Source organism: Mesorhizobium sp. B2-8-1, assembly GCF_006440955.1.
GTDB lineage: Bacteria > Pseudomonadota > Alphaproteobacteria > Rhizobiales > Rhizobiaceae > Mesorhizobium.
Genome location: NZ_VFTX01000010.1, coordinates 1 through 113,988, shown reverse-complemented (window position 1 = coordinate 113,988; position 113,988 = coordinate 1). Strand labels below are relative to the sequence as shown.

Here is a 113,988-nt window from a genome sequence, read left to right as displayed (position 1 = left end):
CCGCCTCTCGGAAGAAAGCCTCAGAACGCCGGTAGTGTCGGCCGCACCGCCAGTGCGTCCTTGACGATCTTCTCGACCGCCTTGCGGCGCTCGCCCGACAGCGGCTGGCGCGGCATGCGGACGCGGTCGTTGGTTTGAATGGCGAACACCTCGGCAAGCTTGATGTTCTGCACCAGATAGGTCGAGACGTCGAGATCAAGCAGCGGCCGGAACCAGCGATAGATGGCGAGCGCCTCTTCGCGGCGGCCCCGCTGCATCAGCTGGTAGATCGCCACCGTCTCGCGCGGGAAGGCGGTGACGAGACCGGCCACCCAGCCGATGGCGCCCACCGACAGCGCCTCGAAAGCGAGATTGTCGACGCCGGTAAACAGGTCGTAGCGGCTGCCCAGGCGATTGATGATCTCGGTCGAGCGCCTGATGTCGTCGGAGGATTCCTTGATGGCGACGAAGCGCTTGTCCGACGCCAGCTCCTCCATCTGGTCGACGGTGACATCGACGCGGTAGGCGAGCCGGTTGGAATAGATCATGACCGGCAAGTCGCCGGCCTCCGCGACGGCGCGCAGCGCCGCCACCGTCTCTTCCGCATTGGTATGGTAGATCGGGCTGGGCACCACCATCAGGCCGTTGGCGCCTTCCTTGGCGGCGCGGCGGGCGATGCTGGCGGCCTCGCGTGTCCCGGCCTCGTTCACCGTCAGCAGCACCGGTTTCTTGCCAGCCACCTTCTGCGCGGTTTTCAGCACTTCAATCTTTTCGTCATGGGACAGCATCGGCCCTTCGCCGAGCGATCCGCAGACGATGATGCCGTCGCAGCCGGCCTCCATCTGCAAGCCGAAGCAGCGCTCCATCTCGGCATGGTCGAGGCGGTCGTCCGTGGTGAATTTAGTCGTGACGGCTGGGAAAACTCCGGTCCACATGGTCATCGCTCCTCTGATATATCAGCCGTATATCTATTAAGAAAGCCGCTGTCAACACGGATTCTCCTATGATATATGCAAAATATATCAGGAGACCGCCTTTGATATCCATGCAAATGAGCGCTGCGTTCGAGCCAGCTGCGACCAAGGCCTACCGTATGCTCGAGCATATGATTGTCACGCTCGAACTGGCGCCGGCGAGTTTCGTCACTGAAGGCGGCCTGATCGAGAAGCTGGCGCTCGGCCGTACGCCGGTGCGCGAGGCGATCCAGAGGCTGGCTTGGGAAGGACTGCTCGACGTGCGGCCGCGCGCAGGCATCGCCATCGCGCCGCTGCACCCCGGCGACTGGCTGCGCGTCCTCGACGCGCGCCGCGGCGTCGAGGTGGTGCTGGCCCGCTCCGCGGCGCGCTTCGTCACCCGCGACGCAGCCGACCTCTTCCACGATGCCGCGCTTGCCATGCAGAAGGCTGTCATCTCCGGCAACGTGCTTGCCTTCATCCAGGCCGACAAGACGCTGGACGAGGCGCTGGCGCGGGCTGCCGACAACCCGTTCGCGGCCAGGCTGGCTGCCCCGCTGCAGACCCACAGCCGCCGCTTCTGGTTCCGCTACAAGGCCGATACCGGCCTGGCGGAATCGGCCGAGCATCACGTCGCGCTGATCCGCTCGATTGTCGACGGTGACGAGGAAGCCGCCGCGAAGGATGCCAAGCGGCTGATGGCATTGCTGCGCGCCCATGCCGAGGCGGCCGCCACACGTTGAAGCATACCGCCCGACACCGACCTCGGTTCAGGACAGTGCATGCCCAAGACTACGCGTCGCCTGAACCGCTTCGACGCGATGAGGCTCAGGCTCCTGGCAAGGCCGCCTTGATCGTCGGGCTGTCCCAGCCCTCGCCGACGGACAGGATGCAACTCTGGCCCTTGGTGTCGGAGGCGAGGACGGTCCAACTGCCCTGTTCGGAAACGAACACCTCAAGCACCACGTTGGGATTGATCAGGCCACGCCCGGCCTCGCTTTCGTGGAAATTCTCGCCGAGCGCCTTGACGATGTCGGCGCGTGCCGCACATTGGCCGGCTGCATTCGCCGGCCCTATCGATAGCGCCGCCGCGGCGCATAGCAGCATGGACATAAGACGTTGTGCCATCGGACACCTCCTTGCGCCCGACGATGCGATGCTAACGGTCAGCCGTCGGCGCTCTGGTTGCCTGCCATGCCTCCTCCAGGGCAGGATCGTAGCTCTAAGTCCTGGCGCCCTCGCCGGTTCCATCACATTAGCGTTTGCAAAATAAACGGCCCGAGCCAGGGGACTCGGGCCGTAGATTTTTGGGTGGTCCTGCCGGCCCGCGCGGCCGCAGCCGAAGGCGAGGACGCGCAAGCGGACAAGCGTCCGGCTAGTTCATCGTCGGGATGACGAAATCGGCCCCGTCCTTGATGCCGGCCCGCGCGCCCGCAGCCGAAGGCGAGGACGCGCTATCGGACAAGCGTCCGGCTAGTTCATCGTCGGGATGACGAAATCGGCCCCGTCCTTGATGCCGGACGGCCAGCGCGAGGTGACCGTCTTGGTCTTGGTGTAGAAGCGGAACGCGTCCGGACCGTGCTGGTTGAGATCGCCGAAGGACGACGCCTTCCAGCCACCGAACGTGTAGTAGGCGATCGGCACCGGGATCGGCACGTTGACGCCGACCATGCCGACCTGCACCCTGGAAGCAAAGTCTCGCGCGGCGTCGCCGTCGCGCGTGTAGATGGCGACGCCATTGCCCATCTCGTGGTCATTGGCGAGCTTGATGGCGTTCTCGTAGGTCGGCGCGCGCACCACCGACAGCACCGGCCCGAAGATCTCTTCCTTGTAGATGCGCATGTCCGACGTGACGTTGTCGAACAGGCAGCCGCCCATATAGTAGCCGTTCTCGTAGCCCTGCATCTTGAAGCCGCGACCGTCGACGACCAGCTTGGCGCCTTCCTTGACGCCGATATCGACATAGCCCTTCACCCGCTCCAGCGCCTGAGCGGTGACCAGCGGGCCAAAATCGGCGGCGGAATCCGTCGAGGGGCCGACCTTCAGGCTTTCGACGCGCGGCACCAGTTTTTCCATCAGCCGGTTGGCGGTGTCGTTGCCGACAGGGACCGCCACCGAGATCGCCATGCAGCGCTCGCCGGCCGATCCGTAGCCCGCGCCGATCAGTGCATCGACGGTCTGGTCCATGTCGGCGTCGGGCATGATGATCATGTGGTTCTTGGCGCCGCCGAAGCACTGCACGCGTTTTCCCGACGCAGTGCCGCGCGAATAGATGTAATGAGCGATCGGCGTCGAGCCGACGAAGCCGATAGCCTTGATATCGGGGTCGTCAAGGATGGCGTCGACGACTTCCTTGTCGCCGTTGACGACGTTGAGGATACCGGCAGGCAGGCCCGCCTCGATGAACAGCTCGGCGATGCGGATCGGCACGCCCGGGTCGCGCTCGGAAGGCTTCAGGATGAAGGCGTTGCCGCAGGCGATCGCCGGCGCGATCTTCCACAGCGGGATCATCGCCGGAAAGTTGAACGGCGTGATGCCGGCGACGACGCCGAGCGGCTGGCGCATCGAATAGACGTCGATGCCGGGGCCGGCACCGTCGGTGAATTCACCCTTCATCATGTGCGGCGCGCCGATGCAGACCTCGACCACTTCGAGGCCGCGCTGGATGTCGCCCCTGGCATCGGCGATCGTCTTGCCGTGCTCGCGCGCCAGGATGTCGGCCAGTTCGTCATAGTCGCGGGCGACCAGTTCAAGGAACTTCATAAGGGCGCGCACGCGGCGCTGCGGGTTGGTCGCGGCCCATTTCGGCTGCGCCGCCTTGGCGTTCTCGACCGCCGCGCGCAGTTCCGCCTGCGAGGCCAGCGCCACCGTGCCGCGCACAGAGCCGTCCATCGGCTGCATCACGTCCTGCTTGCGACCGCTGGTGCCGGCGACACGCTTGCCGCCGATGAAATGACCGTATTCGATCATGATGTCTCTCCCTGGGTTTGTGATGGTGCATTGTCCGCCTTTGGCACGCCGATGGCAACGCGAGGGAGAACGCAACCGTTGTGCGGAAAATAGACAACGGTTGACGGGAGAGCATCAATTCTCGCAAATGGGAAGGATCACGAAGACGACGCCCAAGGATTGGCAGGTTGAGTTCCTTCACCACAGAACGCGACATTGAAAATTGTCATCCGGACCATCCCCATGAACTGGGATGACGTCCGCATCTTTCTCGCCGTGGCGCGCGCCGGGCAAATCCTTGGCGCGGCGAGGCGCCTGGAACTCAATCACGCCACCGTCTCGCGCCGCATCGCCGCACTTGAAGACGCGCTGCGCACGAAACTCTTTCGCCGGCTGACCACCGGCAGCGAGCTGACGCCCGCCGGCGAGCGCTTCCTCGACATTGCCGAGCGCATGGAGGGCGACATGATCGCCGCCCGCTCGACAATATCAGGCGAAGGCGACGACGTTTCGGGCACGGTGCGGATCGGCGCGCCGGACGGGTTTGGCGTCGCGTTCCTCGCCCGGCGCCTCGGCGCACTGACCGCGCTGCACCGTGAATTGACGATTCAGCTCGTACCGGTGCCGCGCTCCTTCTCCCTGTCTCGCCGCGAGGCCGACATTGCCATCACCGTCGAGCGGCCGACCGAGGGCCGGCTGGTAGCGGGCAAGCTGGTCGACTACTCGCTCGGCCTGTTTGCCTCGCGTGCCTATGCTGAAGCCCACGGCCTGCCCCAGACCGCTGCCGAGCTGGGACGGCACACATTGATCGGCTATGTGCCGGACCTCATCGTCAGCCCATCGCTCGACTACGCCGCCGAATTCAGCGCGGACTGGCGCACCAGCTTCGCCATTTCCTCCGCGCTCGGGCAGGCCGAAGCGGTGCGGTCGGGCGCCGGCATCGGCATCCTGCACACTTTCGTCGCCCGCTCGATGCCGGAACTGGTGGCCGTCGACGTGGTGGCTCCCATCCGCCGTGCCTACTGGCTGGTCTATCACGAATCGGTCAGGCCGCTGCGCCGCGTCCAGATCGTTGCCTCCTTCATTACAAAGGCGGTGGAGCGGGAGAGAAATCTTTTCGTCTGACGCATGTCGGCCATCGCAGCTTCTTCCACGACACGGAGAACGGCATGATGGTGCTCGACCCCGCCTTCTTCGCCAGATGACGAGTATCTCGCCCATTCCAATCGGTCGCCACCGAAGTGACCATCCGGTGGGCTTACCGGCTGCTGTTCTACGAGGGCTGGGTGAAACAGGCGTTCTGACGCGATATCCCCCGGCCGCGCCCGCCGATGGCGAGCGGGCGGCGTCTATTTCAGATAGCGCTCCTGCGCCAGCGCGCGGGCGTCGATATCGGGCACTTTGTTCGAGATGATGTCGGCCAGCACCTTGGCCGAGCCGCAAGCCATGGTCCAGCCGAGCGTTCCATGGCCGGTGTTGAGGTAGAGATTGGAAAGCTCCGTGCGCCCGATCAGCGGCGGCCCGTCCGGCGTCATCGGCCGCAGGCCGCACCAGAACGTCGCCTCCCGCATGGCGCCGGCTCCCGGGAACAGGTCGCCGACCGAGTGTTCGAGCGTGCGCCGTCGCGATTCGTGCAGCCGGAGGTCGAACCCGGAAATCTCGGCCGTGCCGCCGACGCGGATGCGGTCGCCGAGCCTCGTGATCGCGACCTTGTAGGTTTCGTCCATCACCGTCGACACCGGCGCGGCGGCGGCATCCTTGATCGGCACCGTGATCGAATAGCCCTTGACCGGATAGACCGGGATCGGCCGCTTCATCCGGCGCATGAAGTCCGACGAATAACTGCCCAGCGCCATCACATAGGCGTCGGCGGTCAGCCAGCCCTTGCTGGTGCTCATATTGTTGACGCGGTTGCGGCTGCGGATGACGCGCCATATCGTCGTGTCGTATTCGAACTTGACCCCGCGTGCCACGCAAAGCTCGGCCAGCCTGTCGGTGAACATCTTGCAGTCACCGGTCTCGTCGCCCGGCAGCCTCAGGCCGCCGACGAATTTTTCGCGCACCGCGGCCAGAGCCGGTTCCGCCGCGATGCAGCCGTCCTGGTCGAGAATTTCGTAGGGCACGCCATATCTCTTCAGCACCTCGACATCGCCTGATGTGCCGTCGAGCTGCTTTTGCGTGCGAAACAGCTGCAGCGTGCCCTGCGTCCGCTCGTCATAGGCTATGCCGGTTGCCTCGCGCAGCGCCTTCAGCGTGTCGCGGCTGTATTCGGCCAGCGGCACCATGCGCGATTTGTTGACCGCGTAGCGTTCGGCGGTGCAGTTGCGCAGCATTTTGACCAGCCACGTCCACATATGTGGATCGAAGGCCGGCCGCACCACCAGCGGACCATGCTTCATCAGCAGCCATTTGATCGCCTTGAGGGGGATACCGGGCCCGGCCCAAGGCGAGGCATAGCCGGGCGAAATCTCGCCGGCATTGGCGAAGCTGGTTTCCAGTCCCGGCCCTTTCTGGCGGTCGATCACGGTCACCTCGTGGCCAGCCTCGGCGAGATAATAGGCCGTGGTCACCCCGATCACGCCACTGCCCAGCACCATGATTTTCATTCATTCACTCCTTGCCGCGCCGAGCGTCCTCAGGACGCCCGTGGACGCGGCCGTATTTTTGATTTGCGCATGATCCCGAGCGAAAATCGATGTCGATCTTCGAGACCACGCGCCGTTGCCCATTCACGCCGCCGAGGGACCGGGGTCGTCTTCTTCTGTCTGCCGCATTCCGGCCGTCTCGCCAAGAGGCCGCCAATCGGCTGCGGCACTGTAGACGAGCCTGGGCCCGTGCGGTCGCCGCGCGTCAGCCTGGTCTTTCTGCCTGACCGTGCGCCGGGCAGCTTCCGGCTGGTAAAGCACGGCCTTGATCAGGATCGACTCCCGCCTGCCGTCGGCGTGTTCGACCGTTGCCGTCTGGCCTTGCGCCATGCCAAGCATGCAGAGCCCGCGCCTCGTTGCGACCGACAGGCTCGAGCCGACCGGCCCGCGCACCTCGTGCTGCACCAGGGTTCGCGTCTCGGCGGGACCGGCATCGACGCCGAACACCACCCTGCTGTTCAGCGTAACGATGTCGGGGCCGACCGAATCGATCGGCACGACATCGGCGCGTGAAAGCTTGTGTTCGAGCATGCGCACGATCGGATCCGCGAACGCCCGCCGGCGCTCCAGCATGACTTCGAGGACGGCGAAGTCCTTCGTCGTCAGGCAGCAATTCGTGCTCGTCATCACCGCCTCCGCCATCAAGCTCGTCGCGGGCCGGAAGCCGGCGCATCGACGGCCTCGACGGTTACCGACAGTTCCCGACCGCCACGACCGTTCCAGCAAACCGACTGCCCAACGCTGACGCCAATAAGCGCGGTTCCCATCGGCGTCAGCACCGAAATGCGGTTCTCGGCTATGTCGGCCTCACCCGGGTAGACCAGCATGATGCGCTGGGCGTCGCCGCTTTCGCCGCGCACGATCACCGTCGAACCCATTCGCACCACACCGGCCGGCATCGCCGCCGCGTTCGTGACGACGGCCCTGTCCATTTCCGAAAGCAGCTCCTCGGCCATCTCGGGCGCGCGATCGAGCAAAGCCCTGGCCAGGCCCGTCAGCCTGTCATGGTCGGCGTCGCTGATCAGAAGATGGCTGTTTGGACGCAGTTCTTTCGCGTGTTGCATGGCAAACCTCATGGACCGGCGCATCGAGCGGATGCGCGCCTGCCGGCGCGCTGGCGGCGGCGTGATGAAAGGCCGGCAGCCGCGAAGGGCTGTTCGGCTTGATGGCGATTGTGGATGTATGGATGCCCCGGTACGGACGGACGCCGGAAGGCGGCCGCGCCGGGGCTACGATCCCGCGATCGGGCAGACCCTGAAGAAGGTTTTGATATAAGCGAGCTTGCTCATGTGCCAAAGCTTGCCGAATGGCGCCCGCTTGTCAAGCGCGGCCAAACCACTCAACCGCCCAGATAGCGCCGGTGAAAACGCGTTCCGAGGCTGGCCAGGATTTCATACCCGATGGTGCCGGCATGGTCGGCAGCATCGTCGACGCTCTGTGAGGGCCCTAGCAACTCCACCAGGTCGCCCTCTCCGAGCCGGCCGGGCGGCAAGGCGGAAATGTCGAGAATGATCGAGTCCATCGACACGCGCCCGACGAAAGGCAGGCGCACCGCCTCGAACCATGCGGCCGAAGCGGAGCGGCGCAGCCAGCCGTCCGCATAGCCGAATGAAATCGTCGCCAGGCTGAGCGGGCCCTGCGCATGGTAGCTGTGGCCATAGCCGACGCCAGTGCCCTTTTGGACACTGCGCGTCTGCGCCACCTTGGCCTGCAGCCCGACCACGGGCAGCATCGGGTTGGCTTCGCCAGGCGTCGGGTTGATGCCGTAGAGGGCGGCACCGGGCCGGGCGAGATCGCAATGATAAAGCGGGCCTAGAAAGATGCCGGAGGAGTTGGCGAGCGAGGCCGGCGCCACGGGTAGCATGGCACGCAACCGCGCGAATGCCAGCCTCTGCTGTTCATTGGCCGGGTGGCGCGGTTCATCGGCGCAGGCCAGGTGGCTCATCACATATCTGACGTCGATGCCATCGAAAGCGCCGACATCCCCGGCCACCGCCTCGACCTCGGCTGGCGCCATCCCAAGCCGCGACATGCCGCTGTCGACCTGGACGGCAGCCGGGAGCCGGCGCCCGGCGCGGTGTGCCGCTGCGCGCCAGGCTTGCAACTGTGCGCCACTGTTGATGACAGCGCACAAGCCAGCCGCCACCGCTTCCGGCTCGGAACCCGGCGGCAGCCCGTTCAGCACGTAGATGTCCGGTCCGGCCCCCACCGCCTTGCGCAGCGCGATGCCTTCGGACAGCAGCGCGACGAAGAAGATGTCGCAACCTTCCTTCATCAGCGCCGATGCCACTTGCGCGGCGCCGAGACCGTAGCCGTCGGCCTTGACCACGCCCGCGCAGCGCACGCCGCCCAGCCGCGCCTTCAGCCGCCGGTAATTTTCGCGGATCGCGCCAAGGTCGATGGTGAGGATGGCCCCGGCAGCAGCCTCGCTTGTGGCGTCGGCTTCCTCGGGCAGCGATCTTTTGGGGGCGTCGTGCATGGCGGCCCTTCTTGTGGCGGATGGACATCAATAAGACGGTCGAACCGGCGCGGCAACCGCTGGCGTTTGAACCGCGGCCGCGGCCCGTCCGGCTATGGCACAAGGTGACGGAACGCCGTCACCACGTCTTCATAGACCTTGCGCTTGAACGGCACGATCAGGTCGGGCAGCTCCTGCATCGGCCGCCACGACCATTTGTCGAATTCGGCGGTGTGGCCGCCGGGCGGCGGATTGATCTGGATCTCGCTGGTATCGCCATGGAAGCGGAAAGCGAACCATCGCTGCGTCTGACCCCGATAGCGCCCCTTGAAGGCGACGCCGACCAGGTTGTCCGGCAGATCATAGTTGATCCAGTCCGGCGCCTCGGCGAGCAGCGAGACGCTGCGCATGCCGGTCTCCTCATAGAGCTCCCGCTCCGCCGCCTGCAGGGGCTCCTCGCCCTTGTCGATGCCGCCTTGCGGCATCTGCCAGAGCTGCGTGGTGCCGGCGAATTCGCTGTCCGGCTCGGCGATGCGATGGCCGACCCAGACCAGGCCCTCGGCGTTGAGGATCATCAGCCCGACACAGGGACGGTAGGGCAGCGTCTCGCGGTCGACCTTCTTCGTCTTCGGCATCATTCAGTCTTTCAAGCTGTTTCCCGGTGGCTAACCCTTTTGCGGATCGATCGCCACCGCTGAAATCGGCACGATCTCGATGCCGCGTTTCTTGGCCTCGGCCACCCATGACGACACCGTGTCGACCGTCAGGTCGAAAGCGGAGCCGATGCCGACCGCGGTGCCCTTGGCACGGGCGGTCGCCTCCAGGCTGTCCAGTTTCTTCAGGATGGCGCCGCGATCCTGCACGGCGTCGATCGCCGTATCGCCGGCGACGAAGGGCACGCCGTCCTTCAGCGCCAGATCCGGCGCCAGGCTGCGCGCCGACGAGCCGTCGTCGATATAGGCGAGTCCGCGCTTGCCGAGCTCGGCCATGAAGGGCTCCATTGCCGCCGGGTCAGCGGAGAACCGCGCGCCCATATAGTTCATGACACCGGTATAGTTCGTCGTCCGCGACAGTGCCCAGCGCAGGTTCTTCAGGTTCTCTTCCGCGCTCGCCGCCACCGTCAGCGTGTTGCGCCCGGGGTTGACATTGGGATAGTCGAACGGTTCGAGCGGCACCTGCATGACGATCTCGTGGCCGCTCTGCCGGGCGGCCTGCATCCAGCGGCCGATGCTGTTGCCTTGCGGCGCGAACGCCAGCGTCACTTCCGCCGGCAGCTTGGCGATGGCCGCCTGGGTGCCGGTCTGTGAAACCGCGAGCCCGCCGATGACGATCGCCACGCGGGCGCCGCGCGCGCCTGACCACGGCCGCGCGTAGACATCGAAGGGCCGCCGGCCGTCTGCGGCGCGCACCGGCAAGGGGCCGGCATCGCCGGCCTCGATCAGCGCCCTGTCGGGAATATGCGCGATCTTCAGGTTTTGGCCGATGGTCGACGGATCGCGGATGACGATTGCCGCCTTGGGCGGACCATCGCCTTCCTCTGTCTGCACATGGATGATCTGCGGGCCCCCAGCCTTGGCCGGCATTTCCGCCTTTGGCGTCGTGACCGGCGCCAAAGCGGACGGCGCAGCGGTCGGCTCCGGCACCACTTTCGGCGTCGAAACCGCGACTTCCTGCGGCTTGCGAAACGGCTTGTCCCTGAGCGCGATCGCGCCGGAGACGCCGACAACGGCCAGCACGACGAACGCAGCCACGAGCGCACCCACGCTGACCTTGCCGGCGGCGCGCGGCGGACGGACAGTCAGTCCGAGCGGTCGTTCGATGTCCTTGCCGATATCAGCCAAGCCCTGTCCCCGTCCGCATGGCTTCGAACATGGAACCTTTCGAAGAGACATGCGCGAATTCTTCAACCCCGGCGCACCCCTGGCGCCCTGTATCGAGGGATTCGCGTTACCCCCGAATCAAACTGCCGGAACCTTTCGGTCCCGGCAGCATCGCATTGCTTCCATCGGGCGGCCAGACCCGTTGTTGGCCGCCACCTGTTACTGGTTGAGGACAGCCTTCTGCGGATTGGGCGGGAAGGACGGATCGGTCTTCTGGCCGCGCAGAAGCTGCTCGGCATAGATGAGCTGGAGGTCGTTCTTCGGATCCGGCGGCACATAGGCTGCCGAGCCCGAACCGGTCGAGCTCTCGTCGGCACCCTTGATGTGGCCCTTGAGGTCGGATTCGCCGCGCGTCAGGTCCCTGCCCTGCAGTTCCGGCGGCAGCGGCTGGTCGACCTTGATGTCGGGCGTGATGCCCTTGCCCTGGATCGACTTGCCGGACGGCGTGTAATAGAGCGCCGTCGTCAGCCTGAGCGCGCCGTTCTCGCCAAGCGGGATGATGGTCTGCACCGAACCCTTGCCGAAGGACTGCGTTCCGACCACCGTGGCGCGGCGCAGGTCCTGCAGCGCGCCAGCGACGATTTCGGACGCACTGGCCGATCCGCCATTGACCAGCACGATCAGCGGCTTGCCGCCGATATCGTCGACCTGCTTGGACTTGGCGTCGAAGCGGGTAACGTCCTTGGGATCGCGGCCGCGCGTCGAAACGATCTCGCCACGGTTGAGGAAGGCGTCCGATACGCTTACCGCCTGATCGAGCAGACCGCCGGGATTGAGGCGCAGATCGAGCACATAGCCCTTGAGCTTGTCGTTCGGCACCTGCTTCTTGATGGTGTCGATGGCATTCTCGAGGTCGTCATAGGTCTTTTCGGTGAAGGAGGTGATCTTCATGTAGCCGATGTCGTTCTCGACCCGGAACTTGACCGCCTTGACCTTGATGATGTCGCGCACCACCGTCAGCTCGATCGGCTTGTCGGCGCCCTGGCGCAGGATGGTGAGCTTGATCGGCGTGTTGACCAGGCCGCGCATCTTGTCGACCGCGTCGTTCAGGGTCAGGCCGCGAACCTCCTCGCCATCGATCTTGGCGATGTAATCGCCTGCCAGCACGCCCGCCTTGGCGGCCGGCGTATCGTCGATCGGCGTAATCACCTTGACCAGATCGTTCTCCATGGTGACCTCGATGCCGAGGCCGCCGAATTCACCCTTGGTCTGCACGCGCATGTCCTGCGCCTGCTCGGCGTTCATGTACGAGGAGTGCGGGTCGAGCGAGGCAAGCATGCCGTTGATGGCGTTCTCGACCAGCGATTTGTCGTCGGGGGGCGTCACATACTGCGCCCGCACGCGCTCGAAGATATCGCCGAAGATCGCCAGTTGCTTGTAGGTCTCCGACCCCGCAGCGTTCGCTGCCGAGCCGGGCGCGCCATAGACCAGGCTCATGGCGGACGCGCCCATCAGCGCACCGGCAAACAGAAGCGACAGTTTCCGCATCATTTCACGTCCTTCCAGAAAAACGGTCCGCCCACCATGGGGCCGGATCGACGGGTTTTCCATCCTTGCGGAACTCGACATAGAGCTCCGGCGTGGCATTTCCATTCTTCGAAGCCGAGGTGCTTGCCACCCGGGCCTCTCCCATCGCACCGACCGGCTCTCCTGCGAGCACTGATTGGCCGGTTGCGACGCTGATTCTGCTCATCCCCGCCAAGACGACATGATAACCGTCGCCGGCATTCAGGATCAAGAGTTGACCGTAGGAGCGAAACGGCCCCGCATAAAGCACATTCCCATCCGCCGGTGCGGTGACGATGGCGCCCGATTGTGTCGCAACCATGTCCCCAAGCATCACCGCGCCGTTACCGTCTTCGGCGCCGAACCGGCGTTTAATGCGGCCGATGACCGGCAGCGCGATCTGTCCTTGCAGCGCCGAGAAGGGTGCCGCAGCGGCAAGCCGGTTGGCCTCGGGAACCGGCAGCGACGCCGTCATATCGCCGCCCGCCTTATCCCTGCCCGCCTTGTCGCCGCCCGCCTTGTCGCCGCCGGCTTGGCCGGCCTCCGCGGCCTTTGCGGCATCCGCGGCCTTGCGGTTGCGTTCGGCCTGGGCTTCGAGCGAGGCGATCAATTCCTTCAGGCTGCTGGCCTTGGCCGCGAGCGCCTCGGAATGCTGTCGCTCGGCCGACAACTGCGCCTGCGTGTCGGCTTCGAGCTTCTGCTTGGCTTCCAGCAGCATGCCGAGCCGCTTCTTTTCCGCAGTCTGCTCGCCGACTGCCGCCGTCAGCCGTGCCCGCTCGGCCTCGATCGAGGCCGTCACTCGTGTCTGCTCCTTGAGGTCGGCCAGGAGCCTGTCGGTCTGCTGGCGCAATTCAGGCACCACGGCGCCAAGCAAGATGGCGCTGCGCACCGACGACAGCGCGTCCTCCGGCTTGACCAGGATCGCCGGCGGCGGGTTCAGCCCCATGCGCTGCAATGCGCCCAGCACCTCCGCCAGCACGTCGCGCCGCGCCATCAGCGAGGCGCGGATCTTCTGCTGCTGGGTCTTCAGCCCCTCCAGCTTGGCGCCGATGTCCTCGATGTCCTGCCCAAGCTTTTGCTCGGTCATTGCCGACTGGATCAGCGCGGCGGTGATCGAGGCGTGGTCCTTCTTGACCGCGGCGATGTCGGCGGCCAGCTTGGCCAGCCGCTCGGACGACAGGCTTATCTCCTTGGAGATCTGTTCGTATTCGGCGCGGCTCTGGTCCGGATCGGGGGCCATGTCGAGCGTGTTCTCGGCCCATGCGGCATTGAGCGAAAGGATGACCACCGCCGCCGCGATGCCGCAGCGCGCGCGCCAGGAGCCCGCTGTCGATGAGCCCGTCGTCGATTTCCAGCCTTCAGCCATGCGGGATGGACTCTATCTGCGGCTTCGTTAACGAACCATCAACCATATTAATGCGCATCGCCCAAAACTGTGCAGCGGTGTCGCACACCGGTGAGCAAAATAGGGAAAGCCGGCCCGAAGCCGTGATCTTGCGCGGCATTGGGGCGGAATTCGGTGCGATGCGACCTTCAGGTTCTGTGATAGGGGTGGCCGGACAGGATCGTCGAGACCCTGTAGAGCTGCTCTGCCAGCATCACCCGCACCAATTGGTGCGGCCATGTCAGCGCACCGAAAGACATCACCAGCTCGGCCTGGGCGCGCAACGACGGATCGTGGCCATCGGCGCCGCCTATGGCCAGCGCCAGCGCCTTGCGGCCAGCGTCGCGCAATTGGCCGATGCGGCCGGCGAAATCTTCCGAGGACAGGTTCTTGCCGCGCTCGTCGAGCAGGATCAGCGCCGAGCCGGGCTGCAACTGCGCCTGCAGCCTTGCGCCTTCATCGCGCCGGCGTTCATCGGCGTTCTGGGCGCGGCCTTCGGCGATCTCGGCGATGCCGGAGAATTCGAGGCCGACAGCCGGGCCGCTCTTGGAGAAACGCTCGAAATAGCGGTCGGCGAGTTCTCTCTCGGGGCCGCTTTTCATCCGGCCCACGGCATGAACGGTAATCTTCATCCTCGCCTCAGAGGGCCGCCGATGCGTGTCGCCCGAAAATCGTCAATGGGCCAGGAACCACGGCACGCATCCAAACCAACCGGCTCAGTGCAAGGTCTCTTCCTCGAGGTCCGGCGCCTGCCACATCTTTTCGAGATTGTAGAATTCGCGGACTTCGGGGCGGAAGACATGGACGATAATGTCGCCTGAATCGATCAGGACCCAGTCGGCGCCGGACAGCCCCTCGACACGCGCCGTGCCGAGGCCGGCATCCTTCAACGCCTTGAGGAGATGATCGGCAACAGCCGAGACATGACGGTGCGATCGACCCGACGCGACGACCATGTAGTCGCCGAGGCTCGATTTTCCCTGAATGTCGATTGAGACGATGTTTTCGGCCTTGGAGTCTTCCAGACTGGCAAGGACTGTCTTGATGGCGCGGGACACGGCGTCGTTTACGCTGATCCCGGCCGGCGAGGGCACGATGTCGGCCTTCTTCCGCAGTGCTGTTCTCAGTGTATTTCCTTTCGCAGCAAGAACAACCAAATCACCCCTGAAAGCGGGTGACACCGCTTAGATAGGCAGAGTTCCGTTGCAGTTTCAAGACGGAGCCCCGCTTCCATGCGAACTCATTGAGGCTCCGCTTGTTCCGCGCGACACGCAAAAGATCGGAACCCAGGCGTTCCGCAGGGGTTATCGGCTGATTGATCAACCGGAATCCCATTATGCCGATCGACCCGCAAAATGCCCTCCTGACCGTGCAGGCGGGGCTCTCTCAGCTCAGCGCGCTCATTGTCTCCTATTCCCTTTCGGCGGTCGGCGCCGTCATCCTTCTGGTTGTCGGCTACATCGTCGCCGGCTTTGCCGAGCGTTCGATTTTTGCCGGCCTGGGCCACATCCATGGCTTTGACCAGACGCTGCGGCACTTCTTTTCCAAGATCGTCCGCTATGCCATCCTCGTCCTGGTCGTCATCATGGTGCTCGGCCAGTTCGGCGTGCAGACGGCCTCGATCATCGCCGCGATCGGCGCCATCGGCCTGGCCATCGGCCTGGCGCTGCAAGGCACGCTGCAGAACATTGCCGCCGGGATCATGCTTTTGGCATTGCGGCCGTTCCGCATCGGCGAATCCGTCGAAGTCGGGTCCATTGCCGGCTCGATCGAGGAAATCGGCCTTTTCGCCACCAAGCTCCGGAGCGCCGAAGGCGTCTACATCCTGGCGCCCAACTCGACGCTGTGGAACCAGCCGGTGCGCAATTTTTCGCGCAACGGCGTGCGGCGCGGCGACATCACCCTCTCGATCGGCTCCTGGAACGACATCGACCGCGCCCAGAAGACGCTGCTTGCGATCGCCGCCGCCGAGCGCCGCGTCAAGCGTGAGCCGGCGCCGACCGCCTTTGTCGCGGCATTGGGCGAAAGCACCGTCTCGATCACCTTGCGTTACTGGACATCATCGGTGGATTTCTTCGCCGCCCAGGCCGATCTCACCAAGCGGGCCAAGCAGGAATTCGACCGCGAACGCATATCGATCCCGCTGCCGCCACCGCAGGCCCCGGCGCCGGAAACCCGCCGGCAATAGTCAATCGCCCCTGTGCCGGTGCTGTTCGTCCGGCGCGAAGGCGAGTTCCACCGGCAATGGCGCTTGCGCCGTCATCGGCGCGAAGCTGCCGGTTTCGGTTGCCGGCACCGGCCGCGCGGTGAACACGCGCAAAAGCACGAACAGGCAGAAGATGCAGGCGATGACCACTGTTACATAGATGAAGGCCTGCGTGCCGAAGACGGCTGACAGCGCGGTCACGATGCCCGGCACGATGAAGCCGGACAGCGACCAGGCAAACAACAAGGAACTCGACAGCGCCACCATGTCGTCCTTGCCGGCGCGGTCGGCGGCGTGCGCACTGGCCAACGAGTAGATCGATTCCGAGGCGCCGTCCCACATCACATAGATCACCAGCAGCACCGCCAGCGTACCGCCGTCGAAGCCGAGCGCAAACATCCCTGCCGCCGCGGCGATCGCGGATGCCGCGACCAGCACATAGCGGCGATCGGTGCGGTCGGAAATCCAGCCGAGCGGAACCTGCAGGATCAGCGTGCCCAGCGGCATCACCGAAAGCAGCAGCGCCACGTCGGCCTGGCTGTACCCCTTCGCGGTGGCGTGGATCGGCGCAAAACCGGAAATCGACATGGACAGGCCACCGACCGCCAGCATGCCGGCGACGCCGACCGGCGAAATCCGCCAGGCCCGGCGCAGCGCCACCGATGCCGCCTGCGGCGCCGGCGGCTGGGCCAGCCGGGTCATCCCGACGGGCAGGATGGATAGCGCGGTGAAGGCTATGCCGATCAGCGATGCATCCGCCGTCCTGATGTCGACCAGCGCCAGCGTCGCATAGCCGATGCCGAGCCCGCCGACATAGGCGACGTAGAAGACGGCCATTACCCTGCCGCGTATGGCGTTGGCCACGGCATCGTTGAGCCAGCTCTGCGCGACGATGAAAAGCCCGCATATGGCAAAGCCGTAGAGAGCGCGCGCCGCGATCCACAACAGGGGGTGCGGCCCGGCGCCGATTGCGGCATTCGACAGCGCGATCAGCGCCGACAGCACCATGAAGGCACGGGCATGGCCAACCCTGCGCACCAGCGGTCCGGTCAGGATGCAGCCGGCGAGACCACCCGCCGACAGACCGGTGACGATCAGACCGGCCCAGGTCGGATCGAAGCCTTCCACGCCGAGCCGGACGGGGATGTAAGCGAACATCAGCCCGTTGCCGATGGCGATCAGCGCCATCGACACCACGACGCTGGCAATCGCGATCAGCGGCGTGGGCGTGTCGCCGTGCCTCGGTTCCGTTTCGGTTTGGCTTTTCACGAGAGTGGTCATATCAGCGCAAGATCATCCATTCGATGACGAAAGGCCGCCGCAAAAGCGACATTGCCGGACTTGCCTTCCTCCTTGCGAAGAAAGGGCGCTGTGCGTACCGATCAGCCCTTCGCCTGCTCGCGGATAGCCGTCGACGACAGCGACGAGCGCGGGCCGTGGATGAAGGTCCACGCGGGCGCCTTCATGCGGGCGAGCCTTGGCGCATCGCCTTCGTCGACGCGGGCATAGTCGAAGGTCTTGGCCACGACCGACGACAGGAACGACAGCGTCGCGCCCGGACGGTCGATGACCGCGATCGGGAAGGTCATGACGATTTCGCGCCAGCGCTGCCAGCGGTGGAAATCGCGCAAGCTGTCGGCGCCCATGATCCAGACGAAGTCGACGCCGGGATTGCGCGCCTTGACCAGCGCCAGCGCGTCGGCGGTGTAGCGCACATGATGCGCCGCTTCGAAAGCGGTGACCTTGATCTTCGGGTTCTTGGCGATCTTCTCGGACAGGCACAGCCGTTCGGCCAGCGGCGCCAGCTCGTGCGTGTTCTTCAGCGGATTGCCCGGGGTGACCATCCACCACAACTGATCGAGCGCCAGCCGCCTGAGCGCGATCTCGGCGACCAGCGCGTGGCCGGCATGCGGCGGATTGAACGAGCCGCCGAACAGGCCGACGGCAAGGCCTTTGCCGGCATGCGGCATTTTGAGGTAGCTGGACGGGATAGGTTGCTCAAGCAGGGAAAGCATTCGCTAGGCACCCCCCTCTGTCCTGCCGGACATCTCCCCCGCAAGGGGGGAGATTAGCAGCTTCGGTGAAGGCACAAATCTTGGAGCATTGAAGATCGGCGAAACCAAAAATGTCAGCCGATCTCCCCCCTTGCGGGGGAGATGTCCGGCAGGACAGAGGGGGGTGGCTGGGCGCAAGCTTCAGGCCCTTTGGACGAAAAGCGTCAAGGCCTCACCTGTCCCGAGCCGCGCACGCGGTATTTGAACGAGGTCAGTTGCTCGACGCCAACGGGCCCGCGCGCGTGCATCTTGCCGGTGGCGATGCCGATCTCGGCGCCCATGCCGAACTCGCCGCCATCGGCGAACTGCGTTGAGGCATTGTGCAGCAGGATCGCCGAGTCGATCTCGTTGAAGAACCGTTCCACCGCCTGCGCGTCCTCGGCGACGATCGCCTCGGTGTGATGGGAGGAGAAAGTCTCGATATGCTCGATTGCGCCAGCGACACCGTCGACCAGCTTCACCGCGATGACGGCGTCGAGATATTCGGTGACCCAGTCGGCATCGGTCGCTGGCTTGGCGTCGAAGAACAGCTTCAGCACCTCGGCACCGGCATGGATCTCGCAGCCGGCGGCGCGCAAGGCGTCGAGGATCGGCACCAGGTGGGTGGAGGCAACCGCACGGTCGACCAGCAGCGTTTCGGCAGCGCCGCAGACGCCGGTGCGCCGCATCTTGGCGTTGACGGCGATGCCGACCGCCATGTCGAGCTTGGCCGAGCGGTCGACATAGAGATGGCAGATGCCTTCGAGATGCGCGAAGACCGGCACGCGGGCCTCGGTCTGCACCCGCTCGACCAGGCTCTTGCCGCCGCGCGGGATGATGACGTCGAGATTGCCGCCGAGGCCCTTCAGCATTTCGCCGACGGCGGCGCGGTCGGCGGTCGGCACAAGCTGGATGGCGTCCTGCGGCAGGCCGGCTGCCTTCAAGCCGTCGACCAGGCAGGCGTGGATCACCGACGACGAGTTCAGCGAATCCGAGCCGCCGCGCAGGATCACCGGGTTGCCGGCCTTGAGGCAGAGCGCGCCGGCATCCGCCGTGACGTTCGGCCGGCTCTCATAGATGACGCCGATGACGCCGAGCGGTGTGCGCACGCGCTCGATCTGCAGGCCATTCGGCCGCTCCCAACTGGCGATCACGTCGCCGACGGGATCGCCGAGTTCGGCAATTTCGCGAATGCCGTCGGCCATGGCGCGGATGCGGGCTGGATTGAGCTTCAGCCGGTCCATGGAGGACGCCGACAGGCCGGCTTCATGCCCGTTCGCGATGTCGATGGCATTGGCGTCAAGTATGGCTCGCTCGCGGGCGATGATCGCCTCCGCCATGGCGGCAAGTGCCGCGTTCTTGGCGGCTGTCGTAGCGATGGCCAGCGGTCGTGCGGCGGCGCGGGCACGGCGGCCGAGGTCGGCCATCGTCGCCACTGTATCGTTCCGGGATTTTTCATGCAGCTTCAGCATGGCTCATCCTCCGCCCGTTACTTGGTCGCCCGCGAGGCTGACCACAAGGTCGTCGCGGTGGATCATCGCCGAACGCGCCTCGTAGCCGAGCACGGTCTCGATTTCGGTTGTCTTCAGGCCTGCGATCCTTACGGCATCCGCCGCATCATAGGCAACCAGCCCGCGGGCGATCTCGCGGCCCTCGGGCGACAGGATCGCCACCGTATCGCCGCGCGAGAAATTGCCGCTGACCAGCTTCACACCGGCCGGCAGCAGCGACTTGCCCGATGTCAGCGCCCCGACGGCGCCGGCATCGACGGTCAGCCTTCCCGCCGGTTCGAGCTGGCCGGCGATCCAGCTCTTGTAGCCTTTCACCGGATTGGCGCTCGGGCGGAAGAAGGTGGCGCGCTCGCCGCGCTCGATCGCCATCAGCGGCGAAAGCCGCGTGCCGGAGGTAATGATCATGGCGGTGCCGGCCGCGGTGGCGATCTTGCCGGCGTCGAGCTTCGTGCGCATGCCGCCGCGCGACAGTTCGGAAGCCGCGGCACCCGCCATCGCTTCGATCTCAGGCGTGATGCGATCGACCACTGCGACGAATTTGGCCTCCGGGTCACGCGCCGGCGGCGCGGTGTAGAGACCGTCTATATCCGAGAGCAGCACCAAAAGGTCGGCGCCCATCATCGTCGCCACCCGCGCGGCCAGTCGGTCATTGTCGCCATAGCGGATCTCGGAGGTCGCCACGGTGTCGTTCTCGTTGATGACCGGCACCGCCTCCATCTTCAAGAGCGTCGAGATCGTCGCCCGGGCGTTGAGGTAGCGGCGGCGCTCCTCGGTGTCGCCAAGCGTGAGCAGGATCTGGCCCGATTTCAACCCGCCCTTGCCGAGCGCATCCGACCAGGCGCCGGCCAGCGCGATCTGGCCGACGGCTGCGGCCGCCTGGCTCTCCTCGAGCTTCAGCGCCCTTTTTCCCAGGTCAAGAATGGTACGGCCAAGCGCGATGGCGCCCGACGAGACGACCAGGATTTCCGCGCCGCCTTGAGCCAGCACGGCGATATCGTCGGCCAGCGAGGCCAGCCAGTCGCGCTTCAGCCCGGCGGTGCGGTCGACCAGAAGCGCCGAGCCGATCTTGACGGTGATGCGCCGGTATTTCTTCAGCGACTGCACGGTCATGCTATTTTTCCCAGCGCGTGTCGACCGGCGCCGCGATCGCGTCGCGCGCTTCGGCTACCACCGCCATCAGCGCGCGCAGCACCGCTTCGACCCCTTCGCCGGTGACCGCCGACAGAAGCATCGGCGCACGGCCGGCGGCGCGCTTCAGCGAGGCGATCTTTTTCTTGCGCTCATCCGCATCGAGCGTATCGACCTGTGAAAGGGCCAGTATCTCGGCCTTGTCGGTCAAGCCATGGCCATAGGCTTCGAGTTCGGCGCGCACCGTCTTGTAGGCCTTGCCAGGATTTTCTTCCTGCGCCGAGACCAGGTGCAGCAGCACGCGCGTGCGCTCGACATGGCCAAGGAAGCGATCGCCGATGCCGACGCCCTCATGCGCGCCTTCGATGAGGCCGGGAATGTCGGCGATGACGAATTCGCGCGCATCGATGCGTGCCACCCCCAGGCCGGGATGCAGCGTGGTGAAGGGATAATCGGCGATCTTCGGCTTGGCGGCGGTGACGGCGGCGAGAAAGGTCGATTTGCCGGCGTTGGGCAGCCCGACCAGCCCGGCATCGGCGATCAGCTTCAGCCTGAGCCAGATGTTGAGCTCCTCGCCGGGCTGACCCGGATTGGCGCGGCGCGGCGCCTGGTTGGTCGAGGTCTTGAAGTGCTGGTTGCCGAAGCCGCCATTGCCGCCCTTGGCCAGCAGGAAGCGCTGGCCGACCACGGTGAGGTCGCAGATCAGCGTCTCGTTGTCCTCTTCGAACACCTGCGTTCCAGCCGGCACTTTCAGCGTGACGTCGGCGCCCTTGGCGCCGGTCATGTTGCGGCCCATGCCATGGGTGCCGGTCTTGGCCTTGAAATGCTGCTGGTAGCGGTAGTCGATCAGCGTGTTCAGCCCGTCGACCGCTTCCAGCCAGACGTCGCCGCCGCGGCCGCCATCGCCGCCGTCCGGTCCGCCGAACTCGATGAATTTCTCGCGCCGGAACGACACCGAACCGGCGCCCCCGTCGCCGGAGCGGACATAGACCTTGGCTTGATCGAGAAATTTCATCGGACAGCAGTTTCTTTATTGGCCTTGCGGCATTGCTCTAAACCTTGCGCCTTGCTCTAAACCAAGGCGCGGCGAAGGGCGAGGCCGTTTTATGACAATGGCCGCGCGGGGTTGGCCGGAGATGACGGATGAAGCTTGTAACCTACAACATCCAGTACGGCATCGGCCTTGACGGGCAGTACGATGTCGCGCGCATCGCCGATGCCGTGCGCGGCGCCGACGTCATCGCGCTGCAGGAAGTCACCCGCAACAATCCCAGGAACGGCGGACGCGACATGGTCGCCGAGATCGGCGAAGCGCTGCCCGACTATTTCGCCGTCTACGGCAGCAATTTCGAGGCCAATATCGGCTCGCGCATCGAGAACGGCCGCGCCATCACCACCACCTTCCAGCTCGGCAACATGGTGTTGTCGAAGACGCCCATTCATCTGTCGCGCAACCTGCTCCTGCCGCGCAGCCGCAGCTTCGAGATGATGAACTTCCAGCGCGGCGCGCTGGAGGCGCTGATCGAGACGCCGCTTGGTTTCATCCGCTTCTATTCCATCCATCTCGATCACCGCAGCCCGGTCGAGCGCGCCAGCCAGATCCAGTTCCTGCGCCGGCGCCTGTTGAACTATGCGCTTGAAGGCGGCGCGCTGTCCGGCGTCGCCGAGATCGGCCTGCCGGAACTGCCGCATCCCGAGGCCTTCGTCGGCATGGGCGACTTCAACATGCTGGCCGGATCGCCTGAATATGTCGAACTCGCCGGCCGGCCGGACCACGAATTCGGCATGCCGCTGACCGCTGATTTCGCCGTCGACGCCGCCGTGCGCCTCAATGTCGCCGGCGACGATCTCGTCAGCTGGGTCGACCCCAAGGACCCCGGCAATACCGACCGCCACAAGCGCATCGACTATATCTTCACCAGCGCCTCGCTTGCCCGGTCGCTGAAGCGCCTGTGGGTCGACCGAAAGGCTGTTGGCTCGGACCATCTGCCGGTATGGGCCGAACTGGGCTGAGCCCAAATCGATGCACGATTCTTTCCGAACCTTTGACCAGAGGCCCAGCGCCGATGTGTGCTGAGATTCAGGTCAGGCCGAGCCGAAAACGTTGGTTTTCGAGAACCGGAGCGGAGCGTACTTAAAGTACGCGAGCACCGGAAGCGCAGAAAATCAGCGTTTGCAGGCCGGCCTCACCTGAATATCGGCACACATCAAAAATGTACCCAGTTGCGCAGGCTGGTCCATGTCTTCCGGTCGAGGCGGTAACGCTCGACCGGCACCTGGCCGGCGACAATCGAGTTCAGCATGCCCTGGCCGGCATACTGGAAGCCGCATTTGTGGATCACCCGGCGCGAGGCCGGATTGATGACCCGCGTCGAGGCATGCAGCACCTGGATGTTTGTGCGCTGGAACGCGAGATCGACCAGGGCGTGCGACGCCTCGGTGGCGAAGCCGCGCTTCCAGTAGGGTTCTCCGATCCAGTAGCCGAGCTCCAGTCCGCGGTCGGTGGTGTTCAATCCGGCGCAGCCGACGAAGGTTTCAGTGCCTGCCAGCGTCAGCGCATAGGCGATGCCGGCGCGGCGCGACTTGGCCATGGCCAGGAAAGCGCGTGCCTCGGCCTCGCCATAGGGATGCGGCATGCGCGCCAGCATCTCGGCGACATGACGGTTGTCGGCTAGCTCGACCAGTTGCGCGATGTCGCTTTCGCACGGAGCCCGCATCACCAGCCGCTCGGTGACCAGCACCGGGCAATCGATCGCATAACTTTCGTCTTCTGAGTCTTCCGCTTCGGCAACCATGTCAAAGTCCTCCAGGCACAAGAAAAAAGGGAGATGGAAACCCATCTCCCCTGATCCTTTTCCTGGCTTTGCCAAACCTTCTGGCTTCCAGACACCGGTTCCCGAGATGGGCTGCCGGTGTTGTGGTGCGGAACCGGCTACTCCGCTGCTTTGGTAATCGGGTTGACCGATACGTAGGTTCGGCCGTTGGCTTTTTTGTTGAACGTCACGGCGCCGGCTTCGAGCGCGAAAAGCGTATGGTCGGTACCCATGCCAACGTTGACGCCGGGATGCCAGGTGGTGCCGCGTTGACGAATGATGATGTTGCCCGGGATGACGGCTTCGCCGCCGAACTTCTTCACGCCCAGACGCTTGGAATGCGAGTCGCGACCGTTGCGCGACGAGCCGCCAGCTTTCTTGTGTGCCATCTAACTAACTCCGATGCGCCCAGGGGCGCTTGAATGGTCTTATGAACGCGTTCGCGTTCCGTTTCAAGTCCGATCCGGCGACGTTTCGCGCCGGTTCGCCTTACTTCTTCGCCAGTTCCTTGGCCTGCTCGCGCCAGTCCTTGATCTGGTCGGCGCTGAACGGCATGTTCTCGTCGATCTTGGCCACATCCTTCTCAGTCAGCTTGGCGAGCTGCGCGAAGGTGATGATGCCCTGTTCGTTGAGATCCTTGGCGGCGACCGGGCCGATGCCCTTGATCACGGTCAGATCGTCCGGCTCGCCCTTCGGCGCCTTGAACAGCGGCGCTGCCGCGGTCTCGGCCTTTGCCTCTTCCTTCGGGGCGTCCTTCTTGGCCTTGGCTTCCTTCGGCGCCGCGTCGGCGGCTACCTCGGCCTTGGCTTCCGCCTTGGCAGCGGTCTTCTTGGCCGGCTTGGCGCCGCCCAGCAGGATCTCGGAGATCCTGACCGTGGTCAGCAACTGGCGATGGCCGATCTTGCGGCGCGAATTCTGGCGGCGGCGCTTCTTGAAGGCGATGACCGTGCGGTTCTTGCCCTGCTCGACGACTTCGGCGGTGACGACCGCGCCGTCGACGAACGGCGCGCCGAACGTGACATTCTCGCCCTCGCCATGCGCGAGCACGTGGCCGATCTCGACGATGTCGCCGACATTGGCTTCGACTTTTTCGATCTTCAGGAGATCGTTGGCGGCGACGCGATACTGCTTGCCGCCCGTTTTGATGACTGCGAACATTTTTTTCCTTTCGCTGTTCGGTCGGCCTCGATGAACCGCCTGTGGCGGTTCGGCCGTCTTTTTGTCAGTCTGCGGGTTCAAAAAACAAGCGGCGCGGAAGAACCCTCCACGCCGATTGCGCGCTGTCCCTAACCGAAGGTTTGTCGCGAGTCAAGGCAAACGGCCAGATTCTCAGGGCAACGAATCCGGGCTAACGGGTTCCTTCGGAGCCTTCGTCGGGGCGCTGGTGATGGAGCCTTGAACGGAAAAACCCGCCTGTGCGGCGGGTCCCTGGCGCAACTCAGCACCATGACCAGATATCTACCATAGTTGCCTTCACCCCGTCAAGAAAAAATTCCTATTAGGAGGTCGCCGGCACTGCCGGACTGGCGTCCTCAGGCCTCGTTAACCCGAGTTCGAAATCTTGGCCGGATTGCTGGCCGGCGAAGTGTCCGGCATCGTCTACCGCGGTCGGGACGGCGTCGCTCCGGGCCAGCCTCTGACGCAAGCTGAGTTTCCGGCCGATTTGGCCTTGTAACCTGCCCGTTCAGCCGTTATCTAGTGCGCCGCGCCGGCAACGGCTGACCATGACCGCGGAGAGGTGGCAGAGTGGTCGAATGCACCGCACTCGAAATGCGGCATGGGTGCAAGCCCATCGGGGGTTCGAATCCCTCCCTCTCCGCCATCCTGCTTCGCTCTTCGAGCTTCGCAGGATCGGTTCAGTCAGCGGGCGGGTTCGAATTTTCTCTCGTTGTCTCCGCCATTTCTGCTTCTGTACAGCCCGGAGACATGCGTGACAGTTTACCCGCTGTAGCCTGGGCGTGACGCGCCAACCGGTTCAGCTCAATTCGGATGATGTCCCGCGATTGCGCCCAGAAAAATTTCCCCGAATTCCCTAAGCTTTGCCGCTCCCACGCCATTCACCTCGGCGAACGCGTCGAGGTCGCGCGGGCGGCGTTCGGCCATGTCGATCAGCGTGCGGTCCGAGAACACGACATAGGCCGGCACCTGCCGCTCCTTGGCCAGCCGCAGCCGCAGCGCCTTGAGCGCGCCCAGCAGCGATGCATCCACACCCTCGGCGCTGGCGGCGGAGCTTTCCCCGGAACGCTTCCTGCCGCGCGCGAGAGGGTCCCGCATCTCGACGCGATAATGGAACGCAACCTCGCCGCGCCCGAGGGCGCGGCCGCTTTCGGAAATGGCGAGGCCGCCATGGCCGTCCGGATCCGGCACAAGGAACCCGCCGGCGACCAGTTGCCGGATAAGCGACAGCCAGACCGTTTTCCTATGCGCCGCGCCGGCCCGGAAACTGGTCAGCGTTTGATGGCCTCTCGCCAGTACTTTCTCGGTCTCGTGGCCGAGCAGTATGTCGATGACATGGGCGGCGCCGAAGCGCTCGCCGGTCTGCGCGACTGCCGTCAGGATGATCCGCGCTTCCGCTCCGCCATCGGCGCGCGGCGCCTGGTCGAGGCAGTTGTCGCAATTGCCGCAGGGCGCTGCCTGTTCGCCGAAATAGCCGAGCAGGATCTGCCGGCGGCACTGTACCGCCTCGCAATAGCCGATCAACGTATCGAGCCGGCGATGCCCGCGCTTCTTGTGTTCAGGTGATGATTCTTCGTCGTCGATGAACAGGCGCCGCATGCGGATATCGCCGAGCCCGTAGAGCATATGCGCCTCGGCTGCCCGCCCGTCGCGGCCGGCGCGGCCGATCTCCTGATAGTAGGCTTCGAGGCTGCCCGGCAGGTCGGTGTGGAAGACATAGGCGACGTCGGGCTTGTCGATGCCCATGCCGAAGGCGATGGTCGCCACCATGACGACGCCGGAGAGCGTCATGAAAGCGTTTTGGTTCGCCTCACGCGCCTCCTTGCTCATCCCGGCGTGATAGGCGAGCGCGGTCACGCCGTTCTTCTCGAGAAAAGCCGCCATCTCCTCGGTCTTCTTGCGCGACAGGCAGTAGACGATGCCGCTTTTGCCCGCGTGACGCTCGACGAAGCGCAGCAACTGGCGCTTGCTGTCCTGCTTGGCCTCGAGGGCAAGCTTGATGTTCGGCCGGTCGAAACCCAGCACCACGGTTTCGGCGCGCCCGGCGAACAGACGCGCTTCGATATCGATGCGGGTAGCCTCGTCCGCCGTCGCCGTCAGCGCGATGATCGGCACTTGCGGGAAAATGGAGCGCAGCCGCGACAGATCCTCATATTCGCGCCGGAACGCCGGACCCCATTGCGAGATGCAATGCGCCTCGTCGATGGCGATCAGGCTGACGTCGAGCCTGGCCAGCGCCTCGAGCATCCGCTCCGTCATCAGCCGCTCCGGCGCGAGGTAGAGCAGGCGCGTCTGGCCGGAGGCGACACGGCGCCATGCCGCCACATTGGCCTCGCGCTCGATCGAGGAGTTGATCGTATCGGCTGCCACGCCGGCAAGGCGCAACGCCGCGACCTGATCCTGCATCAGCGCCACCAGCGGCGAGACGACGATCGCAAGGCCGCCCAGGACCAGCGCCGGAACCTGGTAGCAGAGCGATTTGCCCGCACCCGTCGGCATGACGGCCAGCACATGGCGTCCGCCCAGCAGCGCGTCCATGATTTCGGCCTGGCCGGGACGAAAATCGTCGAAGCCGAACACGTCCTTCAGCACGCGTTGCTTGCGGTGTGGTGCATCCGGCGGAACACTTGCCGTCGATATTGGCATCTCGCAATGGTCCCCGGTTTGGCTGAGGCAACGTTCTTAAAGCGAAGATCGCCGGAACGCTATCCGTGGATGCGCGGGGTGGCATGTCCACCGGCTCCAATTCGCGCCTTCCCCTGCGACATCAGCACCCCTGCTGGATTCCCTCACGTGCTGCGATGTAAGCTTGCCCGGGACGACCAGGGAGAGAGCGATGCTGCAGACCAGACAGGATGCTCTCGGCGAACGCTTCAAGCAGCAGCGCGCCGCATTCGAGGCGCAGCCCTTTCCGGGCCTCGATGTCCGCAAGGATCGCCTCGCCCGGCTGCTGGCGCTCACGGAAAAGCATGAGGCTCACATCTGCGCTGCGATCGACACCGACTTTGGCGGCCGCTCGGCGCATGAGACCCGCCTTGCCGAGCTGTTCGTGGTGCGGGCCGGCATCCGCCACGCGCTGTCTCACCTGAAAGGCTGGATGCGGGAACGCCGCGTCGCCACCACCTTGCCGTTTCTGCCGGGCAGGAACCGCCTCGTCCCGCAGCCGCTCGGTGTCGTCGGCATCGTATCGCCCTGGAATTACCCTTTCCAGCTCGCCGTCGCGCCGGTCACCGCGGCGCTCGCCGCCGGCAATCGCGTGCTGGTCAAACCCTCCGAATTGACGCCCGCCTTTTCAGCGCTGCTGGCGCGCCTGGCCGCCGAGCATTTCGCACCGGACGAACTCGGCATCATCACCGGCGACGCGGAGGTCGGCAAGGCTTTCGTGTCGATGCCTTTCGATCACCTGCTGTTCACCGGTTCGACGGCCGTCGGCCGCGAGGTCGCATTGGCCGCCGCGGCCAACCTCACTCCAGTCACGTTGGAACTCGGCGGCAAGTCGCCGGCAATCTTCGACCCCTCATGCGACCTCGATGCGGCGGCGGCCAGCGTCGCCTATGGCAAGCTCCTCAATGCCGGGCAGACCTGCATCGCGCCGGACTACCTGCTGGTGCCCAAGGGACAGTCAGGCATCGTGGCAGAGAAACTCGCGGCGGCTATGGCGAAGCTCTACCCCAGCCTGCGCGACAATCCGGACTATACCGCCATCGTCAGCGACCGGCATTATCAGCGCCTGCGGGCCATGATCGCGGAGACCCGAGACGCCGGCGCCGATGTCATCGAAATCAACCCGGCCGGCGAGGCGTTCGGCGCCGCAGGCCGCAAATTGCCGCCGACCCTGGTCAGGAACGCCGATCCCGACCTGCGGCTGATGCGCGAAGAGATTTTCGGGCCGGTGCTGCCGATCCTCGAATATGCCGGGATCGACGACGCCATCGCCCATGTCAACCGGGCCGACCGGCCGCTGGCGCTCTACTGGTTCGGGCGAGACGGCGGCAACCAGCAACGCATCCTGCACGAGACCATCGCCGGCGGCGTCACCATCAACGATTGCATGCTGCATCTGGTGCAGGAGAACCAACCCTTCGGCGGCGTCGGCGCCAGCGGCATGGGCGCCTATCACGGGGAATGGGGCTTTCGCACCTTCAGCAAGGTGAAGCCGGTTTTCCTGCAGTCGCGCTTGAGCGCGGGGAGCCTTCTGCGTCCGCCCTATGGCAGGACCTTCGAACGGCTTTTCGGCCTGCTCAGGCACATCACTTGAACGCCGTGCGGCGCCCGCCGCCGGCGACGCGATCACATGGCGGCGCTATCACATGGCGTCCGCGCGTTAAGCCTATCTTCACCATGATTCGGCAGGCTCCATTTCCTGCGGCCACGTTTCGAGTACCGCGGCGCGCAAGCGCCCAGGCAACAGACCCGCGCCTCTCCGGAGGCGCGGGTTTTTCATTTGGAAACAGCGCGCCGAAACGAGCGTCCATCGCTCATCGCATGGCCGGCCCTCAGGCGAGGAAATCGGCGCGGTGCGGCGTAAAGCTGTCGACCAGCCGGCCGGCTTCGAGCGCCTTGACGCCATGCACCAGGCCTGACGGCACGATGAAGCTGCCGCCTGTCTCGATGATTTCGGTCCGGCCGTCGATGGTCACCTCGAAGCGGCCCTCGGCGACGTAGCTTGCCTGTACATGCGGATGCGAATGCAGGGCGCCGACGCCGCCCTTGTCGAAGGCGAACTCGACCATCATCAGTTCATCCGTGTGCAGGAGAACGCGCCGCCTGTTGCCGTCCGGCGTCGCCGTCCAGGCGCCCGCGCCGGCCTGGGAGAAGATTTTCGTTTCGCTCATCCCAATATCCTCGTCGAGACAGATCCTCACCGAGCCAGCCAGCCGCCGTCCACCGGCACCACCGCGCCATGCATATAGTCCGACGCCGGCGCCAGCAGGAAGGCCGCCGCATCGCCAATATCTTCCGGCCGGCCCCAGCGGCCGGCCGGAATGCGCGCCAGGATAGAGGCGCTGCGGTCGGGATCGGCGCGCAGCGCCTGCGTATTGTTGGTTTCGATATAGCCCGGCGCGATGCCGTTGACGTTGATGCCTTTCGCTGCCCATTCGCAGGCGAGCAGCCGGGTGATGCCGAGCACGCCATGCTTCGAGGCGGTGTAGGACGCGACGCGGATGCCGCCCTGGAAGCTCAGCACCGAGGCGATGTTGACGATCTTGCCTTTGCGTCCGCCGGCAAGGACGCGCCTGGCAAAGCCTTGGCAGAGCAGAAAAGCCGTCTTCAGGTTGAGGTCGAGCACCTCGTCCCAATCGGCCTCAGAAAGGTCGATTGCATCGGCGCGCCGGATGATGCCGGCATTGTTGACCAGCCCGTCGAGCGGCCCGCTTTCGTCCCACACGCGCTCCAGCATCGGACCTGCGGCGGATGTGTCGGCAAGATCGGCCGCGACCGCCTCGAACCGCCCGCCCGCCGCGGCGATCCTTGCGGCCGTCTCATCCATCGAGGAACGGCCGACACCGACGACCGTGCCGCCGGCGCGCGCGATCGAGACGGCAATGCCCTGGCCGATGCCGGTGTTGGCGCCGGTGACGAGGATGCGCCGGCCGGTCAGGCTGAAGGCGGAAAGATCGCTCACCGCAGGTCTTCCATCGCCACCGGATCCACATCGGTGTAGTCGACATTGTCGCCGGCCATCGCCCAGATGAAGGCATAGCTGGAGGTGCCGGCGCCTGAATGGATAGACCAGCCCGGCGACAGCACGGCCTCCTCGTTGCGCATGACGATGTGTCGGGTCTCGTCCGGCTCGCCCATGAAATGGAAGACGCGCGCCGCCTCCGGCAGGTCGAAATAGAGATAGGCCTCCATGCGCCGGTCGTGCACATGGCACGGCATGGTGTTCCAGATGGAGCCCGGCGCAAGTTGCGTCATCCCGACGACGAGCTGGCAGGTCCTGGCCCCGTCGGCATGGATGAACTGGAAGATCGAGCGTTCATTGCAGGCCTCCTTGCTGCCGAGATCGAGACGCCGGGCGTCACCGATGCGGATCAGCCGGTTGGGAAAGGTTTGATGCGCCGGCGCGCTGAGCAGATAAAACTTCGCCGGCGCCGCCTTGTCGACTGAGGCGAACGACACGTCCTGCGTGCCCATGCCGAGATAGAGCATGTCGCGCGCCTGCAGCTCATGGAGCTGGCCGCCGGCTTCGATCGTGCCGGCCCCGCCGATATTGACGGCGATCAACTCGCGGCGATCGAGAAAGCCTTTCGTTCCGGTCGGCTTGATTGCCTCCAGCCGAAGCGGCGCGCCGGCCGGCATCGCGCCGCCGACGATCATGCGGTCGTAATGTGTGTAGGTCAGGCCGACGCGGTCGGGCTGGAACAGGTCTTCGATGTGGAAATTGTGGCGCAGTTCGTCGGTACCCATGGCCGCGGCGGCGGCGGGGTCGATGGCGAAGCGCGATGTATAGTCGGTGTGGTTCTGGCTCATTGCTGTCCTGACTTGAGATGGATCATTCGCCGCCGGCCGCCTTGACCGAGTCGGAATAATAGACCTGCCGCGCGTGCAGGCGCTCGCGATAGCGCTGCTGGCTGGCCGAGAGGTGCGTGCGCATCGCCTCGCGCGCGGCTTCGGCATCGCCGGATGTGATCGCGTTCAGGATCACCAGGTGCTCACGCTGCAGCCCGCGCTGATAGCTGTCGGACTGCACAAGCTCGGTCGACCAGGGCGAGGTCACATCGCACGGAATGGCCCGCCGGCCGAGCACGTCGAGCATCTCGACATAGAACGGATTGTTGGTGGCGCTGGCGATGGCGCGATGGAAGGCGAGGTCGGCCGGACCGGTCGGCTCGCTGGCGAGCAGCAGCCGTTCGAAGTCGAAGAAGGCTTCCTGGATCGCCGCCTCCTGGGCCGCGTTGCGGCGGATGGCGGCGAGCCCGGCCGATTCGATCTCGATGGCGAGCCGCACTTCGAGCACATTGAGTGCGATCGAATCCTTGCTGCCCATATCGGCAGCGAGCGCCCCGAACATCGTCGAGATGTGCTCTGTGACGAAGACGCCGGCGCCCTGCCGCGGCTCGACCAGGCCGTCGGCGGCGAGCTTGGCCAGGGCTTCGCGGATGACGGTGCGGCTGACGCCGAAGGTTTCGGTCAGCTGGCCCTCGGTCGGCAGTTTGTGGCCGGGCAGGATCTCGCCGGCCTGAAGCTGCCTGCGGATTGCCGCGACGACGGTCTCCGACAGTTTGGGTTTTCTCTCGACCCTGAGGTCGGTTGCGCTATCCAATGCCATGTCGTCCTCTATTTGAACACGCTCGGCAACCAGAGCGAGATGGCCGGAATATACGTCACCAGCCCGAGAACCACGATACCGGCGCCATAGAACGGCCAGATCGAGCGCATCGCTTCCCAGACCGTGATCTTGCCGACGGCGCAGGCGACGAACTGCACCGTGCCGACCGGCGGCGTGTTCAGCCCGATGCCGAGATTGAGGATGGTGATGACGCCGAAATGCACAGGATCCACGCCATAATGCGTGACAAGCGGCAGGAAGATCGGCGTGCAGATGATGATCATCGGCCCCATGTCCATGAAGGTACCGAGCACCAGCATCAGGACATTGAGCAGCAGCAGCACGACGAGCGGATCGGTGGAGATCGCATTCATGCCGGCGATCAGCAGCACCGGCACTTTGAGATAGGCCATCAGCCAGCTGAAAGAAGCCGCCGTACCGATGATCAACAGCACCATCGAAGTGGTGCGCACGGCGCCCTTGGTGGCGTGGACGAAATCGCTCCAGCCCATCGAACGGTAAACGAGGACGGTAACAAGCAAGGCGTAGAGAATGGCGATGCACGAACTCTCCGTCGCTGTGAAGATTCCGGAGCGGACGCCGCCGAAGATGATGCCGATCAGGAGCAGTCCCGGAATAGCGATGAGCGCCAGCTGCCCGACGCGCGAAAAACCGGGGAAGGCCTCGACCGGGTAGCCGCGGCTGCGGGCGACGAAATAGGCGGTGACCATCAGCGAGGCGGCGAACAAAAGGCCCGGTAGTATGCCGGCGGTGAACAGGTCGGCGATCGAAATCTTGCCGCCCCCTGCGATCGAATAGATGATCATGTTCTGCGATGGCGGCAAAAGCAGCGCGATCAGCGCCGCCATCGAGGTGACGTTGACGGCGTAGTCGGCGCCGTAGCCCCGGGCCTTCATCTGCGGGATCATCAGCCCGCCGACGGCCGCGGCCTCGGCCACGGCCGAGCCGGAAATGCCGCCGAACAGCGTGCCGGCGATGATGTTGACCTGGCCCAGGCCGCCCCGGACATGGCCGACCAGGGAGCCGGCAAAGGAAACGATGCGCTGCGCGATGCCGCCGCGCACCATCAGATCGCCAGCATAGATGAAGAACGGGATCGCCATCAGGGAGAACGCGCTCATGCCCGATTTCATTTGCTGGAACACGACCAGGGGCGGCAGGCCGAGATAGAGGACGGTGGCGAAGGAGGCCGCACCAAGACAGAACGCGATCGGCGTGCCGCCGAACATCAGCAGCGTGAAGACGCCGAACAGGATCCAGAGCTCCATCTAGGCCTCCTGCACCGCCGGCATCTCCGGCACGTCCTCGAGATTGATGTCCTTGTCGATATCGACGCCCGACCAGCGCAGCGCGATGCGCTCGGCCGAGAACAGGCAGATCAGCACGCCGCCGCCGACCAGCGGCAGATAGTCGAAGCCGCCCGGCAGCTCGAGCGCCGGGATGATGGTGTGCCAGGTCAGGCCGACAAGCTTGCAGCCGTACCAGACCATGCCGAATCCGAAGCCGAGCGCGATCAGATCCGACAGCGTGCGCAACGCTCCCTTGCTGCCTTTCGGCAGGACATAAAGCAGCACGTCGAACCCCATATGGTAGTTCTCCCGCACGCCGACGGCGGCGCCGAGGAAGATGAACCAGTTCATCAGCATGATGGCGCTGGTTTCGGTCCAGCTCGGCGACGAATTGAGCACGAAGCGGAAGAAGACCTGATAGGCGACGAGCGCGGTCATCGCGACCAGCCCGATGCCGGCCAGATAGAGCGCCCCGTCGCAGATCCTCGAAAGCACGACGCTGAACCGTGGCGGCGCCGTGCTGCTTGTCATTGTCGCCATCTGATCCTCCCGATCGCCGGCCGGTCACGAAGGCGCGGGACGGCGTGCATTGCCCGCCCCGCGGCCGACTTCACTTGGTTGCCTGGACGCGGGCGGCGAGGTCCTTCAGCGCCGGCGTCGACAGGTATTTGTCGTAGACCGGCTTCATCGCGTCGATCAGCGGCTGCTTGTCGATCTCGCTGACCTTGACGCCTGCCTTTTCGACGATGTCGCGGGATTTCTTCTCCTGCGCGTCCCACAGTTCGCGCATCTTGACGACGCTGTCCTTGGCCGCCTGGCGCACGATCGCCTGGTCTTCCGGCGAGAGCTTGTCCCAGCTCGCCTTCGCCATCACCAGCACCTCCGGAACGATCTGGTGCTGGTCGAGCGTGTAGTGCTTGGCGACCTCATAGTGCTTGGCGGATTCGAAGCTCGGCCAGTTGTTTTCCGCGCCGTCGATGACGCCGGTCTCAAGTGCCGAATAGACTTCGCCATAAGCCATTGGCGTGGCGTTGGCGCCCAGTGCGTTGACCATGTCGACGAACACGTCCGACTGGATGACGCGGAATTTCATGCCCTTCAGATCGGCGATCGAGGCGATGTCCTTCTTGGTGTTGTAGAAGGAGCGCGCGCCGGAATCGTAGAAGGCCAGACCGACCAGGTCATGTGCCTCGAAAGCTTTCAGTATGTCGTCGCCGATCGGCCCGTCCATGACATGGCGCATATGTTCGACCGAGCGGAATATGTAGGGCAGCGACGGCACCGCGGTTTCCGGCACGATGCCGTTGAACGGCCCCATCGAGACACGGTTGAGGTCGATGACGCCGGTCTGGGTCTGCTCGATCGTGTCCTTCTCCTCGCCGAGCTGCGCCGAATGATAGACCTCGACCGAATAGCGGCCATCGGTGCGCTGCTTGATCAGCTCGCCCATGTATTTCACCGCCTCGACCGTCGGATAGCCGTCGGGGTGCGTGTCGGCCGACCGCAGCACGGTTTGCGCGTTGGCGATGCCGATCAGCAGCGAGCCGAACGCGAATGTAGCCGCCGTCAATTTCGAAAAATGCAACATGACTTTCCTCCTTTTTCAAAAATCAAGGCGCCGGCTCAGAGCCGGCGCATCACCAGCCCGTCATCCCTGCTCAATCTTGGCCATTTCGGTCAGCATCCGGTGCGGGCGAGCGAGCGTGGACGCGCGTCGGTGCTAAGCAGCAAATCCGCATCTGTCAGTGCCACGGTGATCCTCCCATGAGGCGTTATCGGTAGGGTCGCAAGGAAATAATGTCAACATACAAAAAATGGATTGTTGTATGATGACTTTGACCCGGGAACCGGCCATTGTGCCGGACGGCAGTGGATGTTACGCCGCTGCCGTTTTCCTTCGCCGACCCTACGGGGCGGCTCCCAAAGGCCAATCGGGGACTTCGCACAGCAATGAACAGGCGTCTTTCGAAGGATACGATCGCGACGTTGCCGGCCAGGATCGCCGTGCCGCGTTTTGATCGCGCATCGGTCACGCAAGGCATCGTGCATCTGGGGGTCGGCGCCTTTCATCGCGCCCACCAGGCAGCCTATGTCGACGATTGCCTGGCTGCCGGAGAGACGGATTGGGGCATCGTCGGCGTATCGCTGCGCAGTGCCGACACGCGCGATGCGCTGGCGCCGCAGGACGGGCTCTACACGCTGGCGATCCGCAGCGGGGGCGAGGAAAGTCTTCATGTCATCGGCTCCATCGGCGCGATGCTGGTGGCGCCGGAAGATCCCGCCGCCGTGCTGGCCGCGCTGACCGATCCGCGCACCCGCATCGTGACGCTGACCATCACCGAGAAAGCCTATCTGCGGGCCGCCGGCGGCGGGCTCGACGCAGCCCACCCTGACATCGTCCACGATCTGGCGAACCCGCATCTGCCGAAGACCGCGCACGGTTTTCTGGCCGAGGCGCTTGCACGCCGTCGCGCGGCCGGCTTGCAGCCCTTCACCGTGCTCTGCTGCGACAACCTGCCTGCCAACGGGACGACCTTGCACAGGCTGCTGGTGGAATTCGCCGCGCTGCGCGATGCCAGCCTCGGTGAGAAGAGCGCTACCAGGCTTGCCGGCCATATCGCCGACGAGGTCGCGTTTCCCTCGAGCATGGTCGATCGCATCGTGCCGGCCACGACCGATGCCGACCGGGCGCGGATCGCTCTCGAGCTCGGCGTCGACGACGCCTGGCCGGTCATGACCGAGCCGTTCCGCCAGTGGGTGGTCGAGGACAATTTTCCGGCAGGCCGCCCGGCCTGGGAAAAGTTCGGCGTCACCATGGTCGGGGATGTCAGGCCCTTCGAGGACATGAAGCTGAGACTGCTCAACGGTGCGCATTCGGCCATTGCCTATCTCGGCCTGCTCAGCGGACACGCCACCGTCGACCGCGCCTTCGCCGATCCGGCGATCAGGCGCTTTGTCGATGCGCTGTGGGCCGAGGCAATCCCGACGCTGCCCACCGATGCCGGGCTGGATACCGCGAGCTATACGGCAGAGCTTGCCCAGCGTTTCTCCAACACAGCACTTGCCCACCGCACCGCGCAGATCGCCAATGACGGCAGCCAGAAACTGCCGCAGCGCATCATGGCCTCCGCGATCGAGCGCCTCCATTCAGGCGCCGCGCCCGGACATCTCATGCTGGCGGTTGCCGCCTGGATCGCCGCCTGCGAAGCGCGCGGCAAATCCCTGCCCGACGGCCATTTTACCGACCCGCTCGACATGCCGATGACGGCGATCATTGACCGGAATCTGCCCGCTGCCGAAACCGTCGCGGCAGTGTTCGATCTCGCTGGCTTCGCGACCGGGGCGCCTGAGCGGCCAGGATTGATGGACCTTGCGGCCGTCCATCTCGAGCAGTTGCGCCGTGGCGGACCGGCTCAGGCCTTCGCGGCATTGGGCATTTAAAAACAAAAAAGCGAGGCAAGGCCCCGCTTTCCGTCGAGTACTGGTGCCAGCCTCAAGCCGGCAGGATGGCGCCTTCCAGCGTGGTGAGCTGGCTGAGGAATTGTTCGGCCTTCGTGCGCGACCGGTCGTCCTTAGCGTCGGCGGCGTCTTCCCTGGCTTCCTGGATGCGGCGCGCGAGATCGGCGCGGTCGACATCCTTCACCGCGACAGCCGATTCCGCCAGCAGCGTGCAGCCGGCCGGAACGATGTCGGCGAAACCGCCGAAGACGACGTAACGCTCTTCACCGCCCGATGCAGCCTTCACCGTGACGACGCCCGGCTTAATCGTGGTCATGACCGGTGCGTGATGCGCCATCACGGTCATCTCGCCTTCCGCACCCGGAATAACGACTGCCTCGACCTCTGCGGAAACCAGCAGGCGCTCCGGCGAGACCAGTTCGAACTTGAAAGCTTCTGCCATGATCAATTTAGCGAGTAGGGAATAGTGAGTAGGGAAGTAGGGGAAAGGGCAATTGCGCCCGGTCACCTGCCTGCCATTCACTACCGACTACTGACTACTCCCTATTCCCTTGATTAAGCCGCTTCAGCCGCGAGACGCTGTGCCTTCTCGACCGCTTCCTCGATGCCGCCGACCATGTAGAAGGCGGCTTCCGGCAGGTGGTCGTAGTCACCGTTGCAGAGGCCCTTGAAGCCCTTGATGGTGTCGGCGAGGTCGACCAGCTTGCCCGGCGCGCCGGTGAACACTTCGGCGACGAAGAAGGGTTGCGACAGGAAGCGCTCAATCTTGCGGGCGCGAGCCACCGTCTGCTTGTCCTCTTCCGACAACTCGTCCATGCCCAGGATGGCGATGATGTCCTGCAGCGACTTGTAGCGCTGGAGGATCGACTGCACCTGGCGCGCGACGGCATAATGCTCTTCGCCGACCACCAGCGGGTCGAGCATGCGCGAGGTCGAGTCCAGCGGATCGACGGCCGGATAGATGCCCTTTTCGGCGATCGAGCGGTTGAGCGTCGTCGTCGCGTCAAGGTGGGCGAACGAGGTCGCCGGCGCCGGGTCGGTCAAGTCGTCGGCCGGCACGTAGATGGCCTGCACCGAGGTGATCGAGCCCTTGGTGGTGGTGGTGATGCGTTCCTGCAGGGCGCCCATGTCGGTGGCGAGCGTGGGCTGGTAGCCCACGGCCGACGGGATACGGCCAAGCAGCGCCGACACTTCCGAACCGGCCTGCGTGAAGCGGAAGATGTTATCGACGAAGAACAGCACGTCCTGGCCCTGATCGCGGAAATATTCGGCGACCGTCAGGCCGGTCAGGCCGACGCGGGCACGCGCGCCCGGCGGTTCGTTCATCTGGCCATAGACCAGCGCCGCCTTGGAGCCTTCGCCGCCGCCCTTCTTGTTGACGCCGGATTCGATGAACTCGTGATAGAGGTCGTTGCCCTCGCGAGTGCGCTCGCCGACGCCGGCGAACACCGAATAGCCGCCGTGCGCCTTGGCGATGTTGTTGATCAGTTCCTGGATCAGCACCGTCTTGCCGACGCCGGCGCCGCCGAACAGGCCGATCTTGCCGCCCTTGGCGTAAGGTGCGAGCAGGTCGAGCACCTTGATGCCGGTGATCAGGATCTGTGCTTCCGTCGACTGTTCGATATAGGCCGGGGCCGGCTGGTGGATCGAGCGCAACTCGACCGCGTCGACCGGGCCTGCTTCGTCGACCGGCTCGCCGATGACGTTGATGATGCGGCCGAGCATGCCCGGACCGACCGGCACGGCGATCGGGCCGCCGGTGTCGCGCACTTCCTGGCCGCGCACCAGGCCTTCGGTGGAATCCATGGCGATGCAGCGCACGGTGTTTTCACCCAGATGCTGGGCAACTTCGAGAACCAGGCGGTTGCCGACATTGGTGGTCTCGAGCGCATTCAGGATCGGCGGCAGGTGATCGCCGAACTGCACGTCGACCACGGCGCCGATGACCTGCCGGACCTTGCCGACGATGCCGGTGGCTTTGCTGGCCACGGCCGGGGTTTTTACCGCGGCGGCCCTGGTCGGCGCTGCCGCTTTCTTGGCCGGAGCCGCCTTAGCTGCTGCGGCCGGAGCCTTTGCCGGTGCCGCCTTGGCCGGGGCTGCTGCCTTGGGAGCCGCCGTCTTGGGGGTCGCTGCTTTCGCCATCGTCTTTACCCTTTTCGTCCTTTGTTTCTCGCGCGGTCGGATCGAGGTCGTTGACCCCGGGAAACCGTGCCTAGAGCGCCTCGGCGCCCGAAATGATTTCGATCAGTTCCTTGGTGATCTGCGCCTGGCGCTGGCGGTTGTAGGTGATCGACAGCTTGTTGATCATCTCGCCGGCGTTGCGCGTGGCGTTGTCCATCGCGCTCATCTTGGCGCCCATTTCGCCAGCCGCGTTTTCGAGCAGCGCGCGGAAAATCTGCACCGCGATGTTGCGCGGAATGAGCTCGGACAGGATTTCACCCGGCTCGGGTTCGTATTCGTAGACGGCGCTGGCGCCGTCAGCAGCCTCGGCCGGAGCTGACGAAGCAGCGGCCGGAATGATCTGCTGCGCGGTCGGAACCTGGCTGATCACCGACTTGAACTGCGAATAGAACAGCGTGCAGATGTCGAAGCCGCCCTCGTTGAACAGGTGGATGACCTTGCGGGCGATCGTGTCGGCATTGACGAAGCCGAGCGTCTTGACCTCGCGCAGGTCGATCCGGTCGAGGATCATCGACGCATAGTCGCGGCGCAGGATATCGAAACCCTTCTTGCCGACGCAGATGATCTTGACCTGCTTGCCGTCGGCCAGGAGCCTGCGGATGTGGTCACGGGCAAGACGGGCGATCTGAGAATTGAAGCCGCCGCACAGGCCGCGCTCGGCCGTGCAGACAACGAGCAGGTGCACGTCGTCCTTGCCGGTGCCGGTCATCAGCGCCGGGGCATCGCCACCGCCGCCGATCGCCTGGGTGATGTTGGCCAGCACGGAACCCATGCGCTCCGAATAGGGGCGCGCCGCTTCCGCGGCCTCCTGTGCACGGCGCAGCTTCGCCGCGGCGACCATCTGCATCGCCTTGGTGATCTTCTGCGTCGCCTTGACCGAGGCGATACGGTTACGAAGGTCTTTTAATGAAGGCATGCTTCAAACCTGATCCCGTCTTGTCTCATCCGGACTGGCGCTTCGCTCAGGCGAAGGTCTTGGCGAAAGCGTCGATCTCGGCCTTCAGCTTGCCGCGCAGATCGTCCGACAGCGCCTTTTCCTTGCGGATGGCGTCGAGGACGTCCTTGCCGGCCGAACGCATGTGGCTCAGCAGGCCATGCTCGAACTTGCCGACCTGGTTGACCGGCAGCTTGTCGAGATAGCCGTTGACGCCGGCGAAGATCACCGCGACCTGCTCTTCCGTCTTCAGTGGCGAGAACTGCGGCTGCTTCAGGAGCTCGGTCAGGCGCGAACCGCGGTTGAGCAGGCGCTGCGTGGCGGCATCGAGATCCGAGCCGAACTGCGCGAAGGCCGCCATTTCGCGGTACTGCGCGAGCTCGCCCTTGATCGAGCCGGCAACCTGCTTCATCGCCTTGATCTGCGCCGAGGAGCCGACGCGCGACACCGACAGGCCGACATTGACGGCTGGACGGATGCCCTGGAAGAACAGGTTGGTTTCGAGGAATATCTGGCCGTCGGTGATCGAGATCACGTTGGTCGGGATATAGGCCGACACGTCGTTGGCTTGGGTTTCGATGACCGGCAACGCCGTCAGCGAACCGTTGCCCATGTCGTCATTGAGCTTGGCGGCGCGCTCGAGCAGGCGCGAGTGCAGGTAGAAGACGTCGCCCGGATAGGCTTCGCGGCCCGGCGGGCGGCGCAACAGCAGCGACATCTGGCGATAGGCGACGGCCTGCTTCGACAGATCGTCGTAGCTGATCAGCGCATGCATGCCGTTGTCGCGGAAATACTCGCCCATGGTGCAGCCGGCGAACGGCGCCAGGAACTGCATCGGCGCCGGATCAGAAGCGGTGGCGGCGACGATGATCGAATATTCGAGCGCGCCGCGCTCTTCCAGCACCTTGACGAACTGGGCCACGGTCGAGCGCTTCTGGCCGACGGCGACGTAGACGCAGTAGAGCTTTTCCTTCTCGGGGCCGTTGTCGTGCACCGATTTCTGGTTGAGCATCGTGTCGAGGATGATGGCGGTCTTGCCGGTCTGGCGATCGCCGATGACCAGCTCGCGCTGGCCGCGGCCAACCGGGATCAGCGCGTCGATGGCCTTGAGGCCCGTCGACATCGGCTCATGCACCGACTTGCGCGGAATGATGCCGGGCGCCTTGACGTCGACGCGCTTGCGTTCGGTCGCCTTGATCGGGCCCTTGCCGTCGATCGGGTTGCCGAGCGCATCGACGACGCGGCCGAGCAGGCCAGGACCGACCGGAACGTCGACGATGGCGCCGGTGCGCTTGACGGTGTCGCCTTCCTTGATGTCGCGGTCGGCGCCGAAGATGACGACGCCGACATTGTCGGCTTCGAGATTGAGCGCCATGCCGCGGATGCCGCCGGGGAATTCGACCATCTCGCCGGCCTGGACATTGTCGAGGCCGTAGACGCGGGCGATACCGTCACCGACGGACAGCACCTGTCCAACTTCGGAGACCTCGGCCTCCTTGCCGAAATTCTTGATCTGGTCTTTCAGAATTGCGGAAATTTCCGCGGCGCGGATGTCCATCAGCCGACCTCTTTCAGTGCAAGCTTGAGCGAATTGAGTTTGGTTTTGAGCGACGTATCGATCTGGCGCGAGCCCATCCTGACCACCAGCCCGCCGAGCAGCGACGGATCGACGGTGACGGAGATGGAAACGTCCTTGCCGGCAACGCTCTTCAGCGCCGCCTTGAGTTCAGTCTGCTGGGCAGCGCTCAATTGGTGAGCCGACGTTACCTCGGCGGTCGTCTCGCCACGATGTTCGGCGGCGATCTGGCGGAATGCCCTGATCATGCCGGGCACGGCGAACAGCCGGCGGTTCTTGGCGACGACGCGCAGGAAATTGCCGGCCAGGCCGGTGATCCCGGCCTTGTCGGCGATCGCCGCGATGGCCTTGGCCTGGTCCTCGCTGGAGAACACCGGGCTGTTGATCAGCCGGGTCAAGTCGGCGCTGCCCGCGAGCATCGCCTCGAAACTGTTGAGGTCGGCTTCGACCTTGGCGACGGAATTCGCCTGCGATGCCAGTTCGAACAGCGAACCCGCATAGCGTTCTGCGACACCTGAGATTGGCGATGACGATTGGGCCACGGACCGTCTTTTCTCTTGTCTGACAGGCCGCAGATTGTTGGCGCGAGCGAAAACTCTGGCTAAATCTTTGACCTTACTGCATTTTTTCAAGCACGGAGGCGCGGCTTCCGCTATCCCCGGCCGAAAGTCGATTGCCGTCTAGCACAGGCCTTTTAAGACCGCAATGCGTCGTTCCGCATGGTTTTCAGGCACTATTGTCGCATCCGGGGACGAAGTCCCTGGATTGCCTGCGGATTCAGGGCAGGAAGCCGAAGGCAAAGGCGAGCGGCAACGCCGCCAGCGCCAGTTCCACGACGATGGAAACCCAGTTGAAGGGCGTGTTGGCGCCATCCGACATCATCGACAGCAACCGGCCGAAGGCGGTGAACAGCCAGGAGAAGCCGAGCGCCATGTAGATCAGCGGCTGCGCCAGCAGGATGCAGCACAGGCCGACGCCGAGGTAGAAGCCCGACATGCGGCCGCGCCCTTCGGCGATCGCCGCCGCCTTCTCCGGCTTGACCTGCAAGCGCAGAATGCGGAAGGCAAGCCCCGGCGCCAGGAAAAGCACCAGGCCGAGCAGCACCGTGACGACGGCGCTCGACCAGGCCAGCCATTCGCCCTGGCTCACCGGCCATGGAAACGTAAAATCCATAATGTCCCCTCGTAAATGCCGCTCTGAAATCGCGGGCATTCTAGCGGAGGAAAAGCCGCGCGCCAGATGGCGGCCGGCACTTTAGGCCAAACGCATCAGGAGAGCGCGAAGGCGACCGCCGCTTCAGCATGGATGCGCGTCGTGTCGAAGACCGGAATGTCGAAATCCTGCTGGCCGATCAACATCGTGATTTCGGTGCAGCCCATGATCACGCTGTCGACATTTTCATCGCGCCGCAGGCGGTTGATCTCGGCGATATAGGCGGTTTTCGATGGCTCGGTGACGATGCCCTGGCAGAGCTCGTCATAGATGATGCGATGGACCATGTCGCGTCCTGCCTGGTCCGGCACGATCGGCTGCAATCCATATGTGTCGGCAAGCCGGCGCTTGTAGAAATCCTGCTCCATGGTGAACCGCGTTGCGAGCAGCGCCGGGCGCCGCATGCCGGCCGCCTTGACAGCGGCTGCGGTGGCGTCGGCGATGTGGGTCAGCGGGACCGATACCGAGGCCTGCACCTGGTCGGCGAGCTTGTGCATGGTGTTGGTACACAAAAGCAGGCCTTCCGCGCCAGCTGACTCGAGCTTGCGCGCGGCATCGACCAGAAGCGCGCCGGCGCCGTCCCAGTCCCCGTGATGCTGCAGCTCGGCGATCTCGGCGAAGTCGAAGGACCACAGCAGCAATTTCGCCGAATGCAGCCCGCCGAGACGCTGCCTCACGAGATCGTTGAGCAGGCGATAATAGATCGTCGTCGATTCCCAGCTCATGCCGCCCAGAAGGCCAAGGGTTTTCAAAACGGTTTCCTTTCCTTGCAGCGACTTATGATACAGTCCAAGGCGATGTTGAGGGCTACTCGATGAAAACAAAATCCAGCAGCAAAGCACGCAGCGAACTGTGCGCCGTGGTCGCTGAAGCCAGCAAAGGCAGCCCGACAACAATCACCAAGCGGGGACGCCCCGTGGCCATAGTGATATCGATCGAGGACGCCCGTCGACTCTATCCTGAAGAGTTTAGGCAACGAACTGAAGGACACGACCAGCAATCCGCGCGAAAGCTGAGCGACCTTACAAAAAGCTCTGCGGATCAATGTCGACCTGCACCCGGACCGAGCCGCGCTGCTTCGGCCCGTTGGCGAGCATGGTCCGGATAAACCCTTGCATGTCGGCGCGGCGCTCGCCCTGGATCAGCAGGCGGAAACGGTGACGGCCGCCGAGCAGCGACAGCGGCGCTTCGGCCGGCCCGAGCACGAACAGGTCGGATGCCTCCGGCGCGGCACGGCGCAGGCCGCGTGCATGGCCCTCGGCTTCCGCCCGCGTCACCGCGCTGACGATGACGCCGGCGAGCCGGCCGAAGGGTGGCAGAGCCGCCCGCTCGCGCTCGGAAATCTCGCGCTCGTAGAACGCATCGGCATCGCCGGAGACGATCGCCCGCATCACCGGATGGTCGGGCTGGAAGGTCTGCAGCAGGCCGAGGCTCTTCTTGCCGGTGCGCCCGGCGCGGCCGGTCACCTGGCTGAGCAGCTGGAAGGTGCGCTCGGCGGCGCGCGGATCGCCATTGGCAAGGCCGAGATCGGCATCGACGACACCAACCAAGGTCATGTTGGGGAAATTGTGCCCCTTGGCGACGAGCTGCGTGCCGATGACGATGTCGGCCTCGCCATTGGCGATGGCTTCCAGCTCCAGCCGCAGCCGCCGCACGCCGCCCATCAGATCCGACGACAAAACGATTGTGCGCGCATCCGGGAAATGGGTGACGACTTCCTCCGCGATGCGCTCGACGCCCGGCCCGCAGGCGACCAGATGATCGAGCGTGCCGCATTCCGGACAGGCTTCCGGACGGCGCTCATTGTGCCCGCAATGGTGGCAGACGAGCTGGCCGCGAAAGCGGTGCTCGACCAGCCAGGCCGAGCAGACCGGGCAACCGAAGCGGTGACCGCAGACGCGGCACAGCGTCAGCGGCGCATAGCCGCGCCGGTTGAGGAACAAAAGCGATTGTTCCTTCCTCTCCAGCGTCCGTCGCATATGGTCGAGCAGCACCGGCGACAGGAAGCCGCCGCGCGCCGGCGGCGCGCGCCGCATGTCGATCGCTTTCAGGTCGGGAAGTGCCGCCTCGGCGAAGCGGGCGGACAGCACCGCCCTGGCGTAGCGGCCCTGGCTGGCATTGACGCGGCTCTCGACCGATGGCGTCGCCGATGCCAGCACCACGGGGAAGCCACCTATATGGCCGCGCACGACAGCCATGTCGCGGGCATTGTAGAAGACGCGGTCTTCCTGCTTGTAGGCGGGGTCGTGCTCCTCGTCGACGACGATCAGGCCAAGCTCCTTGAACGGCAGGAACAGCGCCGAGCGTGCGCCGGCCACGACCCGCACGCCGCCTTCCGCCACCTGCCGCCAGACGCGTTCGCGCATCCTCGGCGGCAGGTCGGAGTGCCATTCGGCGGGCTTGGCGCCAAAACGCTGCTGGAACCGTTCGAGGAAAGCGTGGGTCAATGCGATTTCGGGCAGCAGGATCAGCACCTGCTTGCCCCGGTCGAGTGCCGCCGCCACCGCCTCGAAATAAACCTCCGTCTTGCCCGAACCGGTGACGCCGTCGAGCAGTGCGACGTTGAAGCCGCCGCCCGCGACATTGGCGCGCAGCAGCCTTGCGGCTTCGTTCTGGTCGGGCATCAATTCCGGCGCGGCGTAGGCTGGATCAGGCTCCGCCACCACGGGCTGCGGCGGGATCATCACCGTTTCGAACACGCCTTGCGCCTTCAGCCCCTCGATTACCGTCGACGACACGCCGGCCGCATGGGCAAGGCCGGATCGCGTCCAGGCCAGTCCGCCTTCGGCCGTCTCCAGCACGCGGGCCCGCGCATCCGTCATCCGGTCCGGAACGGCCGCGGTTCGCTGCAATCCCTCGATCCACGGTTCCGGATCGAAGGCCTCCGGCGCCCTCAGCAGCATGCGCGCCACCATGCCCGGCGCCGACAGCGTATACTGCGCCACCCAGTCGACGAAACGGCGCATCGCCCGATCGATCGGCGGGCAATCGAAGACCTGTTCGATCGGGCGCAGCTTTTTCGCGTCTACCGTCTCGACCGCGCCGTCCCAGACGATGCCGGCGACCTGGCGAGGCCCGAGCGGCACGCGCACGATCGAGCCCGGCACCACCCGCATGCCGGCGGGCACGGCATAGGTGTAGGGGCGTTCGGCCGGCATCGGCACCAGCACCGGTGCGGCTGCGACAAAGGGCGAATCTTCGATCATGAGGCGTGACCTTGCCCCGACTTTGCTCTAGATCAAAGGGCAACGTGCCTTCCCAAGCACGACGAAATCGTCAGGAGACCGCCATGAAATTTTTTGCCGACACAGCCGACATCAAGGAAATCCGCGAACTGATCGATCTGGGGCTGCTCGACGGCGTCACCACCAACCCGTCGCTGATTCTCAAATCAGGCGGCAAGATCTCCGAGGTTACCAAGCAGATCTGCGACATCGTCGAAGGCCCGGTCTCCGCGGAGGTCGTGGCGACCGAATACAAGCAGATGATGGCGGAGGCCGAGGTGCTGGCCAAGATCGCGCCGAATGTCGCCATCAAGGTGCCGTTGACGCTGGACGGACTGAAGGCCTGCAAGACGATCCGCACCGAGATGAACCGCATGGTCAATGTCACGCTCTGCTTCTCGGCCAACCAGGCGCTGCTCGCCGCCAAGGCAGGCGCCTCCTTCATCTCGCCCTTCGTCGGCCGGATCGACGATACCGGCTCGGACGGCATGGAAGTGATCCAGGAGATCCGTCAGATCTACGACAATTACGATTTCCAGACCGAGATTCTGACCGCTTCCGTGCGCACCGTGAACCACGTCAAGCAGGCGGCGCTCATCGGCGCCGATATCGTCACCGCGCCGCCCGCGACACTGAAGGCGCTGGTCAACCACCCGCTGACTGACAAGGGTCTTGCCGCCTTCCTCGCCGACTGGGCCAAGACCGGCCAGAAAATCGGCTGAGCGAGCTTATATCCGACACGAAAAAAGGCCGGGCAACCGGCCTTTTTTCGTGCGCTGCGGATCAAGAGGCCGGTCAGTCCGTGCCGTCATCCTCAGCTGCGGTTACCGGCGGGCGCCGGCCCATGATGATCTCGCGCTTGCCGACATGGTTTGGTGCACCGACCAGACCCTCCTTCTCCATGCGCTCGACCAGGGACGCGGCGCGGTTATAGCCGATGCCGAGGCGGCGCTGAATGTAGGACGTCGAGCACTTCTTGTCGCGCAACACCACCTTGACCGCCTCGTCATAGCTGGTATCGCCGTCCTCCGACGCAACGGCGCCCTTGTCGAATACCGCGCCCTCATCGCCTTCGTCTTCCTCTTCATCCTCGTCGGCCGTCACGGTTTCCAGGTATTCGGGGCGACCCTGCGCCTTCAGATGCGCCACGACATGCTCGACCTCCACGTCGGAGACAAACGGGCCGTGCACGCGGGCGATGCGCCCGCCGCCCATCATATGCAGCATGTCGCCCTGACCCAGCAGCTGCTCGGCGCCCTGCTCGCCAAGGATGGTGCGGCTGTCGATCTTGGAAGTGACCTGGAAGGAAATCCGGGTCGGGAAATTGGCCTTGATCGTGCCCGTGATGACATCGACCGAGGGGCGCTGCGTCGCCATGATCAGGTGGATGCCGGCCGCGCGCGCCATCTGCGCCAGGCGCTGGATGGCGCCTTCGATCTCCTTGCCGGCGACCATCATCAGGTCGGCCATCTCGTCGACGATGACGACGATGTAGGGCATTGGCGCGAGGTCGATTTCCTGCTGCTCGAAGAGCGGCTCGCCGGTGCCTTTTTCGAAGCCCGCCTGCACTGTCATGACGACCGTCTCGCCGTTTTCGCGGGCAGCGGCGGCGCGTTGATTGTAGCCGTCGATATTGCGCACGCCGAGCCGCGCCATCTTGCGATACCGGTCCTCCATCTCCCGCACCGCCCATTTGAGCGCGGTGACGGCCTTTTTTGGATCGGTGACGACCGGGGTCAGAAGATGCGGGATGCCGTCATAGACGGAGAGTTCGAGCATCTTGGGATCAACCATGATCAGCCGGCATTCCTCCGGCTTCAGCCGGTAGAGCAGCGACAGGATCATCGTGTTGATGGCAACCGACTTGCCGGAACCGGTGGTGCCGGCAACGAGCAAGTGGGGCATCTTTGCCAGTTCGGCGATGACAGGCTCACCGCCGATCGTCTTGCCGAGGCAGAGCGCCAGCTTGCAGCCGGTCTTGCGGAAGCCCTCCGATTCGATCAGCTCGCGGAAATAGACGGTTTCGCGCGCCTCGTTCGGAAGCTCGATGCCGATGACGTTGCGGCCCGGCACGACGGCGACGCGCGCCGAGATCGCCGACATGGAGCGGGCGATGTCGTCGGCGAGACCGATGACGCGGGAGGATTTCACGCCCGGCGCCGGCTCGAATTCATAGAGGGTGACGACCGGACCGGGGCGAACATGGATGATCTCGCCGCGCACGCCGAAATCCTCGAGCACGCTTTCCAGAAGATCGGCATTCTGCTCGAGCCGCTCCTGCGACATGTAGAAGCCTTGTCCCTCCGGCGGCTGCTGCAACAATTCTTCCGAGGGGAGTTCGTACGTCTCGCCCGTCGCGGTCGGCACGATCCTGCCGACCAGTGGCGCTCGCGACGATGCGCGCGCAGCCGGAGCCGGGACGGCTTGCTCCAGACTTTGCGTGACCTGGGCCGGAAGGGCGTTGCTCGCGACGGCGGCAATTGCGGCCTTCGCCCGGGCTTGCTGCGGCACACGGTTCGCCGCCGTCTGAACCGCGGCCTGGTTGGAGTTGGCCGGACGGACATCCGGCGCGGCGGACGGAGCTGGCGACCCGGGAAGGCATTCGATGACACGGAACAACGCGGTCGGATCGGCCGTTGGCGCGGGGCGGTTGTCGGTCCGCTCGGTGACCACGGGCGCGGTCGTGCGTGCAACCGGAACGGCCCGGGGCGCGGGTGACGGGCCTTCGACCAAATAGGGCGCCATGACCTCGAAAAAGACGTGATCCGACAGATAGGGCCAGCGCACATTTTCGCGGCCTGTCGTCTTGACCGGGGCTGTCGCTGCTTGGGCGGACGCTGCCGGTGCGGACGCCCGCGCCGCCGCAGTCATCCTGTGGCCCGCAGGCGTAGCGGCGGCCCGCGCCTTTTCGCCGGCATGCCCTGACGGAACGGGGGCCGGGGCCGGTTGCACCACCGCTCTGTTGCCGACGGGCGGCCTGGCGGCGCCCGAAGAAAGGTTTCGGCTTGGTATCGGCGCCGATGAAGACGTCCCAGCCGCGGTGGATTGGCCAGGTGCCTGCGGTGCTGGTGATTCGCTTTGCTCGACGGCAATCGCCTGGTCCCGCGGACGGCGCGTGCTGGCTTCATAGTCCGGCGTGCGCGTAAACCGCACATTGGGCGCCAGGAAGAAATAGTCTTGCCAGGCAGGGCTTTCGTTGCCGCCGAGATCAATAGGGGATGGGGAAGGGCCGGCTCCTGCCGCTCTTGCCCGCTGGTTGTCGGCCTTGTTGTCCACACCCGTGAAACGCTTCACCCCGGGGTCATCGAGCGACGCTGCCTTCAATGAACTGACCCGAGGAAAACGCTTGGATTCCATGCTCAAGACTCACGCTGAAATGTCTGCTGAGCAATAGAGAGCGAGTGGTTAACAGTTGCTTCCCGTCGGCCCCCCAAGAGCGGCGAAGCGTGACTTTCACAGCGGTGTCGGACGATCGGATCCGTGCGGCCGATCGTCATCCCACGATCGTCAACACACCCGCGCGCTTCGGCTAAAGGCGAACGGAGAACCGGCTCCCGAGCCGTGGCAAAGGCGGCCTTCAGGCACCAGATTGTTATGCCACCGTGAAACGGAGAGCGGCGCTAACCAGTCGTCTTGCCGTGCCGTGCCAGATCCTGGGCGATGGACAGTTGCAGCGCGTTGGCAAGCTCGCGCGCGGCGCGGTTCTCGGCATCGATCTGTGCCCGGTACGCGGCGAATTCCTGGCGCGGCCTGTCGAAGGACGAAGTGATCGCCCGCCTGCCGGTCGCGATCACCGCGCCGGTTTTGGCATCGGTCAGCGTGTAGCCGGCGGTCAGCGTCACCGAACCCGCGGTCGGCTCGTCCTGATCGGTTCCGACCTGCACGAGCGCCGAGGATTCAACGGCTTCGGTCACGCCGAGATCGAGCGAGTAGGCCGGCGAGGCCGGTTCGCCGGCGCCGCGCCCAAATCCGAAGATCAGGTTGTTGCGCACCTGCTGGCCGTAACGCGTCCTGACGGGTTTGATAGCGATCGATGCCAGTTCGGCATTGGCGCTTGAGCCGGTCGACAGCGGCGCGCTCGAGTAGAGCGGCCGCACCTGGCACGCCGAAACCAGCGCAAGCGAGCCGACAAGGCCGGCAAGCGCGGCACGGCGCAGCAAACGGCTCAGCTCTGTCTTCTCCCGATCAGGCAACGACATTGACGATCCTCTGCGGCACGATGATCACCTTGCGCGGAGCCTTGCCTTCGAGCGCCTTCTGCACGAAGTCGAGAGCGAGCACGGCTTTTTCGACCGCACCTTGGTCCGCGTCGCGGGCAATTGTCAAATCCCCGCGCTTCTTGCCATTGACCTGGACGGGATAGGTGACCTCATTGTCGACTACCAGCGCCGGGTCGAAGATCGGCCACGGCCGTTCGGCGACCAGATCGGCGCCGCCGAGCGCCTCCCAGCATTCCTCGGCCAGATGCGGCATGATCGGCGCGATCAGGTGCACGAGCACCTCCACGGCCTCCCGGCAGGCGCCTTTGAGCGCGGTATCGGCCTTGCCTTCGGCCACGTCATTGAGCGGCGTGGTCAGCACGTTGGCGAGTTCATAGATGCGGGCGATGGCGCGGTTGAATGCGAGTTTCTCGATGTCCTCGCCGACCGCTTTCAGGATCTTGTGCGTGGCCTTGGAAACCGCCCCGGCTTCACCGCCACCGCCCGCTATGGGTGCGATGCCGGCCAGCGATTCGGCCGCGGTCGAGACCAGGCGCCAGATGCGCTGCATGAAGCGATGCGCGCCGGCGGCGCCGTCGTCGGTCCATTCGACGTCGCGTTCCGGCGGCGAATCCGACAGCATGAACCAGCGCGCGGTGTCGGCGCCGTAGCCGTCGGTGATGTCTTCCGGGCTGACCGTGTTCTTCTTCGACTTCGACATCTTTTCCAGGGAGCCGATCTCCGCCGTCTCGCCCGTGGCGATCTCGACGGCGCGGCGCTTGCCGTCGACGTCCTCCAGCCGCACCTCGGTCGGCGCCAGCCAGCGCCCGTTCGATGCCGATCCCACGCGATAGGTCTCGTGCACCACCATGCCTTGCGTGAACAGGCCCTTGAACGGCTCGGCCAGGTCGAGATGGCCGGTCTCGCGCATGGCCCGGGTGAAGAAGCGCGAATAGAGCAGATGCAGGATCGCGTGCTCGATGCCGCCGATATACTGGTCGACGGCCAGCCACTCGTTCGCCGCCTTCGGGTCGGTCGGCTCGTTCGCCCAGGGCGCGGTGAAGCGGGCGAAATACCAGGACGAATCGACGAACGTGTCCATCGTGTCGGTTTCGCGCCGCGCATCCTTGCCGCATTGCGGGCATTTGACGTGCCGCCAGGTCGGGTGGCGGTCCAGCGGGTTGCCTGGGCGGTCGAACTCGACATCGTCGGGCAGCTTCACCGGCAGGTCTGCCTTCGGCACCGGCACCACGCCGCAATCCTCGCAATGGATCATCGGGATCGGGCAGCCCCAGTAGCGCTGGCGCGAAATGCCCCAGTCGCGCAGGCGGAAGTTGACCTTGCGCTCGGCCATCGGCCGGTTGCCGATCGTCTTCTGCTCCAGCAGCTTCGCCACCTCGTCGAACGCCCGCTCCGGCTTCATGCCATCGAGGAAGCGCGAATTGATCATCACGCCGTCGTCGACATAGGCTTCCTCGATGACCTGGAAGGTCTTGGGCTCAGCCCCTTCCGGCATCACCACCGGGATCACCGGCAGGCCGTATTTGTTGGCGAAGTCGAGGTCGCGCTGGTCGCCGGACGGGCAGCCGAAGATGGCGCCGGTGCCGTAGTCCATCAGCACGAAATTGGCGACGTAGACCGGCAGCGTCCAGTTCTCGTCGAACGGATGCACGACACGGATGCCGGTGTCGAAGCCCTTCTTCTCGGCCGTCTCCAGCGCCGCCACCGAAGTGCCCATATGGCGGACTTCGTCGATGAAGCTCGCCAGCGCCGGATTGGTCTCGGCGGCCTTCCTGGCCAGCGGATGGTCGGCGGCGACCGCCATGAAGGAGGCGCCGAAGATGGTGTCGGGCCTGGTCGTATAGACTTCCAGCTCCTGCTCGCCGGCGACGGGAGCCGCCAGCGGCCAGCGGATCAGCAGACCTTCCGAACGGCCGATCCAATTGTGCTGCATCAGCTTGACCTTCTCGGGCCATTCGTCGAGGCGATCGAGCGAATCCAGGAGATCCTGCGCAAAATCGGTTATCCTGAAGAACCATTGCGTCAGCTCGCGTTGTTCGACCAGCGCGCCCGAGCGCCAGCCGCGCCCGTCGATGACCTGCTCGTTGGCGAGCACCGTCATGTCCTCCGGATCCCAATTGACCTTCGAGGATTTGCGCGTCACCAGGCCTTTCTCGACAAAGTCGAGGAACAGCATCTGCTGGCGGTGGTAGTAGTCGACATCGCAGGTCGCGAATTCGCGCGCCCAGTCCAGCGACAGGCCCATGACCTTGAGCTGTTCGCGCATGGTGGCGATGTTCTGGTAGGTCCATTCCTTGGGATGGACCTTGTTCTGCATCGCCGCGTTCTCGGCCGGCATGCCGAAGGCGTCCCAGCCCATCGGATGCAGTACGTTGAAACCCTTGGCCCGCTTGTAGCGCGCCACCACATCGCCCATCGTGTAGTTGCGCGTATGCCCGATATGGATGCGTCCCGATGGATAGGGGAACATCTCCAGCACGTAGTATTTCGGGCGCGGATCATCGTTGTGCGCCTCGAACAGCTTCCTGTCGGCCCAGGCCTTCTGCCATTTGGGCTCTGACGCGCGCGGATTGTATCGTTCGGTTGCCATGGGACGTTTTTCACTTAAAAAGCATGCGGACTGCGGGCGACAGCTCGGCAGTCCATTGGATGTGGTCCGGGTGTTCACCATGGTTTGGCAAACCCGTCAACCATATGGGTATCGCGTCTGGAAAAAACGCGGTCAAAACAGCGGGATTTGGACATGGGCGACGCCGTTCAGCAGTTTTTAGCGGTCAAGGCGAAGATCGCCGCCGCCGAGCGCGAAGCCCGGCGCGACGCTGGCGCGGTGACGCTGGTCGCGGTTTCCAAGACCTTTGACGCCGCCGACATCAGGCCCGTCATCGAGGCAGGCCAGCGCGTCTTCGGCGAGAACCGGGTGCAGGAAGCGCAGGGCAAGTGGCCGGCGCTGAAAGAGGCTTTCCCCGATGTCGAACTGCATCTGATCGGCCCGCTGCAATCGAACAAGGCCAGGGAAGCCGTGGCGCTGTTCGACGTCATCGAGACGGTCGATCGTGAGAAGATTTCCGCCGAACTCGCCAAGGAGATCGCCCGGCAAGGCCGGGCACCGAAACTCTACGTCCAGGTCAACACCGGCTCCGAGCCGCAGAAGGCCGGCATCGAGCCGCGCGAGGCCGTGACCTTCGTCGCCCGCTGCCGCGATGTCCACGGCCTCGCCATCGAAGGCCTGATGTGCATTCCGCCGGCGGACGAGAACCCCGGCCCGCATTTCGCCCTGCTGGAAAAATTGGCGCGGGAGGCAGGCGTCGCCAAACTGTCGATGGGCATGTCCGGCGATTACGAGACGGCCATCGCCTTCGGCGCCACCAGTGTCAGGGTCGGTTCGGCGATCTTCGGCAGTCGATAAAACCGTCCGCCCTGGGTTGGCCCTGTCGTCTGTGAGTTCTAAGCCTATGATACACAGACGGACTGAACACATCTTGCGAGTTAAGCGAGGAGTAGTCTTCTTGAGCTGGCAGCTGCGGGACGCAAGAAACAACCTCTCGAGGCTGGTAAGACAGTCGCGCGAAAAAGGGCCGCAAACCATTACGGTGCGAGGGCAGCCATCTGCCGTGGTGCTAGCGGTTGAGGACTACGAACGGTGGGTTGGCGCAAAGCCCTCCCTTGCGCAATATCTTCTCTCCGGCCCCGTCTGGGATGACGAGTTTGTCGAGGAGGTCAATCGCCGCCCGAACACAATGATCCGAGCGGTCCATCTCTGACAAGTTTCTGTCACCGGCAAGATGGTCCAGTTCTACCGGCTGATTACGCCAGCGCTGGAAACGAAACGTACCGTTCCTATTTGATCTGTGTCATCACAAATCTCTGGAGCCTTCGCCATGCGTTACAACCAGCTTGGAAATACCGGCCTGTTCGTCTCCGAACTCTGCCTCGGCACCATGACCTTCGGCGCCGCCGGCCAGAATGCCCAATGGGGCCTGATCGCCAGCCTCGACCAGAAAGGCGTCAACGAGATCGTCGGCCGCTCGCTCGCCGCCGGGGTCAATTTCTTCGACACGGCCGATGTCTATTCCTTCGGCGAATCCGAGCGCCTGCTCGGCCAGTCGCTCAGGGATCTCGGCGTTGACAGGTCGAGCGTGGTCATCGCCACCAAGGTCCATGGTGCCATGGGCGAGGGCCCGAACCAGCGCGGCTCCTCGCGCGGCCACATCATGGATTCGGTCGATGCCAGCCTCGAGCGGCTGCAGCTCGATCACATCGATCTCTATCAGCTGCACGGAACCGACGCGGTGACGCCGATCGACGAAACGCTGCGGGCACTGGACGATCTCGTTGCCAGCGGCAAGGTCCGCTATGTCGGCGTATCCAACTGGCAGGCCTGGCGCATCGCCAAGGCGCTTGGCATAGCCGACCGCAAGGGCTTTGCCCGCTTCGAGACCATCCAGTCCTATTATTCGATTGCCGGCCGCGATCTCGAGCGCGAGATCGTACCGCTGATCAACGAGGAGAAGCTCGGCCTGATGGTCTGGTCGCCGATGGCCGGCGGACTGCTGTCCGGCAAATACGGCCCTGGTGCGCCCGGCAATGGCGAGGGCCGCCGCGCCTCCTTCAACTTCCCACCGGTCAACGAGGACCGCGCCTGGGCGGCGGTCGCGGTCATGCGCGAGATCGCCAAAAAGCATGACGTCAGCGTCGCTACCGTGGCACTAGGCTATGTCCTGGCCAAGCCCTTCGTGATGAGCGTGATCATCGGCGCCAGCCGCATGGATCAGCTCGAACAGAACCTTGCCGCCACGAACCTCAAACTTGATACCGATGATCTCGCCAGACTGGACGAGGTGAGCGCGCTGCCGGCCGAATATCCCGGCTGGATGCTGGAGCGGCAGGCCGCCGGCCGGCGTCCGGCGCCGTTCGTGCCGAAGGCCTGATCGCTTTTCTAGCCTGCTTCGAAGCCGCGTGCCTTAGGTACGCGGCTTCTCAGTTACAGCAATTCCAAGAAAAGTGTGGGCGGTTTTCTGTCCAGAATTGCGTCAGAACAAAGAGTTAGAGCGGTTCGCCGTTTCCATGAAACGGTGAACTGCTCTAGAGGCGAACGGCCTCCGAGAGAAAATCGAGAAAAGCCCGCACCCGCGCAGGCAGATGCTTGCCCTGGCCGACATAGACGGCATGGGTGGCCTCCTCGTCGCCTGGGTTGAATTCCTCCAGCAACGGGACGAATGCCCCGGCGTCGATGTCCGGCTGGACATGCCAGCGCGCCAGCCGAGCGATTCCGCCTCCCGCCAGCGCGATCCGCCGCATCGCCTCGCCGTCGGTCAGCGTTGCGTTTCCGACAACCGGGACGATGACCGGCGCACCTGCCGCATCGACAAAAGGCCAGCCGTCTATATGCCGCGCAAAGCCGAAGGCCAGCATATTGTGACGCCCGAGATCGGCCAGCGTGCGCGGCGTCCCACGCGCTTCGACATAGGAGGGTGCCGCGACCAGCACCATCCGGCTCTGCCCCAGTTTGCGCGCTACCAGCCGTGACTCGCGCAAGGGCCCGGCGCGTATCGCCACATCGGCGCGCTCCTCCAGAAGGTCGATCACGCTGTCTGTCAGCACGGCGTCGACGGAAATCTCGGGATAACGCTCCAGAAACCGAGGCAGCAGCGACATCAGCCGGTGGTGGCCGAACGGCACGTAGCTGTTGACCCTCAACCGGCCGCGCGGCGCCGCCCCGGCGGCCGCCTCGCGCTCGGCCGCGTCCATGTCGGCGAGGATGCGCATGCCGCTGTCGTAGAAAGCAGTGCCTTCCGGCGTCAGTTGCAGCTTGCGCGTCGAGCGGGTGACCAGCCGCGCGCCGAGCCTGGCCTCCAGCCGCGCGATCAATTTGCTCACCGCGGACGGGGTCATGCGCAAGGCACGTGCCGCCGCCGAAAAGCTGCCCGCCTCGACGACGCGTACAAACACTTCGATCTCGCCGGAACGGTTGATGTCGGATCTCGCCATCTGTGAATCTATTTCACAGAAAGTATGCCTGGAGCAAGTCTGGTTCACATCGCATGGCCACACGATCTTCCCGTTCGGGGCGCGGCCTGGACAGGGCGCCCGTCACCCCCGAAGTGGAAACATCATGCCTCTCGCTCTCTATGCTCTCGCCGCCGGCGCCTTCGGCATCGGCGTCACCGAATTCGTCATCATGGGCCTGCTCATCGACGTCAGCAAAGATCTCGGCGTCTCGATCTCGGCCGCCGGCCAACTGATTTCCGGCTATGCGCTGGGCGTCGTCATCGGAGCACCTCTGCTGACGATCGCCACCGGCAACTGGCCGCGCAAGACGGTGCTTCTGGCGCTGATGGCGATCTTCACCATTGGCAATCTGGCCTGTGCGCTGGCGCCTGATTATTGGACGTTGATGGGCGCGCGCGTCATCACCGCCTTTGCCCATGGCACCTTCTTCGGCGTCGGCTCGGTGGTCGCCACCGGATTGGTCGCGCCCAACAAGAAGGCGTCGGCGATCGCGCTCATGTTCACCGGCCTGACCATCGCCAACATTCTCGGCGTTCCCTTCGGCACCTGGCTCGGCCAGGCTTTCGGCTGGCGCGCCACCTTCTGGGCGGTGACCGCGGTCGGTCTCGCGGCCTTTGCCGTCATCCTGGCACTGGTGCCGCGCAATCGGACAGCTCCCGAGAAGAGCGACCTGCGCGCCGATCTCGCCGTGCTGCGCCGTACGCCCGTCCTGCTCGGCTTCGCCACCACCGTTCTCGGCTATGCCGGCGTCTTCGCCGTCTTCACCTATATCGCCCCGTTGCTGACCGAGATCAGCGGCTTCAAGGAAGCGGCCGTTTCGCCGATCCTGCTCGTCTTCGGCGGCGGCCTCATCGCCGGCAATATCGCCGGCGGCAAGATCGCCGACCGCTGGCTGGTGCCGGCGGTGCTCGGCAGCCTCGTGGTGCTCGCCCTGGTTCTGGCGACCATGAGCTTTGCTATCCACAGCCAGGTGTTGGCCGTGATCTATGTCGGCCTGCTGGGCGCCGCCGCCTTCGCCACCGTGGCGCCTTTGCAGATGTGGGTGCTGGAAAAGGCCCAAGGTGCTGGCCAGAGCCTCGCCTCGTCCTTCAACATCGCCGCCTTCAACCTCGGCAACGCCGCCGGCGCCTGGCTCGGCGGCGCGGTCATTGCCCAAGGTCTTGGCTTGGGTTCGCTCACCTGGATCGCCGCGCTGCTGCCGGTCGCGGCACTCGCCGTGGCGGGACTGGCCCTGCGTCTCGATCGCGGCACCGCGCTCGGCGCGCCCGTCTGCGTCCGGTCGTGAAGCTCGCCGGCAAAGCCGGATCGATTCGACTTCTTTCAAAATCACAAGGAGTAAGAAAATGGACTATCGAAATCTTGGCGCATCGGGCCTGAAGGTGCCGGTGCTCTCGTTCGGAGCGGGAACCTTCGGCGGTTCCGGCCCGCTGTTCGGCGCATGGGGCAACAGCGACGCCAGGGAAGCGCGGAGCCTGATCGACATCTGCCTCGAGGCCGGCGTCAATCTGTTCGACACCGCCGATGTCTATTCGAACGGCGCCTCGGAAGAGGTGCTCGGCGAGGCGATCAAGGGCCGGCGCGATGCCGTGCTGATCTCGACCAAGACCTCGCTGCCGATGGGCGACGGGCCGGCCGACTATGGTTCCTCGCGTTCGCGGCTGATCAAGGCCGTCGACGCCGCGCTGAAGCGGCTCGGCACCGATTACATCGACCTGTTGCAGTTGCATGCCTTCGATGCCGGCACGCCGATCGAGGAGGTGCTGTCGACGCTGGACGGCCTCGTGCGCGCCGGCAAATTGCGCTATGTCGGCGTCTCCAATTTCTCCGGCTGGCAGGTGATGAAGTCGCTCGGGCTGGCCGACAGGCACGGCTATCCGCGCTATGTCGCGCATCAGGTCTACTATTCGCTGGTCGGCCGCGACTATGAATGGGAGTTGATGCCGCTCGGCCTCGACCAGGGCGTCGGCGCGCTGGTCTGGAGTCCGCTCGGCTGGGGCCGCCTGACCGGCAAGATCCGTCGCGGCCAGCCCGTGCCGGAAAAGAGCCGGCTGCACGACACCGCGAGCTTCGGACCGCCGGTCGAGGACGAGCATCTCTACCGGGTCATGGAGGCCCTCGATGCGGTGGCGCAGGAGACCGGCAGGACCGTGCCGCAGATCGCCATCAACTGGCTGTTGCAGCGCCCGACCGTGTCGTCCGTCATCATCGGCGCCCGCAACGAGGAGCAGTTGCGCCAGAACCTCGGCGCCGTCGGCTGGACGTTGACGCCGGAGCAGATCGGGAAGCTCGATGCGGCAAGCGAGGTCACCGCGCCCTACCCTTATTTTCCCTACCGCCGCCAGGAGGGCTTTGCCCGGCTGAGCCCGCCGGCGGTTTGAGCGTGTCCGACCGCTAGAGCCGAAGGTTAGCGGGGCAGCGCCCCCCTCTGTCCTGCCGGACATCTCCCCCACGAGGGGGATGTCACCTCGGCTTTCGCCAATTTCCAACGTAATAACGTAATAAAGGAATGGCGCCGTCATCGAAGCTGCCGATCTCCCCCCATGTGGGGGAGATGGCCGGCAGGACGGAGGGGGGCGCCGTAGAGCGCCGATGTCACGACCTCTAAGCAGCGGCCCCTAATGCAGCACGAATTCGCCGTCGACCTTGCGCCACTCGTTGGGCGCGATGAGCTTCTGGTGCGTGTAGCTGACCGAATGCAGCGGCCCCTCGAGCTTGGTCTTCCAGAACTCGATGAAGCGGATCAGCACCGGAAACTTCGGCGCGATGTCGTAGTCCTGCCATATGAAGCTCTGCAACAGATGCGGATGGTCTGGGAAATGATAAAGGATATTGGCCGTAGTCAGGCCATAGCCCCGCAGCATCAGGTCCATTTCAAGCTGGTCGCGCATTTTTGCTCCCCGGGTTGATTCTCCTTCCTCCCAACAATGGATTGTGCGCGCGGTTGCTTAACCGTCTATTGATTTTTTCTTGATCGAAACCGGCTTTAGCACGCGAAAACATGAAGTTAGCAGCGGTCCGGTGCAAGTGCTGACAGCAGCCGCAGACCCATGTGCGGCATCCCGCCGCGCAAACCCAACGTCTAATGTTGCCGTCATCGCGGAACTGTTAATAATGCGCGCGAATTCGCGGCCGCGTCGCCGCGATCCCGCTGGCGGTTCAAGCCGGCGTTAGTTTCGGGAGGAAAAGCAGGAAATGTCCGAGGTTCATGTCCACCGCGTTCAGCCGGCCTGGAAGAAGAATGCGCTGATCGACAACGACACCTATCTCAAATGGTACGCCGACAGCGTGAAGAATCCGGACAGGTTCTGGGGCAAGCACGGCAAGCGCATCGACTGGTTCAAACCCTTCTCCAAGGTCAGCAACGCCTCCTTCGACGGCAAGGTCTCAATCAAATGGTTCGAGGACGGCCAGACCAATGTTTCCTACAACTGCATCGACCGCCACCTGAAGAAGCGCGGCAACCAGACCGCCATCATCTGGGAAGGCGACAACCCCTACGACGACCGCAAGATCACCTACAATGAGCTCTATGCGCATGTCTGCCGCTTCGCCAACGTGCTGAAGAAGCACGGCGTCAAGAAGGGCGACCGCGTCACCCTCTATATGCCCATGATCCCGGAAGCGGCCTATGCGATGCTCGCCTGCACGCGTATCGGCGCCATCCACTCGGTCGTCTTCGGCGGCTTTTCGCCCGACGCGCTCGCCGGCCGCATCGACGATTGCAAGTCAACCATCGTCATCACCGCTGACGAGGGCCTGCGCGGCGGCAAGCCGATCCCATTGAAGGAGAACACCGACAAGGCGATCGAGATCGCGGCAAAAGCCGGTACCAGGGTCGAAAAGGTAGTGGTGGTCCGCCGCACCGGCGGCAAGATCGGCTGGGCGCCGGGCCGCGACGTCTGGTACCACGAAGAGGCCGCGACCGTTAAGGCTGAGTGCAAGCCGGAGAAGATGAAGGCGGAGGATCCGCTGTTCATCCTCTATACATCGGGTTCGACCGGCAAGCCGAAAGGCGTGCTGCACACCACGGCGGGTTATCTCGTCTACGTCTCGATGACGCACCAATATGTCTTCGACTATCATGATGGCGACATCTACTGGTGCACCGCCGATGTCGGCTGGGTCACCGGCCACAGCTACATCGTCTACGGGCCGCTCGCCAACGGCGCCACCACGCTGATGTTCGAGGGCGTGCCCAACTACCCCTCGCAGTCGCGCTTCTGGGAAGTCATCGACAAGCATCAGGTCAACATCTTCTACACCGCGCCGACGGCGCTGCGCGCCCTGATGGGCGCCGGCGACAATCATGTGAAAAAGGCGTCGCGCAAATCGCTGCGCGTGCTGGGGTCGGTCGGCGAACCGATCAATCCGGAGGCCTGGGAGTGGTATTTCAACGTCGTCGGCAACGCCAAGGTGCCGATCGTCGACACCTGGTGGCAGACCGAGACCGGCGGCATCATGATCACGCCGCTGCCGGGCGCCACCGACCTCAAGGCCGGCTCGGCCACGCGGCCCTTCTTCGGTGTCAAGCCGCAACTGGTCGACGGCGAGGGCAAGGTGCTTGAAGGAGCCGCCGACGGCAATCTATGCATCACCGAGTCATGGCCCGGCCAGATGCGCACCGTCTATGGCGATCACGACCGCTTCGTGCAGACCTATTTTTCGACCTACAAGGGCAAGTACTTCACCGGCGACGGCTGCCGCCGCGATGCCGACGGCTATTACTGGATCACCGGCCGCGTCGACGACGTCATCAACGTCTCCGGCCACCGCATGGGCACGGCCGAGGTCGAATCCGCATTGGTCAGCCACGACAAGGTTTCGGAAGCCGCCGTCGTCGGTTATCCCCACGACATCAAAGGCCAGGGCATCTACTGCTACGTCACGCTGATGGCCGGCGAGACGCCGAGCGAGGACTTGCGCAAGGAGCTCCTCGCCCATGTCCGCAAGGAGATCGGCGCCATTGCCACGCCCGACAAGATCCAGTTCGCACCCGGCCTGCCCAAGACCCGCTCGGGCAAGATCATGCGGCGCATCCTGCGCAAGATTGCCGAGGACGATTTCGGCGCCCTTGGCGATACCTCGACGCTCGCCGATCCGGCCGTCGTCGACGACCTCGTCGCCAACCGCCAGAACAAGAAAGGCTGACACCGGCCATGGCAGCGATAGGCAGCGTTGCCGAACTCTGGCGCTATCCGGCGAGTTCGCTCGCCGGCGAACGCCTGGAGACGATCGCGGTCGGCACCGAGAGCATCGAGGGCGACCGCATGTTCGGCCTGGTCGATGCCTCCGACAATGAGATCGCCCGGCCCGATCGCGAGCCGAAGTGGCACAAGGTGCCGCGCATCCGCACCCGGCTGACGGGCGACCGCGGGCTCGAGATCGCGATTCCCGGCGCGGATTGGCTGGCAGCGCCCGGCGCCGAAAGCGATCGTGCCGTTTCCGACTATCTAGGCTTTCCGGCCTCGATCCGTCCGTTCGGCCTGGAGAACGCCCCGCCGGCCTATACCGGCCCGTTGACCGAGGCGCGCTACCGCAAGGCGCCGATCCATCTGTTGACCACCGCCTCCCTGGCGCGCCTGAAGGCGCTGCATCCGCAAGGCACTCCCGACCCACGCCGCTTCCGTCCCAACATCGTCATCGACATGGCGGCGGTCGAAGGCTCTTTCCCCGAAACCGAATGGATCGGCAGGAAGCTCGCCGTCGGCGACCTGCTGTTGACCATCTCCGAGCCGTGCCGCCGCTGCGGCTTCACCATCATCGCCCAGGACGGTTTCGACGACGATCCGGCGATCCTGCGCAATCTGGTGCGTCATAACGCGCACAATCTCGGCGTCTACTGCACCGTCGACCGCGCCGCCAGCGTCAAGGTCGGCGACGGGATGCGATTCGCCTGAATTACCGGTAGAGGTCCGCCCGCGTCGGCGGCAGGCCGCTCGGGCCCCGCGTCCGCTTGGTGGCGACCGTCTGGAAAATCTGCGCCGAGGCGCGATCGAAAGCGATCGAACAGCTGGCCAGGTAAAGCAGCCACAGCCGCGCCTTGGCTTCTCCCACTTCGGCGATGGCCTCGTCGAAGCGCGCATGCAGGCGCTCTGCCCACAGCCGGCAGGTGCGGGCGTAGTGCTCGCGCAGATTCTCGACGTCGTGGACGAGGAAGCCGTGTGCTTCCAGATTGCCGCACGTCATGCCGATCGTGTCGATCTCGCCACCCGGGAAGATGTATTTGATCAGCGCCTTGTATTCCGAGCCCTTGCGCAAGGTCTTCTTCATGCTGCCCTTGCTGCGCCTGGTGATGGCATGATGCAGATAGATGCCGCCCGGCTTGAGCAGGCGATGGACGGTCGAGAAGTAGGCGGCGTGGTTGGCCAGCCCCAGATGCTCGAACATGCCGATCGAGGATATCTTGTCGAAACTTCCGGTGAGCTCGGCATAGGATTTTATCTCGATGGTGATCCGGTCCTCCAGCCCCTCGGCCCGAATGCGTTCGCGGGCGAGTCCGGTCTGAGCCTCCGACAACGAGACGCCATGGCCGACGACGCCATGATGCTTCGCCGCATGGATCAGCATCGCGCCCCAGCCGCAGCCGATATCGAGCAGGCGGTCGCCAGGCTTCAGCCGGAGCTTGCGGCAGATATGCTCGAGCTTGTCGGCCTGGGCCTGGTCGATGTCATTGGCGAAATCCTTGAAATACCCGCAGCTGTAGACCATGCGCTCGTCGAGGAAGAGCCGGTAGAAGGCGTTCGATATGTCGTAATGATGCTGGATCGCCTGCTTGTTGGAGCCGCTGACAAAGGGATTTTGCCCGGCGAGGTCGGCGCGTTGCGTCATCTGCCTTCGCGAGAACAGCACGGCCGGCAGGTCGCGCATGATCGCGAGCTTCGGCAGCGCCTTGAACCGCAGCTTGCCTTGTGAAGGCAGCGCATAGAGGTCAAACAGCGACCCCTCCTCCACATCGACCGCCTTGGAAATCCACATCTCGACCAGCGTCGAGAAATTTGGCCGGCGGGCCAGTTGCCAGACGATGTCCTGGTCGTTGATGGCAAGCACCGGGCCGCCGGCCGGACCGATGCGCTCGCCGGTCCAAAGCCTGACGGCAAAGCCCGGCTTCAGCGCCTGGACGACCGTGCGAACGATGCGTGCTGCTCTTTCGGTAGCGTCCATGCCGTTCCCCCTGCATTCGGTAGGCCGATCTTGTCCGCTTGAACCCCTGGCCGCAACCCGATTGCACGAAAGGACGCGGCCAAGCCGGAAAAACGTCTTTTTCCATCCGGCGTCTTGTCTTTTGCTGCAACGCACCCCATCATCAGTGCGTGTTCAACAAACTGAAAGGAGGTGATCCGATGTCGAGTGATTTCGTTTTCCAGAACGTGGCCTCAGCGGATTGCACTTTCGGGAAGCAGTCTTCCCGTTAAGGCGCGAGATGCGCGGCGGGCGACCCCTCGGGTTGCCGCCAGGAGCCGCGCCATGGACGGAAACACGGAAGGCCGCCGGCTTCGAAAGAAGCGGCGGCCTTTTCCTTGTGCGGCCTACTGCGTCAGCGCGACCTTTTCGGTGTTGCGGATGATTTCCTGAAAGGCGGCGTCCAATTCCACCCCGGTCGACACCTCGAAATAGTGTTTTTGAGCGGTGGAGGCATCTTTCGACGAACAGTCCTTCAGCACCGCCTTTGCCTGATCCCGCTCGGTTGCCGACATGTCCTTGTTGTTCAGGTCGAAGCCGATGGTGAAAATTTCGATGCCGTCATTTTTCATGTTGCCGCACAGCGTTTCGGCGTTGCCGCGCGCAAGATTGCCCTGGCTGTTGTAGCGGCCCCCGGCACCGGCGAAGGCGGTATTGAACTGGCCATCGGTCATCAGGATCGCGACCTTGGCGATCTTCTTCGCGTTGACGTCCGAGGCGCCGTTGCCGAGGCCGGCATTCTTGATCGCAGCGCGCCATTGCGGCGACAGCATATAGTAGGTCCACTGAATGGCGATCGCGCCGGCGGTATAACCCTCAGCCTGGAAGTCGTCGATCGAACCAAGCAATGCGCCGGAATCGGCGGTCAGCGGGATCACTTCCGCATCGGGGCACTTGTTCATTCCGCCGCCATCGAGATGATCATCCCGGTTGACCAGGGCGTAGTACTTCTTGCCGTTCTTGTCCGTGCGAACAGCATCTGGGCCGTCGGCGCTCAAATCCGCGTCGCCATTTTTGTCCTTGCGCTCCGTGGCGCAATTATCGGGGCGTGGCATCGCCGCTCCGACAATGGAGATGTAGTCGCTGAAGGACGGCAGCAAATTTTTGCCCGTCTTGGCGACGAGAAGCGAACTGCCGGCGACGGGTGGCAGCTCAGAGCTCCCTGGCTTCTCGGCATAGACGTTTTCGGCCAGCTTGCCGGCGTTCACGCCGGATGCGTAAGGCACAATCGCGACGCGGATGCGGGGGTTCTTCGGATCCTGGTTCCGGAGCATCGTCCGAACGGCGTTTTTCGCTGCTGCTTTCAGATCGCCGATCTTGTCGACCTTGCCCCGCTTCGCCATCGAGCCTGTTATGTCGAGCATCATGGCCACCTCGATCTGCTTGTCCGAATAGAGCGCTGTCGTCGAGGCGGGAACGCGCTGCATGTCGCGCGTGCCGAACAGCGGGAAATAGAAGGCGACGTCGGCATGGGCCTCCGCCTGCACCGTCCTGGCGGTCCTGTCGACCGTCAGCCTGTCGAGCACGATCTGGTTGGCCTGCAGGATGCCGGCCGTGCTGTTGGCGTCGAGGAAGGCCTGCACCGATTTGTTGGCATCGGCCTCCTTGATGACGCCGGTCGTCAGGTCCCGCGCCGTCGACGTCACCGCGGCGTCGACCACGCTCTGCAGGCTCGATTTGGCGTTGTAGAGCTGGGTGATGTTGACGGCGAAGCCGACGCCCAGCACCAAGACCGAGGCGGCGAATCCGAACAGGATGGCGAAATTCCCGCCGCGATGCCTGGCAAAGTCGCCGGCCGCGTCCACAAGACCCCCGAAAATCCGCATCGTTCTCTCTCCGCTCGCCCCGGCCTCGTCGCCGGGCGGATCGATGCAGGATTCCGGCCGGGCGCGGCCAGCGGCCGCGCACCAGGGACTAGACTCTTGTTTTTACTTCGCTTTCAAGGATGGAAAGGTGAATGGCCGGTAAACGCCAATGCTGCGTTCGCGCGGCATTTACGAAGCGCTTACCAAGATCCTGCATGTCGCGGCACAGGGCGCGCGGCCGTGTCCCGCCGCGGCACAGCGGCACCTGTGCCAGAGCGAGGCAGTATGGGGATGCATGGAAACCCGGATCAGGCCAGCATCTGCGCGGTGACCGTCCTGTCGATGGCGTGGTAGGGCGGGTTGAACAGATTGTTCTCCTGTTCGTAGGTCCATACCTTGAACAGGCTGAGCCGGTGCGGGCCGAAACTGTGCAGCAACGGCACGTCGGTGGCATCGCGTCCGCGCGCGATGACGATGCGGCCGATCCTCGGAACATTGTGGCGGGGGTCGAACGTGTACCACTTGCCGTCGAGAAACACTTCCATCCAGGCCGAGAAATCCATCGGCGCCGGATCGGCCGGCACGCCGATGTCGCCGAGATAGCCATTCACATAGCGTGCCGGAATGTTCATGCAGCGGCAGAGCGTGATCGCCAGATGGGCGAAGTCTCGGCAGACGCCGACCTGCTCCTCATGCGCCTGCGCCGCGGTGCGGGTCGAGCGGGCATAGCCATAGCCGAAGGACAGCCGGTTGTGGACGTAATCGACGATCGCCTGCACCCTCGCCCAGCCGGACGGCAAACGGCCGAAAAGCTCCCAGGCGAGCTGGCTCAGGTGATCGGTCTCGCAATAGCGGCTGCCCAGCAGATAAAACAGCACCTCGTCGGGCAGCTCTGCCACCGGCACCTCGCGTGCCAGCGTGTTGACCTCGTCCGTCTCGCCGCTGTCCTCGACCACGGCATCGTAGAGGATGCGAAAAGTGCCGGCGGGTGCGGTAAAGCGGCGGCACGAATTGCCATGCAAATCGCTGTAGAGCCTGGTCGGAACCGCGGGCGACGTCAGCATGCGCGTCTGCCGCTTGATGTCGGCCTGCCTGTCCCTGTGGATCTCGAGCATTGAAATCACCGGCGTGGCTCCAGCGCATTCAATGGCCATTTCGTAGCCGAGCCGAATCAGCATCGCGTCCCCCTTCGATGGTCGTGGAAAAGCAGCGAAGTTGAAACGCCGGAGGCGGATCGCGGTTCCCTGACTTGCGGAAAAGGGGACTGGCCGAAAAGGTGGCCGCGCGGCTTCCAATGCCGGCGCCGGGACGTTACCATCGGCGCTCCCTCGAAAGACCTCCCCGAAATCAAGGAAAATCATGTACGCAGGCAGAAAATTCGCCGCCTTCCTCTTCGACATGGACGGCACGCTCATCAATTCCATTGCCTCGGCCGAACGGGTGTGGAGCGACTGGGCGCGGCGGCAAGGGCTCGACGTCGCCGCCTTCCTGCCGACGATCCATGGCGTGCGGGCGATCGAGACGATCGCCGGTCTGGCGCTCCCGGGCGTCGATCCGGCGCATGAGGCCGACCTCTTGCTCAAGGCCGAAGCCGCCGATCTGGAGGGCATTGTTCAGATCGCCAGCGCCGCCGCGTTTCTCAACGCGCTCCCGCCGGAGCGCTGGGCGATCGTAACCTCGGCACCGCGCGAACTGGCGCTCTTGCGCATGAAGGCCGCCGGCATCCCCGTCCCTGCCGTGCTGATCGCGGCGGAAGATGTTTCACGCGGCAAGCCGGCGCCCGACTGCTTTCAGCTCGGCGCGACGCGGCTCGGTGTCGATGCGCGCGATTGCCTCGTGTTCGAGGATGCCCCGGCGGGCATCACGGCGGCCGAGGCGGCGGGCGCAGCGGTCATGGTCATAAACGCCACCCACCGGCATCCCCTGGCGACGCGGCATGCCGCGATCGCTAGCTACGACGCCATCGGCGTCACCGTCGACGAGCGCGGCTGGATCGCGCTCGAGCCGCAGCGAGCGGCGGCAGCGGCCTTCTAGGCTGTGGGACAATCAAACACCCGATTGCCGGCAAATGAGCTGTTTGCTGGGCCGGCATATTAGAAATCGCTGGTCAGGCCCTTGATCTCCCAGTCGCCGTAGCGGCCGGGCTCCTTGCCGCCGCGGCCGCCGACTTCCTTCGGCACCGCGGCTTCCTTGCGGCGGTAGTCCTCGCGCCGCGCCGCGGCCTCTTCAAGCGCGCGGCGAGCGGCGGGCGTCAGCGTCTTCAGCCGCGCTTCGTCATCCCTGGCAGGTGTTTTACTGGTCTCGTCGTTCATGCGATATTCCGGCGGATTGAAACAGGCCGATTGAAACGGGTACCGGCGTTTCCCATCATATAGCGATGACCCCACGAGGATCGACCCCCTTACATCACGACCAGGACGGGAGCAGACGATGAACACACTTCGCACCGCCATGCTTCTTGCCGCGATGACCGCGCTGTTCATGGGCGTCGGCTTCCTGATCGGCGGCACGGGCGGCATGATGATCGCCTTCCTGATCGCCGCCGCCACCAATCTGTTCAGCTATTGGAACGCCGACAAGATGGTGCTGTCGATGAACCGCGCCGTCGAGGTCGACGAGAAGAACGCGCCCGAATATTACGCCATCGTGCAGGCACTGGCCGAGCAGGCAGGCCTGCCGATGCCCAGGACCTACCTGATCGACAATCCGCAGCCCAACGCCTTCGCCACCGGCCGCAACCCGCAGAACGCGGCTGTCGCCGCTTCCACCGGCCTTTTGCAACGGCTGACGCATGAGGAAGTGGCCGCGGTGATGGCGCACGAGCTCGCCCACGTCCAGCACCGCGACACCTTGACGATGACGATCGTCGCGACCTTCGCCGGCGCCATCTCGATGCTTGGCAATTTCGCCTTCTTCCTCGGAGGCAACCGCGACAACAACAGCCCGTTCGGTTTTGTCAGCGTGCTGGCGGCGATGATCGTGGCGCCCTTTGCCGCGATGATCGTGCAGATGGCGGTCAGCCGCACGCGCGAATACGAGGCCGACCGGCGCGGCGCCGAAATCTGTGGACACCCGCTATGGTTAGCCTCGGCGCTTGACAAGATCGCCCGCGGCGCCGAACGCATACCCAATCCCGATGCCGAGCGTAACCCGGCGATGGCTCATCTCTTCATCATCAACCCGCTGCACGGCGAGCGCATGGACAGCCTGTTCTCCACCCACCCGAGCACCGAGAACCGCATCGCCGCGCTGCAAGCGATGGCGCAGCGCATGGACGGTGGTGTATCGCGGTCCCCGCAGCGCCAGGCGCCAGTGCCGCCGCAGGCCGACGAGCCGCAATCGGCAGGACCGTGGGGCAAGCCGGCCGCGCCGGAACCGCCGGCAGAGCCCAAATCCAATCCATGGGGTCGCAATCCGACCGGGCCCAAGGGCCCGTGGTCGTGAGCGTGGCGGGCAGAGCACCTCGACGCACAGGTGGTCAGGAAGACAAAAAGGACGGCGAGTTCGTTGCCGGCCTTGCCGCCCGCAAGGCGGCGGCGCGCCTGCTGGCAGCTGTCATCGATGCGAGGACGCCGCTCGACGGCCTGACCGACCATGAAAACGGCCATCCGCAATACAAGGCGCTAGATCTGCGCGATCGCGGTCTTGTGCGCGCCATTCTGGTCACCGCGCTGCGCTATCGCATGACCATTGCCGGGCTGCTGGCGCGGCGTCTGGAAAAACCGCTGCCGGCCAATGCCACCGCGCTGTCGCATATTTTGCATGTGGCGGCCGCGCAGATCCTGTTCCTCGACATTCCAGACAGCGCCGCGGTCGACCTCGCCGTCACCCATGCCAAGTCCGATCCCCGCACATTGCGCTTTGCCGGCCTGGTCAACGGTGTGCTGCGCACGCTCGCGCGGATCAAGGAGGCTGAACTTCCAGAGGCCCTTGCTACCACCGACGAAGCGCCGAAATGGTTTTCCGACCGTTTGAAGGCCGCCTATGGCGTGGACGAGGCCAGACGGATACTCGCCGCCCACCGCCAGGAGGCCCCGGTCGATTTCTCGGTCAAGGCCGATCCGGAGCACTGGGCCGAAAGGCTCGGCGGCATTGCCCTGCCGACCGGCACGATTCGGGTGGAGAAGCTTGCCGGCCCGGTCGCCGAACTGCCTGGCTTCGCCGAAGGCGCATGGTGGGTCCAGGATGCCGCAGCCGGCCTGCCTGCCCGGTTGCTCGGTGATGTCGGCGGGCTTCGCGTCGCCGATCTCTGCGCCGCGCCCGGCGGCAAGACCGCCCAATTGATCGTGGCCGGCGCACGCGTCACCGCGATCGACACCTCGAAGAACCGGCTGGCGCGGCTGGCGCAGAATCTCGAACGCCTCCGCCTGTCGGCGGATATCGTGCAGGCCGATCTCCTCCAGTACGAGCCGGACGAGCTGTTCGACGCCGTCCTCCTCGACGCGCCCTGCTCCTCGACCGGCACGGTGCGGCGGCATCCCGACGTGCCATGGACCAAGACTGTGGCTGATGTCGAGAAGCTCGCCGATCTCCAGCGCCGGCTGCTCGCGCGCGCCGTCACCCTGGTTAAGCCGGGCGGAAGGATCGTCTTTTCGAACTGTTCGCTCGACCCACTCGAAGGCGAGGAGCTTTATCGTGGCTTCCTCGCCGCGACGCCTGGCGTCGTTGCCGACCCGTTTCGCGCCGGCGAGATCATCGGCATCGATCCCTTCCTGACGCAGGAAGGCACGCTGCGCACCACACCTGTCGACCTCGATCTCGGCTCGCCGCAACGTTCCGGTCTCGACGGCTTTTTCGCCGCGCGCATGCGTCGCGCCAGCTAAGGCAAGTCCACGAAAGCTGCGTGACGATTCTCCGTCCGGAATTGCGTGGAACAAGGATCTGGAGCGGAGTATGGATGCCCATCGGGCGCTGAACCGCTCCGGGGTTTAAGCATAGGAAGTTGCTGACTTTTTTGGGGAGCATCCGCGGCCAAGCCAGGCGGAGCGTCACCGCTCGCGGGAATTCGCCTTCGCATGAATCGTTGAATCAGATAAGCTTGCCCTTGGGATAGAGGACGATCAGGAGGGGTTTTGGCACTTGCTGCCGGCAACACGACGCGTCTGTGGGCGCTTGTCGCGAAGGAGTTTTGGCGCAAAACGCGCCGGCGCCTGCGTGCCGGACCGGTTTATCGCTGGCGCTATTCCGGCCGCACGCCCGAACGGGTGCTGATCGCGCCGCCGGACCTGCGGCTGGCCGACCCGCAGATCGCGCTTGAGATCTACTATGGCCGCTATCCCTTGTCGGGACATATGGTCGAGACCGGCGGCAAGTCGCCCTTCCAGATCAGCGTTCCCAATTACGGCTGGCAGAAGACGCTGCATGGCTTTCGCTGGCTGCGTCACATGCGCGCCGCCGGCACCGAGCTTGCCGCCGCCAATGCGCGTGCGCTGGTGTCCGACTGGATCGCCACGCATGGAAACAACATTTCCGGCATTGCCTGGGAGCCCGGCACGGCCGCCAAGCGCATTATCGCCTGGCTGCAGCATTCCTCGATCGTGCTGCAAGGCGCTGAATTCCCGTTCTACCGCGCCTTCCTGAAATCGCTGGCCGTCCAGATCCGCTACCTCAGGTCGATGGCACGCGAAATGCCTGACGGCAAGGACAGGCTGCGCGCCCGCATCGCCCTCGCCTTCGCCGCCCTGTCGCTGCCGGCGCCCGCATCGGCGCTGCGCGGCGCCACCCGCAATCTCGCCGAGGAACTGGACCGCCAGATCCTTCCTGATGGCGGCCACATCTCGCGCAACCCAATGGCGGTGCTGGAAATCCTCGCCGACCTTTTGCCGCTGCGGCAGACCTACGCCAACCAGGCGGAAGCGCCGCCACAGGCCCTGATCGGCGCCATCGACAGGATGCTGCCGGCGCTGCGCTTCTTTCGCCACCAGGACGGCAGCCTCGCCCGCTTCAACGGCATGGGCGCCACCATCCATGACCGCATCGCCAGCATCCTGCGCCACGACGACACCGCCGGCTCGCCGTTGCTGCACGCACCGCATTCGGGCTATGAGCGGCTGTCCATGGGTGGCGTCACCGTCATCGCCGACACCGGCCTGCCGCCGCCCGTCCACGTCTCCAATGCCGCCCATGCCAGCTGCCTTGCGTTCGAGCTGTCGTCGGGCCGCCAGCATTACATCGTCAATGCCGGCATCGACACCTATGGCGCCGCCGAATTCCGGCCCCTGGCCCGCGCCACCGCCGCGCATTCGACCGCCACCATCAACGACACCTCGTCGGCGCGGTTCAGCCATTCGCTGCGCATCAACGATCTTCTGGGGTCGCCTTTGATCGGCGGCCCGCAGCATGTGCAGTGCAAGCGTATCGACCAGAAGGGCGTTCAAGGCTTCATCGCCCGCCATGACGGCTATATCCAGCGCTTCGGTTTCCTGCACGAGCGCGAGCTGAAACTGTCCTCGAACGGCAATGTGCTGACCGGCAGGGACCGCTTCCAGCGTCCTGGAGGTGCGGCGATCCGCAACAATGGCCGCGATTTCGTCACCGTGCGCTTCCACGTCCATCCCGACATCAACCTTTTGCAGGACGAGCATGACCGCCTGGTGCTGACCGCCGAGCAGGCCGACAGCTGGGTGTTCACCTGCACCGAGATGGTGCCGGAGGTCGAGGAATCGATCTACTTCGCCGGTCTCGGCGGCCCGCGCCGAAGCCGGCAGATCGTGCTTGCCTTCAAGCCGTCCGACATCGCCGAAGTCCACTGGCAGCTCACCCGCACCTCTATCGCCGGCTATCCCGAAAACAACTGACCGCGCCTGCGCTGACCGAGCTTGCGCCTTGATTTCCTGATCTCATATGATACGGCGCGGGCCTGCCCCTCCAGCCGTGAAAGCACGCCCATGGCCGTCGCCGCCAAGAACATTCCCGCTCCCGACCTCGTTCCCGTGCGTCGCGCGCTGCTCTCCGTCTTCGACAAGACCGGCCTCATCGATCTCGCCAGGGCGCTCGCCGCTTCCGGCGTCGAGCTGGTGTCGACCGGCGGCACGGCAAAAGCGATCGCCGATGCGGGCCTGGCGGTCCGCGACGTCTCCGAGCTCACCGGCTTTCCCGAGATCATGGATGGCCGCGTCAAGACCCTGCACCCGTCGGTGCATGGCGCCCTGCTCGGCGTTCGCGATGATCCCGATCACGCCGCGGCGATGCACAAATATGGCATCGAGCCGATCGACCTGGTCGTCTGCAATCTCTATCCGTTCGAGGAAGTCCGCCGCTCCGGCGCCGACTACGCGGCGATCGTCGAGAACATCGACATTGGCGGCCCGGCGATGATCCGCGCCTCGGCCAAGAACCACGCCTATGTCGCCATCGTCACCGATCCCGGCGACTATGCCTCCGTGCTCAATGCGCTGGAGATGAATATCGGCTCGCTTTCGCTGGATTTCCGCAAGAAGCTCGCGGCCAAGGCTTTTGCCCGCACCGCCAGCTACGACGCGGCAATCTCGGGCTGGTTCGCCGAGGCGCTGGAGATCGAGCACCCGACCTGGCGCACCTTCGGCGGCAGGCTGGAGACCGTGATGCGCTATGGCGAGAACCCGCACCAGGGCGCCGGCTTCTATGTCAATGGCGACAAGCGGCCGGGCGTGGCCACCGCGCGCCAGCTCCAGGGCAAGCAGCTTTCCTACAACAACATCAACGATACCGACGCCGCCTTCGAGCTGGCCGGCGAGTTCGACCCGGCGCGCTCGGCCGCCGTCGCCATCATCAAGCATGCCAACCCGTGCGGCGTCGCCGAGGGTTCGACGCTGAAGGCGGCCTACGCCAGGGCGCTGGCCTGCGACCCGGTCTCGGCCTATGGCGGCATTGTCGCTGTCAATCGCATCCTTGACGCCGAGGCCGCCGAAGAGATCGTGAAGACCTTCACCGAGGTCATTATCGCGCCCGGCGCCACCGACGAGGCGGCAGCGATCGTGGCCGCGAAGAAGAACCTGCGCCTGCTGGTCGCGGGCGGCCTGCCGGATCCGCGCGCGATCGGCACAACCGTCAAATCCGTCGCCGGCGGCCTGCTGGTGCAGGGCAGGGACAACGCCGTCGTCGACGACCTCGAACTGAAGGTGGTGACGAAACGGGCGCCGACGCCGGCCGAACTGGCCGACCTGAAATTCGCCTTCCGCGTCGCCAAGCACGTCAAGTCGAACGCCATCGTCTACGCAAGGGACAGCGCCACGGTAGGCATCGGCGCCGGGCAGATGAGCCGCGTCGATTCCTCGCGCATCGCTGCCCGCAAGGCACTCGACGCTGCGGAAGCGGCGGGCTGGGCCGAGCCGCTGACCAAAGGCTCTGTCGTCGCCTCCGACGCCTTCTTCCCCTTCGCCGACGGCCTGCTGTCGGCCATCGAGGCCGGCGCCACGGCGGTGATCCAGCCCGGCGGCTCGATGCGCGACGACGATGTGGTTGCCGCCGCCGACGAGCATGGCATCGCCATGGTGTTCACGGGCGTGAGACACTTCAGACATTGAGCGCCTCACCCTCCCCCTTGTGGGGAGGGTCGGCGAGCGATGTTTGCGAAGCAAAGCTCGTGAGACGGGGTGGGGCCAGCGCCGTCCCCCACCCCGCTCCGCTTCGCGGATCGACCCTCCCCACAAGGGGGAGGGTAAATCACTCCGCCGCCCGGTCCGCCGGATACGGCGTCCTGATCAGGATCGCCATGCCTATGGCCAGGAACAGGATGATAACCGCCATGCCGAGCCGCGCCGAATCGCTCACCGCCGTGATGGTCGCCACCAGGAACGGCGCCAGGAAACTGGTCGCGCGCCCGGCCAGCGCATAGATGCCGAAATAGCGGCCGGATTCCGACGCCGTAACGCTGCGCGCCATATAGGACCGCGATGACGCCTGCACCGGCCCGAAGGCGAGCCCGATCAGCAATCCATAGAGGATGTAGGCCTTTTCCGCGGCGGTGCCGAACAGGCCCCCGGAATCGGTGGTCGAGAGCTGGATAAGCCCGAGCAGCGTGAAGCCGGGGCCGGTCGAGACGACGCCGATGGTGGCGACCGAAAGCATGACCAGCGCGATCATCACCACCGCCTTGGAGCCGAGCGCGGTGTCGAGCCGCGCAGCGATCCAGCAGCCGAAGATGGCGACGACGTTGAGGATGATGCCGAACATGCCGATCTCGGTGATCGACCACTGGAACATGCCGGCCGCGAAGGTGCCGCCGAGCGCCAGCAGCGCATTGACGCCGTCCTGATAGATCATGCGGGCGACGAGGAAGCGGAAGATGCCGCCGCGCCTGCGCACCTCGACCAAGGTCGACTTCAGCTCCGACAGGCCTTCGCGCACCGCAGGCTTGATCGGGATGCCTTTGATGGCATCGGGAGTGAAGAGGAACATCGGCAGGATGAACAGGAAATACCAGCCGGCCGACAGCGGCCCGGTGGCGCGGGCATCCTCGCCGAGCTTCGGGTCCAGCCCGAACAGCGGGTCGAGGCCGATGATGGTCTTGCCGGTCTCCTGCGATCCGGCCAGGAACAGCACGACGAAGATCAGCGCGATCATACCGCCGAGATAGCCAAGCCCCCAGGCCATGTTGGAGATGCGGCCGATCTCGCTCTTCGGCACCAGGCGCGGCATCATGGAATCGTTGAAGACGGTGGAGAATTCAGCCGCCACCGAGGCCAGCGAGAACAATGCCACGATCAGGAACAGGTTCGAGCCGGGCGCGGCGAGCCACAGCAGCGCCAGGCTGGCGATCTTGATCGCCGCGAAGAAGGCGATCCACGGCTTGCGCGGCCCGGTCTGGTCGGCGATCGAACCGAGGATCGGCGATAGCACGGCGATGACCAGTCCGGCCGCGGCGATGCCGTAGCCCCAGACGGCCTGGCCGGTGGTCGGATCGCTGGCCATGCGCGAAACGAAATAGGGGCCGAAGATGAAGGTGGTGACGACCGTGAAGAAGGGCTGCGCCGCCCAGTCGAACAACATCCACCCCCAGATGCCGCGCCCGGACGCCCGCTGCACTGCTACTTCGGCCATGTCCCCTCCGGTCGCCTTCGTTTCGTTGGGCGGTTCACCCCATGTCTGCATGTTTTCCGCTGGTCATGCAAACGAACACGAGTCGCGCCGCCCCTCATTGCCGTGCCGGGCATTTCTCCCCGTATAGAACGGGGAGAAAGACGCTCATTCGCGACTTTCGCCACCGGCCAACTCCGTAGAAGGGTGCCGGCGATACGGCAAGCTCCCTTCTCCCCGTCCTTACGGGGAGAAGGTGCCGGCAGGCGGATGAGGGGCGCCGCCGACCTACCAAGCTATGGCTCACATCCCCGTCAGATCGCTCATCAGGCCCGATGCCACCGACAGCCGCGACACGGTGATGTCGCCGCCCTCGGTCAGCGCCTGCAGCCGTTCGCGGGTGCGGCCGATCCTCTCCCCGCCGGCCTCCAGCCACGCCGCCACCGGGTCGGCTGCCCCGGCGTGGTTCACGAGTGCCGCCACCGCGATGCCGCGCCGCGCGGTCCCGATCGTGTCGGTGGCGCGCGACAGGGCGAGCTGGTCGTAATAGTCCGCCGGTGTGATGGAGCGGGCCGCCTCCTCGACGCGCGGGATACGGAAGGCGTCGCTGACCGCGAAGAAGGCCTTCGCCGCGGCGACGATGTCGGCGCCTGCCGTTCGCGCCGTCAGCGCGATGTCGGGGATCAGCTCCGCCACATCGGCCAGCGCCAGTTGCGCTGCCAGCCTGTCCGGCGCCCCGGCCTTGAACAGTCCATGCCGCTTCTCGTCGATCCGTTCGCGCGAATAATCGGGGAGCAGCGAAACGAGTTTCGGCTCCAGCGCCTTGCGGGCCTCCTGCAATTCGGCGATGCGCTGGGCAAGCGGCGCCGTGCCGGCGTCGTTCTTCAAGTACCAGCCGCTGGTCACGTAGATCAGCCGGCTGACCGCCTGGTAGAGATCGAGCTGCATCTGGCCGTCGATCTGATTGTCGAGCGCGTCGATCTCGCGGTAAAGCGCCGGCAAGGCAAAGCCGTCGCGCACCACGGCGAAGGTGCGCACCACGTCGGCGGCGGTGCGCCCCGTCGCTTCCCGCAACCGGTTGACGAAGGAGGGACCGCCGCGGTTGACCAGCTCATTGGCGACGACGCGGGCGATGATCTCGCGGCGCAGGCGATGGCCGTGTATCTCGGCGGCATATTTCTTCGCCATCCGGTCGGGGAAATAGCCCATCAGGTCGCGGTCGAAATGCGGCTCGTCAGGCACGTCGCTTGCGACGATGTCGGAAAACAGCACGATCTTGGCATAGGCGAGCAGCACGCCGAGCTCGGCCCTGGTCAGCGGCTCGCCGCGCGCCTCGCGCTCGGCAAGGGCCGCCGGCGAAGGCAACGTCTCGACCGTGCGGTCGAGCAGGCCGCGCGCTTCCAGCGCCGACATGAAGCGGGCCTGGTGGGCGATGTCGGCGAGGCCGCGCTTGCGGGCGATGGAGAGCGCCAGCGTCTGCTGGTAGTTGTTGGACAGGACCAGCTCGCCGACCTCGCCGGTCATCTCGGCGAGAAGCTTGTCGCGCGCAGGCCGGGTCAACGACCCTTTGCGCATGGCGGACGCCAGCGCGATCTTGATATTGACCTCGACATCGGAACAGTTGACCCCGCCCGAATTGTCGATGGCGTCGGAATTGCAACGCCCGCCATTCATGCCGAATTCGATGCGCGCGCGCTGCGTCACCCCGAGATTGGCGCCCTCGCCGATCACCTTGGCGCGCATGTCGAGCGCGGTGATGCGGACGGCGTCGTTGGCGCGATCACCGACCTCGGCGTTGGTCTCGGTCGAGGCCCGCAAATACGTGCCGATGCCGCCGAACCACAAGAGGTCGACGGGCGCCTTGAGGATGGCGCTCATGATCTCGACCGGCGTGGCGGTCGTCTTGTTGAGGCCGATCGCAGCAGCAGCGGCGGCCGGCAAGGTGATCGATTTCTGGCCGCGCGAGACGATGACGCCGCCCTCGGAGAGCTTGCTCTTGTCGTAGTCCTGCCAGCTCGAACGGGGAAGAGCGAACATGCGCTGGCGCTCGGCCATCGATGCCGCCATGTCGGGATCGGGATCGATGAAGATGTCGCGGTGGTCGAAGGCTGCGATCAGCCTTGTCTTCGGTGACAACAGCATGCCGTTGCCGAACACGTCGCCCGACATGTCACCCACCCCGACGACGGAGAAGGGCGTGGTCTGGATGTCGCGGTTCATCTCGCGGAAATGCCGCTTGACCGCCTCCCACGCGCCCTTGGCGGTGATGCCCATCTTCTTGTGGTCGTACCCGGCCGAACCGCCGCTGGCGAAGGCATCGTCAAGCCAGAAGCCATGGCTTTCACTGATGGCGTTGGCGGTGTCCGAGAAAGTTGCCGTGCCCTTGTCGGCGGCAACGACGAAATAGGGATCGTCCTGGTCGCGCCTGACAACGCCGGCCGGCGGGATGACGCCGTCGAGGCCGATATTGTCGGTGATCGACAAAAGGCTGGAAACGAAGTTCTTGTAGGCCGATGTGCCGGCTTCGAAGATGGCGTCGCGGCCGGCGCTCATCGGCAGCTTCTTCGGATAGAACCCGCCCTTGGCGCCGACCGGCACGATGACCGCGTTCTTGACCTGCTGTGCCTTGACCAGGCCGAGCACCTCGGTGCGGTAATCCTGGGCGCGGTCCGACCAGCGCAGGCCGCCGCGCGCCACCGGACCGAAGCGCAGATGCACGCCCTCGACCTCAGAGCCGTAGACGAAGATTTCCCGCCACGGTCGCGGCTCGGGCAATCCGTCGACCGAACGCGAATCGAGTTTGATCGCCAGCGACTGGCCCTTGGCTTTCGTATCGGCAACGAAATGATTGGTGCGCAGCGAGGCTTCGATGAGATTGAGGTAGCGGCGGATGATGGCGTCGTCGTCGATGTTGGGAACGTCTTCCAGCGCGTCCCTGATCTTGGCCTTGAGATGCTTTGCCGCCACCACGCCTTCCGTCTCGGCTGTCGGGCCGAGCCGGGCGATGAACAGCGCGTGCAGGCCGCGTGCGATCTCGGGATAGCGGTTGAGGGCCGCGGCGATGAAATCCTGGCTCTGCGGAATTCCGGCCTGCTGCAAATACCGCCCATAGGCGCGCAGGATGGTGATTTCGCCCGACCACAGGCCGGCGGTCTGGGCAAGGCCGTTGTAGCCGTCATTGTCGACGTCGCCGCGCCACACCGACAGGAACGCGTCCTCGAACAGCGCGCCGCCATTGCTGAGGTCGATCGGCTTTCCGTAGCTGTTCTCCAGCTCCATGTCGTGGATGAAGACGGTGCCGGGCTGATCACTATTGATCATGCCGGGCTGATCCCTATTGCCGGCCTTGTCGTCGCCGACCTCGAAGGTGCGCTCGCTGATGACGCGGAAGCCGATATTTTCCAGCACCGGAACGCGCCGCGACAGCGCCACGGGGCTGCCATGGTGATAGATTTTCAGCGCCGCCTGGTGCGGCTTCTGCTCGGCATGGCGATAGTAATCGATGGCGATCGGATTGCTGGCGCTGATCTTGGCGATACGCCCGGCATCGACCAGCGCCACACCGGCGCTGAAGGAGTCCCGGTAGCTTTCCGGAAATCGTGCCGCGATCCTCTTCAGCGCCGGGTCGCTGCCGCTGGTTTCCGCCGCCTCGGAAAGGGCGTCCTCCCAGGTGCGCACGATGTCGCGGATCGCCGCCTCGATCGTTGCCTGTTCGACCTTCGGCGTCTTGCCGCCGGAGCGGCCGATGATGAAATGCACGCGCGCCAGCCCGCCTTCCGGGAAGGCCGGGTAGTAGGCCGACAGTCGGCCTTCGAACACCGTCTTGAGGTAGGTGCCGACCTTCTCGCGCACGACGCTGTCGTAACGGTCGCGCGGCACGAAGACGAGGATGGAGACGAAGCGGTCGAACTGGTCGGCGCGCACAAGTGCCCGCACGCGCGGCCTCTCGACGAGGCCCAGAATGGCCGCGGCATGCTTCCTCAGGATCGGCACCGGTACCTGGAACAGCTCGTCGCGCGGATAGCTCTCCAGCACGTTGATTAGCGCCTTGCCGGAGTGGTCGTGCCGGTCGAAACCGGATTTGGCGATGACGGTTTCGGCCTTCGACCTGAGATAGGGGATCTTCATCACCGAGCGCGTGTAGGCGGTCGATGTGAACAGGCCGACAATGCGCAGTTCGCCCGCCAGAGCGCCCTTGGCGGTGTAGGTCTTGATGCCGATATAATCGAGATAGATGCGCCGGTGCACGGAAGACTTGGCATTGGCCTTGGTGACGATCAGCGGCTCCGGCCCATGCAGGAAGGCTCGGATCTCCGGCGTTGTCGTCACCGCTTCGGTGCCGCGCCGCAGCACCAGCACGTCCAGGTCGGACAATATGCCCAGGCCAGGCTTGTCGGCACGCTCCAGCGTGCCGCTTTCCTCGCCGCCGATATATGTGAATTCGCGCATGCCGAGGAAAGTGAAATTGTCGTCGCGCAGCCACTCCAGGAAGGCGATCGCCTCGGCCACGCTCTTCTTGTCCAGGGGTACCGCCGAATAGCGGAATTCCGAGATCGCCTGGTCGAGGCGGGCCAGCATCGGCTTCCAGTCGCTGACGGCTGAATGGACCTGGCCGAGTATCTTGCGCAGCCGCTCGGCCAAGCCGTTCGCCTGCTCCGGGGTCAGCCGGGGAATATGGACGTGAATGACGCTCAGCCGGTCGTGGCTGCCGTCGTCCCTGGCGAAATTGCCGTCGCCGAGAATTTCCTCGACGCCGTCCTTGCCATGGCGGACGGTGATGACGGGGTGGGTGACCAGGGTCGGCTCGCCGGCACTCTCGGTGATCTCGCCGAGTATGGAATCGAACAGGAAAGGCATATTGTCGTTGACGACGGTGACGATCGTGACGGGTCGGCCCTCGCGAACGACGCCGGAATCGGTATCGACGGCGACGGCGCACGCGCCCTTCTTGTGACCGGCGACCGCGCGGCCGGCGAGATCCGCGGCGCGTTCGAGGTCCGCCACCTCATAGGCGGCAATGTCTTCCGCCGGCGCGCGGGCGAGCAGGTAGTCGGCAAGCCTGGCTGGCCTTTCCTGCGTCTTCGGCATCGCCGTGGCTTTCTTCTTCGACCTGCTCGCCGATTTCACGCTGGCCATGACGCTTCTTTCCTCCCGTCGTATGCTTTTGCGGACTATGTAGCAGATGACCGCTATTTGGCGACAAAGGTTTGACGGCTTGCCAAGAATTATCGCAATTCGGCGGCAGCCGGCGACAAAAGAGGAGGAATGCCCATGACCGACAAGATCACCGCGCTCGATCTCGCCGCCGCTGAGCTGAGCGATGCGACCAGGACCTATTTCGCCAAATGCGAGGAGAAGCTCGGCCTGGTCCCCAACGTGTTGCGCGCCTATGCCTTCGACGACAAGAAGCTGCGTGCCTTCACCGATATGTACAATGATCTGATGCTGGGTGATTCAGGCCTGTCGAAGCTGGAGCGCGAGATGATCGCGGTCGCTGTCTCCTCCATCAACCATTGCTACTACTGCTTGACGGCGCATGGCGCCGCCGTGCGGCAGCTGTCGGGCGACCCTTCGCTCGGCGAGATGATGGTAATGAATTTCCGCGCCGCCGATCTTTCATCGAAGCAGGTCGCGATGCTGGAATTCGCGGTCAAGCTGACAGAGGAGCCGGCCAAGATCGTCGAAGCCGACCGCGCGGCCCTGCGTATGGCCGGCTTCACCGATCGCGACATCTGGGACATCGCCTCCACGGCCGCCTTCTTCAACATGTCGAACCGGGTGGCGGCGGCAATCGATATGCGCCCGAACTCCGAGTACCACGCCATGGCAAGGTGACGAGCAGGCTACCTGCTCATATATTAGCCACCTCTCATTCTCATTGCTTGTTTGCCGGTTTGGTCCGATGATCGCCGGGCGGCATGACCGCATGCCGGTTCGATGCCGCCGACAAGGGAGGAGAACATGGCGAAATTTCTCTATGTCTATCACGGCTCCGGCAAGATGCCGACCGAGGAGGCCGAACGCAAAGCCGCGATGGATGCCTGGAACGGCTGGTACGGCAAGCTCGGCTCGGCCGTGGTCGACGGCGGCAATCCGGTCGGCATGTCGAAGACGGTGCTGCCCGACGGCAAGGTCGAGAACAATGGCGGCAGCAACCCGACCGCCGGCTACACGATCGTGGAAGCCAGGGACATCGACGATGCCGTCGCCAAGGCCAGGGATTGCCCGATCCTGATGAAACCGGCCTTCAGCGTCGAGATCGCGCCGATCGTCGAAATGATGTGACGGTCACGAGCGCGCCGCGATCGCCGCGGCTGCACCGGCCATGGTGGTGGCGCTGACGCGGTTGGCAATTCTCATGGCGCGCTTGCTCTTCAGGAGCTTGCGCGCCTGGGCGGCGGCAAGCACCCAGGCAAGGTCGATGATAACAAGCACCACCGCCATGGTCGCCGTCAGCTCGATCCAGCCAACCACCGTCACCGAAGCAAGGTCGATGATGGTCGGCAGCAAGGCCAGGTAGAACATCATGATCTTGGGGTTGCCGAGCGTCACGGCCATGCCGGCGAAGAACAGTTTGCCGGGCGAGTCCTCGCGCGGCATCTCGCCTTCTTTCGCTTCGACAGGCGCGGTCCACATCTTCCAGGCGAGGTAAGCGAGATAGGCGACGCCGACCCATTTGACGATGACGAAAGCGAAATGGAAAGTCTGCGCCACCACCGCCAGCCCGAACACGGCCAGCGACAGCCAGATGCCCTCGCCGATCCACATGGCGAGCAGGAACGGGAACACGTCGCGAAATCCCTTGGCGATGACGCGGGCGACGAGTGCCGCGATCGAAGGACCCGGCGAACCGGCGGCCACGAAGAGCGCGGCGGCGAAGATCAGGAGCGAGGTGAGGTGCATGGCGAGGATCTCGGCTTGAAAACCTTCAATGCCAGACATTAGCAATGCCAGACATTAGCGCAAGCGATCGAGCTTCGGTAGCATCAACATGCTTGCCGGCCCGGCATCTCGCGGCTAGATAGATCGCCGCGAAACAATTTCGAGCTTCACTTTGCCTACGTAACCGCCGGTCTCGTCAACTCCCCCGACACAATGCATGGCGCCGCCACAACGGTGCCTTTTTCCATTTCATGTGTTCCTCTGGGCGGCGGTTCGAGACCGGTTTGGCACTGCTGAACCGCTGTCGCATGCGCCGCGACGCCTGATCCCAAGAACCGCAGCCTACCGCCACGCCGCGCCCGCCTGGGCATCTCGACATTGCCGACCTGATGAACTTCCCGACGGGAAGGGCATATCGGCATGTCTTCTATTCTGCGCATCCGCTGGACGGTCGCGCCTCAAACCGCACCACGTCCCCTGATCACCTGCAATCGCTGCGGCGGCGTCAAAGCCTATCGCAGCAGCGGAAAGTTCCGCGTCAACGCCAACGGCAAGCGCATTGACGTCTGGCTGATCTATCGTTGTATCAACTGCGACAATTCCTGGAATTTCGGCATTTTTGAGCGCCGCAACCGCCGCGACATCGAGCCGGCGCTGCTGCGGGCGCTGGAGAGCAACGATGCAGCACTTGCCCGGCGCCATGCATTCGATGTGACCGCACTGCGCGGCCAGGTGTGGCGTGTCGAGGAGTTTCCCGACGTCGACGTGCACAAGACGGCGCTTGGCGGGACAAGCGAAGCTGCAAGCGTGCTGGAGCTCCGGCTGGGGCTCGAAATCCCGATATCGCTGCGGCTCGATCGTTTGCTCGCCAACGAACTCGGCATCTCACGGTCGCGACTTCAAGCCCTGGAGGAGAAAGGCCTGTTGGTTGTCGATTGCGACGGGGCCAAGGCTTTGCGCAAGCCGGCACGCGACGGGACGACGGTCCGCGTCGATCTGGCCGGCGAACCCGACCGGCAGGCCATCATATCTGCCGCCAGGGGATGAACGGCAGAGGGCGAAGCACCTGGTGCTCCGCCCCTCCCGGATACGATCAGAAAGCAGAAATTACGCGGCGCCGACGGCCTTGGACGATTTCTCGAAGCGCTTGCGCTCGTTGGGATCCAGATAAAGCTTGCGCAGGCGGATGGTCTTCGGTGTCACCTCGACCAGCTCGTCGTCCTGGATCCAGGCCAGCGCGCGCTCCAACGTCATGCGGATCGGCGGTGTCAGCTTGACCGCCTCGTCCTTGCCGGCGGCGCGGATGTTGGTCAGCTTCTTGCCCTTCAGCACGTTCACTTCCAGGTCGTTGTCGCGGGAGTGGATGCCGATGATCATGCCCTGATAGACCTTGACGCCCGGATCGATGACCATCGGGCCACGATCCTCCAGGTTCCACATGGCGTAGGCGACGGACTCGCCCTGCTCGTTGGAGATCAGCACGCCGTTGGTGCGGCCGGGCAGTTCGCCCTTATAGGGCTCATAGGCATGGAACAGCCGGTTCATCACGGCGGTGCCGCGCGTGTCGGTCAAGAGTTCCGACTGGTAGCCGATCAGGCCGCGCGTCGGCGCGTGGAAGACGAGGCGCTGGCGGTTGCCGCCGGAGGGGCGCAATTCGACCATCTCGGCCTTGCGCTCGGACATTTTCTGCACGACGACGCCGGCATGCTCCTCGTCGACGTCGATGACGACTTCCTCGACCGGCTCCAGCAATTCGCCGTTCTCGCCCTTCTGCATGACCACGCGCGGCCGCGACACGGCGATTTCAAAGCCCTCGCGGCGCATGGTCTCGATCAGCACGGCAAGCTGCAATTCGCCACGGCCCGACACGAAGAAGGAATCCTTGTCAGGCGATTCCTCGATCTTGAGCGCGACATTGCCCTCGGCTTCGCGCAGCAGGCGGTCGCGGATGACGCGGCTGGTCACCTTGTCGCCTTCCGTGCCGGCCAGCGGCGAATCGTTGACGAGGAAAGACATGGTCACGGTCGGCGGATCGATCGGCTGCGCGTGCAGCGGCTCGCTCACGCTCAGGTCGCAGAACGTGTCGGCGACGGTGCCTTTGGACAGGCCGGCAATGGCGACGATGTCGCCCGCCTGCGCTTCCTCGATCGGCTGGCGCTCGAGGCCGCGGAAGGCCAGTATCTTGGAAATGCGGCCGGTTTCGATCTGGGTACCGTCATGATGCAGCACCTTGACCGCCTGGTTGGCCTTCAGCGTTCCGCTCTCGATGCGGCCGGTGATGATACGGCCGAGGAACGGATTGGCTTCCAGGATAGTGCCGATCATGCGGAACGGGCCGGGATGCACGGTCGGCGCGGGCACATGCTTGAGGACGAGGTCGAACAGCGGCGACAGGCCCTGGTCCTTGGGACCTTCCGGATTTTCCGAGACCCAGCCGTCGCGCCCCGAACCATAAAGGATCGGGAAGTCGAGCTGCTCGTCGGTGGCGTCGAGCGCGGCAAACAGGTCGAACACCTCGTTGACCACCTCGACATGGCGGGCGTCCGGCCGGTCGATCTTGTTGATGACGACGATGGGCTTCAAGCCGACCTTGAGCGCCTTGCCGACGACGAACTTGGTCTGCGGCATCGGGCCTTCGGCGGCGTCGACCAGCACGATCGCCGAATCCACCATCGACAGGATGCGCTCGACCTCGCCGCCGAAATCGGCGTGGCCGGGGGTGTCGACGATGTTGACGCGGGTACCCTTCCAGTCGACCGAGGTCGCCTTGGCCAGGATGGTGATGCCGCGTTCCTTTTCGAGGTCGTTGGAATCCATGGCGCGTTCGGCGACGCGCTGATTGTCGCGGAAGGCGCCGGATTGTTTCAGAAGCTGGTCGACAAGGGTGGTCTTTCCATGGTCGACGTGCGCGATGATCGCGATATTGCGGAGGTTCATGATCTGGTCTCGGGAGCGTTGCAGGCAGCAGGCCAAAAGGCGCCGCCTCTTTCGTGTTGCGCGGCTCATACAGGGTTTTTCGCATTTGCGAAAGAGGAAGCGCGACACCAAATAATCATCAAATCTTAAGCATCGCCATGTGAAATGGTTTTGTTAACCAAGGCGGGAACCTTTTGCGGGCCCGGGCAGTTCGAACACCATGACCAACGCAGTCGTCAAATTTCGGCCGATTCTCGCAACTGCGGCTTTCGCCGTGCTGCTGGCTGCCGGCGCCGCTCAATCCGCGGCGACGCTCAAGGAAGCGCGGCCCGCTCTGCCGAGCGATATCCCGAGCGCCGAACAGGTCTTTGCGGATGCGCCCGATGGCGTCGATCCGGTGGTGACGGGGCCGGTCAGCGCGGCCTTCAAGCAAAGGCAGCAAAGCGCCAACTGCGATAGCGCGGTTTGGCCCAACGTTCCGATAGTCTGCTATCCCGACTGATCGGCTGCGCGCCGTTGGCGAAGCTGCCGATCTCCCCCTTATTGAAAGATCGCCAATCTGACCGACGGCCTCTCGTCCGAAGGCGCACTACGCCGCCTGCGGCTCCGGGTCGAACGCCGGCCGGCTGGTGTTGATCAGGAGCGAGATACAGGCGGCGGCAATCGCGGTCATGCCGGCGATCAGGAAGGCCAGTTCGTAATTGCCTTGCAGTTCGCGCATGGTGCCGCCGAAGAAGGCGGCGGTTGCCGCGCCCACCTGATGGCCCGCGACGATCCAGCCGAACACGATCGGGCCGCTGCGGTCGCCGAAGGCTTCATTGGCGAGCCGCAGCGTCGGCGGCACGGTGGCGATCCAGTCGAGACCGTAAAGCACGGCGAAGATGATCAGACTGGTCGCCGAAAAGCCGGAATAGGGCAGATAGATCAGCGAAAGGCCGCGGATCGCATAATAGACGCCGAGCAGCTTGCGCGGATCGAAACGGTCGGTGAGCCAGCCCGACAGCGTGGTGCCGATCAGGTCGAAAATGCCCATCATCGACAACAGGCCAGCCGCCTGCACCTCGTTGATGCCCATATCGCCGCAAAATGCGATGAGATGCGTGCCGACCAGCCCGTTGGTGGTGAAACCGCAGACGAAGAAGGTGGCGAACAGGTACCAGAAGACGCGCGTGCCGGCGGCGCGGCGCAGCGTGGTCAGCGTGTGGGTCAGGAAATTGCCTTGTGCCGCCGGCGGTACCGGCGGCACGTCGTCGGCTTCCGCGCCGTAGCGCACCATGCCGATCGATGCCGGGCGTTCCGGCACCAGCAGCAGCACCAGCGGCACCAGACAGGCCGTTGCGACGGAGATGGCGGTGACGACCGGCTTCCAGCCGCCTGATTGCGCCAGCGAGGCCAGCAGCGGCAGGAAGACCAGCAGACCGGTGGCGCTGGAGGCCGACATCAAGCCCATGACGAGACCGCGGTTGGTCTTGAACCAGCGGTTGACGATGGTGGCGCCGAGCACGGTGGCGACCGCGCCGGAGCCGACGCCGGAAAACACGCCCCAGGTGATCAGCAGATGCCATGGCTTGGTCATCAGCAGGCTGAGCGCGGTGGAGGCCGACATCACGACAAGCGCGGCAAGCAGCGTGCGCCGCAGCCCGATCCGCTCCATCAGCGCAGCGGCAAACGGTCCGGTCAGGCCGTAGAGGAAGATGCCGACCGCGGCAGCCAGCGACACCACGTCGCGCCGCCAGCCAAAACTTTCCTCCAGCGGCAGCATCATGACGGCTGGCGCGGAGCGCAGGCCGGCCGCGATCAGCAGGCAGAGAAAGATGACGGCGACCACGACGAAAGCGTAGCGCTGGCCAAACGGACGGGATTGAGCTAGCATGTTACTGACCGGTACGTTGCAGGGTGGAACATGTATACGTACCGATCGGTAACAGTGTCAACCGAGACCGCGAATGCCACCAGACAATAAAATTGAACCGTCCATCAGCAGCGCTCACGCATCGGCTCCGCCAAAGGCGGCGGAAAAGATACTCGGCGTGGCGCGCGACCTGTTCTACAGGCGAGGCATCAGGGCAATCGGCGTCGACGAGATCGTCAGGCGCGCCGGGGTCACGAAGCCCAGCCTCTATCGCAGCTTCCCCTCCAAGGACGAATTGGCCGCCTCTTATCTGCGCCAATACGATCTCGAATTCTGGGAACGCTTCGACGAGGCGGTGGACGCCTATCCCGGCGATCCGCGCGCGCAAATCCGAGCCTTCCTGACCCGCGTCGGCAAGCGCACGCAGAAGCCTGACTATCGCGGCTGCGGCATGACCAATGCGGCCGTAGAATATCCCGAGCGCGGCCATCCGGCGCGCGTGGTGAGCGAGGACAACAAGCAGGAACTGCGCCGCCGCCTGCGCGCCATGGCCGCCGCGATGGATGCCGCCGACGCCGACACGCTGGGCGATGGTCTGCTGCTTCTGATCGAAGGCGCCTATATCAGCGGCCAGTTGTTCGGCGCCGGCGGCCCGGCAGCGTCGGTAGCCATAAACGCCGATCTGCTGATCGAGGCGAGCTTGAAGAAATAGTGTTTGGCGATAGGCTGCTGCGACCTTCAACGGAGATGTCCGCGATGCGCAGCCTGGTTCTTCCGCTCGTTCTCGCCAGCGTCTGCCAGGCAGCGCATGCCGGCGAGATATCGAGCGCCTACACCGATCTCGACTGGAAGAACGACTGCGTCACCTATGCGCAGGCCGGGGACGGCGATGGCGACTGGGCCGACCTCACCTGTTCGGGCTATCGTGGATACCCGGTGCTGATCGCCTATGACGATGCGCGCGAATCGCTGTTTTATGGTTTCCCGCCCGGCGGCGACATGACATCGGTCTGGGAAAGTTTCTCCGGCTTCAATTCCTCAGGCGCCAGGATCGAGTGGCGCATCGAGACCGACGGCGACAAGGCGGTGCCGTTCGCGGTCATTCACCGCCGCTCGATCAGCAATCCGGAAGACGAGAAGAAACCCACCGACGTGCTGCTCGTCTCCAAGGTCGCGCAAATGGATGCGCGCGACGGCTGCACGGTCGCACTGGTGCTGGCTACAGGAAATCCTGCCGCCAACGATCAGGCGCGCAAGCTTGCCGACGAGAAAGCACGGTCCTTCGCCTGCGGCAAGGACCGGCGCACCGTCATCGGCGAGGTGCCGGCTTTCGGGCGCGTCGACAATTGAAGGACAAGCGTTCGCTGCTCGCCGACGCGTCAAATGCTTCTGTTTTCACGCGCCCTCGTCATCACCGTTGAGGAAGAGCAATGTCTCGGAGCGCGCGGATCTGCTTGTTGTGGGCTTAGCCGTAGATCTGCTTGTGGACCTGATAAAGCATTTCCGAGCGGTCGGCGCGCATGTCGGCCAGATCGCGGCTGGAGAAGCTGTCGATTTCAGCGACGAGGCGGTTGTAGTTCTTGCGCTTGGCGATGCTGCTGCGGGCGCGGGTCAAGAGGCTGTCGAGGATCATAGCGAGTTTCCTTCTGGGCCGCATTTTGGCGGCCGGTTTCTTCCTCCCTTGATCGATACCGAGCATGACATAGGAATGGTGCATCGCAAAAAGAAGATGTTGCAATGCACCATTGCGCTGTGTGCATAGCCGGTTAATGGCGCCTGAACGCCACCCCCGGCGCCGGCGCATTGCCCTTCCCATGATGGGAATGCCTGTTCCTGTCGTTTTGTCTTACAAATTGCGGAAATGTCATCGCCGCCGACCTTGCCATATCGATCTCCTGCTGGCTTGATCGCCGCCGGATTGCCAACGTTACCGGGAGGAAAGAATGGCCGCCGCAGACTATGAAATTCTCGATCCGCGTTTTGCGCGGCTGTTCAACGGCAATGCGCAAGTGGACAAGCTCTTTACCGGCTGCCGATGGGCGGAAGGGCCGGCCTGGTTCCCCGCCGGCCGCTATGTCGTCTGGTCCGACATCCCGAACAACCGCATGATGCGTTACGACGAGACCGACGGCAGCGTCAGCGTGTTTCGGCAGCCATGCGGCAATTCCAACGGCAACACCGTCGACCGGCAGGGCCGGCTGGTGACCTGCGAGCATTCGGGGCGCCGCGTCAGCCGCACCGAGTTCGACGGTTCGGTCACCACCATTGCCGCCAAATGGAAGGGCAAGCGGCTGAATTCGCCCAATGACGTGGTGGTCAAGTCGGACGGCTCGATCTGGTTCACCGATCCAACCTACGGCATCGACACCGATTACGAGGGCGACAGGGCCGAGAGCGAGATCGGCGCCTGCCATGTCTACCGGGTCGATCCCGGTACCGGCGATGTCGAGGCTGTCATCACCGACATGGTCAGGCCGAACGGGCTGGCTTTCTCGCTCGACGAGAGCAAGCTCTATGTCGTCGACACCGGCCGCACGCATGGCGCGCAGAACCCGGCGCATATGCGGGTATTCAATGTCGGCGAGGGCGGCAAGAAGGTCTCGGGTGAAAAAGTCTTCGCCGACTGCACCGCAGGCCTGTTCGACGGCTTCAGGCTCGACGATGCCGGGCGCATCTGGACCAGCGCCGCCGATGGCATCCATTGCTACGATCCGGACGGAACGCTGATCGGCAAGGTCAAGGTGCCCGAGGTGACGGCCAATTGCGTGTTCGGCGGCGCCAAGCTGAACTGTCTCTACATTGCCGGCACCACCTCGCTCTACATGGTCCGGCTGATGGTGAACGGCGCCAAGACCTACTGAGCTGAATTAAAGGGAGGATCGTCATGCCATTCGTCAACATCCGCATCGTCAAGGAAGTGATCGCCGCCGATCCGGCCGGCAAGAAAGCCGACATCGCCAAAAAAGTCACGGCGGCGATCATGGACGCCACCGGGCTCGGCAATGACGATGTCTGGGTGGTCTTCGAGGAGGTCAACGCCCGCGACTGGTACGTCGGCAAGACCGATGTCGAGACGCTGAGAAAAGGGTAGGCGCTAACGCGCGCGAATGAAATCCGCGAAAGCGGACAACGCATCGCGCATTGCCAACGCGTTCGCCTGCTCCCCCAGGACGGCCTCCACCTCAGCTGGCTTCTTGCCGAGCAGCCCGATCTCCAGCCCGCCGTCATGAAGCGCGAAGGACATGGTGCGCATGATCTCCGCCAATGCGGCGCGGGCATAGAGCGAGCGCGGCGAGGCGTGCACCAGCATGGCCGGCTTGTCGACGGCGGCATCGCGCGAGACCAGCCAGTCGAGCGCATTCTTCAGGCCGCCCGGCACGCCATGCGCATATTCCGGGCATGAGATGATGACGCCGTCGGCGGCGGTGACGGCATCGATCAGCCTGGACGCTTCGGACGGCGTCCGCTCACCCTCGTCGTCGGGGTTGAAGATCGGCAGCAGGCCGAGTCCTTCATGGATGGCGACGCGGCAGCCCTCTGGCGCGTTCCACGCCAGTGCCGCGACCAGGCCCGAATTGGTGGAGGCCGCCCGCAGGCTGCCGGAAATGGCAAGGAGGTTCAGCAAGGCGACGCTCGGACGAATCTTCCGCGCACGCTACCACATCGTCTGCTTGTATTCGTCGTCCAGCCAGCGGTCGGTCGCCTCGGCCGAATCGGCGAGCGCCAGCTGGTCGCGCAGGATCTGACCGAGCGTCGGCAGCGTGGCGCGGTCGTACCAGCTGTCGGGCTTCCACAAGTCGGAGCGCATGAAGGCCTTGGCGCAATGCATGTAGGCGGCCTTGACGGCGACCACGACGACGCTCTGCGGCTCCTTGCCGTCGACGGCCAGCCGTTCGCGCAAACCCGCGTCGACGGTGATGCGGGCGTCGCCGTTGACGCGCAGCGTCTCGTTCATGCCGGGAATGAGGAACAGCAGCCCGACCGACGGGTTGAGCAGGATGTTCTCCAGCGTATCCAGCCGGTTGTTGCCGGGCCGGTCGGGGATGGCGATGGTCCTGTCGTCAAGCACGGCGGCGAATCCTGGCTTGTCGCCTTTCGGCGTCACATCGGCATTGCCTTCGCCGTCGGAGGAGCCGATCAGCACGAAGGGGCTCTTGCCGATGAAGGAGCGGCAATGGCCGTCCAGCGCCTTCAATTCTTTGCGGATCGAACCATCCGTCGGACGCGGCGTCTTGTAGATCGTCCGCAGCTCTTCGCGCGTGGTGACGAATTCCATGGCACTCCCCCCAATTCGCAGGCCTTACTTGCCGGCCTTCTCTTCGCCGCCGGTCTTGTCGTCCAGCGAATGGCGCAGGATCAGCGGCATCTGGCTGAAGGTGAACAGAAGCGTGATCGGCATGATGCCCCAGACCTTGAAGGTAACCCAGGCATCGGTCGAAAAATTCCGCCACACCACCTCGTTGACGAGGGCCAGGAACAGGAAGAACAGACCCCAGCGGAAGGTGAGTTTTCTCCAGCCCTCGGCATCGAGCCTGAAGGCGGAATCGAAGACGTAGCCAAGCAGCGATCTGCCGAAGAACAACCCTCCGAGCAGCACGCCGCCGAACAGCGTGTTGACGATGGTCGGCTTCATCTTGATGAAGATGTCGTCCTGCAGATAAAGCGTCAGCGCGCCGAAGATGAAGACGACGACGCCCGACACCATCGGCATGATCGGCAGGGTGCGGGTGAGTAGCCAGGACGCGACCAGCGCGATCGCGGTGGCGGCCATGAACAGGCTGGTGGCGACGAAGATCGGGCCGCCGAATTCAGCCAGCGCCGGGAATTTCTGCGTCAGCCATTCGCCTCGCGCATTGGCGAAAAAGAACACCAGCAGCGGCCCTAGCTCGAGAACGAGCTTGAGCAGCGGGTTGACGCCTTCCTTCTTCTCTTTCTGCGGGTCGGACGGATCGCGTTCGAGAATGGGTGGGTTCATATCTTCCTTCTTACGCACGATCCGGTTGAAGCAACTTCCGGGATCATGCCGTTACGCAACGCCAGCGATCGCCCTGGCGAATTCGCTTGCCGAGAACGGTTCGAGGTCGTCGACCTGTTCGCCGACGCCGATGAAATAGACCGGCAATCTGTGTTTTGCCGCGATCGCCACCAGAATACCGCCACGCGCCGTGCCGTCCAGCTTGGTCATCACCAGGCCGTTGACGCCGGCGATGTTGCGGAAGATCTCCACCTGGTTGAGCGCGTTCTGGCCGGTGGTGGCGTCGACCGTCTGCAGCACGGTGTGCGGCGCTTCCGGATCGAGCTTGCCCAGCACGCGCACGATCTTCTCGAGCTCCGCCATCAGCTCGGCCTTGTTTTGCAATCGGCCGGCGGTGTCGATGATCAGCACGTCGGAACCCGCTTCCTTCGCCTTCTCGAAGGCATCGTAGGCGAGGCCGGCGGCATCGGCGCCGAGCTTGGAGGCGATGACCGGCGATTTCGTCCGCTCGCCCCAGATCTTGAGCTGCTCGATGGCGGCGGCTCGGAAGGTGTCGCCGGCGGCCAGCATCACCGACAAGCCGCCATCGGTCAGTTTGGCCGCCAGCTTGCCGATGGTCGTGGTCTTGCCGGTGCCGTTGACGCCGACCACCAGGATGACATGCGGTTTGTGGCTGAGGTCGAGTTCCAGCGGCAGGGCGACGGGGGTCAGCACCTTCTCGACCTCCTGCGCCATCACGGTGCGGACCTCGGCGTCGGAGACATCCTTGCCGTAGCGGCTGGCGGCCAGCGAATCGGTGACGCGCAAGGCCGTCTCCAGCCCGAGATCGGCGCGGATCAGCACGTCCTCCAGGTCCTGCAGCGTGTCATCGTCGAGCTTGCGCTTGGTGAAGACGCCGGCAATGTTGCCCGACAAGTCGCGCGAGGAGCGGGCAAGCCCGTCCCGCATGCGCTGGAACCAGGAGCGCCGCGGCGCCGGCTCCGGCGCCTTCTGCGGCTCGGCCTTCTGCTCCACCTTTCTGGCGACCGTTACCTTTCCGGGGGCAGGCGCAGGCCTCGGCGGGACGGGAACTGCCTCAGGTTCCGGCGCGACCTCGGCGCGCACAGGCTGCGGCTCGATGGGCGCAGGCTGGCGAATTGGCGGCGAGATTTCGGCGGCGGTTTCGGCACTGGGTGCCAGGTTCTCGACAGGCTGGCGCCCCTCACCCTTACCCTCTCCCCATGAAGGACGGAGAGAGGGAGGCGTTGGCGATGGAACTTCTTCCTTCTCCCCGTCACTATACGGGGAGAGGGTGCCGGCAGGCGGATGAGGGGCGGCGCCGGCCTGTGAAGGCTGCGCGGAAGACGGTGTCGCAGGAATCTCGATTGGCGCCGGCGTCTCGACCGGAACTTCGGCGGGCGTCGGTACTTCGGCGGGTGCCGGTTCCGGCAGCTGCTCCGGGCGCGACGGGACAATTTCCGGCTCGGCGGGCGCTGGTTGCGGTACCTCCTGCGGCCGCGGTTCGGGCGCAGGCTCCGGAATGGCCGGGGGTGTCGGAATTTTCTCAGGGGCCGGCGGCTCCGGGCGCTCTGGCGCCGGTGCCGGTTCCTCCTCCGGCAGCGGTTCCGGCTCGGGCGGAATGGTCGGCTCCGGCACCGGCGGAATGGCCGGGGCAGGCTTGGGTGTCGGCTCCTCGGGCGGCGCGGGCTCGACGGGAGGCTGAGCCTGGGTCTCCTCCCGCTTCAGGAATTCCGGAACGGCCTGCTCGGCCGCCGGTTTCAGCGTGTCGAGCTGATCCCATTTGATCGGCGGCAGCGGGGCGGTCTCGTCGACGCGCTCCTCGACGACCTCCTTCTTGCCGAACGAAAATATCTTCTTGAAGAACCCGGCCATCTCTTGCGTTTCTCAGGCGGCACGGGCGGCAAGCGGAGCCGCGATCAGCCGGGCGCCGTCATGACCGGTGACTGTTGCTTCGACGATCTCGCCCGGCGCGCCGGTGGCGAGCGCGGCGAGCGTAAACCCTTCGGTGCGGCCGAGCCCGTCGCGCTCGATCAGGATCGACTGGCGCGTTCCGGAGAGCGACGACAGATGGCGGCGATATGCCGTCTCGCCGGCGGCGCGCAGGCGGGCTGCCCTCTGCTTGATCACTTCGCGGCGGACCTGCGGCATGCGCGCGGCGGGCGTGCCTTCGCGCGGCGAAAACGGAAAGACGTGCAGGTGGGTCAGCCCGCATTCCTCGACGATCTTTGCCGAATTTTCGAACATCGCCTCCGTCTCGGTCGGGAAGCCGGCGATGATGTCGGCGCCGAAGACGACGTCAGGGCGCAGCTTGCGCACGTCTTCGCAGAAGCGGATCGACTGATCGCGCAGATGCCGACGCTTCATGCGCTTCAAAATCATGTCATCGCCGGATTGCAGCGACAGATGCAGATGCGGCATCAGCCGCGGCTCGGTGGCGATGGCGTCGAGCAAATCGTCGTCGGCCTCGATGGAATCGATGGAGGAGAGGCGCAGGCGCTTCACGTCCGGCACCTGGCGCAGGATGGTCTTCACCAGCCTGCCGAGTTTCGGCGCACCCGGCAGGTCGGCGCCGAAACTGGTCATGTCGACGCCGGTCAGCACGATCTCGGCATAGCCGTTGCCGGTGAGCCGCTTGACCTGTTCGACCACGGCGCCCATCGGCACCGAGCGTGAATTGCCGCGGCCATAGGGGATGATGCAGAAGGTGCAGCGGTGGTCGCAGCCATTCTGCACCTGCACGAAGGCGCGTGCCCTGCCCTCGATGGCATCGACCATATGGCCGGCGGTCTCGCGTACGGAGAAGATGTCGTTGACGCGCGCCTTCTCGCTGTCGTTGACGCCGAAATCCGGCAGCGCGCGATAGGAATTGGCCTTCAGCTTCTCCTCATTGCCAAGGACGAGATCGACCTCGTCCATGGCCGCGAAATTCTGCGGCTCGGTCTGCGCCGCGCAGCCGGTGACGATGATGCGAGCTTCGGGGTTGTCGCGGCGCGCCTTGCGGATCGCCTGTTTGGCCTGGCGGACCGCTTCGCCGGTGACGGCGCAGGTGTTGAAGATGACGGCGCCGCCAGCCAGCCCACCGAGGCCCGCAGTTTCGGCCTCGCGCCGCATCACCTCGGATTCATAAGTGTTCAGCCGGCAGCCGAAGGTCACCAGTTCGATGCGATTGGGGCCCTTCCCCACATCGCCATCCTTGAAAGGAGCGGGCATCAGGCCGCGCTTTCGGTGTCGCGCGCCCAGGCGCCGCTCGAGGGATCGAAGCTGCCGGAAAACTCCCATTCGGCCGCACCGGTCAGGATGACATGGTCGTTTTCAAGCCATTCGACGTGCAGCGAGCCGCCGCCGGGGGTCAGTAGATTGACGCTGCGCCCGGTGCGCCGGGTGCGGGCCGCAGCCACGACGGCGGCGCAGGATGCCGTGCCGCAAGCCTTGGTCAGGCCGGCGCCGCGTTCCCAGGTGCGGATGATCATGCTGTCGGGCGAGGTCACCTGCGCGATGGTGATGTTGGCGCGCTCGGGGAAGATCGGATGGTTTTCGAGCAGCGGTCCGAAGCGGTCGAGTTCGTAGGACCAGACGTCGCGGTCGACCCAGAAGATGGCATGCGGATTGCCCATGGAGACGACCGAGGGCGAATGCAGCACCGGGGCGTCGATCGGGCCGACCTGCAATTCGATCATGCGGGTATCGCGAAACTCCTCAGCGAGCGGAATGTCCCGCCAGCCGAAGCGCGGCGTGCCCATGTCGACCGAGATCGAGCCGTCGGCATGTTCCTGCGCGTTGAGGATTCCGGCGACGGTCTCGAAGGTGAATGTCTTTTGTCCGGTCTCGGCCGCCAGCGCCTGGACGACGCAGCGCATGCCGTTGCCGCAGGCCTGCGCGCCCGAGCCGTCCGAATTCAATATGTCGATGAAATAGGCCGTACCCGGCGTCCGCGCCTCATGGATCGCCATGATCTGGTCGAACCGCGTCGAGGCATCGGCGTTGAGCGCGATCGCAGCTGTCGGCGTCACCCGGTCGGCACGGCCGCGCATGTCGGCAACGATGATCTCGTTGCCGATGCCGTTCATCTTGGCGAAAGGGGCGGTGCCTGCCATTTCTTCCGGTCATTCCGTACTGTTTGCCGCTATATGGCGGAAAAGGGCGGGAATTACCAGTGCATCGCGCCTTCAGGTGACGGCGAAGACGCCGAGCACGATCAGCAGGAATATGATCAGCACGATACCGATCAGGATGCGCGCGCCGGTGGCGGCCGCACCTGCTAATGCCGGCATGCCGAGCAGGCTCGCAGCGGCGGCGATAATCAGGAGAATGATGATCCATTTAAGCATGGAAATGCCTCGCAAAGCGATAGAAATCGAAGCCCCTTCAACAAACGCGCCGGTGGCGCTCGGGTTCCGCCGGCCGCGGCCGGCCCCGGTCAAAGCGCCGCTTCCTGCGGCACGTCCCAGACCTCACCTGGCCGCAAGGCGCGAAAACGTTCGCGCGGCAGGCCCTCGGCCTCCAGCGCCTCGTCGAGCTTGCGTGCCGGCTCGTCGATCGGTTCGTCGGTGAGCTGGAACGTGCCCCAATGGCAGCCGGCCGCATAGGCGGCGTTGCACAATGTCATGCCTTGCACCGCCTCCTCCGGGTTTTGATGCTGCGAGGCCATGAACCAGCGCGGCTCATAGGCGCCGATCGGCAGGATGGCGAAGCGGAAGCCGCCGTGCTTGTGAGCCATGAGCCGGTAGTTGATGCCGTCATGGAAGCCGGTATCGCCCGCGAAATAGATCCGGCCGGCCGGCGTCTCGATGACGAAGCCGGCCCATAGCGCCATGCGCCGGTCGCGTGTGCCGCGCGCCGACCAGTGATGCGCCGGCTCGACATGGACGGCCACGCCATCGCCGATGTCGACCCCGTCGCCCCAGTCATGCGCCGAGAGCCGCATGCCGGGAACCGCCCCGCCAATCAGGACGTCATTGCCGAACGGGGTCACCACCAGCGGGTCGTGCCTGGCCTTGAGCTGCTTCAGCGTCGCGATGTCGAGATGGTCGTAGTGATTGTGGCTGACCAGCACGAGATCGATCGGCGGCAGGTCGGCCAGGGCGATGCCCGGCGCGTTGACGCGTTTCGGCCCGACGAAGGAGAACGGCGAGGCCCGCAGCGACCATACCGGATCGGTGAGGATGTTCAGGCCCGCGGTCTGGACCAGCAGCGTGGAATGACCGACCATGGTCACGGTCAGGCCGGCGCCCTCGACACGTGCAGGCGGCTTTGCCTGCGGAAAGGGGCTCGGATTGGTGGCCGGCCATTTCGAGCGTTGGCCATTGAACTGCCATTTCAGCAGATCGGCGAAACGCGCCGGCGGCTGGCCGCCGGGATTGAAGAACAAGGTTCCGTCGAAATGATCGCTGGGCGGGCCGTTATAGTAGCGATTGGCGGCTTTCGGTCTCGCAGCCAATTTGCGGCTCCAGCGAATTTCGTCTTGATAGACATAGCCCTTGTGCCGGCTGGCGCAAGCGTTTGCCGGCCGAATGCCAACGGCCCGGGCGGCCGGCTTGAGTAGGATCGGATTGGGGAGGACGATGCCATGGCGATGAAGCGGACCAGGACACCATGGATGAAGGCCGGGGATTTCGGCCGCTCGCTGGCGCGCGGCATCGGCGTCAACCTGCTGGTGAGCGACATGGCGGCCATGGAAGCCTTCTGCCGCGACGTGCTCGGCGCCGATATCATCTATGCCGACGAGGATTTCGCGGCGATCGAGCTGCTGGGCTCGGTGTTCATGCTGCACGCCGACCATTCCTATCTCGACAATGCCATGACAGGGACGATCGCCGGCGCCGAGACACGCGGCGCCGGCATCGAACTGCGCCTTTACGGCGCCAATCCGGATGCGGTCGAGGCCGCCGCGCGCGATCACGGCCACATCGTGCTGGCCGGAGCGATCGACAAGCCGCACGGCCTGCGCGAGAGCTATGTCGTCGGACCGGACGGCTATATATTCGTGCCGAGCGCTCCGCTGGCCGGATGATAGCGACAAATTTGCAACAATTCTTGGCGCAAACCCTATTTTAACCATATCGGGTTGAAATTTCGCCACCTTCTCCATCTTGGTGGAGGGCGACATTGTGCGGACGGCAGCCCCGCCGGATCCGACGGAGGTTGAAATGACTTTTTCGAAAACAGCCCTGGTGGCCGTATCGCTGGCGGCGCTCGTTGCGAGCGGCTGCTCAACCTCACGGTTCTCCTCGATGGACGACCAGCAGCCGGCGCCGCTGCAGCCAGCACCGTCCGGGCAAGTGACGGCCAACCAGTTGCCGCCTCCGGCCTCTCCCGGCACCACCGATCCCTCGCAATTCCCGACCGCGCCGCAGAACAGCCAGGTCGCCTCCTTGCCGCCGGACGGTTCGGCGCCGGCGGGTGCGCCGGACCTGACCGCGGCCAGTGTCGCCGGCGTATGGAACGCCAGCGTTTCCGGTCAGAGCTGCAAGGTGGCGACGCCGCAGACCAAATTCGGCGCCGGTTTCCGCGCCGGACCGCTGCATTGCCCGGCGCCGATCGACGGCATCAAGTCATGGAACGTCGCCGGCAAGCAGTTGACGCTTTACGATGAGAATGGCGGCACGCTGGCACGGCTCTATTCCTCGGGCGGCTCGAAATTCGACGGCCAGACTTCCAATGGCCTGCCGATCTCGCTTACAAGGTAGCCAAGCCCCTCGACAACGACGTGACCTATGCATCTGCGTGACGGCCTCCAGACCCATGTGACCGTCAGGCAGCGTTACGACCATCTGGTCGACACCGGTGCCATCGAGCGCGATCCGGCGCAGGAGCGGATCGTCACCGCTCTCGACCGGCTGGTATCAGAGATTTCGGTGAAGCGGCTGGCGCACAAATCGAGCGCGCTTGGCTGGCTCTTCGCCCGAAGGCGCGAGACGCACGAGGCGGTCAAGGGCCTCTACATCCATGGCGGCGTCGGCCGCGGCAAGACCATGTTGATGGACTTGTTCTTCGAGCTGCTGCCGGTGCGGCGCAAGCGCCGCGTGCATTTCAACGACTTCATGGCCGAGGTGCAGGACCGCATCCAGAAGCACCGGCAGGAGCGCAAGGACGGCACGGTGAGGGAAGACGATCCGATTCCGCCGGTGGCGCGGGCGCTTGCCGAACAGGCCTGGGTACTGTGTTTCGACGAGTTCTCGGTCACCGACATCGCCGATGCGATGATCCTGTCCCGGCTGTTTTCGGCGCTGTTCGCCAGCGGCGTGGTGCTGGTGGCGACGTCGAACGTAGCGCCGGAGAACCTCTATCGCGACGGGCTGAACCGTCAGCTTTTCCTGCCCTTCATCGGCATATTGGAACGGCATGCGCAGGTGCTCTCGCTCGATGCCGACAAGGACTATCGGCTGGAGAAGCTTGCCCGTACGCCAGTCTATGTGACGCCCGCCGATGCGGCGGCCGATGAGGCGCTGGACGCGGCTTGGCAAACGATGACGCGCGGCGCGCCGACGGCCGAGGCGTCGCTTGCCGTCAAGGGCCGGCAGCTGGCCGTTCCGCGCGCCGCCGGCGACGCGGCGCGTTTTTCCTTCGCCGATCTGTGCGAGAAGCCGCTCGGCGCGCGCGACTATTTGGCCCTTGCCGACCGCTTCTCGACCATCTTTGTCGACCGCATTCCGGTGCTGGGTGAAGGCCGGCGCAACGAGGCCAAGCGCTTCATCCTGCTGGTCGACACGCTCTACGACCATCACGTCAGGCTGGTGGTAAGCGCGGAAGCGCCGCCGCAGCAACTCTATGTGGCCAAGCGCGGCGTCGAGGTGTTCGAGTTCGAACGCACGGCTTCGCGGCTGATCGAGATGCAGAGCCGCGACTGGCTGGAGGATTGGGCGGAGCGGCGGAAGGCGAAGGCGACGCCGACCGAAGCGCAGGCGCAAGCCTAGAACCAGCCGACGGGGGGCCTTCAAAGGCTGATCCGTACGGCTCCTGCTATGAGAGCCCTACAAGTCGTATACATACATCACAAAATCTTCCGCTGGACCGTGCGGTTCCTTCCGCGACTCGTAAAGCGCGCGGGCGGCACGGTTGTCCGGCTCGGTGCCGACCCAGGCTTCTTCGCAGCCATTCTCCCTGCCGATCGCAAACATCGCGTCGAGCATCTTTCGCGCGATGCCCTGGCGCTGGAAGGCCGGCGATACGCCGAGTTCATCGATGTAGAGCTCCGTCATTTTGTCGGGATGACGGTGGATGACCGCGGCGCATTGACCGACGGTCACGCCGTCGGCGAGCGCCACGACCATGAAATGGCCGAGCTCCCTGAGATAGGCTGCCAATCGATCCGGCCTGACCGGTTCGTCGAACACATCCTCGGCGACCCGCATCACAAGGGCGTCATTGCCGGCATCAAGTCTTACGATCTCCATCTTCATCGTGTAGATTTTCCCCAGTCGAGTTTTCAAACTTTTACGTTTACGTAATTCCCGGTCACTCTAACCGATTGAAAACGCTCGCTCCAAAATAATCGTTTGAATTTACGCGGCGCCGGGGCTATTGGGTGCGGCGAAATCTCGCGGGATCCCCGCAGCATTCCGGTCTCTTCCTCGACGCCGTCATCAGATCGTCAGCGATTTGAGCGACATCACGAACAAAGGGAAACTATCCTGACATGGCACGCAACAAGATAGCGCTTATCGGCTCTGGCATGATCGGCGGCACGCTCGCTCACATGATCGGCCTCAAGGACCTCGGCGACGTGGTTCTGTTCGATATTGCCGAAGGCATCCCGCAGGGCAAGGGGCTCGATATTGCGCAATCGTCGCCGGTCGACGGGTTCGATTCCAGGCTGACCGGCGTCAACGACTATGCCGGGATCGAAGGGGCGGACGTCTGCATCGTCACCGCCGGCGTGCCGCGCAAGCCGGGCATGAGCCGCGACGATCTGCTCGGCATCAACCTCAAGGTCATGGAACAGGTCGGCGCCGGCCTGAAGAAGTACGCGCCGAAGGCCTTCGTCATCTGCATCACCAATCCGCTGGATGCGATGGTCTGGGCGCTGCAGAAGTTTTCCGGCCTGCCCAACACCCATGTCGTGGGCATGGCCGGCGTGCTCGACAGCGCTCGCTTCCGCTATTTCCTGGCCGAGGAGTTCAAGGTCTCGGTCGAGGACGTTACCGCCTTCGTGCTCGGCGGCCATGGCGATTCCATGGTGCCGATGATCCGCTATTCGACGGTTGCAGGCATTCCTCTGCCCGATCTCGTCAAGATGGGCTGGACCTCGAAGGAGAAGCTCGACCAGATCGTGCAGCGCACCCGCGATGGCGGCGCCGAGATCGTCGGCCTGTTGAAGACCGGCTCGGCCTATTATGCGCCGGCCGCATCGGCGATCTCGATGGCCGAAGCCTATCTCAAGGACAAGAAGCGTGTGCTGCCTTGCGCGGCCCACCTTTCCGGCCAGTATGGCGTGAAGAACACCTATGTCGGCGTTCCCGTGGTGATCGGCGCCGGTGGCGTCGAGCGCGTCATCGAGATCGAGCTTTCCAAGCCAGAGCAGAAGATGTTCGATAGCTCGGTAGCGGCGGTGCAAGGCCTGACCGAGGCCTGCGTCAAGATCGCGCCGCAACTCGCCTCGAAGTGAACCCCAGCAGCTGATCCGGAGACGATCCAGATGAACATCCATGAATATCAGGGCAAGGCGCTGCTGAAGGGCTTTGGCGCGCCGGTGGCCCAAGGCGTGCCGGTGTTCAAGGCCGATGAGGCGGAAGCCGCCGCCAAGGCGCTGCCCGGCCCGCTCTATGTGGTGAAGAGCCAGATCCATGCCGGCGGCCGCGGCAAGGGCAAGTTCAAGGAGCTCGGGCCTGACGCCAAGGGCGGCGTGCGGCTGGCCAAGTCGGTCGCCGACGTCGTCGCCAACGCCAACGAGATGCTCGGCCACACGCTGGTGACCAAGCAAACCGGCCCGGCCGGCAAGCAGGTCAACCGGCTCTATATCGAGGATGGCGCCGATATCGAGCGCGAGCTCTATCTGTCTGTTCTGGTCGACCGTTCGGTCGGCCGCATCGCCTTCGTCGTCTCGACCGAAGGCGGCATGGACATCGAGGCGGTCGCCCACGACACGCCGGAAAAGATCATCACCGTCGCCATCGATCCGGAAAAGGGCGTTACCGCGGATGACGTGAAGAAACTCAATGGCGCGCTGAAGCTCGACGGCGATGCTGCCAGGGACGGCGGCACGCTGTTCCCGATCCTCTACAAGGCCTTCGTCGAGAAGGACATGAGCCTGCTCGAGGTCAATCCCCTGATCGTCATGAAAAACGGCCGGCTGCGCGTCCTCGACGCCAAGGTGTCGTTCGACAACAACGCGCTGTTTCGCCATCCGGATGTGCTCGAGCTGCGCGACACCACCGAAGAGGACGAGAAGGAGATCGAGGCGTCGAAATACGACCTCGCCTATGTCGCGCTCGACGGCAATATCGGCTGCATGGTCAATGGCGCCGGCCTCGCCATGGCGACGATGGACATCATCAAGCTCTACGGCGCCGAGCCGGCCAACTTTCTCGATGTCGGCGGCGGCGCGTCGAAAGAAAAGGTGACGGCGGCCTTCAAGATCATCACCAGGGATCCGGCGGTCAAGGGCATCCTGATCAACATCTTCGGCGGTATCATGAAATGCGACATCATCGCCGAGGGCGTTATCGCCGCGGTCAAGGAAGTGGGCCTGAAAGTGCCGCTGGTCGTGCGCCTTGAAGGCACCAATGCCGAACTCGGCAAGAAGATCATCAACGACAGCGGCCTCAACGTCGTGTCGGCCGACGATCTTGACGACGCGGCCAAGAAGATCGTGGCGGCGGTGAAGGGCTGATCAAGTGCCTCCGCGCAAGATAAATCTCGTCGAGGCTGCGGATGCGAAGATCGCGGATGTCTTCGATCCGCATATCGCCGGCGATGTCAATGACAGCCAGGCGAAGGTCGCCAAGTTCGGCGCGGTTTTCGACTGGCACGCCCATGACAACGAAGACGAAGCCTTCCTCGTGCTGCGCGGCCGCATCGCCATCGATTTCCGCGACGGTCCGGTCGAGCTCGGCGAAGGCGACTTCATCGTCGTGCCGCGCGGCGTCGAGCACCGGCCGCGTTCGCTGACACCGGAACCTGTGGTGCTGATGTTCGAGCCGGCGACGACGCTCAACACCGGCAACGCCAAGAGCGATCTCACCGTCACCGACCTGAAGCGGCTCTGAACCATGAACGCGGCCTCCTTCTCCTCGCTCTCGCCCGATCACCAGCGCCTGCAGGCGCTGGTCGGCGCGTGGCGTGGCGAGGAAGAGGTCGCGGACACACAATGGGCCGATGGGGGCTCAGCGACTTCGGAAGTACTGGCAGAGGCACAGTTCGGCGGCCTGTTCGTAGTGCAACGCTATCGCCAGCGCCGCGACGGGACGATTTCGTTCGGCGCGCACAGCGTGTTCGGCTTCGACCGGCAAAACAGCCTTGTCACCATGCATCAGTTCGATTCGATGGGCTTTGTGCCGGCCTCGCCGGCCTCCGGCACGTGGGAGGGCAACACACTGACGCTGTTGCGCTCGTCGCCGCGCGGGGCCGCACGCGTGACCTACGCTTTCGACGGCAGCGACAGCTATCGCATGCGACTGCAATTCCAGCCCGTCGGCAGCGACGGCTGGCAAGACATGATGAGCGGCCTTTACCGGCGCGTCCCGCCTTCCGTTTTGGGGGATGGCTGAGCGATGGAAATCCTGGGCAAAGCGGTTGAAGAAAGACACATAATCACACATATATTGGCTGTGTGTTTATGTGGAGACGAGCGATGAAGAACGTCACCCTGGCCATGGACGAGGCACTGCTTGAGAAGGCGCGAGGCCTTGCCGGACGTCGCAAGACGACGCTCAACGCCCTCATTCGTTCACTGCTTGCGCATGAAGTCGAGCAGGAAGATCGGATTGCCTGGGCCAAGGCGGGAATGAAGCGGCTTATGGACGAGGCTGCGAAACGGAGCGACAGCGCCGACACCCCCTACAAGTGGGATCGAAGGGACGCCTATGCCGACCGGGAAGATCGACTGCTTTCTCGACACGAACGTCCTGATCTACGCGGCTTCGGAGAAGAATCGTGACCCACGTCGCGCGCCAATCGCAGAAGACCTGGTATCGAGCACTGTCTTTGGCGTGTCGGGGCAAACCTTGGCCGAATTCACAGCGGTGGCGCGAGGAAAATCCCTTCTGGGGGATGATCTGCTCGACCAATGGCTGGTCCTCCTCGGCACTTGTCCGCTGGTGCCTGTCGACGAAAGCTATGTTCGCGCAGGACTGGACCTCGCCCACCGCTACGGAATTCACTACTACGACGCCGCGCTTCTTGCCGCAGCCGGATATCTCGGCGCGCCGATTTTCTACACCGAAGATCTCAACCACAACCAGGTTTATGGCTCGGTGCGAGCCGTCAATCCTTTCTTGTAATCGCTGAATTCAGAGGCGTTCTCACCATGTCCATTCTCGTCGACAAGAACACAAAGGTGCTCGTGCAGGGCCTGACCGGCAAGACCGGCACCTTCCACACCGAACAGGCGCTGGCCTATCACGGGACCAAGATGGTCGGCGGCATCCATCCCAAGAAGGGCGGCGAGACCTGGACCGGCGCCAAGGGCGAGAACCTGCCGATCTTCGCCACCGTCGCCGAGGGCAAGGCCAAGACCGGCGCCAACGCTTCCGTCGTCTATGTGCCGCCGGCGGGTGCTGCCGAAGCCATCATCGAGGCCATCGAGGCCGAAATCCCGCTCATCGTCTGCATCACCGAAGGCATTCCCGTCATGGACATGATCAAGGTCAAGGCGCGACTCGACCGTTCGACGTCGCGGCTGATCGGCCCGAACTGTCCCGGCGTGCTCACCCCCGACGAATGCAAGATCGGCATCATGCCCGGGAACATCTTCCGCAAGGGTTCGGTCGGTGTTGTTTCGCGCTCGGGAACGCTTACCTATGAAGCCGTGTTCCAGACCACCAATGTCGGCCTCGGCCAGACCACCGCTGTCGGCATCGGTGGCGATCCCGTCAAAGGCACCGAATTCATCGACGTGCTCGAAATGTTCCTCGCCGACGACGAGACCAAGTCGATCATCATGATCGGCGAGATCGGCGGCTCGGCCGAGGAAGACGCCGCGCAGTTTCTCAAGGACGAGGCCAAACGCGGCCGCCGCAAGCCGATGGCGGGCTTCATCGCCGGACGCACGGCGCCGGCCGGCCGCACCATGGGCCATGCGGGCGCGGTTATCTCGGGCGGCAAGGGCGGCGCCGAAGACAAGATCGCGGCAATGGAATCGGCCGGGATAAAAGTTTCGCCATCGCCGGCCCGGCTGGGCACGACGCTGGTCGAGGCAATTAAGGGCTAGTGAGTAGTCAATAGTGAGTAGTGAAAAGGGAAGAACGGGTGAGTAGCAGCTGAACGGGAAAGTCTTCATTTTTCCTACTCCTTACTGACTACTCACTATTCCCCTCGAAAGGAGACGGAGCCAGGCTCCGCAGACAAAATGGCACGACAAGATCAGGCCAACGACCAATTTTCGCTCACCTCTTTCCTCTATGGCGGCAATGCCGATTATATCGACGCGCTCTATGCGGCGTATGAGGACGATCCAGCCTCGGTCAATCCCGAATGGCAGGAGTTCTTCGCCGGCCTGAAGGACGATGCCGGGGATGTCCGCAAGAACGCCAAGGGCGCCTCGTGGGCCAAGCCCTCCTGGCCGCTGCAGGCCAATGGCGAGCTGGTGTCGGCGCTCGACGGCAATTGGGGCCTGGTCGAGAAGCACATCGAAAAGAAGGTCAAGGAGAAGGCAGCCGTCAACGGCGCCGTCCCCTCCGACGCCGACGTGCACCAGGCGACGCGCGATTCCGTGCGCGCCATCATGATGATCCGCGCCTATCGCATGCGCGGCCATCTGCACGCCAATCTCGACCCGCTCGGCATCGCCACGCTCGAGGATTACAACGAGCTGTCGCCAGAGAATTACGGCTTCACCGAAGCCGACTACGACCGGCCGATCTTCCTCGACAATGTGCTCGGGCTCGAATTCGGCACCATCCGCCAGATGCTCGACATCCTGACCCGCACCTATTGCTCGACGCTCGGCGTCGAGTTCATGCACATCTCCGATCCGGAAGAGAAGGCGTGGATCCAGGCGCGCATCGAGGGCGCCGACAAGGAGATCTCCTTCACCGCGACCGGCAAGAAGGCGATCCTGCAGAAACTGATCGAGGCCGAGGGCTTCGAGCAGTTCGCCGACGTCAAGTTCAAGGGCACCAAGCGCTTCGGCCTCGACGGCGGCGAAGCGCTGATCCCGGCACTGGAACAGATTGTCAAGCGCGGCGGCCAGCTCGGGCTGAAGGAGATCGTGCTCGGCATGGCGCATCGCGGCCGCCTCAACGTGCTCTCCCAGGTGATGGCCAAGCCGCATCGCGCCATCTTCCACGAATTCAAGGGCGGCTCGGCCGCACCCGACGAGGTCGAGGGCTCGGGCGACGTCAAATACCATCTTGGCGCCTCCTCGGACCGCGAGTTCGACGGCAACAAGGTGCACCTGTCGCTGACCGCCAATCCCTCGCATCTGGAAATCGTCGACCCTGTGGTGATGGGCAAGGCGCGCGCCAAGCAGGATTATCTGTTCGGCCGCGGTCGCGAGGAGATCGTGCCGCTGGAAGAGCGGGCCAAGGTGCTGCCGCTTTTGCTGCATGGCGACGCAGCCTTTGCCGGCCAGGGTGTCATTGCCGAAATCCTCGGCCTATCGGGCCTGCGCGGCCACCGCGTTGCCGGCACATTGCATTTCATCATCAACAACCAGATCGGCTTCACCACCAACCCACGTTTCTCGCGCTCGTCGCCCTATCCGTCCGACGTCGCCAAGATGATCGAGGCGCCGATCTTCCACGTCAATGGCGACGATCCGGAAGCCGTGGTGCACGCCACCAAGGTGGCGATCGAATTCCGCATGAAATTCCACAAGCCTGTCGTGGTCGACATGTTCTGCTACCGCCGCTTCGGCCACAACGAGGGCGACGAGCCGGCCTTCACGCAGCCGATCATGTACCGCAACATCCGCAACCATAAGACAACGGTGCAGATCTATGCCGACCGGCTGATCGCCGAAGGCCACTTGACGCAGGCCGAGTTCGACAAGCTCAAGGCCGACTGGCGGGAGCACCTGGAATCCGAGTGGGAAGTCGGCCAGCATTACAAGCCCAACAAGGCCGATTGGTTGGATGGCGCCTGGTCGGGCCTGCGTACGGCCGACAACCAGGACGAACAGCGGCGCGGCAAGACCGCGGTGCCGGCCAAGACACTGAAGGAGATCGGCAAGAAGCTGACTGAGGTGCCGAAGGATTTCGAGGCGCACAAGACGATCATCCGCTTTCTCGAAAACCGCCGCCAGGCCATCGAATCCGGCGAAGGCATCGACTGGTCGACGGCCGAGGCGCTGGCTTTTGGCGCCATCCTGCTCGACGGCAACCCGATCCGCCTCTCCGGGCAGGATTCGGAGCGCGGTACCTTCTCGCAGCGCCATTCTGTGCTCTATGACCAGCGCGACGAGACCCGCTACATCCCGCTCAACAATCTGTCGGCGGCGCAGGCCGGCTATGAGGTCATCAACTCGATGCTGTCCGAAGAAGCCGTGCTCGGCTTCGAATATGGCTACAGCCTGGCCGAGCCGAAGGCGCTGACGCTGTGGGAAGCGCAGTTCGGCGACTTCGCCAATGGCGCCCAGGTGGTGTTCGACCAGTTCATATCCAGCGGAGAGCGCAAGTGGCTGAGAATGTCGGGCCTCGTCTGCCTGCTGCCGCATGGCTATGAAGGCCAGGGACCGGAACATTCGTCTGCCCGGCTCGAGCGTTTCCTGCAGCTCTGCGCCGAGGACAACATGCAAGTGGCCAACTGCACGACGCCGGCCAACTACTTCCATATATTGCGCCGGCAGTTGAAGCGCGACTTCCGCAAGCCGCTGATCCTGATGACGCCGAAGTCGCTGCTGCGCCACAAGCGGGCGGTGTCGACGCTGCCGGAAATGTCGGGCGAAAGCTCGTTCCACCGGCTGCTGTGGGACGATGCCCAGCTCTTGCCCAACCAGGCCATCAAGCTGACCAAGGATTCCAAGATCCGCCGTGTCGTGCTGTGCTCGGGCAAGGTCTATTACGACCTCTACGAGGAGCGTGAGAAGCGTGGCATCAACGACATCTATCTGCTGCGCGTCGAACAGCTCTACCCGTTCCCGGCCAAGGCGTTGATCACCGAATTGTCGCGCTTCCGCAATGCCGAAATGGTGTGGTGCCAGGAGGAACCCAAGAACATGGGCGCCTGGTCGTTCATCGACCCGTATCTGGAATGGGTGCTGGCGCATATCGACGCCAAGCACCAGCGGGTGCGCTACACCGGCCGGCCGGCATCCGCCTCGCCGGCGACCGGGCTTATGTCCAAGCATCTCGCCCAGCTCGCCGCCTTGCTCGAAGACGCGCTCGGCGAGTAGGCAGAGTTGAGCGAATAGAACAGACAGACAACAAACGGACAGGCACAATGGCTACCGAAATCCGCGTTCCCACTCTCGGCGAATCCGTCACCGAGGCAACCATCGGCAAATGGTTCAAGAAGGTGGGCGATGCCATTGCCGCCGACGAGCCGCTGGTCGAGCTCGAAACCGACAAGGTGACGGTCGAGGTTCCCTCGCCGGGCGCTGGAACCTTGGGCGAGATCGCGGCCAAGGAAGGCGAGACGGTCGGGGTCGGCGCGCTTCTGGGCTCCATTTCGGCCGGCGGCGCCGCCGCACCAGTGACCAAGCCGCAAGCCGTGGCGCAGGCATCGAGCCCCGACGCCGCGCAGACCACCAAACAGGCCGCCGCCGAGACCGCCAAGGTCGCCGGCGACGCCGGTCCGGTCGAGCCGCGCACCATGCCGCCGGCGCCGGCAGCGGCGAAACTGATCGCCGAGAACAATCTGTCGGTCGACCAGCTTTCCGGCTCCGGCAAGCGCGGCCAGGTGCTGAAGGGCGACGTGCTCGACGCCATCTCCAAGGGTGCGCCGTCGCAGCCGGCCGAGACGCCGAAGGCGGCCCCGGCCCCGGCAGCGCCGGTTGCTGCCCGTGCGCCGTCCTCAGGCAACGACGCGGCGCGCGAGGAGCGCGTGCGCATGACCAAGCTGCGCCAGACCATCGCGCGCCGGCTCAAGGAAGCGCAGTCGACCGCCGCCATGCTCACCACCTTCAACGAGGTGGACATGTCAGCGGTGATGGCGCTCAGGACCAAGTACAAGGACGTGTTCGAGAAGAAGCACGGCGTGAAGCTCGGCTTCATGGGTTTCTTCACCAAGGCCGTCACGCACGCGCTGAAGGAAATCCCCTCGGTCAACGCCGAGATCGATGCCACCGATATCATCTTCAAGAACTACGCCCATATCGGCGTCGCCGTCGGCACCGAGAAGGGTCTGGTCGTTCCGGTGGTGCGCGATGCCGACCAGATGTCTATCGCCGAGATCGAGAAGGAGATCGGCCGGCTCGGCATCGCCGCGCGCGACGGCAAGCTGTCGGTCGCCGACATGCAGGGCGGCACGTTCACGATTTCCAATGGCGGCGTCTACGGGTCGCTGATGTCCACGCCGATCCTCAACGCGCCGCAGTCGGGTATTCTGGGCATGCACAAGATCCAGGACCGGCCCGTGGTGGTCGGCGGCCAGATCGTGATCCGGCCGATGATGTATCTGGCGCTGAGCTACGATCACCGCATCGTCGACGGCAAGGAAGCGGTGACCTTCCTGGTGCGCGTCAAGGAAAGCCTGGAGGATCCGGAACGGCTGGTGCTTGATCTGTGAGGCGGTCGGATGGCGGCTCGCGGTCGGAGTAGCCAATAATGGCCCTGTTCCCTGGGCCTGCCAGACCGATAGCGCTGGCGGCCGGTATGGCATTCGCCGCTGTCCACGCTAATGCCGCATGCCCGGCCGAACTCGCCGTCTACGGCGATGCCCAGAGCGGCAGTGAGATCAATTTTACGCCGACCGGCACGTCGGCGACCGTCACCAACACGTTCCGCTTGATCCTCGACAACGATGTGGTGCTGAACGGCATCGTCCAATGGAACGAAGGTGTTTCGCGGCCGAACGGGGCGCTGATGTACAAATGCCCGGGAGGCGACGTTACCGGCACCGAGCTTGCCGCCTGCACCTTGTGGAGCGGCGTCATCTATACGTCGGATGAAAAGGGCAGCATCGGCCTGTTGCCGGCCGAAGGCGTCGAAGCACCGAAGACGCTGATCCTGCCCGATCTCGGTCCGGTGTTGCATCAATCCACCGCCCATGGCGGCAGCGGATTTTCGAAAGTGCCGTCGGATGTGTTCGCCTTGAAGGGGTGCCAGGAATGAGCGGGACGCAAAAGGTGCTGCTGGTCACCGGCGGCAGCCGCGGCATCGGCGCCGCGATCTGCCGGCTCGGGTCGAAGGCTGGCTATCGCGTAGCGGTCAACTACACCTCCCACCAGACCGCCGCCGAGGCACTGGTCGGCGAAATCAAGGCCGCAGGCGGCGAGGCCTTTGCGGTCAGGGGCGATGTCGGCGTCGAATCCGATATCGTTGCCATGTTTGAAGCCGTCGACCGCGGCTATGGCCGGCTCGATGCTTTCGTCAACAATGCCGGCATCGTCGACGTCAAGGCGCGGGTCGATGAGATGGATGTTTCACGGCTGGAGCGCATGATGCGCATCAATGTCGTGGGGTCGTTCCTCTGCGCCCGCGAAGCGGTGAAGCGGATGTCGAGCCGTCACGGTGGGTCGGGTGGATCCATCGTCAACATCTCGTCGGCTGCGGCAGTTCTGGGCTCGCCGGGCGAATATGTCGACTACGCCGCGTCCAAGGGCGCGATCGACACCTTCACCATGGGGCTCGCCCGCGAGGTGGCGCTGGAAGGCATCCGCGTCAATGCGGTGCGGCCGGGCATCATCGATACCGAAATCCATGCCTCGGGTGGACAGCCGGACCGGATAGAACGCTTCCGCGATCTTCTGCCGATGAAAAGAGCCGGCACCGCGGATGAAGTCGCGGGCGCGGTTCTCTACCTGTTGTCCGATGCCGCGTCCTATACGACCGGCGCGATCCTGAACGTCAGCGGCGGCCGCTGAGCGCCCCAAGAAAAAGGGAAACAAACATGGCTTATGACGTCGTAATCATCGGCTCGGGACCGGGCGGCTATGTCTGCGCCATCAAGGCGGCGCAGCTCGGGCTGAAGGTCGCGGTGGTCGAGAAGAACCCGACCTTCGGCGGCACCTGCCTCAACATCGGCTGCATTCCGTCCAAGGCGTTGCTGCATGCCTCCGAGATGTTCGCCGAAGCCGGCCACTCCTTCGACACACTGGGTGTCGAAGTGACACCGAAGCTCAATTTGAAGAAGATGATGGCGCACAAGGACGCCACGGTGACGGCGAACGTCAACGGCGTCGCCTTCCTGTTCAAGAAGAACAAGATCGATAGTTTTCGCGGCATCGGCACGGTGGTCGCGGCGGGCAAGGTGTCGGTGACGAGCGAGGACGGCAAGGTCGAGGAAATCGAGACGAAGAACATCGTCATCGCCACCGGCTCGGATGTCGCCGGCATTCCTGGCGTCACGGTCGACTTCGACGAAAAAGTCATCGTGTCCTCGACCGGCGCGCTGTCGCTGGACAAGGTGCCCGGCCATCTCGTCGTGGTCGGCGGCGGCGTCATCGGGCTCGAGCTCGGCTCGGTCTGGGCGCGGCTCGGCGCCAAGGTCACCGTGGTCGAATTCCTCGACACCATCCTCGGCGGTATGGACGGTGAGGTCTCCAAGCAATTCCAGCGGCTGCTCTCCAAGCAGGGCTTCGAATTCAGGCTCGGCGCCAAGGTCACCGGCGTCGCCAAGGCCAAGAAGGGCGCCAGCGTCACTTTCGAGCCTGTGAAAGGCGGCGCGGCCGAGACGATCGAGGCCGACATGGTGCTGATCGCCACCGGCCGCCGCGCTTTCGCCGACAGCCTGGGCCTGAAGGAAGCGGGCGTCGAGGTCGATGAGCGCGGCCGGGTCAAGACCGACGCGCACCTCAGGACCAACGTACCAGGCATCTATGCCATCGGCGATGTCATCGCCGGGCCGATGCTGGCGCACAAGGCCGAGGATGAGGGCGTGGCAGTGGCCGAGACCATTGCCGGCCAGGCCGGCCATGTGAACTATGATGTCATTCCGAGCGTCGTCTACACCAGCCCGGAGATCGCTTCGGTCGGCAAGACCGAGGAAGAATTGAAGAAGGCCGGCATCGACTACAAGGTCGGGAAATTCCCGTTCACCGCCAATGGCCGGGCGCGCGCCATGCTGCACACCGACGGCTTCGTCAAGATCCTGGCCGACAAGGCCACCGACCGCGTGCTCGGCGTTCACATCGTCGGCTTCGGCGCCGGCGAGATGATCCACGAGGCGGCGGTGCTGATGGAATTCGGCGGCTCGTCGGAAGATCTCGCCCGCACCTGTCATGCCCATCCGACCATGTCGGAAGCAGTGAAGGAAGCGGCATTGGCGACGTTCTTCAAGCCGATCCATATTTAGAACGATCCAGGAAAACCGTGAAACGGTTTTCCCGGGCAAGCGCGTAGCGCTTCCCTTGAGGGAATTGCCTCCTTGCCTGCCCCAAACAGAACGGCCCACCGGAAGGCGGGCCGTTCTTCGTTGAAAGCCGTGGCCCGATTACTGGGCCGGTGCGGGAGCTGGGGCTGGCGCAGGAGCCGGTTCGGCGGGCTTCATCGGCTCCGCGGGCGCTGGCGCCGGGGCCGGTGTGCTCGCGGCCGGCGGTTCGGTCGCCGGATGCTCACCACTTCTTCCGAAAACATAATACGCGACAATCGCCAGAATAACGACGACCAATGCAATCAGCCAAGGGCTGCCGCCGCCACCTGATCTGGGCGTGTCGTTTGATGGATTCGCCATAAAAGTGTCCTCCGTGGATGAAAATGATCAATCAACAGCCATCAACGCGCAACCGTTGATGGGGTTTCACGCTAGGGAAGGAAAGCGCCGAAAACGCGGCGCACGGTTCCTCCGCTGCCCACGCGACTCAATCGACAGCGGTGACAGTATAGCCGGCTTTGCGGAAATCCTCGACCAGGCCCTCGGGACCGGGCAGATGCAGCGCGCCGACGGCGATGAAGGCACTGCCTTTGGCGAGGAATGGTCCGGCATGATCGACCATCGCCTTGTTGCGGCTGGTGATCATGGTCTGCTCGAACGCTGCGTAGCCTGTCGCGTCGCCCGTCTCGCCGGGCAGCACGGCGCGAAACAGCGGCCAGAACATGCCGGTCTCGCCGCGCTGGTAGAGCACGATCATGGTTTCGTTGACGTCGTTCATCTTGTCGCCGAGCTTCAGTGTGTCGACCAGTCCCTTCATGTGGAACGCCATCGGCAGCGAAGCCATGGCGCGCAGCTGGTCGGCGACGGTTTCCAGCCCTTCGACGGATTTGCCGGAGGCCTTGGCATCCTCGGCAAGCTTGACGTCGAGCACCGGCGCGCCGCCCGCCTTGCGGGCGAGCTCGCAGGCTGGAAGCGCCACCATGGCCGACAGCATCCACGGCTTCATCTTGGCGACGGTTGCCGGCGAGATGCCGCGTTCGTCGAGCGCCTTGTCGACCGCCGCGGCGTCGTCGGGCGACAGCAGCGACGACAGCGTGGTGCTGTCGGTGAACATCATCAGCTCCGGCTGCTTGAGCAGGGCCGCCATCATCTTCTGCTGGTCGAGCACTTCGGTGGTCTCGATGACGATGGTGCCGGCGCCGTCATAGGCCTTCTGCGCCGCCGGCGGCAGCGCTGTGACGCGCGGGTCGGTCATATGCATGGTGCCGAACAGGAAGGACGGCTGTTCGCCCGTCTTCTCCAGCTTCCACAGCAGGCCCTTGCCGTTCGGCGTTGCGGCGGCTTCCGCCTCGATCTTGCGGTAGGTGGACGGGTCACTTTTCTGCAACGCCGACAGCATGTCGGCGCCGGTGCAGGACGGGATTTCGGCATGCGCCTTGCCCGCCGCAAACAACAGGACGGCGAGTAGAGACAGGAAGAACAGCACATGGAACGCCAGGAGCAGCTTCAGCGAGAAGAGCGCAGCGCGGTCGGCGATGACGATGACCCGTTTCATGGTCCTTTCCTAAGCTGGAAAAACGGCAAAACGGTTAACCCGGAGAACGAAATTGTCTTCGGTTCAATCAGTTTTGACTATCGCTCGAATTACTGAACGGCTTGCGGTTGGTTGAGCCGCCCACCCCTCATCATCCCGTGGCGAAGTCCGGAAGCCTCGCGCAACCCCAATACTTCACGCCCTCGGGTGAGCCGATTCATAGATCTCCAACAGCCTCGACGTATCGACGCCGGTGTAGATC

At 64.5% G+C, this 113,988-nt stretch carries 104 protein-coding genes and 1 tRNA gene; 43 read left to right on the top strand and 62 right to left on the bottom strand.

Annotated elements, in window-relative coordinates:
- Positions 1-20: 20 nt before the first annotated feature.
- Positions 21-914 carry a dihydrodipicolinate synthase family protein gene (locus FJ428_RS23495; RefSeq protein WP_140880346.1) on the bottom strand — a complete coding sequence of 298 codons (894 nt, stop codon included), beginning with the start codon at positions 912-914 and terminating at the stop codon, positions 21-23.
- A gap of 116 nt (positions 915-1,030) precedes the next feature.
- Here FJ428_RS23495 and FJ428_RS23490 point away from each other — a divergent pair, with 116 nt between their 5' ends.
- Positions 1,031-1,675, top strand: coding sequence for a GntR family transcriptional regulator (locus FJ428_RS23490; protein ID WP_224518934.1), 645 nt, complete (start codon positions 1,031-1,033; stop codon positions 1,673-1,675).
- Positions 1,676-1,760: 85 nt separating this feature from the next.
- Here the strand turns inward: FJ428_RS23490 and FJ428_RS23485 are convergent, their stop codons facing one another.
- Positions 1,761-2,060 carry a hypothetical protein gene (locus tag FJ428_RS23485; protein WP_140517526.1) on the bottom strand — a complete coding sequence of 100 codons (300 nt, stop codon included), beginning with the start codon at positions 2,058-2,060 and terminating at the stop codon, positions 1,761-1,763.
- A gap of 345 nt (positions 2,061-2,405) precedes the next feature.
- Positions 2,406-3,902: a CoA-acylating methylmalonate-semialdehyde dehydrogenase gene (locus FJ428_RS23480; RefSeq protein WP_140880345.1), complete on the bottom strand. Its 1,497-nt coding sequence runs from the start codon at positions 3,900-3,902 to the stop codon at positions 2,406-2,408.
- Positions 3,903-4,124: 222 nt separating this feature from the next.
- Between FJ428_RS23480 and FJ428_RS23475 the strand changes: the two genes are divergently transcribed.
- A complete protein-coding gene (locus FJ428_RS23475) occupies positions 4,125-5,006 on the top strand; it encodes a LysR family transcriptional regulator (RefSeq protein WP_140517524.1) in 882 nt (293 codons plus the stop codon).
- A 224-nt stretch (positions 5,007-5,230) separates the two neighbouring features.
- Here FJ428_RS23475 and FJ428_RS23470 read toward each other — a convergent pair whose 3' ends face one another.
- The 10 genes from FJ428_RS23470 to rsfS form a co-directional block, all read right to left on the bottom strand.
- Positions 5,231-6,487, bottom strand: a complete 1,257-nt coding sequence (locus FJ428_RS23470; protein WP_140493047.1) for a D-amino acid dehydrogenase — start codon at positions 6,485-6,487, stop codon at positions 5,231-5,233.
- Positions 6,488-6,610: 123 nt separating this feature from the next.
- Positions 6,611-7,153: a nucleoside-diphosphate kinase gene (locus tag FJ428_RS23465; protein ID WP_140880344.1), complete on the bottom strand. Its 543-nt coding sequence runs from the start codon at positions 7,151-7,153 to the stop codon at positions 6,611-6,613.
- 14 nt (positions 7,154-7,167) lie between these two features.
- On the bottom strand, positions 7,168-7,590 hold the full coding sequence (gene rnk, locus FJ428_RS23460) for a nucleoside diphosphate kinase regulator (RefSeq protein ID WP_140880343.1): 423 nt from the start codon (positions 7,588-7,590) through the stop codon (positions 7,168-7,170).
- Between the two features lie 275 nt (positions 7,591-7,865).
- Positions 7,866-9,005 (bottom strand): alanine racemase, encoded by a 1,140-nt coding sequence (gene alr / locus FJ428_RS23455; RefSeq protein ID WP_140880342.1) that lies wholly within the window; start codon positions 9,003-9,005, stop codon positions 7,866-7,868.
- Between the two features lie 92 nt (positions 9,006-9,097).
- Positions 9,098-9,619: an RNA pyrophosphohydrolase gene (locus tag FJ428_RS23450; protein WP_140517610.1), complete on the bottom strand. Its 522-nt coding sequence runs from the start codon at positions 9,617-9,619 to the stop codon at positions 9,098-9,100.
- A 30-nt stretch (positions 9,620-9,649) separates the two neighbouring features.
- Positions 9,650-10,825, bottom strand: a complete 1,176-nt coding sequence (locus FJ428_RS23445; protein WP_140880341.1) for a divergent polysaccharide deacetylase family protein — start codon at positions 10,823-10,825, stop codon at positions 9,650-9,652.
- A gap of 198 nt (positions 10,826-11,023) precedes the next feature.
- Positions 11,024-12,355, bottom strand: coding sequence for a S41 family peptidase (locus tag FJ428_RS23440; protein WP_181165202.1), 1,332 nt, complete (start codon positions 12,353-12,355; stop codon positions 11,024-11,026).
- 1 nt (position 12,356) lies between these two features.
- Positions 12,357-13,736, bottom strand: a complete 1,380-nt coding sequence (locus FJ428_RS23435; protein WP_140662830.1) for a murein hydrolase activator EnvC — start codon at positions 13,734-13,736, stop codon at positions 12,357-12,359.
- Between the two features lie 167 nt (positions 13,737-13,903).
- Complete coding sequence (gene rlmH / locus FJ428_RS23430; RefSeq protein ID WP_140517517.1) at positions 13,904-14,386, bottom strand: 23S rRNA (pseudouridine(1915)-N(3))-methyltransferase RlmH; 483 nt, start codon at positions 14,384-14,386, stop codon at positions 13,904-13,906.
- Positions 14,387-14,470: 84 nt separating this feature from the next.
- A complete protein-coding gene (rsfS, locus tag FJ428_RS23425; RefSeq protein WP_135902362.1) occupies positions 14,471-14,848 on the bottom strand; it encodes a ribosome silencing factor in 378 nt (125 codons plus the stop codon).
- 242 nt (positions 14,849-15,090) lie between these two features.
- On the opposite strand from rsfS, the gene FJ428_RS23420 reads away from it, so the two are divergent.
- Positions 15,091-15,942 carry a mechanosensitive ion channel domain-containing protein gene (locus tag FJ428_RS23420; RefSeq protein ID WP_140554892.1) on the top strand — a complete coding sequence of 284 codons (852 nt, stop codon included), beginning with the start codon at positions 15,091-15,093 and terminating at the stop codon, positions 15,940-15,942.
- On the opposite strand, the gene FJ428_RS23415 is transcribed toward FJ428_RS23420, so the two are convergent.
- From FJ428_RS23415 to obgE, 5 genes are all read right to left on the bottom strand, one after another.
- Positions 15,943-17,241, bottom strand: coding sequence for an MFS transporter (locus FJ428_RS23415; RefSeq protein WP_140662823.1), 1,299 nt, complete (start codon positions 17,239-17,241; stop codon positions 15,943-15,945).
- A gap of 101 nt (positions 17,242-17,342) precedes the next feature.
- Entirely contained in the window at positions 17,343-17,930 is a 588-nt protein-coding gene (locus FJ428_RS23410) for a nicotinate-nucleotide adenylyltransferase (protein ID WP_140554968.1), read from the bottom strand.
- A gap of 248 nt (positions 17,931-18,178) precedes the next feature.
- Positions 18,179-19,465, bottom strand: coding sequence for a glutamate-5-semialdehyde dehydrogenase (locus FJ428_RS23400; RefSeq protein ID WP_140880340.1), 1,287 nt, complete (start codon positions 19,463-19,465; stop codon positions 18,179-18,181).
- Between the two features lie 3 nt (positions 19,466-19,468).
- Entirely contained in the window at positions 19,469-20,608 is a 1,140-nt protein-coding gene (gene proB, locus FJ428_RS23395; RefSeq protein ID WP_140662944.1) for a glutamate 5-kinase, read from the bottom strand.
- Positions 20,609-20,615: 7 nt separating this feature from the next.
- Positions 20,616-21,647, bottom strand: coding sequence for a GTPase ObgE (gene obgE / locus FJ428_RS23390; RefSeq protein ID WP_140649958.1), 1,032 nt, complete (start codon positions 21,645-21,647; stop codon positions 20,616-20,618).
- A gap of 128 nt (positions 21,648-21,775) precedes the next feature.
- Between obgE and FJ428_RS23385 the strand changes: the two genes are divergently transcribed.
- The gene (locus FJ428_RS23385; RefSeq protein ID WP_140880339.1) at positions 21,776-22,645 is read left to right on the top strand and encodes an endonuclease/exonuclease/phosphatase family protein; all 870 of its coding nucleotides are present in this window, start codon (positions 21,776-21,778) and stop codon (positions 22,643-22,645) included.
- A 194-nt stretch (positions 22,646-22,839) separates the two neighbouring features.
- Here FJ428_RS23385 and FJ428_RS23380 read toward each other — a convergent pair whose 3' ends face one another.
- From FJ428_RS23380 to FJ428_RS23370, 3 genes are all read right to left on the bottom strand, one after another.
- Positions 22,840-23,427, bottom strand: coding sequence for a GNAT family protein (locus FJ428_RS23380; RefSeq protein WP_181167376.1), 588 nt, complete (start codon positions 23,425-23,427; stop codon positions 22,840-22,842).
- Positions 23,428-23,564: 137 nt separating this feature from the next.
- Positions 23,565-23,834: a 50S ribosomal protein L27 gene (rpmA, locus tag FJ428_RS23375; protein WP_140493012.1), complete on the bottom strand. Its 270-nt coding sequence runs from the start codon at positions 23,832-23,834 to the stop codon at positions 23,565-23,567.
- A gap of 100 nt (positions 23,835-23,934) precedes the next feature.
- Complete coding sequence (locus FJ428_RS23370) at positions 23,935-24,603, bottom strand: 50S ribosomal protein L21 (protein ID WP_140493007.1); 669 nt, start codon at positions 24,601-24,603, stop codon at positions 23,935-23,937.
- Between the two features lie 574 nt (positions 24,604-25,177).
- On the opposite strand from FJ428_RS23370, the gene FJ428_RS23365 reads away from it, so the two are divergent.
- Positions 25,178-25,267 (top strand) — tRNA-Ser (locus FJ428_RS23365).
- A gap of 158 nt (positions 25,268-25,425) precedes the next feature.
- Here the strand turns inward: FJ428_RS23365 and recQ are convergent.
- Complete coding sequence (gene recQ, locus FJ428_RS23360; protein ID WP_140880338.1) at positions 25,426-27,267, bottom strand: DNA helicase RecQ; 1,842 nt, start codon at positions 27,265-27,267, stop codon at positions 25,426-25,428.
- A gap of 190 nt (positions 27,268-27,457) precedes the next feature.
- On the opposite strand from recQ, the gene FJ428_RS23355 reads away from it, so the two are divergent.
- Positions 27,458-28,879, top strand: a complete 1,422-nt coding sequence (locus tag FJ428_RS23355; RefSeq protein WP_140880337.1) for a coniferyl aldehyde dehydrogenase — start codon at positions 27,458-27,460, stop codon at positions 28,877-28,879.
- A gap of 238 nt (positions 28,880-29,117) precedes the next feature.
- On the opposite strand, the gene FJ428_RS23350 is transcribed toward FJ428_RS23355, so the two are convergent.
- The 7 genes from FJ428_RS23350 to FJ428_RS23320 all read right to left on the bottom strand — a co-directional run bounded on the left by FJ428_RS23350 (position 29,118) and on the right by FJ428_RS23320 (position 34,792).
- On the bottom strand, positions 29,118-29,456 hold the full coding sequence (locus FJ428_RS23350; RefSeq protein ID WP_140518251.1) for a cupin domain-containing protein: 339 nt from the start codon (positions 29,454-29,456) through the stop codon (positions 29,118-29,120).
- A gap of 26 nt (positions 29,457-29,482) precedes the next feature.
- Complete coding sequence (gene kduD / locus FJ428_RS23345; RefSeq protein WP_140880336.1) at positions 29,483-30,247, bottom strand: 2-dehydro-3-deoxy-D-gluconate 5-dehydrogenase KduD; 765 nt, start codon at positions 30,245-30,247, stop codon at positions 29,483-29,485.
- On the bottom strand, positions 30,244-31,095 hold the full coding sequence (gene kduI / locus FJ428_RS23340; protein WP_140880335.1) for a 5-dehydro-4-deoxy-D-glucuronate isomerase: 852 nt from the start codon (positions 31,093-31,095) through the stop codon (positions 30,244-30,246). Before kduI ends, kduD begins: the two co-directional genes overlap by 4 nt.
- A 22-nt stretch (positions 31,096-31,117) precedes the next feature.
- Entirely contained in the window at positions 31,118-31,894 is a 777-nt protein-coding gene (locus FJ428_RS23335; RefSeq protein ID WP_140525004.1) for a FadR/GntR family transcriptional regulator, read from the bottom strand.
- Positions 31,895-31,902: 8 nt separating this feature from the next.
- Complete coding sequence (locus FJ428_RS23330; protein WP_140560745.1) at positions 31,903-33,183, bottom strand: TRAP transporter large permease; 1,281 nt, start codon at positions 33,181-33,183, stop codon at positions 31,903-31,905.
- Positions 33,184-33,735 carry a TRAP transporter small permease gene (locus FJ428_RS23325; protein WP_140880385.1) on the bottom strand — a complete coding sequence of 184 codons (552 nt, stop codon included), beginning with the start codon at positions 33,733-33,735 and terminating at the stop codon, positions 33,184-33,186. It abuts the gene before it with no gap.
- 79 nt (positions 33,736-33,814) lie between these two features.
- The gene (locus FJ428_RS23320) at positions 33,815-34,792 is read right to left on the bottom strand and encodes a TRAP transporter substrate-binding protein (protein ID WP_140492983.1); all 978 of its coding nucleotides are present in this window, start codon (positions 34,790-34,792) and stop codon (positions 33,815-33,817) included.
- 362 nt (positions 34,793-35,154) lie between these two features.
- On the opposite strand from FJ428_RS23320, the gene FJ428_RS23315 reads away from it, so the two are divergent.
- On the top strand, positions 35,155-36,645 hold the full coding sequence (locus FJ428_RS23315) for a mannitol dehydrogenase family protein (protein ID WP_140880334.1): 1,491 nt from the start codon (positions 35,155-35,157) through the stop codon (positions 36,643-36,645).
- Positions 36,646-36,697: 52 nt separating this feature from the next.
- On the opposite strand, the gene FJ428_RS23310 is transcribed toward FJ428_RS23315, so the two are convergent.
- The 8 genes from FJ428_RS23310 to FJ428_RS23270 all read right to left on the bottom strand — a co-directional run bounded on the left by FJ428_RS23310 (position 36,698) and on the right by FJ428_RS23270 (position 45,772).
- Positions 36,698-37,105 carry a F0F1 ATP synthase subunit epsilon gene (locus FJ428_RS23310; protein WP_140492977.1) on the bottom strand — a complete coding sequence of 136 codons (408 nt, stop codon included), beginning with the start codon at positions 37,103-37,105 and terminating at the stop codon, positions 36,698-36,700.
- Between the two features lie 113 nt (positions 37,106-37,218).
- Positions 37,219-38,805, bottom strand: a complete 1,587-nt coding sequence (atpD, locus tag FJ428_RS23305; protein ID WP_181165201.1) for a F0F1 ATP synthase subunit beta — start codon at positions 38,803-38,805, stop codon at positions 37,219-37,221.
- A gap of 70 nt (positions 38,806-38,875) precedes the next feature.
- The gene (locus FJ428_RS23300) at positions 38,876-39,760 is read right to left on the bottom strand and encodes a F0F1 ATP synthase subunit gamma (RefSeq protein ID WP_140492974.1); all 885 of its coding nucleotides are present in this window, start codon (positions 39,758-39,760) and stop codon (positions 38,876-38,878) included.
- Between the two features lie 46 nt (positions 39,761-39,806).
- Entirely contained in the window at positions 39,807-41,336 is a 1,530-nt protein-coding gene (gene atpA / locus FJ428_RS23295) for a F0F1 ATP synthase subunit alpha (RefSeq protein WP_140492971.1), read from the bottom strand.
- A complete protein-coding gene (locus tag FJ428_RS23290; protein WP_140880333.1) occupies positions 41,336-41,896 on the bottom strand; it encodes a F0F1 ATP synthase subunit delta in 561 nt (186 codons plus the stop codon). The genes atpA and FJ428_RS23290 overlap by 1 nt, the downstream gene beginning before the upstream one ends.
- A 235-nt stretch (positions 41,897-42,131) precedes the next feature.
- On the bottom strand, positions 42,132-42,527 hold the full coding sequence (locus FJ428_RS23285) for a DUF4345 family protein (RefSeq protein ID WP_140880332.1): 396 nt from the start codon (positions 42,525-42,527) through the stop codon (positions 42,132-42,134).
- Between the two features lie 95 nt (positions 42,528-42,622).
- Positions 42,623-43,318, bottom strand: a complete 696-nt coding sequence (locus FJ428_RS23280; RefSeq protein ID WP_140518244.1) for an aspartate/glutamate racemase family protein — start codon at positions 43,316-43,318, stop codon at positions 42,623-42,625.
- 270 nt (positions 43,319-43,588) lie between these two features.
- Complete coding sequence (locus FJ428_RS23270) at positions 43,589-45,772, bottom strand: primosomal protein N' (protein ID WP_140880331.1); 2,184 nt, start codon at positions 45,770-45,772, stop codon at positions 43,589-43,591.
- Between the two features lie 83 nt (positions 45,773-45,855).
- On the opposite strand from FJ428_RS23270, the gene fsa reads away from it, so the two are divergent.
- On the top strand, positions 45,856-46,512 hold the full coding sequence (fsa, locus tag FJ428_RS23265) for a fructose-6-phosphate aldolase (protein WP_140492952.1): 657 nt from the start codon (positions 45,856-45,858) through the stop codon (positions 46,510-46,512).
- Positions 46,513-46,585: 73 nt separating this feature from the next.
- Here the strand turns inward: fsa and FJ428_RS23260 are convergent, their stop codons facing one another.
- The 3 genes from FJ428_RS23260 to leuS form a co-directional block, all read right to left on the bottom strand.
- Positions 46,586-49,147, bottom strand: a complete 2,562-nt coding sequence (locus tag FJ428_RS23260) for a DNA translocase FtsK (RefSeq protein ID WP_140880330.1) — start codon at positions 49,145-49,147, stop codon at positions 46,586-46,588.
- A 263-nt stretch (positions 49,148-49,410) separates the two neighbouring features.
- The gene (gene lptE / locus FJ428_RS23255; protein ID WP_140492946.1) at positions 49,411-49,989 is read right to left on the bottom strand and encodes an LPS assembly lipoprotein LptE; all 579 of its coding nucleotides are present in this window, start codon (positions 49,987-49,989) and stop codon (positions 49,411-49,413) included.
- Positions 49,976-52,600 (bottom strand): leucine--tRNA ligase, encoded by a 2,625-nt coding sequence (gene leuS, locus FJ428_RS23250; RefSeq protein WP_140524996.1) that lies wholly within the window; start codon positions 52,598-52,600, stop codon positions 49,976-49,978. The genes lptE and leuS overlap by 14 nt, the downstream gene beginning before the upstream one ends.
- A gap of 153 nt (positions 52,601-52,753) precedes the next feature.
- Between leuS and FJ428_RS23245 the strand changes: the two genes are divergently transcribed.
- The 3 genes from FJ428_RS23245 to FJ428_RS23235 all read left to right on the top strand — a co-directional run bounded on the left by FJ428_RS23245 (position 52,754) and on the right by FJ428_RS23235 (position 54,938).
- Positions 52,754-53,416, top strand: a complete 663-nt coding sequence (locus tag FJ428_RS23245) for a YggS family pyridoxal phosphate-dependent enzyme (RefSeq protein WP_140554875.1) — start codon at positions 52,754-52,756, stop codon at positions 53,414-53,416.
- A gap of 46 nt (positions 53,417-53,462) precedes the next feature.
- The gene (locus tag FJ428_RS23240) at positions 53,463-53,771 is read left to right on the top strand and encodes a type II toxin-antitoxin system Phd/YefM family antitoxin (protein ID WP_224518937.1); all 309 of its coding nucleotides are present in this window, start codon (positions 53,463-53,465) and stop codon (positions 53,769-53,771) included.
- A gap of 117 nt (positions 53,772-53,888) precedes the next feature.
- The gene (locus FJ428_RS23235) at positions 53,889-54,938 is read left to right on the top strand and encodes an aldo/keto reductase (protein ID WP_140566741.1); all 1,050 of its coding nucleotides are present in this window, start codon (positions 53,889-53,891) and stop codon (positions 54,936-54,938) included.
- A 154-nt stretch (positions 54,939-55,092) separates the two neighbouring features.
- Here the strand turns inward: FJ428_RS23235 and FJ428_RS23230 are convergent, their stop codons facing one another.
- Complete coding sequence (locus FJ428_RS23230; protein ID WP_140492931.1) at positions 55,093-55,998, bottom strand: LysR family transcriptional regulator; 906 nt, start codon at positions 55,996-55,998, stop codon at positions 55,093-55,095.
- A gap of 124 nt (positions 55,999-56,122) precedes the next feature.
- Here FJ428_RS23230 and FJ428_RS23225 point away from each other — a divergent pair, with 124 nt between their 5' ends.
- Positions 56,123-57,304, top strand: coding sequence for an MFS transporter (locus tag FJ428_RS23225; protein ID WP_140880328.1), 1,182 nt, complete (start codon positions 56,123-56,125; stop codon positions 57,302-57,304).
- Between the two features lie 58 nt (positions 57,305-57,362).
- Positions 57,363-58,397: an aldo/keto reductase gene (locus FJ428_RS23220; RefSeq protein ID WP_140729423.1), complete on the top strand. Its 1,035-nt coding sequence runs from the start codon at positions 57,363-57,365 to the stop codon at positions 58,395-58,397.
- A gap of 237 nt (positions 58,398-58,634) precedes the next feature.
- Here FJ428_RS23220 and FJ428_RS23215 read toward each other — a convergent pair whose 3' ends face one another.
- Entirely contained in the window at positions 58,635-58,907 is a 273-nt protein-coding gene (locus tag FJ428_RS23215) for an usg protein (protein ID WP_140492921.1), read from the bottom strand.
- Positions 58,908-59,211: 304 nt separating this feature from the next.
- On the opposite strand from FJ428_RS23215, the gene acs reads away from it, so the two are divergent.
- Positions 59,212-61,167 (top strand): acetate--CoA ligase, encoded by a 1,956-nt coding sequence (gene acs, locus FJ428_RS23210; protein WP_140580149.1) that lies wholly within the window; start codon positions 59,212-59,214, stop codon positions 61,165-61,167.
- An 8-nt stretch (positions 61,168-61,175) separates the two neighbouring features.
- The gene (locus FJ428_RS23205) at positions 61,176-61,916 is read left to right on the top strand and encodes an MOSC domain-containing protein (protein WP_140518230.1); all 741 of its coding nucleotides are present in this window, start codon (positions 61,176-61,178) and stop codon (positions 61,914-61,916) included.
- A gap of 1 nt (position 61,917) precedes the next feature.
- On the opposite strand, the gene FJ428_RS23200 is transcribed toward FJ428_RS23205, so the two are convergent.
- The 3 genes from FJ428_RS23200 to FJ428_RS23190 form a co-directional block, all read right to left on the bottom strand.
- A complete protein-coding gene (locus FJ428_RS23200) occupies positions 61,918-63,180 on the bottom strand; it encodes a cyclopropane-fatty-acyl-phospholipid synthase family protein (protein WP_140880327.1) in 1,263 nt (420 codons plus the stop codon).
- Positions 63,181-63,545: 365 nt separating this feature from the next.
- Positions 63,546-65,024 carry a TadE/TadG family type IV pilus assembly protein gene (locus tag FJ428_RS23195; protein WP_140739081.1) on the bottom strand — a complete coding sequence of 493 codons (1,479 nt, stop codon included), beginning with the start codon at positions 65,022-65,024 and terminating at the stop codon, positions 63,546-63,548.
- Positions 65,025-65,311: 287 nt separating this feature from the next.
- Positions 65,312-66,181, bottom strand: a complete 870-nt coding sequence (locus FJ428_RS23190; RefSeq protein WP_140524987.1) for a transglutaminase family protein — start codon at positions 66,179-66,181, stop codon at positions 65,312-65,314.
- Between the two features lie 181 nt (positions 66,182-66,362).
- Between FJ428_RS23190 and FJ428_RS23185 the strand changes: the two genes are divergently transcribed.
- A complete protein-coding gene (locus FJ428_RS23185; RefSeq protein ID WP_140880326.1) occupies positions 66,363-67,037 on the top strand; it encodes an HAD-IA family hydrolase in 675 nt (224 codons plus the stop codon).
- A gap of 59 nt (positions 67,038-67,096) precedes the next feature.
- Here the strand turns inward: FJ428_RS23185 and FJ428_RS23180 are convergent, their stop codons facing one another.
- Complete coding sequence (locus FJ428_RS23180) at positions 67,097-67,315, bottom strand: DUF1674 domain-containing protein (RefSeq protein WP_140492901.1); 219 nt, start codon at positions 67,313-67,315, stop codon at positions 67,097-67,099.
- A 118-nt stretch (positions 67,316-67,433) separates the two neighbouring features.
- Between FJ428_RS23180 and htpX the strand changes: the two genes are divergently transcribed.
- The 4 genes from htpX (at position 67,434) to purH (ending at position 73,507) form a co-directional block, all read left to right on the top strand.
- Complete coding sequence (gene htpX / locus FJ428_RS23175; RefSeq protein WP_140566721.1) at positions 67,434-68,447, top strand: zinc metalloprotease HtpX; 1,014 nt, start codon at positions 67,434-67,436, stop codon at positions 68,445-68,447.
- The gene (locus FJ428_RS23170; protein WP_224518938.1) at positions 68,444-69,826 is read left to right on the top strand and encodes an RsmB/NOP family class I SAM-dependent RNA methyltransferase; all 1,383 of its coding nucleotides are present in this window, start codon (positions 68,444-68,446) and stop codon (positions 69,824-69,826) included. Before htpX ends, FJ428_RS23170 begins: the two co-directional genes overlap by 4 nt.
- A gap of 249 nt (positions 69,827-70,075) precedes the next feature.
- A complete protein-coding gene (locus tag FJ428_RS23165; RefSeq protein WP_140518222.1) occupies positions 70,076-71,800 on the top strand; it encodes a heparinase II/III family protein in 1,725 nt (574 codons plus the stop codon).
- 90 nt (positions 71,801-71,890) lie between these two features.
- Positions 71,891-73,507 carry a bifunctional phosphoribosylaminoimidazolecarboxamide formyltransferase/IMP cyclohydrolase gene (gene purH / locus FJ428_RS23160; RefSeq protein WP_140676176.1) on the top strand — a complete coding sequence of 539 codons (1,617 nt, stop codon included), beginning with the start codon at positions 71,891-71,893 and terminating at the stop codon, positions 73,505-73,507.
- A gap of 139 nt (positions 73,508-73,646) precedes the next feature.
- On the opposite strand, the gene FJ428_RS23155 is transcribed toward purH, so the two are convergent.
- The gene (locus FJ428_RS23155; protein ID WP_140518061.1) at positions 73,647-75,023 is read right to left on the bottom strand and encodes an MFS transporter; all 1,377 of its coding nucleotides are present in this window, start codon (positions 75,021-75,023) and stop codon (positions 73,647-73,649) included.
- Between the two features lie 279 nt (positions 75,024-75,302).
- Complete coding sequence (locus FJ428_RS23150; RefSeq protein ID WP_140880325.1) at positions 75,303-80,135, bottom strand: NAD-glutamate dehydrogenase; 4,833 nt, start codon at positions 80,133-80,135, stop codon at positions 75,303-75,305.
- Positions 80,136-80,270: 135 nt separating this feature from the next.
- Between FJ428_RS23150 and FJ428_RS23145 the strand changes: the two genes are divergently transcribed.
- Both FJ428_RS23145 and FJ428_RS23140 read left to right on the top strand, forming a co-directional pair.
- Positions 80,271-80,834 carry a peroxidase-related enzyme gene (locus FJ428_RS23145; RefSeq protein WP_140580157.1) on the top strand — a complete coding sequence of 188 codons (564 nt, stop codon included), beginning with the start codon at positions 80,271-80,273 and terminating at the stop codon, positions 80,832-80,834.
- A gap of 126 nt (positions 80,835-80,960) precedes the next feature.
- On the top strand, positions 80,961-81,284 hold the full coding sequence (locus FJ428_RS23140; RefSeq protein ID WP_140880324.1) for a YciI family protein: 324 nt from the start codon (positions 80,961-80,963) through the stop codon (positions 81,282-81,284).
- Between the two features lie 3 nt (positions 81,285-81,287).
- Here FJ428_RS23140 and FJ428_RS23135 read toward each other — a convergent pair whose 3' ends face one another.
- Positions 81,288-81,902, bottom strand: coding sequence for a LysE family translocator (locus FJ428_RS23135; protein WP_140670611.1), 615 nt, complete (start codon positions 81,900-81,902; stop codon positions 81,288-81,290).
- Positions 81,903-82,301: 399 nt separating this feature from the next.
- Between FJ428_RS23135 and FJ428_RS23130 the strand changes: the two genes are divergently transcribed.
- Positions 82,302-82,928 carry a DUF1062 domain-containing protein gene (locus FJ428_RS23130; protein ID WP_140880323.1) on the top strand — a complete coding sequence of 209 codons (627 nt, stop codon included), beginning with the start codon at positions 82,302-82,304 and terminating at the stop codon, positions 82,926-82,928.
- A gap of 60 nt (positions 82,929-82,988) precedes the next feature.
- Here the strand turns inward: FJ428_RS23130 and typA are convergent, their stop codons facing one another.
- Entirely contained in the window at positions 82,989-84,818 is a 1,830-nt protein-coding gene (gene typA / locus FJ428_RS23125) for a translational GTPase TypA (RefSeq protein ID WP_140492867.1), read from the bottom strand.
- Between the two features lie 253 nt (positions 84,819-85,071).
- On the opposite strand from typA, the gene FJ428_RS23120 reads away from it, so the two are divergent.
- A complete protein-coding gene (locus FJ428_RS23120) occupies positions 85,072-85,299 on the top strand; it encodes a hypothetical protein (RefSeq protein WP_224518939.1) in 228 nt (75 codons plus the stop codon).
- An 87-nt stretch (positions 85,300-85,386) separates the two neighbouring features.
- Here the strand turns inward: FJ428_RS23120 and FJ428_RS23115 are convergent, their stop codons facing one another.
- A complete protein-coding gene (locus FJ428_RS23115; RefSeq protein WP_140880322.1) occupies positions 85,387-86,670 on the bottom strand; it encodes an MFS transporter in 1,284 nt (427 codons plus the stop codon).
- 73 nt (positions 86,671-86,743) lie between these two features.
- Between FJ428_RS23115 and FJ428_RS23110 the strand changes: the two genes are divergently transcribed.
- Entirely contained in the window at positions 86,744-87,361 is a 618-nt protein-coding gene (locus tag FJ428_RS23110) for a TetR/AcrR family transcriptional regulator (RefSeq protein WP_140880321.1), read from the top strand.
- Between the two features lie 44 nt (positions 87,362-87,405).
- A complete protein-coding gene (locus FJ428_RS23105; RefSeq protein WP_140880320.1) occupies positions 87,406-87,999 on the top strand; it encodes a hypothetical protein in 594 nt (197 codons plus the stop codon).
- A 115-nt stretch (positions 88,000-88,114) separates the two neighbouring features.
- Here the strand turns inward: FJ428_RS23105 and FJ428_RS23100 are convergent, their stop codons facing one another.
- Positions 88,115-88,282 carry a hypothetical protein gene (locus tag FJ428_RS23100; protein WP_140492852.1) on the bottom strand — a complete coding sequence of 56 codons (168 nt, stop codon included), beginning with the start codon at positions 88,280-88,282 and terminating at the stop codon, positions 88,115-88,117.
- Between the two features lie 310 nt (positions 88,283-88,592).
- Here FJ428_RS23100 and FJ428_RS23095 point away from each other — a divergent pair, with 310 nt between their 5' ends.
- Complete coding sequence (locus FJ428_RS23095; RefSeq protein WP_140880319.1) at positions 88,593-89,510, top strand: SMP-30/gluconolactonase/LRE family protein; 918 nt, start codon at positions 88,593-88,595, stop codon at positions 89,508-89,510.
- Positions 89,511-89,533: 23 nt separating this feature from the next.
- Positions 89,534-89,740 (top strand): 4-oxalocrotonate tautomerase family protein, encoded by a 207-nt coding sequence (locus FJ428_RS23090; RefSeq protein ID WP_013892236.1) that lies wholly within the window; start codon positions 89,534-89,536, stop codon positions 89,738-89,740.
- A 3-nt stretch (positions 89,741-89,743) separates the two neighbouring features.
- Here the strand turns inward: FJ428_RS23090 and FJ428_RS23085 are convergent, their stop codons facing one another.
- The 8 genes from FJ428_RS23085 to FJ428_RS23050 all read right to left on the bottom strand — a co-directional run bounded on the left by FJ428_RS23085 (position 89,744) and on the right by FJ428_RS23050 (position 97,061).
- Positions 89,744-90,274 carry an NADPH-dependent FMN reductase gene (locus FJ428_RS23085; RefSeq protein ID WP_140492845.1) on the bottom strand — a complete coding sequence of 177 codons (531 nt, stop codon included), beginning with the start codon at positions 90,272-90,274 and terminating at the stop codon, positions 89,744-89,746.
- Positions 90,275-90,304: 30 nt separating this feature from the next.
- Complete coding sequence (locus FJ428_RS23080; protein WP_140524975.1) at positions 90,305-90,925, bottom strand: pyridoxamine 5'-phosphate oxidase family protein; 621 nt, start codon at positions 90,923-90,925, stop codon at positions 90,305-90,307.
- Between the two features lie 24 nt (positions 90,926-90,949).
- Positions 90,950-91,624 carry a septation protein A gene (locus tag FJ428_RS23075; RefSeq protein WP_140880318.1) on the bottom strand — a complete coding sequence of 225 codons (675 nt, stop codon included), beginning with the start codon at positions 91,622-91,624 and terminating at the stop codon, positions 90,950-90,952.
- A gap of 51 nt (positions 91,625-91,675) precedes the next feature.
- Complete coding sequence (gene ftsY / locus FJ428_RS23070; protein ID WP_140880317.1) at positions 91,676-93,496, bottom strand: signal recognition particle-docking protein FtsY; 1,821 nt, start codon at positions 93,494-93,496, stop codon at positions 91,676-91,678.
- Positions 93,497-93,508: 12 nt separating this feature from the next.
- On the bottom strand, positions 93,509-94,834 hold the full coding sequence (gene mtaB, locus FJ428_RS23065) for a tRNA (N(6)-L-threonylcarbamoyladenosine(37)-C(2))-methylthiotransferase MtaB (protein ID WP_140524972.1): 1,326 nt from the start codon (positions 94,832-94,834) through the stop codon (positions 93,509-93,511).
- Positions 94,834-95,718, bottom strand: coding sequence for a diaminopimelate epimerase (gene dapF, locus FJ428_RS23060; protein ID WP_140518073.1), 885 nt, complete (start codon positions 95,716-95,718; stop codon positions 94,834-94,836). Before dapF ends, mtaB begins: the two co-directional genes overlap by 1 nt.
- A gap of 72 nt (positions 95,719-95,790) precedes the next feature.
- Positions 95,791-95,952: a DUF1328 family protein gene (locus FJ428_RS23055; RefSeq protein ID WP_140518074.1), complete on the bottom strand. Its 162-nt coding sequence runs from the start codon at positions 95,950-95,952 to the stop codon at positions 95,791-95,793.
- Between the two features lie 89 nt (positions 95,953-96,041).
- Positions 96,042-97,061, bottom strand: a complete 1,020-nt coding sequence (locus FJ428_RS23050; RefSeq protein WP_140662768.1) for an MBL fold metallo-hydrolase — start codon at positions 97,059-97,061, stop codon at positions 96,042-96,044.
- A gap of 129 nt (positions 97,062-97,190) precedes the next feature.
- Between FJ428_RS23050 and FJ428_RS23045 the strand changes: the two genes are divergently transcribed.
- From FJ428_RS23045 to zapE, 3 genes are all read left to right on the top strand, one after another.
- Positions 97,191-97,634, top strand: coding sequence for a hypothetical protein (locus tag FJ428_RS23045; protein WP_140492821.1), 444 nt, complete (start codon positions 97,191-97,193; stop codon positions 97,632-97,634).
- Positions 97,635-97,770: 136 nt separating this feature from the next.
- Positions 97,771-98,310, top strand: a complete 540-nt coding sequence (locus tag FJ428_RS23040) for a protease inhibitor Inh/omp19 family protein (RefSeq protein ID WP_140492818.1) — start codon at positions 97,771-97,773, stop codon at positions 98,308-98,310.
- Between the two features lie 27 nt (positions 98,311-98,337).
- Positions 98,338-99,537 carry a cell division protein ZapE gene (gene zapE, locus FJ428_RS23035; RefSeq protein ID WP_140554855.1) on the top strand — a complete coding sequence of 400 codons (1,200 nt, stop codon included), beginning with the start codon at positions 98,338-98,340 and terminating at the stop codon, positions 99,535-99,537.
- Between the two features lie 57 nt (positions 99,538-99,594).
- Here zapE and FJ428_RS23030 read toward each other — a convergent pair whose 3' ends face one another.
- A complete protein-coding gene (locus tag FJ428_RS23030) occupies positions 99,595-100,023 on the bottom strand; it encodes a GNAT family N-acetyltransferase (RefSeq protein ID WP_140880316.1) in 429 nt (142 codons plus the stop codon).
- Between the two features lie 236 nt (positions 100,024-100,259).
- Between FJ428_RS23030 and mdh the strand changes: the two genes are divergently transcribed.
- From mdh to lpdA, 12 genes are all read left to right on the top strand, one after another.
- Complete coding sequence (gene mdh / locus FJ428_RS23025) at positions 100,260-101,228, top strand: malate dehydrogenase (protein WP_140492808.1); 969 nt, start codon at positions 100,260-100,262, stop codon at positions 101,226-101,228.
- 30 nt (positions 101,229-101,258) lie between these two features.
- Positions 101,259-102,452 (top strand): ADP-forming succinate--CoA ligase subunit beta, encoded by a 1,194-nt coding sequence (gene sucC / locus FJ428_RS23020; RefSeq protein WP_140492804.1) that lies wholly within the window; start codon positions 101,259-101,261, stop codon positions 102,450-102,452.
- Positions 102,453-102,456: 4 nt separating this feature from the next.
- Complete coding sequence (locus FJ428_RS23015; protein WP_140492802.1) at positions 102,457-102,828, top strand: cupin domain-containing protein; 372 nt, start codon at positions 102,457-102,459, stop codon at positions 102,826-102,828.
- A gap of 3 nt (positions 102,829-102,831) precedes the next feature.
- A complete protein-coding gene (locus FJ428_RS23010) occupies positions 102,832-103,329 on the top strand; it encodes a DUF1579 family protein (RefSeq protein WP_140492799.1) in 498 nt (165 codons plus the stop codon).
- 83 nt (positions 103,330-103,412) lie between these two features.
- A complete protein-coding gene (locus FJ428_RS23005; RefSeq protein WP_140492797.1) occupies positions 103,413-103,718 on the top strand; it encodes a hypothetical protein in 306 nt (101 codons plus the stop codon).
- On the top strand, positions 103,645-104,061 hold the full coding sequence (locus tag FJ428_RS23000; protein WP_140880315.1) for a PIN domain-containing protein: 417 nt from the start codon (positions 103,645-103,647) through the stop codon (positions 104,059-104,061). The genes FJ428_RS23005 and FJ428_RS23000 overlap by 74 nt, the downstream gene beginning before the upstream one ends.
- 26 nt (positions 104,062-104,087) lie before the next feature.
- Entirely contained in the window at positions 104,088-104,990 is a 903-nt protein-coding gene (gene sucD, locus FJ428_RS22995; RefSeq protein ID WP_140518080.1) for a succinate--CoA ligase subunit alpha, read from the top strand.
- A gap of 138 nt (positions 104,991-105,128) precedes the next feature.
- A complete protein-coding gene (locus tag FJ428_RS22990; protein ID WP_140880314.1) occupies positions 105,129-108,113 on the top strand; it encodes a 2-oxoglutarate dehydrogenase E1 component in 2,985 nt (994 codons plus the stop codon).
- 47 nt (positions 108,114-108,160) lie between these two features.
- A complete protein-coding gene (odhB, locus tag FJ428_RS22985; protein ID WP_140524967.1) occupies positions 108,161-109,447 on the top strand; it encodes a 2-oxoglutarate dehydrogenase complex dihydrolipoyllysine-residue succinyltransferase in 1,287 nt (428 codons plus the stop codon).
- Between the two features lie 86 nt (positions 109,448-109,533).
- Entirely contained in the window at positions 109,534-109,992 is a 459-nt protein-coding gene (locus tag FJ428_RS22980; RefSeq protein ID WP_181167375.1) for a hypothetical protein, read from the top strand.
- Positions 109,989-110,744 carry an SDR family oxidoreductase gene (locus FJ428_RS22975; RefSeq protein ID WP_140554849.1) on the top strand — a complete coding sequence of 252 codons (756 nt, stop codon included), beginning with the start codon at positions 109,989-109,991 and terminating at the stop codon, positions 110,742-110,744. The genes FJ428_RS22980 and FJ428_RS22975 overlap by 4 nt, the downstream gene beginning before the upstream one ends.
- 26 nt (positions 110,745-110,770) lie before the next feature.
- Positions 110,771-112,174: a dihydrolipoyl dehydrogenase gene (gene lpdA / locus FJ428_RS22970; RefSeq protein WP_140566666.1), complete on the top strand. Its 1,404-nt coding sequence runs from the start codon at positions 110,771-110,773 to the stop codon at positions 112,172-112,174.
- A gap of 505 nt (positions 112,175-112,679) precedes the next feature.
- On the opposite strand, the gene FJ428_RS22960 is transcribed toward lpdA, so the two are convergent.
- Positions 112,680-113,747, bottom strand: coding sequence for a TraB/GumN family protein (locus tag FJ428_RS22960; RefSeq protein WP_140880312.1), 1,068 nt, complete (start codon positions 113,745-113,747; stop codon positions 112,680-112,682).
- Between the last annotated feature and the right edge of the window lie 241 nt (positions 113,748-113,988).

Bases quoted from the DNA above. Each gene is read 5' to 3' on its own strand.
- ftsY (WP_140880317.1), bottom strand. From the start codon at position 93,496: ATGGCCGGGTTCTTCAAGAAGATATTTTCGTTCGGCAAGAAGGAGGTC.
- FJ428_RS22980 (WP_181167375.1), top strand. From the start codon at position 109,534: ATGGCATTCGCCGCTGTCCACGCTAATGCCGCATGCCCGGCCGAACTC.
- FJ428_RS23475 (WP_140517524.1), top strand. From the start codon at position 4,125: ATGAACTGGGATGACGTCCGCATCTTTCTCGCCGTGGCGCGCGCCGGG.
- FJ428_RS23335 (WP_140525004.1), bottom strand. From the start codon at position 31,894: ATGGCATTGGATAGCGCAACCGACCTCAGGGTCGAGAGAAAACCCAAA.
- FJ428_RS23310 (WP_140492977.1), bottom strand. From the start codon at position 37,105: ATGGCAGAAGCTTTCAAGTTCGAACTGGTCTCGCCGGAGCGCCTGCTG.
- FJ428_RS23075 (WP_140880318.1), bottom strand. From the start codon at position 91,624: ATGAACCCACCCATTCTCGAACGCGATCCGTCCGACCCGCAGAAAGAG.
- dapF (WP_140518073.1), bottom strand. From the start codon at position 95,718: ATGGCAGGCACCGCCCCTTTCGCCAAGATGAACGGCATCGGCAACGAG.
- FJ428_RS23190 (WP_140524987.1), bottom strand. From the start codon at position 66,181: ATGCTGATTCGGCTCGGCTACGAAATGGCCATTGAATGCGCTGGAGCC.
- FJ428_RS23465 (WP_140880344.1), bottom strand. From the start codon at position 7,153: ATGACGAGCACGAATTGCTGCCTGACGACGAAGGACTTCGCCGTCCTC.
- FJ428_RS23285 (WP_140880332.1), bottom strand. From the start codon at position 42,527: ATGGATTTTACGTTTCCATGGCCGGTGAGCCAGGGCGAATGGCTGGCC.
- FJ428_RS23490 (WP_224518934.1), top strand. From the start codon at position 1,031: ATGAGCGCTGCGTTCGAGCCAGCTGCGACCAAGGCCTACCGTATGCTC.
- odhB (WP_140524967.1), top strand. From the start codon at position 108,161: ATGGCTACCGAAATCCGCGTTCCCACTCTCGGCGAATCCGTCACCGAG.
- FJ428_RS23435 (WP_140662830.1), bottom strand. From the start codon at position 13,736: ATGGCTGAAGGCTGGAAATCGACGACGGGCTCATCGACAGCGGGCTCC.
- FJ428_RS23100 (WP_140492852.1), bottom strand. From the start codon at position 88,282: ATGATCCTCGACAGCCTCTTGACCCGCGCCCGCAGCAGCATCGCCAAG.
- FJ428_RS23410 (WP_140554968.1), bottom strand. From the start codon at position 17,930: ATGCCGCATGCCGGCAAAGGCCTTGCCGTCGGCCTGTTCGGCGGCTCG.
- atpD (WP_181165201.1), bottom strand. From the start codon at position 38,805: ATGGCGAAAGCAGCGACCCCCAAGACGGCGGCTCCCAAGGCAGCAGCC.
- alr (WP_140880342.1), bottom strand. From the start codon at position 9,005: ATGCACGACGCCCCCAAAAGATCGCTGCCCGAGGAAGCCGACGCCACA.
- FJ428_RS23115 (WP_140880322.1), bottom strand. From the start codon at position 86,670: ATGCTAGCTCAATCCCGTCCGTTTGGCCAGCGCTACGCTTTCGTCGTG.
- FJ428_RS23030 (WP_140880316.1), bottom strand. From the start codon at position 100,023: ATGAAGATGGAGATCGTAAGACTTGATGCCGGCAATGACGCCCTTGTG.
- FJ428_RS23495 (WP_140880346.1), bottom strand. From the start codon at position 914: ATGTGGACCGGAGTTTTCCCAGCCGTCACGACTAAATTCACCACGGAC.
- kduI (WP_140880335.1), bottom strand. From the start codon at position 31,095: ATGAGCCAGAACCACACCGACTATACATCGCGCTTCGCCATCGACCCC.
- FJ428_RS23225 (WP_140880328.1), top strand. From the start codon at position 56,123: ATGCCTCTCGCTCTCTATGCTCTCGCCGCCGGCGCCTTCGGCATCGGC.
- FJ428_RS23080 (WP_140524975.1), bottom strand. From the start codon at position 90,925: ATGGAATTCGTCACCACGCGCGAAGAGCTGCGGACGATCTACAAGACG.
- FJ428_RS23330 (WP_140560745.1), bottom strand. From the start codon at position 33,183: ATGGAGCTCTGGATCCTGTTCGGCGTCTTCACGCTGCTGATGTTCGGC.
- FJ428_RS23470 (WP_140493047.1), bottom strand. From the start codon at position 6,487: ATGAAAATCATGGTGCTGGGCAGTGGCGTGATCGGGGTGACCACGGCC.
- leuS (WP_140524996.1), bottom strand. From the start codon at position 52,600: ATGGCAACCGAACGATACAATCCGCGCGCGTCAGAGCCCAAATGGCAG.
- FJ428_RS23270 (WP_140880331.1), bottom strand. From the start codon at position 45,772: ATGATCGAAGATTCGCCCTTTGTCGCAGCCGCACCGGTGCTGGTGCCG.
- FJ428_RS23230 (WP_140492931.1), bottom strand. From the start codon at position 55,998: ATGGCGAGATCCGACATCAACCGTTCCGGCGAGATCGAAGTGTTTGTA.
- rlmH (WP_140517517.1), bottom strand. From the start codon at position 14,386: ATGAAGATTACCGTTCATGCCGTGGGCCGGATGAAAAGCGGCCCCGAG.
- FJ428_RS23400 (WP_140880340.1), bottom strand. From the start codon at position 19,465: ATGCTGAAGCTGCATGAAAAATCCCGGAACGATACAGTGGCGACGATG.
- FJ428_RS23245 (WP_140554875.1), top strand. From the start codon at position 52,754: ATGGGCGACGCCGTTCAGCAGTTTTTAGCGGTCAAGGCGAAGATCGCC.
- lpdA (WP_140566666.1), top strand. From the start codon at position 110,771: ATGGCTTATGACGTCGTAATCATCGGCTCGGGACCGGGCGGCTATGTC.
- FJ428_RS23215 (WP_140492921.1), bottom strand. From the start codon at position 58,907: ATGCGCGACCAGCTTGAAATGGACCTGATGCTGCGGGGCTATGGCCTG.
- FJ428_RS23195 (WP_140739081.1), bottom strand. From the start codon at position 65,024: ATGCGGATTTTCGGGGGTCTTGTGGACGCGGCCGGCGACTTTGCCAGG.
- FJ428_RS23200 (WP_140880327.1), bottom strand. From the start codon at position 63,180: ATGGACGCTACCGAAAGAGCAGCACGCATCGTTCGCACGGTCGTCCAG.
- FJ428_RS23385 (WP_140880339.1), top strand. From the start codon at position 21,776: ATGAAGCTTGTAACCTACAACATCCAGTACGGCATCGGCCTTGACGGG.
- FJ428_RS23055 (WP_140518074.1), bottom strand. From the start codon at position 95,952: ATGCTTAAATGGATCATCATTCTCCTGATTATCGCCGCCGCTGCGAGC.
- FJ428_RS23005 (WP_140492797.1), top strand. From the start codon at position 103,413: ATGAAGAACGTCACCCTGGCCATGGACGAGGCACTGCTTGAGAAGGCG.
- FJ428_RS23185 (WP_140880326.1), top strand. From the start codon at position 66,363: ATGTACGCAGGCAGAAAATTCGCCGCCTTCCTCTTCGACATGGACGGC.
- zapE (WP_140554855.1), top strand. From the start codon at position 98,338: ATGCATCTGCGTGACGGCCTCCAGACCCATGTGACCGTCAGGCAGCGT.
- FJ428_RS23040 (WP_140492818.1), top strand. From the start codon at position 97,771: ATGACTTTTTCGAAAACAGCCCTGGTGGCCGTATCGCTGGCGGCGCTC.
- FJ428_RS23370 (WP_140493007.1), bottom strand. From the start codon at position 24,603: ATGTTCGCAGTCATCAAAACGGGCGGCAAGCAGTATCGCGTCGCCGCC.
- FJ428_RS23440 (WP_181165202.1), bottom strand. From the start codon at position 12,355: ATGATGCGGAAACTGTCGCTTCTGTTTGCCGGTGCGCTGATGGGCGCG.
- FJ428_RS23110 (WP_140880321.1), top strand. From the start codon at position 86,744: ATGCCACCAGACAATAAAATTGAACCGTCCATCAGCAGCGCTCACGCA.
- FJ428_RS23315 (WP_140880334.1), top strand. From the start codon at position 35,155: ATGAACAGGCGTCTTTCGAAGGATACGATCGCGACGTTGCCGGCCAGG.
- rnk (WP_140880343.1), bottom strand. From the start codon at position 7,590: ATGCAACACGCGAAAGAACTGCGTCCAAACAGCCATCTTCTGATCAGC.
- FJ428_RS23010 (WP_140492799.1), top strand. From the start codon at position 102,832: ATGAACGCGGCCTCCTTCTCCTCGCTCTCGCCCGATCACCAGCGCCTG.
- FJ428_RS23320 (WP_140492983.1), bottom strand. From the start codon at position 34,792: ATGTTGCATTTTTCGAAATTGACGGCGGCTACATTCGCGTTCGGCTCG.
- FJ428_RS23325 (WP_140880385.1), bottom strand. From the start codon at position 33,735: ATGACAAGCAGCACGGCGCCGCCACGGTTCAGCGTCGTGCTTTCGAGG.
- FJ428_RS23150 (WP_140880325.1), bottom strand. From the start codon at position 80,135: ATGGCCAGCGTGAAATCGGCGAGCAGGTCGAAGAAGAAAGCCACGGCG.
- FJ428_RS23380 (WP_181167376.1), bottom strand. From the start codon at position 23,427: ATGGTTGCCGAAGCGGAAGACTCAGAAGACGAAAGTTATGCGATCGAT.
- FJ428_RS23135 (WP_140670611.1), bottom strand. From the start codon at position 81,902: ATGCACCTCACCTCGCTCCTGATCTTCGCCGCCGCGCTCTTCGTGGCC.
- FJ428_RS23355 (WP_140880337.1), top strand. From the start codon at position 27,458: ATGCTGCAGACCAGACAGGATGCTCTCGGCGAACGCTTCAAGCAGCAG.
- FJ428_RS23450 (WP_140517610.1), bottom strand. From the start codon at position 9,619: ATGCCGAAGACGAAGAAGGTCGACCGCGAGACGCTGCCCTACCGTCCC.
- FJ428_RS23180 (WP_140492901.1), bottom strand. From the start codon at position 67,315: ATGAACGACGAGACCAGTAAAACACCTGCCAGGGATGACGAAGCGCGG.
- htpX (WP_140566721.1), top strand. From the start codon at position 67,434: ATGAACACACTTCGCACCGCCATGCTTCTTGCCGCGATGACCGCGCTG.
- FJ428_RS23260 (WP_140880330.1), bottom strand. From the start codon at position 49,147: ATGGAATCCAAGCGTTTTCCTCGGGTCAGTTCATTGAAGGCAGCGTCG.
- FJ428_RS22975 (WP_140554849.1), top strand. From the start codon at position 109,989: ATGAGCGGGACGCAAAAGGTGCTGCTGGTCACCGGCGGCAGCCGCGGC.
- FJ428_RS23155 (WP_140518061.1), bottom strand. From the start codon at position 75,023: ATGGCCGAAGTAGCAGTGCAGCGGGCGTCCGGGCGCGGCATCTGGGGG.
- FJ428_RS23350 (WP_140518251.1), bottom strand. From the start codon at position 29,456: ATGAGCGAAACGAAAATCTTCTCCCAGGCCGGCGCGGGCGCCTGGACG.
- FJ428_RS23235 (WP_140566741.1), top strand. From the start codon at position 53,889: ATGCGTTACAACCAGCTTGGAAATACCGGCCTGTTCGTCTCCGAACTC.
- FJ428_RS23205 (WP_140518230.1), top strand. From the start codon at position 61,176: ATGGCAGCGATAGGCAGCGTTGCCGAACTCTGGCGCTATCCGGCGAGT.
- FJ428_RS23300 (WP_140492974.1), bottom strand. From the start codon at position 39,760: ATGCCTTCATTAAAAGACCTTCGTAACCGTATCGCCTCGGTCAAGGCG.
- FJ428_RS23145 (WP_140580157.1), top strand. From the start codon at position 80,271: ATGACCGACAAGATCACCGCGCTCGATCTCGCCGCCGCTGAGCTGAGC.
- FJ428_RS23240 (WP_224518937.1), top strand. From the start codon at position 53,463: ATGATACACAGACGGACTGAACACATCTTGCGAGTTAAGCGAGGAGTA.
- FJ428_RS23095 (WP_140880319.1), top strand. From the start codon at position 88,593: ATGGCCGCCGCAGACTATGAAATTCTCGATCCGCGTTTTGCGCGGCTG.
- typA (WP_140492867.1), bottom strand. From the start codon at position 84,818: ATGAACCTCCGCAATATCGCGATCATCGCGCACGTCGACCATGGAAAG.
- FJ428_RS23105 (WP_140880320.1), top strand. From the start codon at position 87,406: ATGCGCAGCCTGGTTCTTCCGCTCGTTCTCGCCAGCGTCTGCCAGGCA.
- sucD (WP_140518080.1), top strand. From the start codon at position 104,088: ATGTCCATTCTCGTCGACAAGAACACAAAGGTGCTCGTGCAGGGCCTG.
- FJ428_RS23415 (WP_140662823.1), bottom strand. From the start codon at position 17,241: ATGACCACTCTCGTGAAAAGCCAAACCGAAACGGAACCGAGGCACGGC.
- recQ (WP_140880338.1), bottom strand. From the start codon at position 27,267: ATGCCAATATCGACGGCAAGTGTTCCGCCGGATGCACCACACCGCAAG.
- atpA (WP_140492971.1), bottom strand. From the start codon at position 41,336: ATGGACATCCGCGCCGCGGAAATTTCCGCAATTCTGAAAGACCAGATC.
- mtaB (WP_140524972.1), bottom strand. From the start codon at position 94,834: ATGCCCGCTCCTTTCAAGGATGGCGATGTGGGGAAGGGCCCCAATCGC.
- FJ428_RS23130 (WP_140880323.1), top strand. From the start codon at position 82,302: ATGTCTTCTATTCTGCGCATCCGCTGGACGGTCGCGCCTCAAACCGCA.
- FJ428_RS23485 (WP_140517526.1), bottom strand. From the start codon at position 2,060: ATGGCACAACGTCTTATGTCCATGCTGCTATGCGCCGCGGCGGCGCTA.
- lptE (WP_140492946.1), bottom strand. From the start codon at position 49,989: ATGTCGTTGCCTGATCGGGAGAAGACAGAGCTGAGCCGTTTGCTGCGC.
- FJ428_RS23420 (WP_140554892.1), top strand. From the start codon at position 15,091: ATGCCGATCGACCCGCAAAATGCCCTCCTGACCGTGCAGGCGGGGCTC.
- fsa (WP_140492952.1), top strand. From the start codon at position 45,856: ATGAAATTTTTTGCCGACACAGCCGACATCAAGGAAATCCGCGAACTG.
- sucC (WP_140492804.1), top strand. From the start codon at position 101,259: ATGAACATCCATGAATATCAGGGCAAGGCGCTGCTGAAGGGCTTTGGC.
- FJ428_RS22990 (WP_140880314.1), top strand. From the start codon at position 105,129: ATGGCACGACAAGATCAGGCCAACGACCAATTTTCGCTCACCTCTTTC.
- FJ428_RS23090 (WP_013892236.1), top strand. From the start codon at position 89,534: ATGCCATTCGTCAACATCCGCATCGTCAAGGAAGTGATCGCCGCCGAT.
- FJ428_RS23480 (WP_140880345.1), bottom strand. From the start codon at position 3,902: ATGATCGAATACGGTCATTTCATCGGCGGCAAGCGTGTCGCCGGCACC.
- FJ428_RS23000 (WP_140880315.1), top strand. From the start codon at position 103,645: ATGCCGACCGGGAAGATCGACTGCTTTCTCGACACGAACGTCCTGATC.
- FJ428_RS23140 (WP_140880324.1), top strand. From the start codon at position 80,961: ATGGCGAAATTTCTCTATGTCTATCACGGCTCCGGCAAGATGCCGACC.
- FJ428_RS23220 (WP_140729423.1), top strand. From the start codon at position 57,363: ATGGACTATCGAAATCTTGGCGCATCGGGCCTGAAGGTGCCGGTGCTC.
- rpmA (WP_140493012.1), bottom strand. From the start codon at position 23,834: ATGGCACACAAGAAAGCTGGCGGCTCGTCGCGCAACGGTCGCGACTCG.
- FJ428_RS22960 (WP_140880312.1), bottom strand. From the start codon at position 113,747: ATGAAACGGGTCATCGTCATCGCCGACCGCGCTGCGCTCTTCTCGCTG.
- acs (WP_140580149.1), top strand. From the start codon at position 59,212: ATGTCCGAGGTTCATGTCCACCGCGTTCAGCCGGCCTGGAAGAAGAAT.
- purH (WP_140676176.1), top strand. From the start codon at position 71,891: ATGGCCGTCGCCGCCAAGAACATTCCCGCTCCCGACCTCGTTCCCGTG.
- mdh (WP_140492808.1), top strand. From the start codon at position 100,260: ATGGCACGCAACAAGATAGCGCTTATCGGCTCTGGCATGATCGGCGGC.
- FJ428_RS23045 (WP_140492821.1), top strand. From the start codon at position 97,191: ATGGCGATGAAGCGGACCAGGACACCATGGATGAAGGCCGGGGATTTC.
- obgE (WP_140649958.1), bottom strand. From the start codon at position 21,647: ATGAAATTTCTCGATCAAGCCAAGGTCTATGTCCGCTCCGGCGACGGG.